Genomic DNA, 108,256 nt, shown 5'->3' with positions numbered 1-108,256 from the left:
CCAACCGCACTGCATCTGTCACCGCCTGCACATCATCGGTCAGGGTTGCCAGTAAGCGGGGCACACCCAGCTTTTCCAGATGTGCCAGTTCTGAGGCAAGAATTTGACGGCTGAGGTTGAGGCGCAGTTGAAAAATCGCTTCCTGCGCCAGTCGGATCAGCATGACCTGGGAAAAGACACTGGTAATCAGAGAAACCAGTGCCAGCCCTACAAATGCCCAACCAATCCCAGCCAGATTGACTGTTTCCTGGCTAATCGCGTGACTGATCAGGGCAATCAATCCGGCGCTGCTACCACCACTAAGGAACCCTGTGAAGACAGCGATCGCCACCATTTTCCAGGACGATCGCAAAAGAAAAAGGATCAAATTCATAGAGCAGTTTTCAATTTCACGAGATTGGGGGCAGATTCGCCGGAACCTTTACACTAAGATAATGATTGCCCTAATATCTTTGCATTGATGGACAGATTTCCTGCCAAAATGCTTCCTAGTTTTTCTATCATTCTTGAAACTGAGAACCTGGTTAATGCCGATCTAGAGGGATTGTCGAAGTCCCTTGCTTCCCTCGTCAATCAGGATATTTCCCCCAGCCTTGCCAGAGAAGTTCTGCTAATTGATAGCGGCGATGTTCCAGATGAATTGCGGCAGCAGTTGTGCGATCGCTACCCCTGGATTACAGTAAAACCCGCTCCCGCAGGGACTGGATACTACGAAGCAAAGATGCTGGGTGCCCAACTTGCCACCGGCACGGTTGTTGTCTACGCAGACTCTGACTGCATCTATGAACCGTCCTGGTTGAAAACGATCCTCACCACCTTTGCCCAGGATGGTCAAGCCCAGGTCGTTGCGGGTGAAACCACAACCCGCGGGGTAGGTCCCTACAGCACCGCGATGGCGCTCACCTATATTTTTCCCCAGTTCTCAGGCGAAACCTCCCTCGCTCCGACCTCCCAATATTTCCTCAACAATGTTGCCTTCCGGCGACAATTCCTGTTAGACCATCCCATCCCGACGGGTCTACCGCTCTATCGGGGTAACTGTGTCATTCATGCCTGCGATTTGCTGAAAGACGGGTTTACCATCTGGCGACAACCCCAAGCGCGTGCCACCCATGCTCCCCCCAATGGCTTGTCCCATTTCTTCTGGCGGTTTCTGTTGATTGGTCACGATTATTACTGGCAAAATCGTCTTTTGGCTAAAGCGTCCGATCGCGTCAGTGAAGAGAACGCCTCCGATGCCTCCGGTAAGGAGTACCCTAACCCGATGCGTGGACTGCAAGGGAAAATTCAGGTGTTCTTCGAGCGGCTTCAGCGGATGGTGAAGAACGAACCCCAGCATTTGATTTATTTACCCCTCTCCGTTCCGGTTGCGGTAATCTCTGTGCTGCTTATCTACACCGGGAATGGAATTACCTCCTATAAGCCAGATTATTTGCTGAAGGTTTACGATCGCATCCTGGGCGAGGCAATGTAGTCGTAACAGGGAATGGCTCATAGGCAGAGCTAAGTAGGCAGGTAGAATCAAATGTAGGATGGGTTATCGATAGCGTAACCCATGCGGGTGTTGGGTTTTGTGCCTCAACCCAACCTACAAAGGTTTTATATTTAATTAGGACTACCTACTTACAAGCGTTCGACGTATCACTACCAAAATTACAAAACTGTAATTCAGGGAAAGGGAAAGCTGTCATTCTGATCTGGCTCAATCAAGAGCATAGACATCAGATTAATTGGCTTCTCATTCTTAACCTGAAGAGGTTTGTCATGGTGATTCGTCGAATGTTGGTGCTGGCAGCCGTTCCGTTGATGATAGGGGCGTGTAATGCTGCCGATGCGGGCAATACTCAGTCCGATGGGAATGCGCAAGATTTTGCTCAAACCACTGAGCAGCAGGGGAAACCCAAAAGAGAACGTCGCCGGATTGACTTTGCGGCAGCAGCCCAAAAGCTAGGGGTGACGGAGAGCCAGCTCAAACAAGCGCTGGATGTACCGGCTAACCCGCCCAGTCCTCCGCCTGAGGGGCGTTCCCCTGACGATCGCCCCCGTCGTCCCCGCATGGATATTCCAGGTGCAGCTCAAAAGCTAGGGGTGACGGAAGAGCAACTGGTGGAAGCATTAGGCATTCGTCGCCGTCGGGATGGCAACCCCTCCACGCCATCTAAGGAATCTCAAAGTATGTCAGAGGCGATTGTCGTCTAAGGAAGGCTCCCATGACCCTAGATTCTCCCCAGTCCACTGACTGGATGCTCTTACCCAAGGGCTTGCTCAAGCATCGGTCAACCAAATGGCTGATCGGATTAGTGCTGCTGGGTTCAATGGCAGGCGGTGGATACCTTGTCTATCGTCAAACGCTGGTGAACTCGCGTCAGGAAGCCCGCCGCCAGATGCAGACGGTTTCCGCCGAGCGAGTTACGTTGCCCATCACCATCTCAGCCAACGGCACGATTCAACCCAAGCAGTCCACCAATGTCAGTCCCAAAAATTCTGGCCGGCTGCGGAGCTTGCTGGTCGAAGAAGGCGACTACGTTCAGACGGGGCAGATTGTGGCATATATGGACGACTCAAATCTGCAAGGGCAATTGGTCCAGGCGCAGGGTAGTCTGGCGGCGGCTCAGGCAAATTATGAGCGGGTCAGGGCGGGCAACCGTCCCCAGGAGATTGCCCAGGCAGAGTCACGCTGGCGAAGTGCACGGGCGACCTTGAGCCAGGCACAGGCAGATCTAAGCCGTTACGAACAACTGTATGCCGCTGGGGCAATTTCTGCTCAGGCAGTGGATCAGTACCGGACTACCCGCGATAATGCCCAGGCAGCCGTTGATGAGGCGCAACAAGCACTCAGGCTGGTTCAGGCTGGTAGCCGTCAGGAAGATATTGACCAGGCGCGGGCGCAGGTGACTCAGGCACAGGGCAGCCTCAAAACGGCGCAAACGCAAATTGAAGATATGATTATCCGCGCTCCGTTCAGCGGCATTGTCACTCGCAAGTTTGCCGATCCGGGGGATTTTGTCACCCCAACCACCTCCGGCAGTGATGTTTCCTCTGCGACCTCTTCGTCAATTCTGTCGCTGGCTTCTGCCTATCAAGCAGTGGCAAACGTTGCCGAAACCGATATTAGCAGGATTCAGGTGGGGCAGACGGTCGCGCTCAAAGCGGATGCTATTCTGATAAAACCTTTCAGGGCAAAGTAGCCCAGATTGCGGCTCAGGCAACCGTGACCTCCAATGTCACCAGCTTTGAAGTCAGGGTGGATATGGCAGATCCAGAAAAGCGCTTACGCCCTGGAATGAACGTGGATGTGGAATTTAATGCGGGCAAGTTGAATGATGTGGTTGCCGTCCCAACGGTGGCGATCGTGCGGCAGCAAAACGGCAGCGGGGTCATGGTGATGGGCGAAAACGGCAGACCCCGATTCAGACGCATTGAAACGGGAGCCACCGTCGGTAACCAGACCGAGGTCAAGTCTGGCTTAGAAGAGGATGAGCAGATTTTGGTCAGCGCTCCCCGGCAACCGTCTCAGCAGGGTGGCGGCAACCGTTCTCTGATACCAGGTCTGGGGGGCAGCGGTGGCAGGAACCGGGGTGGTATGGGTGGTGGCGGCGGTATGAGAGGAGGTCGTCCGTAGTATGAAAATCCCGACTCCATTGCGTCCCCGTTCAATCTCCAAAAAACGTCCACTGCCTTCTGCGCCTCCGCTGCGGGTTAGTTCAGTTTCCTGGCTCGAAATTTTGTCAATGGCGATCGAGGCATTGTGGAGTAACAAACTCCGCACCTTGCTGACCATGTTGGGCATTATTATTGGCATCACCGCCGTGATTGCCATTACCTCGATTGGGCAGGGGGCACAGAAAGCAACCGAACAGCAATTACAGGGCTTGGGAACTGACATTGTGCAGGTCATGGCGGGGGCTGCCCGCAGCGGCAATGTCCGGCAGGGGGGTGGTTCTGCCTCTACCCTGACCTTGGATGATGCGGAGGCAATTCAAGCCCAGGTTCTGGCAGTCGATCGCGTATCTGCCTACCTGCAACAGACAACACAGGTGACTTACAACCAGGCAAATACTTCCAGCAACATTATCGGAACGGATGAGAACTATCCCCTTGTGAGAAACATAAATCCTCAGGAAGGGCGGTTTTTCACCCAGGAGGAGTTTGATAGTGCCAGACCCGTCGCGATCCTGGGTCCAACAGCACGGGATGAGTTGCTAGGGGCTGGCAGTAGGGGGGTTGGTACCAAAATCCGTATCCAGGGGCAGAGCTATGACGTGATCGGCGTGATGGAAGCGAAAGGAGGGCAGGGATCCTCAAACCCGGATGAGCAAATTTATATCCCGTTAACGAACATGTCAGCGCGGTTGGTGGGAAACAATGCCCTGGCAGGAATTTCGGTGCGTGGCATTTATGTCAAGGTAAAGAGCCAGGACCAGCTAGATGCCGCTATTTTTCAAATTACAAATTTGTTGCGGGTGCGCCATAATATTTTTCCGCCAGAGCCGGATGATTTCCGGTTGGTAAACCAGGTGGATATTATCAACACGTTGACCAGTACGGTGGAAATGTTCACAGTTATGGTAGTAGCGATCGCCGGGATTTCCCTGGTGGTTGGCGGGATTGGAATTGCCAACATCATGCTGGTGTCAGTGGTTGAGCGAACCCGTGAAATTGGGATTCGGAAGGCGATTGGGGCAACCAATGCCGCTGTTTTGAACCAGTTTCTTGCCGAAGCCGTCATGATTGCGATTATGGGAGGTGCCATCGGAATCGGCTTGGGAGTTGCGATCTCCTTCGGTGCTTCTACCGCCTTCAGCTTCCCCTTTGTCATCTCCCTCTGGTCTATGATTGCAGGCTTCGGATTGTCCCTTATCGTCGGACTCATTGCGGGTGTCATCCCCGCTCGGAATGCTGCCCGACTCGATCCCATTGCCGCACTGAGAAGTGATTAAGGAGACTCAACCAATGGCAACCATGATCTGGATGGAAAACATTAAGAAGAACTATCACCTGGGAGAAATGGAGGTTCCAGTTTTGAAGGGGATTGACCTCACCATTGAAGAAGGCGAATATGTCGCCATCATGGGGGCTTCTGGTTCAGGCAAGTCCACGCTAATGAATATTCTGGGTTGTCTAGATCGCCCCACCTCCGGGCATTACTTCCTGGAAGGACGCAACCTGAATACACTAACGGTTGATGAGCTTGCTTACATTCGTAACCAGCGGATTGGCTTCGTATTTCAGCAGTTCAACTTGCTGTCGCGCTCAAGCGCACTGGAGAACGTCATGCTGCCAATGGTTTACGCCAACATTCCCAAACCAAAACGGCGCAAACGGGCGATCGAAGCCTTGACCAGAGTGGGACTGGCAGACCGGTTACACAACCGCCCCAATCAGCTTTCCGGGGGACAGCAGCAGCGAGTGGCGATCGCCCGTGCCCTGGTCAACCGCCCTGCTCTCGTTCTGGCAGATGAACCAACCGGTGCACTGGATACCGAAACATCCCAGGAAGTCATGAGCTTGCTGACAGACCTGAACCAGCAAGGCATCACCATTATCATCGTCACCCACGAATCCGACGTAGCCGCACAAACTGAACGCACCATCCATGTCAAAGATGGCTTAGTCATGCAGACGCCTTCTGCCCAGATCTAACTCAGAATCATGCGTATGCCTACCGCTTCTTGGATTCGCAACCGATGTCAGCCATCCCCCATTCAGCAACTCTCAACTCAAAACTCTCAACTCAAAACTCCCCCATCCCTCCGCCCCTCCTCACTTCCGGCGAAACAACCAACTCAACCGCCTGGGTGCCCGGATTGGACGTAACCTGCCAAGCCCTCGCGTTTTGCGGAAATGAACCCGTCGGGTAGGCAGTTCAGGCGTTTCCGCATCTTCTACCTCTTCCTGAATTGCCGATTTGTCCGGCGACTCATCTTCCTTCGCATTCCACCAGGCAGCGATAACCGTTACCGCACCCGCCACTAGCGCCCCAAATGCAATACTGGCAACCCAGCTATAGCCCAGCATAAAGAACCCGATCATGAAATAGATCCAGTACCTTGCGCCAGTGGGGATGCCTGCTTTCCAGTCTGGTTTGAATCCCATAATCTGAGCAAAACTCCTGCTCTCTCACCACCGAGGTGGTGCTGAATAGCAGTATGAATTAGAACGAAGTTTCAATTCATACAACTCTCCATTCATACCCAAAATCAGCAACGCCCACCACCGATTACCTGATTGCTGCCACCTTCCCCAATTCTGTCCTCAAATCCTGGGTGGTGTCTAATGTGGTGAGGTAAGATTTTTCCTGCTCTGTAAAGGGTTCCATCTGCTGTTTGGGCAACAGGTCAGCCGTAGCATCAGAGATGTCACCCTGACGCTGGTGCAGACGCGCTTGCAGGACTTCCAGGGGTGCATCGCAGTGAATTATTTGGAGCGGAATCTGGTGGGTTTGGCTCTGGGTCATGACTGCCTGACGCAGTTCCTGCCGATCATACTTTGCATCCAGAATCACGCAGTAGCCCTGGGAAGCGAGGGTGATGCCCAGTTGCAGGAGGCGATCGTAGGTTTTCTGACTCATCTCTGGAGTGTAGAGTTCGGAACTGCCGCGTGATTCCAGGGCAATGCCTGCCAGATGCTTACGGACAGCATCTGAGCGAATGTGGATAGCACCGGATTTCTCCGCCAGTTCGCGGGCAACAGTGCTTTTACCAGAACCGGAAAGTCCCGCCATCAGGGTCAGCCTGCCCTGGCTGGGTTGGGTATATTCCCATGCCAGACGGTAGTAGCGGGAGGCAGTTTCGCTGGATTCCTGTTTCACGGCGGCGGGTATGGATGGGTCATCCAGCAAAAAGGAGGTGACTTTTGCCCGCACGTAGGACTGACGGCTGAGGTAGAGGGGTAACACCTGCAAGCCTTCCCAGTCGCCCGTTTGCTCAATGTAAGCGTTGAGAAAGCGGTGGCTGAGGTCATGCCGATCGCGAGCATCCAGGTCCATGATGATGTAAGCAATGTCAAACATGACATCGACAAACCGAAATGGCTCATTGAACTCAATGCAGTCAAACAGCAGAATCTCGTCATTCCAAAGGGCAATATTTCTCAGATGCACATCGCCGTGGCATTCCCGAATCCAGTTGTTTTCAATCCGTTGGTTGAACAATGGTTCCTGTTCGGTAAACAGGCGATCGGTATAGGCGCGCGTTTCATCAAACTGCTGCTGGGTTTGGGGACCACCAATATATTTCTCGGTTTGCTCGTAGTTCTCATCAATGGCTTGCCGGATCTGAGCCACCTGCCCAAAGCTACGAATATAGTCGTTGGTTGCACCTTTGGCGTGGAACTGAGCCAGCACCTGAGCCAGTCTTTCCAGTAGTTCGGAGGTAATTTTTCCCTGCTCAAACAGATCACTGAAGAGGGTTCCGGCAGGAAACTGGCGCATTCTGACGGCGTACTCTACGGCTTCCTCGGTGCCACCAAGCTGGTAGCGATCGCTCAAGAGGGCGATCGCTACCACATCCAGGTAGAGTTCCGCTGCACCGCGCTGGTTTAACCGCAATTCTTCCTCACAAAAATGCTTTCGCTTTTCAAGAGTAGAAAAGTTTAAAAAGCCAAAGTTAACAGGTTTTTTGACCTTATAAGCATATTCCCCAGTGAGCAAAACATAGGAGACGTGCGTCTGAACCAGTTGAATTGGTTCGGTTACCGGGTGAGGATAAAACCCAGGTTGTGTCATCTGTTGAATCAAAGGAGGCAGGTGAGTTTCAGTCATGGTGTAAAGCCCTTGCAGTCACGCCAGCATCCTTCACCATACCCTAGAGTCGCTGCACTATTCCCCCTTTACATGCTCCCTTTCCAGAGTCTTGATGCCCATCAGGCTAGTAGCCTGCCCCCTCCGCTTCATTGTTTTCCGCAGGTGCTCAATCGTTGCTTGCAGGCGCGATCGCAGCCCTTCTGCCATCTGATAGTTCAGCGCCCGCCTGGAAAGTGTCCCTACACCTGCCTCCCCTGGTTCAGGAGAAGGATCATGGAAATGAAATGTCTCCCCATCGCCCGATTTTCCCGTCTCCCCCGCTTCTTCCCAGGGGCACCAGACGGACTGGACAAAATACTGCAATCGGGTTCGCACTGCCCAAACACCCAACGATGGAAACAAACAAAATGCCAGAATCAGTGGGGAAATGGGAAACATCGGCAGGTTTAACCACTGTGCCAACCGCCGCACGTTGAAGGTAAAAGGATGAAGGGATTCATTCCCCATACAAATCACGGGCACAATAGGTACCCGATAGCGCAAACTGAGCCGAATAAAGCTGGGATCGAAGGTCGAAAGCTGATAGCGCTGCTGCCAGCCTTTTGCCAATCCGCGCCAGCCTTCGGGCGCATAGAGCAAAATCGCTCTATCTGCGATCGCGGTCTCAAAGCTTTGGCGCTCTGCCCGCACGCCCCCCAGTACCTGTGCCCATCCTGGCGGCAACCACCACGCTAACCAGGGATGATCGAAAAAAATAGCATGAGCCAGAGGTTGAACAAACCACTCCCGCTGTTGGGATAGGAGCAATCCCAAACCAACAAAGTCCCACGGGAAACACATTCCTGCGTGGTTCATGGCAATAATTAACGGTCCTTCCTGGGGCAGATTTTTAATTTCCCACAGGCTTCCTCGAAAGTAACGCTCCATGATAGGAGCCAGGACCTCTCGCTGAAAGGCATTCTGGTAATCTGGATCAGGTTCAATGTCCTGCCAAACAGGCGCTCTGCCCCCAAGTCGCAGCCAGCGAATTGCCAGCGCCAGATAAAATCCGCCGGGCACTAAAAACAGTCCATACTCAAACCATCTCCAACCCTCTGGATCAGCTTTGTAGTGCTGCCAATGCCGGTTAAATAGGATTAACCAGCCAGGGGGGTACCACAGGCAAAACCAGTCAAACCAACTGAATCGATAGGGAGGGATGGACACCGTTACACTCAAACCAGATCCCGCCAGTAGTACTGTGCTTAAAGCCGAGCCGAAAAGCCTTAACTACCAAACCCCAGTCCTACCATCAGGAAAGTTTCGGAGCGACTTTTAACCTGCCAGAGACTCTTCGCTTTCTGGATTGGAAGCAGAAGCGGGGAGTTCCAGACAATAACCAGCACCGTACACCGTCTTAATATAACGGGGATGACGAGGATCCGGCTCTAGCTTAGTTCGTAAATGACGAACATGAACTCGGATGGTCTCAATATCATCATCGGGGTCATAACCCCAAACTTCCTTCAAAATTTCGCTGGGAGAAACCGTTTGCCCGTGACGCTGAAGCAAACAGTGAAGTAGCTCAAACTCCAGATGGGTGAGCTTAACCGTCTGGTCAAACCAAATAGCTTCAAACCGCTCTGGTACAAGGGTCAAAGGACCATAATTCAAAATTTCACTATGCTTGGCAGCTTGAGGAATACGATCAGTCCGACGAAGCAGTGCCCGCACTCTTGCCAGCATTTCCTCAATTTCAAAAGGCTTGGTCAGATAATCGTCGGCTCCTGCATTGAAGCCATCAACCTTATTTTGAGTCTGACCCAAGGCAGTCAACATCAGCACCGGAATATCAGCCGTGCGCTCATCTCGACGCAAGCGCTGGCAGATGGTGAAACCATCGACCTTAGGTAACATGAGATCCAACATAATCAGATCTGGCTGGATCTGCAAAGCCATTGCCTGACCTTTAACACCGTCGCTTGCCTGATTGACATCATAGCCAGCCATTTCCAGGTTTACGGCTACCAGCTCTGAAATTGAAGGGTCATCGTCTATGACGAGTATCCGAGGCATCATTCAAATGGCTAAGTTTTACAGAGGTGGTTCGCAAAAACCACCAAACACTAAAGTTTCTCTACAAATTATAAGCACGAAATCTAAATCTTTAATAAAGAATGTGTAGTTCATCTCAAAGAATATTGAGAAAGGTAACATGTCTTAACTAAATTTTATCAAAATCAGGGGCTTAATCGAACGTGATTTTCCACCAGTCAACACCTGTAAGACTGGCAAGGGTATGGGAGGGTTCTTTGCAGAGATGCCAAAAAAGGGGTACATGACTGCACCCCTGGAGACATACTTGAACTGAAAATTTTACTTATTAAGGTTAGAAACGGTAGCCAACCCCCGCCTGGAGGCTGACGGCGCTTGCTGGACTGTTTTTGTACGCCCGAATACCTAACTTGGCATCGCCATAAACAACCACATGGTCGCCCAGCCCAGACTCAGCACCGGCCATAACGACAGGGGCATCTTTGTTGCCCAGCGGAGTCGGTTCACCATCCCTTTGGACAAAGGAGTAACCACCCCCGATATATACATTCGTGTTATTAGCAACGGGCACATCATAGGTCAGCATGGGCATAACGGCGCTGTTTCTGTTGGTAAACAAGACCGCACCCCGAACCGATACAGGCGCATTTGGAATGGCAACGCGCCCCTGGATATTGCCACCAAAGGTGGCGGCGTCCCCCTGCTGTCCTCCATTGGTAACACCAGCCGCGACCCCAGCACCCACATAGCTACCATCAAAGGCAATAGGTCTAGCAGAAGCGGCACCAGCGGATAGAAATGCAGGAACAATGAATAGAGCTGACAGCGCAGCGATTCCTGCGGGGAACAGTTTTGAGATTGCGGTAGAAACGTTCGGAGAGCGTTGCATTTTGATGTCCTTCTAGTTCTAGAGTGCGCTATGGTTGGCTAGGTTTTAAAGTTGGAGGAGGAAACCAATAGGTTCCAGAAGTTTGGGTCGCTATCACTAACTAATGCCTAAAACGAAATATGTCTAATATGACTATTATTACTTAATTGGCTTTGAAATCAGAAGAGAGCGTTCACCTATCAGTTCTAGTTAAGGCAGGTAGCGATCGCACGTAAGAAAAGAGATTGAGTTAATAGTCGATCTAAAAACGGCTGAACCTTGTTTCAAGTTTAACGTTAGTCTTTCGTCCAAACCCATTTCCAATGCACTTTTAATCAACTAGTCTGAGCCATTCACTAGTTTAATAAGTAGCTTACCCATAATTTTCCTAAAGCCTCGCAATGGTCTGTTTGTTGACTGGCACACAATTGAATGATTGACCGAATTTAAATTCTGAGTTGAATGGTTCAATGCCAGTCTTTGCTGAAAAATTTTACAAAAACAAACTCAACATCCTGAACTATCTATAGCAGTCCCAAATCAGTTATGAGAGTCAGTGACTTGATGAGAAAGGATTCTTGTGGAACCCTTTCTAGCAACCTAGATAAGGCTCGCTATATCACTCGACCAAATAATTTGCGACGACAGGAGATATTGGTAGAAAAGATTAATGGGAATCCTCCCTCCCAACCCAAGTTAGGATCACTATTTAGGAATGATCGCCTGAGATACAAGCTGTTTTAACCGTGATACCACAGAAAATGATTTCGGAACGAAAATTTCTATCAAATTCTCTGGACAAAGCCTGATGGTAGCTTTCTACGCATTGATCCCATAGACGCGATAGCCACTATCTGCCAGCATGGCGTAGTCAAGCTGGGTAGGGGCTGGCAGGCTGTAGATATAGCCGTAGGACATGATTGAGGGCACGATCGCAGCCGGGTGGGAGAAGTCACCACCATCCTGGGATTGCAGAGGAATATAATCGCCATATACAAGTCTTGAATATTCTCCCTGGAAGGTGGCAGTGGCAGGATTAGCTCGATCTTGTTTGAGGTAGCCTGCCCAGTTCAGCCCCAACAGCCCCAGGGCATGTCCAATTTCGTGAGAAACAACCTGATAAAGCACAATGTCAGGCTGATTTCCATACACGGTAGGGTTAATGGCAATCTGTCCAATCCGTGGCATGACTCCATAGAAAGCGGGTGAGCTGATCCAACCACCAAATTCATAGTCAGGTCCACCCAGGGCAGGCTCTGCGCTTCCCGCCTGATAAAGATTCACAAAAATGAGTAAATCATCGACGTAGCGTTTACTGGTAAAGCTATAGGGTCTGCCCGAAGACGTTTCCAGCCTGCGGAGTGTGCTGTTGAGTTGAAAGTCAACCCATTCATTGGCGATCGCTGCCGCCCAATCATCGGCGGCTTGTTGGGCGATAGCCTGCCGCTCTGGGGTCCAGAAGCCGAGATAATCATTACGGAAATCTAAATCAATATTGAACCGGGTTAGATCGGGAGCATAGGTATTAAAAGCGGCTCCCAGATCGTACACAGCACTCCCAGTCAAACCTCCGGCAAGCGTGTAGGCAACCGTATTCCCCATCAGTCGATCCTGGCTGAAACCATCTACCTCTGCAATAAAGGAGACTGTGCGCGGCACAAACCAGTCGTTAAGGGTGAATGTAATTGAATTCTGAGTTCCGTTACGGATATCCCCATCCGCATCAACCACCACAAATGCACCCGTTGAAAAGGTCAGCCTGACGGGGGCTGAGGGTGCTTGGGTAAGGCGAAGCTGAAACTGCCCCGCATCTCCTTCCTGACCACTAAATCGAAGGTTACTGATGGTAATCGGACTGTCAGGTAACCGGGTTTCTTGAAACGCAATTTGCCAGTCCGCACTGGATTGATCTACCAACACGGCAATACGGTCCAGCTCAAGACCATTCATCAACCAGGTCCCCACCTGTCCTGAAACAGAGTTGCGCCAGACAATATCGACACTGCCATCCCGGTTGAAATCACTAACTGCCCGAATTTCCCAACTCAAGTCAGGCACGGGGATGAGATAGTGGGTACTGCTCACCTGGGACCCATTCATCAACCAGACCAGGTTTTCTCCGGAGAGGTAGTTACGCCACAGAATGTCAGCAGTTCCGTCCTGGTTCAGGTCTCCAGTAGCTTCAACCCTGAAATTAATCCCAGGCACAGTCGGCAAAAACAATCCTGACACCACTCCTGTGCCACTCATAAACCAAATGGTATTCTGCCCGGTTACATAGTTACGCCATAGAATATCTGCCCTGCCATCATTTGTAAAATCTGCAACCCCTTGAGCCTGCCATTGAGTATCACCAAGCGGTGCCAGAAATTCTCCGGAGACCAGGCGAGTCCCATCCATGACCCAGATTGCGTTTTCGCCCGTTACATAGTTTCGCCAGAGAATGTCTGGGTTGCTATTTCCTGTAAAGTCCCCTACTCCTTGGATCCGCCAGTTCAGATCGGTTTCGTCAGCAAGAGTAACGACTGACGATATAGTAATGCCGTTCATCAGCCAGAGAGCAACCTGACCTGACGCAGAATTGCGCCACAACACATCTTCGTGCCCATCTCCATTGAAGTCTGCCCGCAGACTAGAGGTTGGAGGGAACCTTGAAGCAGCCGCCATTGGGCTATCCAGCAGGTTCGATTGTTCTCCAGCCAGGGAAGTTAAGGAGCTGGACAATAACCCTGTGTTAGCAGACGTTTGGTTGTATGAATTAACACCGTCGCTGTAGCTGGTGTAATCAATAGACATAGGATCTAGAAGGGTATATTTGATTACCCTATAACTTTTTTTGAGTTTCTGATGAAAAAAGCATATGTTTTCCGGATAACTTGAAGATGGTTAAATTCTTTATGAAGATAGGGGAGAAAATACGGATGGCGCGCCATGCGGACGAATAAGTGATGTTTGGGCAATTTAGGCAATTAGTGGGTCAAGATGTATCGAGTTAGGATACTCATCACTTCACCGGGAGTCGGACCGGGCATCAGGGGACTCCACTCTCTGACTTCAGCAAAACGGAGACGATAAAGCGTCTGGATAGTACCAGTAACGCCTTGGCGAGAGCCAATCACTAGAATCCGCAGGGATTCTCGCTCTGGCAATGGCTTAACAGCCCCTGTGTCTGGAGCAGAAGCGGGGGTTTCACTGGCATAGATTAGAAAGTTTTTGGACATGGTGATTCCTTAAAAATAAGTTAGCAATCGTTGAAACAATCAACACCACATGCCATTGGGAGCCTTAGTAGCATACTGACAATTTAAGCGTAACAGTGTAAATTGTCAAGAAGGTGGATGGTACCAGACCAGAGATCCACAGATGCTGCTGACCCGGCTGGTTACCCATTCCCTGGTCTATGCCCTAATTTCTATTGCCAATCGTGTCAGCCTATTCCTCCTCATATTGAAATGCCGCTTTCTCGGCAACCAGGGTGAGATAGTTGGATGTGGCACGAGTTGGGTTATAAACTCCCTTTTCCCATTCACTAACGGTTTGCTGACGCACTCCTAACTCTTGAGCTAACTCAGTTTGAGTCATGCCCATGTGCTGCCGCAAAGCTCGAATCAGTTCCCCATTCCACTGCACAATTCCATCAATCCGCTGTACTTTGTACACAGGAGGCGGTTTGCTAAAAGTCACCTGTTTCGCGGTCAGATTGACTGCCAGAACTGTGTAGTCAGCATCCATCCACGCTGATGCCTGTAACCCCCCTTTTTTGCGGTTACTCCACCACCCCCGCCTGCTGTGGGCGGAGTCTGGCAACGGTTCTCCGATTAGCCTTTCGATCTCCGCAAAGGTCAGAGTGATTTGAGGGCGATCGCTCCGCTGCAAATACTGCAACAAGGGACGATATTTACTCTCGCCTTGGATAGACATTTAACACGGTAGCGAGTATAATTTTGGATTAGTCGCTAGTCGCCTTTATTATATATGCCAGTCCTGCCCTTGCCTCAGGCAGAGTACTTCATGGTATAAGTTTTACCCCGATCGGCTGGGAGGTGAGTAGAGGGGTAGAGGGGTGACATCTATCTCCCTCCCTCCTCACTCGCTCATCTCACGCCTGAATTAACCTAACAAGTCAATCAGGCAATCGATGTTTTTGCGTACAGAGTTCGCAGACACATGGAGTGCTGCCTTCTCCTCATCGGTTAGATCGAGTTCCAGGATGTTTTCGATTCCCTGACAGCCCAAACGACAAGGAACACCAATGAAAATGTCCTTTAACCCATATTCGCCCTGGAGGTAAGCGGCAACGGGTAGCAACCGTGCCTGGTTCAGTAGAATTGCCTCCACCATGACGGATGTGGAAGATGCCGGAGCAAAGTAAGCGCTGCCCGTCTTCATCATTTCAACAATTTCTGCTCCCCCATTGCGGGTACGGTCTACCAGGCGATCTATGGTGTCTGCGTCAAGCAGTTCTGTAATGGGGACTCCACCAACCGTGGTAAAGCGAGGTAAGGGCACCATTAAATCGCCGTGTCCACCCATGACGGTAGCGTTGATATCACTGACCGAAACGCCCAACTCCATCGATAGGAACGTTTGGAACCGGGCAGAATCCAATACGCCTGCCATACCCATGACCTGCCGGGGCGGCAGTCCGGTCGCTTTCCAGGCAACGTAGGTCATCACATCCAGGGGATTGGTGACCACAATTAGAACCGCACCGGGGGAATGGACGATCGCCTGCTTTGCCACATCCCAGACGATTTTGCCGTTCGTTTTCATCAAGTCTTCCCGACTCATGCCGGGTTTGCGTGGCAAGCCAGCAGTAATCACAATCACATTAGAATTAGCCGTATCCGCAAAATCGTTGGTGCCAATGATTTTGCGATCGTGCCGCTCAACCCCTCGCGCTTCCATCAAATCAAGTGCCAGTCCTTGAGGGCGACCTTCTATGACATCCAGCAAAACCACATCTGCCATGTTCTTTTCAGAAATGCGCTGCGCCAGGGTGCTACCGACATTGCCTGCCCCAATGATAGTGACGCGGGCAGTGGCACAGGCAATCAGGGGTGGACGTACAACCATCGGTTTGACCTTCTATTTCTATCTTGTATATTCCAAAAGGGCTTATGTAGCCATTATGGCTGTGTTTACTTTGCCTGAGTGGAAATGAAAAAGAAGGTTAACGGATTTGGGAAGGAGGAAGTCAAGAGTTGAGAGTTAAAAATTGAGAGTTAAAAATCGTCCTAAATCAGGTGGGTATGGCTACATAATTAACAACTAACAACTAACAACCCCTTACCCAGTTGCACCCCTCTACAGGCTTCTGAGTGCCTCGATTGGGTCTAGTTTTGCGGCTCGGCGGGCAGGAAAAACGCCAAAAAACAAACCGATACTGCCGGAAACACTGACTGCCAGGGCGATCGCTTCGACTGAAACCGTCGCTTGTAGGGGGGTGTAAATCCCGACCACGATGACTGCACCCACCCCCAGCACGGTACCAATGACACCGCCGGTCAATGCCAGAATGACGGCTTCAATCAAAAACTGTTGCAATACATCTGCCTGGGAGGCTCCAATCGCTTTCCTTAAACCAATTTCTGAAGTCCGTTCGGTTACGGATGCCAGCATAATATTCATGATTCCGATGCCACCCACCAGTAAGGAAATTCCAGCCGTTGAGGCAAGCAGAATTGTGAGGGCACCGGTCACGTTATTGGCAGCATCCAGGGTTTCCTGCTGGTTGCGAACTGTGAAATCATCTGCACCGGAGATTTGATGGCGTACCCGCAATAAATTTGTAATCTGGTAAAGGGCAATGTCAACATTGGCTTCATCCAAAGCACTGACTGAGATACTGTTGACCGAAATGCCTCGTGGTGAAGTACGCCCTGCGATCAGGGTTGCCATAGTGCTAATGGGAACGTAGGCAGCCTCATCCTGGTTACCACCGCTGGATGCTCCCTTCTCTGCCATCACACCCACAACCTCAAAACCAATGTTGTTGATCTGGATGCGTTCTCCTAGGGGAGAGCGATCGCCAAACAAATTTTGTGCCAGTTGCGCCCCTAATGCCACCACCAATCCATTGGTGTCTACATCTGCCGGGGTTAGAAAGCGCCCATCCCGAACGGGAGTATTGCGCACCACCGAGTAAGCAGCCGTTGTGCCAATCACACTGGTTCGGGTCGCATTACCCAGAGAAGTAATCAGCTGCTGACCTGATATTTGAGGTGCCACATCCTTGACTGAAGGAATTTGCTGAGCGATCGCCTCTGCATCAGCCAGCATCAGCGTATTGCCACCCCCCTGGGAACCACGACGGGCATCCCCTGTTGAAGGAAAGATGAACAACAGATTAGTGCCCAACGCCTGTAACTGCTCAGTCGTGTATCGTTGTGCCCCCTGTCCCACCCCAATCATGGCAATCACGGAAGCATTCCCAATGATGATGCCCAGCACCGTCAGCAGGCTACGAAGCCGATTCGCTGAGAGGGTCTTCAGTGCAATACCAATGCTTTCAGAAATATCCATCCCTCTGCCCCCTTTAGCGAAATCGTAATGACGGACTCCGCTGTTGACCACCCGCATTTCTTCCCTGATTTTGATTCGGTACGTAGACAAAAACTTTGTCACCCGGTTCCACTCCCTCAATTACTTGAGTCTGGTCGCCCATCGAAACACCCACAGTGACTGGACGAAACTGGGGTCTACGATCGCCCTCGGCAACCAAAACCCCGGTCTGCCCTTTTTCCGACACAATTGCCACCGCAGGCACGACCTTTGCATCTTTGATGCGATCGCCGACAAAGACCAGGCTCACATTCATTCCCGATTTCAGTTCGTTCTGTCCCGTCTTCAGGGCAACTCGTACTTGAAACGAGGTCACATTTTGGTCCACCACTGCCTCGGGTGCCACCAGTCGCACGCTGCCGTTAAATGGCTGCCCCCGGTATGCCTCGGTTTCAACTTCGACCGACTGCCCTGGACGAATTTTGCTGATACTGTTTTCTGGAACCTTTGCCACCACTTCCAGGTTGCTGGCGATCGCCACCACCGAGGTCGAAGTGGCTGAAGAGGTGGCTGAAGCCGAGGTCGTAGGGGTGACAAATGCTCCAACACTGGCGTATTTCTGGGTGATGATGCCATTGAAGGGGGCACGAATCACCGTATCGTTAAGGTCAATCTGAACCTGCTGCACCTGTGCGGTTGCCTGGGCGACAGCCGCTGCCGCATCGGCAATATCTTCAACCCGGTTGCCGCTACGAATTTGCTCCAGGCTTTCCTGGGCAATCTTCAAATCCGCCAGTGCCTTGCGTTCGTCCGTCGCCACCCCATCATAGGCATCTTTAGAAATGGCTCCCTGCTGATACAGTGCCCGATTGCGGGTAATCCGGTCCCTGGCTAATTGTGCTGCTGCCAGGGCAGAGTCTAACCTTCCCTGAGCTTGGGCAATTTCCTCTGGACGGCTACCATTACGGGCTTTCAAATAGCGGGCTTGCGCCTGGGACAGGGTGGCTTCTGCCTGCGCCAGTCGGGCTTGCAATTCCTGGTCTTCCATGCGGGCAATGACCTGCCCCTTCTGAACCCGATCGCCCTGGTCAACCAACAGTTCCGCCAGCCGTCCAGAGTTTTTGGGGCTGAGATTGACGGATTGAATTGGTGTTACCGTTCCACTGGCTTGAATCCGGACATCAAGATCCTGCACTTTCACGGGCACAGTCATTGCCCCGGTGTTTCTGCGTGTTTTTCTGGGTGCGATCGAGCGGTAGGCAACCAAGCCTCCCACTGCCAGTAAACCTACCAGCGCAGACACCAGCACAAAGCGGGGAACTTTAAGCGAACCCACCAGCGGAATTTGTTTAAACGCTTTCATCAAGTCAACTGGGATGGGAGTATTGGCAGTAGGCGACCACAGCTACATCCAGATTAGACTGATTACTCAGCAAATGGGTTCAAATATTATTTAGCTTAGACCGATTACCTTGTCCCCAGGCTCAGCCTGGGAACACTGAATTGAGAGGCTCTTGCCTCTAGCGCTGATAGAGGCAGAGCCTCCAGGTTTGACATTCCCAGGCAAAGCCTTGGAACGAGATATTAGCTAAGGGACTCGCAAACTAATAAAGTCCCAACGTCATTCCCGCGCAGGCGGGAATCCATTGTGGAGCAGCTTGTCTAGCGGGTACTTTATTTTGGGGCACATCCCTAAAGTCGAGCTAAGGACAATTCGCGCCTTCTGCCAATCTGGTTGCACCCAACAGAGTATTTACAATAACGCAACGTCTGGTGTCAGTTTGAGTCGCGGGAACCCTGCCACTGGAAACCGTGACGGCAAATCCCTGCTCTGAAGAATTGGGAAGGGCAGCAAACTGATTTACGGGAATATTGAGCAGGTTAGAGGACTGTGCAACTGCGCCATTGCCATCAAAGACAATCTGGTTATTAATGTTTGTCCTCATCCGGAGGGCATTACTTGGCGTATCGCCAGATCCTAGCGCCTTCCAGTTAGAGACGCTGTTGAGCGGGACTGGGAAGGTTGAGGCGCTTCTGAATGGGGCAGATGTGACTCGGGGAACTCCATTAGGAGGGTTGACATCAAACACAACAACGCGGGCAGTACGGCTAGTCCTGGCTTCGCTCTGTGCCTGTCGCAATACTTGGAGTACCTGCTCACGACCGGATGTAATCCGCTGGCGACTCAGGAATGCCTCCCAGCCAGGGGCAGCGATCGCAAACAAAACGCCAATGATGATAATGATGACCAGCACTTCAATCAGGGTAAAACCCGCAACTGAGCGCTTTGGTTTAGAACGTAAGTAAGGCTTCATTATCATCCTCCGATCTGGGGTCTGTATAGTGCTGATTCTCAGGGGTCAAAGGATTTGGGGTTAGGAGTTTTCAGTTGAAAGGTTTAAATCAGAAATATTCATTAATTCTTAACTCTCAACTCCCAACTCCTCCCCTGCACCCGATGCTATCTCGGACTCTTGTTCACAATTCCGCGAGTCAAGACGCGGGTTTGCAACGGGGCAAGGCGGCTGGAAACGGCACTATCACCAGTGGCAGTGACCGGAATTCCTGCTTTTCCAGCGGCGTTGCCTTGCAGAACAACTAAAACTTCCTGGTTTATTCCCAGTTCTTCAGGTTGAGCAGGATTTGCAGTCTGCGCCGCACGGGTATTGCCTCGGACACAGGCGTAGAAGCTGGGAACAGGAGTAGTGCTGGGAGTAATGCTGCTGCGAGCTTGACAGGTAGGAGTCGCTGGAGCATTTTCTACAAAATCTACCAGGGTATCGGGAGCATCTGTAGGGCGGGTATAGCCGCCCGCTGGCGCGGTGGGAACCCCGCTGACTAGCCGGAAGGGCCATTGCTGAAAACCGGCACCTGGATCCTGGAGGGGGTCAACCCAAGCGGGATTAGCGGCTCCAGCAGCATTAAACTGAGCCACCTGATAGCGAACGATTCTCCCCTTACCCTGCCAGTTACCTCCAGCGGTATTATTCACAAACGCATAGACAACCAGGGTGTAGCTTTTACCGGAGACACAGGGAACACCCTGGTTAGCTAAAGTGGCTAGTGGACCGTTTGCAGCATTGGCATTTCCAGCGTTTGCAGCAGTTCTACACTGATCGAGTAGGGTTTGAGGCAAACGATCCACCCGCCAAAACGCCAGAACCGGGGTGGAGGTGGCGCTAGACATGGATGCCGGAATATGGTTAACCACACCAGGACAGGACGTAGAGAACGCTTGCGCATTGGTGATAGTTCCTGCCCCAGCCAGACACTCGCCATCATAGACAAACACCGCTTCTCGTAGATCCTGGGTGATGTAGTTCATGGCAAGCTGCATGTCGCGCTGAGTTTCGCTGCGGGCAGCATCCCTCTGATTAACGCCGGTCAGGTCTACCACCAGCGATAGTAAGGAGGCAGTAATGATCCCCCCAATCACCAGGGATACCAGCAGTTCCAGCAGGGTAAAGCCCTCAGACCGGCGGCTTTTGCGGCTGTGTAGCCATTTCTTTAGAGGTTGGATCGAGCGGCTTTTTACCATGATTCTCACCCAGTTAGCAAAATTAGCGGGTTAATTGGACGGGGGAAAGGAGTTGCTGTTAGCTGTTATTAAATTCCTACACCTGACACCTGACACCTGATTCCCTAGAAATTACACGTCGCTCCAGGAATCTGATTACAAATTTGCCCCAGCGATCGGTTTTGGTCGTTACGAGCCATAGTCGAGTAGAGGGCAGCCAGGGGTTGACGGGCGTTGTTTGCCCTCCGATCGCGGGCGGTGGTACCGGCAACCAGGGATGAGCGGGTAGTCAGGAGGGTGGGAAAGGCTTCATTGGGGTTATGGGCATAGACGCGCACACCCACGTTAAAGGTTATTGGGGGTGGGGTAGGGGTGCCGGGTAAGGTAGGTCCGTTGTTGCGGAACACCTGCATCATGTATTCGGGGGTGCAATTGCCATCAATATCAACCAGAACCAGACTGTTAACGGGTAATGGCGTAGTGGTCGGATAGCGGGTGAATGCCGGGCAATTTCCAGGAGATTGGAGGAGAGCGGCAGGGGGGCTAGTGGCGGCGGCGGCATTAATTAACTGGTTGTTGTTCCCCGTAGAACCCGGCAGGTCATTGAGGTTATAGCCCCCTCGCTCGACCAGGAAACGAATGCGGTCAATTTCTGCCTGGGCAATCTGGTGTGCCTGCTCTGCGCGTCTTGACTGGACACGGGTGGCGGTTGCCAGCAGGATGGGCGGGGTGATTGCCAGGATGGTGATGGTGATGATGATAATGGCGACGAGGCATTCGATCAGGGTGAGTCCCTGGTCGGGGGAGGGGCTGGGGTGGTGGGGTGGTGGGGTGGTGGGGTGGTGGGGTGGTGGGGTGGTTTTGAAAGCAAGGGGGATTTGGAAGCCTCCTTTTTTAAGGGGGGTGTAAGGGATCCGCATGGCAAGCAGCAGAGGCAGTGCCAGGGATGAGGAGAGGGGAGGAGTGTGGTGTCGCATGGGAGGGAGAGCAGAGGGGAGAGGGTGTGTGGTTGGTGGTTGGTTGTTAATGGGGGAGAGGAAGGGAGCATCGGGGGCATGGAGGCTTTTTATGTTTAGCTTCTGGCTTCTGGCTTCTGCCCTAACCCCCTTACTCCCCTACTCCCCTGCCCTCTTAGGCGGGACAGCGGTTATCGGGGATGACGGTGTCAGGGAGGGCGCGGCAGAGGTTACGGATGTAGGGATCGTTGGCGGGGGGTTCGTTGTAGAACTCGTTGCGGTCCCGGCTGGGGGTGACAAAACGAGCGGCAGCAGGACCGGCGGGAGACAACTGCAAGGCAACATCATAACCCCAGAGACGTTGGGGCGGACTGTAGTACGGGATAGTCTCATTATTGGCGGTTGGGGCTTGAGTGGGTTCCCAGACCTGCTGGTCAAAGGGGGCAGTGGCGTAGTTGCTGAAGTTGAGCTGGAGGAAGGAGCCGGAGAACCAGAGGCGCGTCCACCTTTCCACAAAGCGGGGGAAGTTGTGTAAGCCCCCGTAGGATTGGTTCTGGCGGGAAGGCACCAGACCACTGACAATAATCGTATTGACCCGCGTGTCCTGAGCATTCTGAACCGATCTACCATCGCCAATGTCGTAGAACGCACCGCTGACCGGGTTCGATGTATACGGAATTTGGGGGCGAGGTTTACTTGGCTCAGTAGCTGGATCGTTCGTAGCAAAGCTGGGTGGATTATACAGGGTTGTGGGCGAGATACTTCCTGGATTCTGTAATGAAGGTAACGTTAATCCAGAACCATTCCGAGAGATTTTAACCGGAGAAAATATATCTGCCGGATTTTCTCGCATCCAGGCATAACCTGTGGTGGTGAGAAGGGTACTTGTACTGGGGCGATTCTGGTTCAGGAATGTGGTGCGTCCGTTAGCACCTGTACAGCCCGGTCCAAACATTCCGGCAGTGCGGTTATCGTAGACACTCACACCTCCGGTACCGCTGCTGGCATAGATACGGTTGTAGGGACGAAAACCGTTGGGGATGGTGACTGCGGTGTTAGAGTCTACCCGATCGCGCCCGGAGTAAGTATTTTCAGCAATCGTGGCATTATTACCGGCTCCAGTAGTCATGAACGTGTCAATCAGGCTGCCATCGCAGAGGGTATCCGAAACGACGCTGATCGCATCTGCCAGGATCTCCGAGGGTCGCCAGCGGTCCTGGGCGGCGTTGGCAAAGCGGGTATCCCGTCCAGTCCGGTTATAGAACTGTGCCTCTGTGTAGTTACCATTGTCGGGCAGGGTAGCGGTGAATTCTTCTAAACGCTGCTGACCCGTTGCCTGGTCATCGGTGCCGTTCTGGTGCAGGTTGTAGTCACCCATAATGAACACCGGGTCATCGGTGAAGAAGGAAAGACCCCGAATGTTGTCCTGATCGGGAATGCTCATGGCGGCGTGACGAGCAAGCTGGGAGGCATCCCGGAGACGGAAACCGTGGGGTCGGCGATCGGGGTCAGCCACCCCATCCACCGGCTTGATCGAGATCCGGGGTTCGGTACTGTCGGTATAGACCTGCTGGAATGCCGGATCTACCGGGGCAGAAGGGTTGGTGGCATTGGTAACAGTTCCTGCCCCAGCAGGACGGCTGATGCCATCTTCCCGAACAGCGTCTTCTCGAAACCCATAGACAACACCACTGACGGGAAGCCAGACATCGCTCTTGGCCGTGCTGTCCGAGGGGTATGCCTCTGGGCTGGAGCCGGTACCCCCTTGGCTGGCTGGACGGGTACGACGCAGTAAGCCAATGTCCATGTCCATCACCCGCAGGGGCATCCATTCCCGTCCACTGAACATGACTCGATCTAGAAAGGGAATCGCAGCGACGACACCCCGTAACGGATCGGCACCGGGTACCAAAATCCGGTTGGGCGGTCTGTATTGATTGTTTTCTCCAGGCACTTGTCCAGCGGTATTCGCTAACAGAACTGGCAGTTCCCAGGTGGGATTATCGATCAGCGGGAAGGGATTATTGAAGCCCGCCGGTAGCTTGCGGGGACGGAGCGCAACACTGGAAACCGGGCGATCGTCCAAAGCCCTGTTGAAAACACGATAGCGGTAAACCAATGACCGGGGTGGACTAGAACCAGTATCCGTTGCGGCTATCAAACTCGGAGTTGTGTAACTGGGGTAAGTAGATGCCGAAAACATGGAGGGCAGGTTTGAGTCTACAACCTGGTAAACCGTAGCTGGAGATGGGTTGACCGTGTTTCTAATGTAAGCATCGGTAATATAGGGTTCTGCCCAGGGTTGGAAAGCCGCTGGTAAGACTTCACCCAAACGGGCACTGGGATCCAGGTTGGTCAGATCTCCCGTCGGCTGACGGATATCCAGATCGTCACTCCAATCCCCGTCAATGTTGTCGGCGCCGATACGATCGCCCTGAAGATCAATGATTCCGTTGGTGGTTGAGATACCATTACAGGTTGCTCTCAATCCCAGTTGGTCATGTTCGCATTCTGGGAACAGGTAGAACAGGGAGGGCCACTTCGGCGCAACCGTTGCCTGTAAATAAACGCCATTGTTGTAAGGGGCAGTTCTCAGAATACTGTTTGCTGGATTCCCAAAGGTGGTTGGGCTGCCTGTTTCAGACGCTCGATAACCATACAAAGTCGTCCCTTCTCTGGGAATGTATTCCAGATAAGCCGGTGGAATCGCCGGATCGGGAGTCAGACCCCGGTTATTCCGGTTTCGTTGGGGTAAGCCATAATCCCCAGGGTAATCATGCACCCCTCCAACGGGAATGACCGTACCGCACAGCCGAGAAAGGGTCATCCGAAAAGTTGCCAGGTCAGGTCGAATAGAGGGGCTGATGTTTGCCGCCGCAAGACCAGAGGCTCTAGCCTGGGCATCACTATTCAAGGCGAAAATGTTTGGGTCGCAGGCAGAGGACCACAGGTGAGTAAAGCCGCCAAGGGATTGGGTCGTGACGTAGGGGTTAAAGTTCCAGGTATTTGCCGCAGGGGAAGGGCGGAATCCATAGGTGCGATCGCGCTGGATCTGGAAGTATTCAAAAATCAACTCTGCCGTGCGCAGCTTGGCATCGTTAAAAGATGATGCCCCCTGAGTCAGGTAATACTCCCTTAACTTGCCCAAATAAGCTTCTGCTGGGACACGGTCATAATCTCTCGCATTGTAGAAGGCGTTGTTTGAACCCGTAGAACGCCCGTATTCATAGGTTGCGAGCTGTTGTTTCGGCAATACTTCTGGGTTACTTGGCTCGTTAACTTCCCCATCCATCAGGAGTAACAGATCGGTCGCCAGGTTCTGCATCACCTGGGCAGCATTCGGTCGAGAGCGATCGTTGAAATAGTTGCGTGGATCAAATCGCTGGACGCGATCGATGTTGTACGCCAGCATTCCTAAGGTGCAAGCAGCGGTTTGGAGATAGGTTTTGTCGGCGGGGCTAAGATTAGCGTAAGTTGTTCCACTATTCAGTTGGGCAAGGGCACGGCGCAGGTTTGAGAAGTTACCCCACATCGTCAACTCAGGATAGGGATGCACCCGCCCCGCTTCTTGAGTCGGCGGAAATGCCCCTGTCTGGGTTTCACTGACATGATCTCCAGCAAAGTTTGCCAAATTTTGCAGGGCAATCCGCAGGGTGGATGTTGGATTACTGATATCTGTTTCAAATTGGGTTTGGGTCTGTCTGGGAGGCTCAAACTCCCAACCATTCGTCCCTCGACCATTGAAAAAGTCGGTCATTAAGACTGTATCAGCCTGACTAACTACCCCCGCACCACTACCACCATCCCCATTTGGTATGCCTGTAGGCGTGCTATTGACGAATAACGTAGGGACAAAATTGATCGATTGTCGCAGAGTAAATGGGGTTCCAGGGTGGGTAGTACTGGCAAGGCAGGCAACCGGATAGTCCCGGCTGACCGCCGCATGATAGACTGCCGTACTTTGAACTGCCGCAAGATTATCTCGCAGCGCACGCCGTTGTTGAGCTTCATGGGTCAAGGTTGCCGTGCCATGGGGCGGATAGAGGGGATCGCCCTCGTTGTCACTCGTATCAGGATCCGCCTGACTCGCATTAGTGACCACCGTGTAACTGGCATTCCGCAATTGTGAATAATCAGGATTCGCACCAGGCACAGGAGGCACAGCGGCGGGGTCTTGTTGGGCGGCTGGTTGATCCTTAGGTGTGACCCAACCATTGCTATTCCCCAACTCCAACCGTTCACCCACCAGGATACGAACCCCTTCATTGCGGGCGCGACGTTCCCAGTACCCATCCAGACCTACGCTGGACGAATCTGCCCCCGTTTCTGCCTCGGCGGCAATCAGCTTGGGGTCTGCCAGTACCGTTTCATTTGGATCAGTCGATACATTATCCCCCGCCGCAATCAGTTGACCAATTCTTCTGCCACGGGGAACCACCGCCTGGGCATCATAGACAGATTTGGGACCGTAGCGGTTGTCTGCCCGGTAGGTGTCATCCACATAGGGTGCAGGCGATGATTCCGCCTTAAACCGACGGGGGAACCTATTGTTGTTTCCCGTATTGGCAGCATCCAGATAGGGCTGGTTGGTAGGGTTTGCTGCCCGCGACTGCCGCCGATCCCTGACCTGAATGGCAACCGGGTCACTGGAAATCTGGAAGATATTGGCACTGCCATTCGACCAGTCATTGGTCGGACTCAGAGTCACCTTATTAGCCGCCGCCGTAGGGTTGGGCGCGTGTAGATAAATCAACGAGCTACCACTGTAGGAGGTATCGTTGATTCTGCCGCTGGCAACAATCCCATTAAAGGCGGGGGTAATCACCGTGCCGCCACCATCCCGCTGCTCGGTAATGCTGGTGACGGAAATCTCCGATGCCGACTCATAGAACAGGCAGGAGGCAGGCGAACTGATCAGGTAGGCGCTGAAGGACGTATTCCCAATCAGCAGGTTGCCTTCCGTGTGCATTGCCCCGTTCCAGTTGAACTGGGGACCGGGAAAGATTTCCATATCATTCCGGAACCAGGCACCCCACTTGTTACCCCGATCCAACTTACGATCCTGCTGAAGCTCCAGAGTCGTAAAGTTAGACGCACCCGTGGTTCCGGTATTGTTGGAGACGACAAAGGCATCGACCTGGAAGTTTTTCCGTAACAGGGAAGAGTTGCCGTCATCTTCATACCAGCCACCCTCAACCCGCGAACCTGCACCACCTGAAGTTGCGCAGCCCCCCGTTGCTGGAGTATTACTTAATGGACCACTGCGGGTGAAAGAAACACGACGACCGTCAATGTCTAAACCATTAGCTTTCTGAGCATCTTGAAGCCCAATCAGGCGCGTCCGACCCGGTTGATTCGGTAAATCGGGTGGAATAGCCAGGATCACGGAATAGGCAACGGTCGCATCTGGGTTGCCATCGCCATCCGTATCTGTCTGGAAGCGCCAGGCATTGTCCAACAGATTATCGCCATTAATGTCAATCCGGGTTTCGTCCGGCAGGGTGTAGGGGTCGCCACTATTACCCATACCGTTATTGCCACCCCCAGCTCGCGTGAGCGAACCGAGTGCCCGGTCTCCCTTAATGGTTACTGCTGTGGGAGACGCATTCAGCAACATAGAGGTCAGCACACCATCCGATGGCACCCCACCGGGATAGCGGGTATCCTTGGTGGAGTCAAACAGAAACTCAATCTTGGACCTCGCCCGGTCGATCGCAGGAGTCGCCGCATTATAGATCACTCGGTTTTGCGTCTCAGCAATGGTGCGGGTGCTGGTATTGAAGGCGCGATAGGTGAGTGCCCCCGTGGTCAACGCCACCACCAGAATGAGTAACACCGTGGTTGGCAGGACAAAACCAGCCACCGGCTGACGGGTTCTGCGATTGGCAATCAAGGCTGTCCGCAGTAGCCAGGCGACGAATCCTTTGGTGATGCTCCTGTGCAGTCGCCAGATCTGTCTAAGAAGGGACTGGACAGCTTTTGCTAATTTGCGATCTGACATAGCTGCTTCCTGCGAGTATTTCTGCAAATAGGGTGAGAGGATTTAGAGGAACAAAAATGGTGTGGTACAGACAGGAATTTGGTAAAGACCATGCCCTGGTACGAACTATGCTCGTCAGAAGCGGAAAATTCCTGAAATAGAATTCCTGAAACAAAATTCGCCGGTTGAATAGGTGAATTATGAATGAATTCGCCAAGAATTCACAAACTCCTGATAAGGCTTCTTACTGTGTTAACAATTTAATCAAGCTGTCATCAACAGGGAAGTTACGAATTTAAGCGGTTTCAGGGAATGGACTGATCTCCGCGAAATAACGGAAAGGTCAAAAAATGAACTTAAAAATGATGTAATGAAGCCGTAATTATGCGTATCAGGGAACTGGAATACTGCAATTTTGCCAAGAAAACTTTAAAGATGCACCATTAATTGTTGAATTCTGATGAAGCAAGACGTAGCAATCTTACCCATTTGAACCCTGAAAGCGATCGATGACAGCGTAGGAAATTTCCCCACCCAAAACCTTTTCACAAAAGAAATTTTTCCACTTTTAGTGGAAGATTTTTATCCCCATTTTTGCGGAAAAAGATCCGGTTAACCAGCCCATGTGTGCCAGTAAATCGTAAGGAGTTTTCAAGAGGAGGTTTGAAAAGGGTGCGGCATGAAAGATATGAGAGATCCCCGGCTTCTCTACAGAAGCCGGGGATCTGAAAGGTGGGAATTGTTTAGGGTTTGCTTGGCTAAAACTTGCTGAGGTCAATGCCTGCTTCTTGGGCAAACGCTGAAAGGCTCTTCTTTTCTAATGTTTTAATGGCTTTCGTGGAAAGGCGTAACCTGACCCAGCGGTTGCCTTCAGCCCACCAAACGCGCTTCCATTGCAGGTTCACTTCCTGTAGCTTCTTAGTCCGACGGTGAGAGTGGGAAACGGCATAGGCATTGTTTGCCTGTTTGCCGGTGAGTTGACATTTACGCGCCATTTCAGTCTCCAGATTGCCCTTTTTGTGCATTTTCGTCCAAAGAACCATTCTATACAAAGAAGATGATTATAGGAAAGGGAATCCATTAATTTATAGGGTAGGGATGTAGCTTGCTTCCCGTAGGGTGGGCAAATTAGTTGCACATCCCGTTACTGACCGGAAATTATTGGCTGGAGATTATCCTCTCGTTCCAAGGCTCTGCCTTGGAATGGCAACCCTGAAGGCTCTGCCTCTAGCGCTAATAGAGGCAGAGCCTCTCAGTCAGTGTTCCCAGGCGGAGCCTGGAGAACAAGGTAAGGGATGTGCCCCAAAATAAAGTACTCGCTAGACAAGCTGCTCCACGATGGATTCCCGCCTGCGCGGGAATGACGTTGGGACTTTATTAATTTGCGAGTCCTTAAGTAGAGCTTTCTGTTTTAAGTCAGTGCCATTGGGCTATATTTCATTTGTTTAAGAATTGCTTTTTAGCTGGAGATGATTTGGCTGGAAATTGCTGGCTAGAAGTTACTGGCTGGAGATTATTGGCTGGAACGTGTGCTTTTGTGCCAGCAGTCCAATGGTGATGCGCTTGCCCAGCCAGTAGCAGCCCGCATATAGACCAAACAAAACCCCAATCAACAGCAGATTATGGAAAGACAGAAGGGATTCAAAGAGGGTTCGGATTAGCGGGATGGGGGCGGTTAATACATCCCAACTATTGAAGCGGGAAAAGCGACCCAGGTAGACACCGATCGCTGTTAGCCCATGAAAACTTAACTCTATCCAGCAAACCCATCCTGTCAAGCCACGCTTGTTCAAAAAGAACCCAACATTCATCAAAGAAGCCACATAAGCCTGAAACCCCGTTGTAATGAACAGAAGGTATTGGGGCAGCAGAATGACCACCACCGTACCCATTGGATATCCCTTGCGGGCATCGATGACAAAGTGAACGATGTCAGTTAACACATAGGCGGCATTCGGTAGAAACAAAATAAAAACCAGACAGCCAATCCACCAAACCAATCTTCGTATGGACTGGTTGCCCAACCCCACTATACGGGCAATGATTACCCCTAGCAGGGCGATCGCCCCCAACCAGAGCGGTGCCCCAAACAAAGGTGGCATCCCTCCCTGGTTAACCAGCCGCAGCGTCAAATCATCCAACCGACCCAGATGGGGCAACAACGTGATTACCGTCAAAAAGTGAATCCCCCAACGCACAATGGGCGATCGGGGCTGATGAAACAACTCACAACTGAGTGACAGAGGTAACAGAGCCAGGAATAGATTCCAGGACATGGGCAAACTATTGTCCAGGATGCCATCCCAGGCAATCTGCCAATCGATCACATCGAGCCGATCCTCCATGGGTGCCTCGAATGAATAGACTGCGCTCAAATATAGCAGGTGATAGGTTTTAGGTGTCAGGTGTCAGGGAGGAAAGCGTTGCCTCTAGGGACTACGATAGAATCAAAAAAGCCCATCTCTTCACTGTTTCATTTCTCTTCATCCCTTATCCCCTCACTCATGACTGACCCCTCCTACGCTCCACCCAGCCGTGAATGGTGGGCACAACGCTGGATTGATGTATTGGAATCCTTTGGTTGGGTGCGCCGTTTGGCACGGGCGCGGGTTTATGCGCGGGAAGGCAATGTTTTGAATATTGAGTTTAAGGGACCTAAGGTGTTTGCCAGGGTTCAGGGGACTGCACCAGAGCCTTACAAAGTAACCCTTTCGCTTGATCCATTTAGTGATGAACAGTGGGACTACATTATCGAGTCGATGGCTCAACGAGCGGTATTTTCTGCCAAATTGCTGGCAGGGGAAATGCCTCAAACCATTGAGGAAGTGTTTACATCCAATGGGTTAAGTCTGTTTCCGTTTACCAAGTTTGATATACACAGTAAGTGCTCCTGCCCTGACCCAGCAAATCCCTGTAAGCATATTGGAGCAGTGTACTATTTGCTGGGCGATCGCTTTAGTGAAGATCCCTTTGTTCTTTTTCAACTACGAGGTCGAACAAAAGATCAACTTATTGAAGCACTACGTCAGACTCGTGGAGACCGGGGTAGTGAGGGGGCTATCAGCCCAGAAGCAGAGGATTTTGAAGCGACGAAGCTTAAAACTCAACCTCCCATTAAGATTGATCAATTTTGGAGCTACACCCATCAATTGGAGCCATCTCTAGTTGTAATTGCTCCACCTCCCAGTAGTGAAACGGTACTGGATGTTTTGGGTCCAATTCCCTTGAAACTGGGTGAAACAGATACCGCAGCGAATTCTCAGACATCGGCTGAGACGGTCATGGAATATTTTAAGACCCTGTATCAGAATGTTAGCCAGCAGGCGATTATGAAAGCTATGAAGGTGGAAGAGTAAGGGGATCTGCCAAATCACCCCCCAAAAACTGGGGAAGCTAAGACGCTTTCTAGCAAACAAATTACTCGCGACCTATGCCCTATGGCAGGGTATGCCAACAACTTCGCTCAACCAGCTTTCGCTCTGAGCGAAGTCGAAAGGTAACATCTTTTTGAGAAATCTCCTAAACCATCCAAGTCTTCCAGAATTGAGGGATTGATTGGGGGGGTGGGGGCGAAATCGTATTGATTGCTTACTGGGAAGAGCGATTCAGGCTGGAGTCAGCGGGGATACAGAGCAGGTTATCGCCCTGGGTACGAATCATGCCACGCTGGCGCAGCTTGCCCATTAGCCGAGTAACCGTGACCCTGGTTGAACCGATCGCACTTCCAATCTGGGCATGGGTTAAGGGAAACGGTAAGCAATAGCCACCGTCCGTTGGCTCTCCATACTCTTCAATCAGTAAAGTCAAAAAACCCAACAGACGGTCAATCGTGCGACGCTGTCCTAGGGTGCTGAGCCACAGCAGTTTACGCTGGTGCTGGTAGCGGAAGGCATCTAACACTTCACGGCGAAAGTGGGGCCAGTTATCCAGATCGTGCCAATACATCCACAAAACAGAAGTCTGGTCAACGTGGGCATAGCTTTGCAATGTAAAGGGGGACTGTGCCACGATCTCGAAGGGTTGTCCAGCCCCGACAAACCCCAAAAACGCTTCTTCTGGGCTAATCCGAGGCAGTCGAGAAGAAGCAGACGTTGCATTGACCTGGGCACTTCCGACCAGGCGAACGGCTCCTTTTTGAACCAAATACAAAAGCCCCGGTCTCGCTGGGATCTTTTCGTCTTTTGCAAAGGTGCGAACTCGGTAATGCTCCTGAGACCAATCGATAATTCGCTGCCAGGTCAGGAAGGGACGAGATGCCTCTGGGTTGGATGATACTGAATACATAGGCTGAGGCTGGGGATTGACTAGTGAAAGAGCAAATGAAAGATCAAAGAAATCTCGAAATATTCAGTGACTAGAACTAGACCCGACCTTTTAACTGAGCCAACTGGAAAAGCATGTCTCGCTTAGCTTCCCATCTCTTGCGGGTTTGTCAGGATTACACTTAAGGATAATCGAAGAAAACCACTTATGATGTCAGCGATTCTACATTGTTCTGTTCTGGATTGTTACCCTGCTATTGATCGGAGCTGGGGGAGAAATTACCCATCGGGAATGAAGGCTTGAACGATACAGTCCTTACACCGCTGTCAGTGTTACAAATTAGACTATTGCAGTCACTCTGTCTACAGGGGGATTTTGTCAAAAAATCATGCCTCCCTAGCGTGATGTATCAAGAGATTGGGCTGCAAAATTCTCACCTCATCAACAGCAAGCCTTTATTTAAGCGCGTTAGCGGATTAGATCGAATTGTTTACTCAACGGCGATCGCCCCTAAACTTGCTGCCCAATCTTCATTCACGGCTGCTCAAATCACGGATCGTATAATTGATTCCGTATCAAGGAATACACTTAGACTTCAGGACAGCCAGACATCATCGTCTCTTTCCGAGCTAGCGCTGCAAGATGTCGTTTTTCAGGTAACTCAATCTGGGTTGATTCAGGCTGAGTTTGGTGATTGCGCGATCGCTAGCTGGCTGGATTGGATCATTCAGGGGTGGGGGGCAGAGGGGCAGAGGAGTTGGGGGGCAGAGGGGCAGGGGGCGCAGAGGGGCGGATGGGCGGAGGAGCAGAGGGGCAGAAGGGCGGAGGTTTTTGGAATGCAACATGCCCATGCCCGGTGTTGCTCACTTCTGCAAATGGCACACCGGGAAGGAGTGATTACGCTCAATCAATCGGAAGCAGTTCCCGTTTTGTGGCAGTTTGTTAATCCAGCATCTATTCCGTGGTTGGATGCCGAAGGTCAGGCACGGTTAACTCATCCCTCGGAACGCCGTCTGATTGGGCATTTGTTTACAGTTCTGGATAAAGTGGGTTGCCTGCCATCTCCCCTGTCCTGGGATGGTTGTTTTCAGCTCTCAAAGCAAGTCTACCAGGGCTTTCAGGCATTCCATCGCGATCGCCCAATCTGGCATAACGTCCTTGAGCGATCGCGGGATCTGGCACATGCCCAATTTGGATTAGTTATGGCAACTCAGCGAGTGCTTTACCACCTTCTGCATGATTTGATGAGTATAAATACTCCCTCAGAGCTATAGAGTGAAGGGATTCCTGCATTTTTATTGCTCAAGAGTTTTCCGGGTTCTACCAGAGAAAGAGGAATAACTTTTTTTAATTAACCAAAGGGTGACAAACCCAGATAGGTCGCATATAGTTAAATGGTGTGAGGAGCGAACCAGCAAGAGCACCGAGACGAAACACGGCAAGTCGTCGGTGCTCTTTCTGATTTTAAAGAGAAATAATTTCAACGGAAATAGGCAATAGAGAGCCAGCGTAGGATTCGCTTCAACTCTTACAGTAGAAACTCTGCGATCGCTGCGGCTGCGCCGTCCTGTTCAACAGTGGGAGCCACCCAATTGGCTTTAGCTTGCACTTCTGAAGGGGCATTGCCCATTGCGACTCCAATTCCGGCATACTCAATCATCTCTACATCATTGAAATTGTCGCCGATTGTCATCACATTTTCTGCCCGAATTCCCAGATGTTCTTCTGCCAGATAGCTGACAGCGGTTCCTTTGTTCACCTTGGGGTGAGTGGCTTCAAAAAAGGTGGCAACGGAGGTGGTTAGGTAAAGTTCGGCAGGGGTATAGCGCTGGCGCAGGTTTCCTAGCAAGTTGTTGATCATGACTGGGTCATCGGTGAGTGCCAGCACTTTGGTCGGTTCGGTCGCCAGGGTCTTTCGTAGATCGCCGACCGGAATGGGTTTAACCGTTGAGCGAGAAACATAGTCTTCAGTCGCTGGGGTCACCTCCCGCACGTAAAGCTGGTCATTGATATAGAAGTGAACGGAGAGGGTTGAGCGCCACTCTGGCTGCTCAAAATAGTCCAGTAATTCTGCCGCTAAATGCCGGGGCACCGTCCAGTGGCGATGGACGGTGTTGGTTAACGGGTCTTTAACCAGAGCGCCCTGGTAAGTCATGAGCGGTAAGGTGGCACCAATTTCATGGTGAAACCGGAGAGCAGATTGGTACATGCGCCCAGTGGCGATCGCAACCTGAATTCCCTTTGCCTGGGCAGCCTGGACAGCTTGTTTGACGGGTTTTGTAACCTGGTTATCAACGCCTGCGATCGTGCCGTCAATATCCAGCACCAGCAGTTGAATATCTCTAGTGGTTGGGTCGGGGAGGGCGGGATTGGGGGTTAACTGGCTCATTGGGTAGGGGGAAAGTGGGTTGGGGATCGTAGAGATAGGAGGTGATAGGTGGTACGGAGCAAGGACTGGGGAACAAAGTTTGGGCTTGCTACTTGTCCTAACCCTATATGGCTAGCGCGAGAGGGATGTAAGTTTTTTTAGTCACAATCGATTAATTTGCGTGCATTCCCAGAGGGACGGCACATAATGTTGAAGCAGATCTCATGCGATGTGAGCCATGTCAGAGGCACAGGGTCGTCGTCGGGCAAGTCGTCAGGTATTATTGGCATCGCTATGGATGACATTGCTTGTCTTAGCCGTTAAGGTTTGGATTGGATGGGTCACGCAGTCATTAAGCCTGGTGGCAGAGTCGCTGCATACCTTGATTGATAGCTTTAGCATTCTCTTGAGCGTGATTTCCATTTCTTCTATGGGTCCTTCGGGGCGTGAGGTATGGGGGCACGGCAAGCTGGAAGCTGTTATGGCGTTATTGTTAGTAGCATTTTTAGGGTTTGCTTGCTTGAGTCTGTTGGCGGTGTCGGCGGGTCAGTTAGAGGCGATCGCCTCCAATAGCCCAGAACTGCTCTCGGTTCGGATCAATCCGCCACTGCTTCAAGTGCTAGCAGTGGTGATGGCAATCAGTTTCTGTATAGCATCCTTTGAGCTTTATCAGGCGAGAGTGTTGGAAAGCACTGCCCTCCGGTTCAATGCCAACCATTTATTGCAAGACTCCTGGTTGATGATTTTGGTGCTGGCTGGGTTGGTGGGAGTATGGCAGGGTTATACCTGGATCGATCCGGTGATGGCAATAGTGATGGTGGTAACGGCGGCAATTAGCTGCTGGCGCGTATTTAATCGGCAGTTGCCCTCCCTGATCCGGCAAATTGCGATCGCCCCGGAGGCTCTGGCACAGACGGTTCATCAGGTAGAAGGAATTACTCATTGCTATGGGATTCAATCCCGTGGAGTTGTCGGTCGGCAGGTGTTTGTGGAGATGCGCCTGATCCTGCACCCGGAATGTATGAGCATCGCCCGCACGATCGCTGAACGGGTGGAACGGGTGATTCGAGAACGCTATGGTCCTGCCAGAGTCGTTATTTATATCGATAGCAATGAGAAGGGGGGGAAGGGGAAGGGGGAAGGATGAAGGCTAACAACCAACAGCCATAGCGCTTCCTACTTGAGTGAGGTGCAGGCTTTGGCGCTTTGTCATTGGTCATTCGTATCAGCAGAGTACCAATGACTAATAACCAATGACTTTATTAGGTTGTACCTGACTTAACTGGAGACCGCTATAACAGCTAACAAAACCTGTGAAGTTGTTTTTTAACAAGCCCTAAAAACTCAATTAGAGACTTCTGCCATTTCAATCACAATGCCTTCGTAGTCTTTGACCAGAAAATTAAGCGGCTTTTCGCGCAGAATTTTGTACTTCATCCCACGAGACTGGATACGGAGCAGAATTTGCTCCAGACAATCGCGATCGAAACAAACGTGACGCTGGCGATTTTTTTCTCCCAGACTGGATCCAGAAATGACGTGCAGTTGAGTATTTTTCTTTAGCTTGTACCACAGCCCATCTGAGGTATTAGCAGCCTCGATCGTTGAACGACTGACCATAGGTGCGGCATAGAGGGGATCGATCGCTGCCGTTCCCAGGCTTTGCTCGTAGTTGTAATAGTAATGCAGGGGCACATCCGCCACAGGCAATTCCAACTCTCCTTCATAGAGTCGGCGGGCAAGCTCCACATCAGACACCATGATGGTATGAACTTTTGGAGCACTGGTCAAAAACATCCACATGGCAACGGCGTATGCCCCTAACAGCATCACCATAATGCCCTGGGTTGAAAAGAGGGTATCCAGACCAGGAAATGCGCCTAGTAACAGAGTCAAGTTCATAAGAGCCATACTGCTATAGTCAAATTTATTTCTATTCCTAAGTACTTCAGCCTATTCTATCAAGAAGCTTTTGGAGATGGAGGGTGGGAAGAGTGAAGAGTTGAGAGTGAAAAGTTGAAAGTTGAGAATTAAGAGTGGAGAGTTTTGAGTAGTACCAATCAGTTATGAGAATGATGAGTATAACTCAGAGTCTGGAAAGCTCGCAATTCAAGGGTTGTAGCCTTTCAGAAGGCTCAGCTTCATATTGGTTTGGTGTAAACTGACTTCCCCCTCACCTCCTCTCCCCTGCCCTTCAACTCCTGAAGCACTCGCTTAGACGTTTCAATCTGGTCAGGGCTGAAGCCTGCTTCGTTTAAGTAATCCAGGAAGGCAGCGTCATTGTAGCGGGAGTCTAATGCTAAGGCTTGTTGGTAAGCAGTTTGGGCACCGGCACGATCGCGGTTGCCCCAGTGGGCGATCGCCTCAGCAACCGGGGGGTGGGGGTTATTCGGCTCCAGTTTCGCGGCTTCCCTGGCGGTAGCAACTGCCCAGTCATACTGCTTTAGCCGTTCAAAGGCGAGGCTGAGGTTGTAATAGGCAATTTCGTTGTCTGGTTTGAGCAAGGCTGCCCAACTGTGAGTGGTGACAGCGGCATCTAACTGTCCACCGACCAGATAGACGATACCTAAAGCGTTGAGGGTGGGGACATCAAAAGGGTTGAGGTAGAACGCTTGCAGAAGGGTATTGGCTGCATCGCTTGCCTGCCCTGCTCGATGTTGAGTCCATCCCAGTAACACCCTGCCAGAAATATTGTCGGGTTCCAGGGCAACGGCTTTTTGGAGCACGGCGATCGCCTCCGGGTAGCGCTCCTGACTTCGATACGCTAACCCCGTCTGGCGATACTCCTGGGCTGAACTTGCCAAACCTGGTTTGGCGTAAAGCAAACAGCTTAGTAAACCAACACCAGCAGCAAAAAGAAGTTTAGATGGCAGCCACCTGCTGGGGTTTCTCAGGAGAAAGTGTTTTGTCATGCTTCAGCGATCGCAGCAATACCCTGGCACTAAAAGTCATAAGCACTATAGCAGTTCTCCTCGCGTTCCCTACGCCTATGTGGATGAGAGCACGGAGGATTGTTTAGGGAGAGCGGAGAGCAGAAGTACCCTCCTGGGTGCTGCTGAAGATCATTTGGTTTGGTCATTCTGGCAATAGGTAAGCTAGACCAGGAGAGATCAGAATGAACACATTTAAGCAAGAATCAGAAGGCTATACCCCCCGTGTGGTGGTTAAGTTCCGGGATGGAGTGGAGCCTGTCCAGGGGGAGGGGTTGGAGACGTTGATTCAGAGCGATCGCCTGGGTCCCTGGGAGCAGCTAAGACAGCAGTATCCCGGTATTCGTCTTCAGCCGCTGTACACTTCGGTACGGTCAACCAAGATTCAGGAACTGGTCAACCGGGCTACCCAACTGGATCCTGGCTACCGTCCATCCAGTTTTTCCAATTACTTTGTGATTAATCTTCCACCTGGTGTGGAGCCTGAAGCACTGGTTCAGGCGCTTTCGTCCTGGGAATCAGTCCAAACAGTGTACTTTGACCCACCCGGCGATGAACCCTTTGTCAATCCAGAGGATGATCCCCTTTCGGTTAACCAGGGCTATCTCAATCCGGCTCCCATTGGGATTGATGCCCGTTATGCCTGGAGATTTGCTGGAGGTGATGGGGCTGGGCTACGGGTGATTGACCTGGAACGGGGATGGACCCTAAACCACGAGGATCTGGTGGATCAGGGATCGGTACTGTTGCATGGGGCGATTCGGGATGGATCGAGAGCGCACGGCACTGCCGTATTGGGCGAAATTGCGGCAGTAGACAATACCATTGGCTGTATTGGGATTACCCCAAATCTTGCATCGGTGGATGTGGTTTCCTACTGGGAAAGCAACCGACCAGATGCCATTCTGGCGGCGATCGCCACCCTTTCCCCTGGAGATGTACTGCTGCTGGAAGCGCAACTCAATATCCCTGGTTGGGTGAATATGCCAATTGAAGTCCTGGATGCAGAATTTGATGCCATCCGGCTGGCAACTGCACTCGGCATCATAGTAGTAGAAGCGGCGGGTAACGGTTCGAACGATTTAGACACCTACACTAACGGGGCTGGCGATGCCATTTTTAACCGCACTGCTTCTGGCTTCCGGGACTCTGGTGCCATCATGGTAGGTGCTGCCAGTTCAACAGTGCCCCACACCCGCTTAGGATTCTCTAACTTTGGTAGCCGAATTGACTGCTACGGCTGGGGAGAAAACGTCACCACCTGCTCCTCCAATGATGCAGGAGCCACGGATCAATATACTGACTTCTTCAACGGAACTTCCAGCGCATCCCCCATCGTCACCGGAGCCGCTCTGGCAGTGCAGGGGCTTGCTCAGGCAAATTTAGGTTCCCGCTTTACCCCCCAGCAACTCCGTGCCATCCTCAGCGACCCGGCTTTGGGAACTGCCTCCAATGATCCAGACAGCGATCGCATTGGAGTCATGCCCAACCTGAAAGCAATCATTCACAAGCTGAAAATCCACAAACGTCCCTGTGAAATTGTGGTTCCCGTGAAACTGAAGGTACCTGTTTATGTGGAACCCGTAGTGATTGAAAAAGCAGCAAAATGTCTGGCTCCCAACCGGCAGTGCTGAAACAATGCAGGTCAAACGTATCATTTCCGCAACGGGCAGAAGCAGAACGCCAACGGGCAGAACAATTAGCAGAGCGATTACGGCAGTTGGGAGAAGAGGTCTAGGGCGATCCAAAATCATTGCCCTTAACATTGCCCTTAACGTTGACAGCGGGGGCAGAAATGCGCCGATCTCCCTGCCATTCTTAACCGCTGAATCACGCTGCCACAGGTGCGGCACGGATCCCCATCACGGGCATAGACCCAGGCAACGCCCCCATAGCTACCATTCACCCCTTCCACACTGCGAAAGGTACTGAAGGTCGTTCCCCTGGCATCAATGCTTGCCTGGAGCACTTGCAGAATATTGGTGCGGAGACGGTCAATCTGCTTACGGCTCAAGTCAATGCACAGGGTTTTAGGATGGATACCGCTGAGAAACAGTGCTTCATCGGCATAAATATTTCCAATGCCCGCCACGATCGCCTGATCAAGCAGGGCATTTTTTACTGGACGGCGGCGGGGCTTCAGTTGCTTCACCAGGTAGGCAAGGGAAAAGTCATCTGAAAAAGGTTCCGGTCCCAGGAATTGCAAACCAGTCATAATCCGTTCAGGGGCTTCACCGGGGGGCACCCACCACATTTGCCCAAACGTCCGCTGATCCACAAATCGCAACTCCTTTTGTCCCTCGAAAAATAACCTTACCCTGGTGTGTTTTTGTAACGGCTCCGATGGGGCGATCCAGAGGAGTTGTCCGGTCATACGGAGGTGGACACCGAGGTAGCCCGCAGGTGGTGGTGTTTGGAGGGAGTCTATCGCCTTGCTCCCATACCCCGTACTCTGTACTAGTTCTGCTAGCAAATATTTCCCTCGCCTGTGCCACTGGGCGATCGCGGTTCCTGTAAACCCTTCCAGGAACTCATAAACAGAAGCAGGATGGGCGATTGTGCGATCGAGCAACACATCACCGCCCTGGATTGTTTGATGCAGGGTGACGAGGTTTAGTCCTCTACGGACAGTTTCAACTTCGGGCAGTTCGGGCACAAGTGGTTGCTATCAGTTCAAATGGGAAGAACCAGATTTCTGGGGAAACATGCAACGAAATCTAGATATCTGGCAAAAGGAACCAGGTTTTCGTACTATTGCTCTAGCAAAACTAGCATAAACAAATTGGGTGGAACCAGGCATTTGACTACCCACTTCCACCCGAAATTGGAAAAAACAAAATTTACTGAGACAGCCCCAGACTGCTCTAGAGCCTGGAAATTGCCTTAAGCACTAGCGGCAGCAGCAGCCTTACTCGCCTTAGCGGGCGGTGCAACTTCTACCAGATCGCTCTCTGCAAAGTTATTGGTATTTACACCAGAAGCGTTGCCGCTCAACCCCGTGTAGTTAACCCGTTCAAAACGAACGATTATAGGATACTTAATGCCACTCGTGTCGATGGAGGCAACGGTGCCCACATCTCCAAACCAGTAAGACTCTTTACGAGTAACTCGTACTTTAGAACCGCGCTGGATTGCCATGTGTTTTCCTTCTGTGCGTAAGCTTAAACTGATACAGCTTTGATGCTCTTAAATTTACTACGGAGTGGGTAATCATTTGCTGAACAGAAAGTCAGCCGCAACAATCTGAAACATATAACCACTCTTCCCCATCACTCATAACTCCTCCCCCGCCAGTGCTTGGGTTTCTGAAGCGAGGATAGAAAGATCCTCAAGACTGCCAGGGGGTCTGCCAGGGGGGAGAACCAGAAAAACCAGCGAGTCTTTGCCTGGGAGAAGTCGTAGGAGGAGGCGATCGCCCAGTTCAACCCCACTCGGACTGTGACCAATAGTAAATTCAGACTAAAGGCAGCCAGGGTGATTAGCGTGGAATTTCCACGGGCAACGTCTGGCAACAGTAGAAACAGTAAAAGAATGGGCAAGCCCTGAACTGCTAGTAGCAAGAAACTGTCTCCCCAGACCTGGGCAGAAGCAGAAGCATCCTTGAGATCCAGCGATCTGCCCCATTCGCGCCAGGTTTCTGCTGCCCCTTCGTACATCCGCACCTTCAAAACACCTGCCCCATCCAGAAAACCAACTTTAGCTCCCTGAGCAGCAATATGTCTGGTGAGAGTGACATCATCACAAAAGGAGCCACGGGCGCTAATGTAGCCTCCCACATGGGTCAGGACAGAACGGCGACAGAAAAAGCATTGCCCATTTGCCATGACTCGTTCTGGAGAGTTTCCCCGTTCTCCTGCCGCGCCAAATCGGTAGATGAGGGTGATTAGTAAAGCGGGCTGAAGCCAGAGTTCTCCGGGATGTTTCAGAATAAACCGGGGGGATAAAGTGATCAGGTCATACTCTTCTTCGAGGGCAGTTTTCAGCAGACTGGCTATGAGACCAGGAGCGGGTTGGGTATCGGCATCTATTCCCAGAATCCAATCACTTTTCTCTGAGCTGGCAAGAAACCCGGTATGCAGCGCCCAGGGACGACCCACCCACCCCTCCGGTAGTGGATCGTCTGAGATCAGGCGAAAACGAGGATCTTTCTGTTGAGTTGCTTTTACCAGTTCTGGTGTTCCATCCTGGGAGTTACTATCGACCACAATCACTTCCCGGACTTCGTAGCTTTGTCTGCTTAATCCTTGCAGGCAAGGGGTAATGCGCGCTGCCTCATTCAGAGTGGGGACGACTACACTCACGGTTCCCAAAAACTCCGGTTGGGAAGATTGTGGCTGGAGAGGAGCGTGACGAAAGGGACCCCGAACCAAACGGGCAAACAAAATAGCGGTTGCCGGTACCTGCACCAGCAAAAGACCCAGAAAAAATACATTTTCCAGGAAGGCAAGAGTGAGCATCATTTCCACTGAACTATTCAGGCAAAACAGCCATTTCAGGCAAAACAGCCATTTCAGGCAGAACAGCCATTTTAGCTGCAATAACCCTTATTCAGGTGAAACCCCCACAGGAATAGCTGCCGCCTCAGTGGGAACCTCTTCCAAGATTGGATAGGGTTGCTGTTGCTCTGGTGTTATGGGCTTGGCAACCCACCAGAGCGCGATCGCTGGAACAACTCCCAACAAAACGCTAATGGCTGTAGGGATCCAAAACCGGCTATCTAATTGAGCTACGGTAATAACTGCACCAAAGCTAAAGTTTGCCAGGTAAATTGCCAGTGGCACCCACAGTTGAGCACGGGTCAGATGCAATGGGGTTCTTTGCCAGAAGAAAGTGGCTACAGCCATGAACAGGGCACCTGTGCCCAACCAACCCGTCACATTGCGGTAGGGCATCCCAAAAAACTGCCCTGGATCTTGAAATTCCCAAAAGGGGTAAGGGGTCTGACTCATCGCAGGATCTAGCACAAAGTCCCAGGCAGTCAAGAGAAGCGCCCCGATCGCGATCGCCCCCGCTTGTTTAACCCATCCCTGCAACCCCTTCGCCTCTAAACCTGCTCTTGCCAACACATAAGCCGATAGACCCAGGTAAAACCAGGAGAGAGGAATTGTAAACGGAACCAAGCCTGCAACTTTGTAACCCAAACCGCTCAAGTAAGAATAATGCCCAAACGGAAATCCTGTACTGGTTCCCAACAGTTCACTTCCCAGAGAAAGGCACACCGCAGGCAACATAAAGCCCAACCAGTTGCGCCAGCCCAAAGTACGGCAGGTATAGAGGGCAACCGTGGCAGCCCCCAACAGGATATAGACCACTCCACCGCCCATCATGCTCCAACCGAACAAGGTTTGCCCAAAGGTTGGCAAACTCCCAATAAACTCAGGGTTTGGCAAAACCAGCAACAGCCCCGCCAAACCAAATACCAACGCCAGAACATGCCCAGCTAAACAAAACCGTTCAGCAACCACCGACACCCTCATAAGCAATACCTCGGCAACGGACACCAAACGGGACTGTTACAAGTTTACAAATGTTTACCAGTAATAGTGTGAAGTTTTGCAATCAAATTTGGGTGGGGGGTGGTTTGAGTTTTGAGTTGAGAGTTTTGAGTTAAAGATCTTCCCCCCCCCCCTTTCCCTCTTCCCCCCCTTCCCCTCCTCCCCTCTAAAAAGGTTGAATCCGAATTGAGAAGTAAATTCCCCGGTCTTGGAGAGTGTTGCCCTGATCGTCAGTGGAGTTGAGGCGGTGACCGTATTCCAGACGGGCAGAGAAGTAAGGATCAAATTGCCAGCGCAGTCCAACGCCCACACTTGCCAGGGCACGGCGGGGGCTGAGAAAGCCAGTGTCGCCGTTGTTCCAAACAGTGCCAATGTCAAAAAAAGGAGCCAGTTGAATTACTCCAACCCCTTCTGGGTCACGGACAATGGGTAGGCGAATTTCCAGCGAGCCTGCGACACCGTTGTCTCCAACGCGCTGGTTTTGACGATAGCCGCGCACGGTATCTACTCCGCCAATACTGAACTGTTCTAGCGGCAACAGTGAGTTGGGGGTGAGTTGGGTTGCCACACGGGCGATCGCGATGATGTCACTACCCAATGCCTGTACCCACTGGAATTGGCCTACCCAACTGACAAAACGCCCATCGGTACCCGTGTCATTCACCGTGGCATTAAAAATGGGCAACCCCAGGCTGAATTGGGATCGTGCCGCCAGCACCCGACTGGGACTGCGGTTGATCCAGTCCTGGCTGAAGCGGAGTACGGAAACCCTGGATAACCCGTTTTCGGGTCCTAGCGAAAATGAGAAGGGAATGTCCTCTAGCAAAAAGGTTTGACTGCGGCGCAGGTCAAAGGCAAGACCGAGGGCAAATTCAGTCGTAGGGGTACGCTGGATCGGTTGGCGAACTCCGATGGAAAAGGTTTCGCTATTACTATTGATGCCCAGAACGGAAAATGGCTGTTCAACAATTTTGCTGTTATTGCGGGTGTAGAACAGGCTCAAGGAGCCATCACGGGGATTGACGGGAATGTTATAGCCTACGTTGAAACTACGAACACCCTCCGTTAGCCCGTACTCAGCGTTGAAGCGATCGCCAAACCCCAGCAGGTTGTCATGATTGAGATAGAAACTGCCTCCAATGCTACCAACGCTGGGAGAGTTGCGGTTTTCAACTAGCGCCCCGACATAAAACGTCCGCGCTTCTTTCAATTTGATTGTTAACACACTGCGTCCCGGCGTGGTGCCTGCCCTTAGCTCTGCCTGCACTGAAACAAATAGCGGGTCAAGCTGGAGCAGTTGCAGCCCTGTTTCTAGCTTGCTGATGTTGAGCGGTGTTCTACCTGCCAGAGCAAGCCGTTTACGCACATAGTTTTCCCGCAATCGCCGCAGTCCCTGAATCTCAATTTGTTCCAGCTCTCCTTCAACCACCTGGATTTTGACCACCCCACTTGCCAGGTCATCCTGGGGTGGCAGAAACGCACCAGAAGTGGTGTAACCCCGGTCTGTGTAGAGCTTTGTGACTGCGGTGCGAATTTCCAGGAGTTGCTCAAATGTCAAATTCCGGTTCTCAAACGGCTGTACAACCCGATCCAGTTCTTGCTGAGAGAAAACGGTGCTGCCCAGCACTTCAACCCGCTTGACTTGAACCGTCGCTTCAGGATCCGGAACTGGAGGGGGTGGAACAGAGGGAGGGGTTTGTAGCTGAGGTTCTGGCGGAGGCGCGGGCTGAACTTCTGGGAGGGGTGGAATGTCTGGGCGGGGCGGAAGCAACGGGTTGCCTGGATCAGGCACTGTGCCGGATGGTAGGGGAATGGTTCCAGGCACGGGGGTTTGCGCCAACAATAAGCACGATATGGGTTCATTTGGTGCCAATCCTTGGGGTGGGCACTGGGATTCAACAATCCGATCATTCTGATTCTGAGTCCCCTGATTCTGAGCGTCCTGATTGACCAGAAACAGAGATGGAACTTTGGGAGAGGAAAGTGGAGATGCGGCAACCGGGGTACTGGTGACGAAATAAAGAGTTTTCAGGGAGATTAGCAGAACGGGAAACTTCATAAATGTTGGGTTCAACTCTGTTTTTCCGGGTCGGGTCTCGCCTTTGAGAATGCATTGGTTGACGGTTCACTCTTCTGGGTAAAACCCCTTCATTACAAAGTGTTTAAGGTGAATCTGAAATTATTTCACTATTAAAGCAAATTACTATGATTGAATGACTGGTCAGCGATGGTTGCTCTTGGGTGGAAGTTTTCTCCTGGATGGAATCAATTCCATCTCACCATTCTGACCCAGGCAATGGATAACCAAAATCACACCCAAAGGTCATTTGTGCCGTGTTTTTCTGCATCTACACTTTTAGGGATGGACTGCGCGCAATTCTAGTTATGACGGTTGCTATGGTGGAGCTAACTAGAACTTACGTGTGGATGAGTGGATGGGTGGATGGGTGGATGGGTGGATGGGTGGATGGGTGGATGGGTGGATGGGTGGATGGGGCTTATGCAAGGGGAAACGACTGTCAGCCCCTTGTCTGTCCAGGCTAATTTTTCTAGTCTTTTAAGTCTCTGATGGAAATGTGAAATGTTCGATTTTTATCGACGACTGCTGCGCTGGAGCTTACTGTTTGTTTTGGGAATCAGTCTTTGCATCCTGGCAGCGATCGCCGAAGGAGTGGTGCCGGGGCAATCGATCGCCCTATCTACGTCAGCCGAGCAGTTAGTCGAACAGGGGTTGCATAGCTATCAGGCAGGCAAGTACCCAGAGGCGATCGCGGTTTGGGAGCAAGCTCTAACTCAAACGACCCGTCCCCAAGATCGGGCAATAGTGCAGACTAATCTGGGTCAGGCATACCGACGGATAGGTAAGCCTGATAAGTCCATAGCCCAATGGGAACAGGCGATTCAGTTCTACCAGGCAAATAGAAATACCAACAGTCAGAAAGCCATTGCCCAACTGTTGACCGAGCAGGCACAGGCATACAGCGACTTAGGGCAGCATCGGACTGCCATTTATCGCTTGGAGACGGCGATTAAGCTAGCACAGAAAATCCAGGATGACCTTACCCAGTCGGCAGCTCAGGGGATATTGGGTAATGCTTACTGGGCGCTGGGCACCTATGAAGAATCTCTAGTGGCTCACCAGAAAAGTCTGGGGCTTGCCTGCAAACTAGAGAATAAGGGCTACATCACAACCGCCTTGAATAATCTAGGCAACGTCTTTGTCAGTCGCTCTGACCGCGCACGCTCTCAGGCAAATGTCGCTCAGCGAGAGAAGGACAAGGATAGTGAAAAAAATTTGACTCAGCAGGTAGACCATTACAACCGGGTCGCCCTGGCTGCTTACCTGCAAAGTGCGGAAGTTAGCCGCTCAATTAGCGGTCTGGCAGAAGCCAAAGCCCTACTGAACCTGAACCGCCTGCTTCAGAAAATGCCAAATGCTTCACCTGTGACAATGCCAGAACTGGTTTGTGGAACCTTGAATGTGAAGGCGTTGCTGTCTCCAGTTGATAAGCTCCCACAATCGTTTTCTCCTCCCGCTAACATTCCATTACCGTTTAATCAGTCCCGCATCCAAACGTTGCTAGATGCAGAACCCGATTCGCAAGACAAGGCATTCGGCTATATCAACCTGGCAAATAACAGAATTGAGCGATCGCACGGCAGAATCGAGCATTCAGTTAATCTGGCTGAAGTTGAACCCCTGCTGCAAAGAGCACTGACAACCGCACGAAATATAGAGAATCCCAGAGCAGAATCCTATGCCCTGGGAACGCTGGCAGAGGTCTACGAGTCGAATCGGCAATACGACCAGGCGATCGCCCTGAGTCGGCAGGCACAGTTTACAGCCCAGAAGATTGGAGCAGGGGACAGCCTTTACCGCTGGCAGTGGCAGATGGGGCGCATCTTCAAGGCTACCGGACGAACCGAACAGGCGATCGCGGCTTACGAACAGGCAGTGATTACCCTCCAAAGTCTGCGGGACAATATTGTGAGTGCTAACAAAGACCTGCAATTTGACTTTCGCGAATCCGTAGAGCCAGTCTATCGGCAGTTGATCGGGCTTTTATTGGATGAGGCAGCAGAGGGGCAGAGGAGCGCGGAAGCAGAGGAGCAGAGGAGCAGAGGAGCAGAGGGGCAAGGGGCAGAGGGGCAAGGGGCAGAGGGGCAAGGGGCAGAGGGGCAGGGGGAAGTCAGCTTACTCAAAACTCTCAACTTGAAACTCCCAACTCGCAACTCCCAACTGGACACCCCACACTCTACCCCCTACGCATCCTCAAACGTCAGCACTCGCAATATCGCCAAAGTACTGGATATCCTGGAACTCCTGAAGCTGGCTGAGTTGCAAAACTTTTTTGGAGATGACTGTGTTCAGGTGGCAAAAGAGACAGCCAGGGCTGAGCTTTCCTTTGCTCCCAATGGTGCCAGTCGAGAACCGACCTACGGACTGCTCGATCCAAAGGCAGCAATCATTTATTCAATTGTGCTGGAAGACAAAACCTATATGGTTTTGCGGCTACCTGATGGAACGCTCAAGAAATATCCCGTTCTGGCGAAAGTGGCAAAACCAGGGGCAGGGATAGAGCCACTGAGTGCGCCAACCGTGGCGGTTCTGGAAAGTGAGTTAGAGAAAATAATCACTCAACTGCGGGAAAAGCTAGAGAAACGGGCGACGGAGGAATATTTGACAGATGCTAAGGCAGTTTATGATGCCCTCATTCGACCGATGGAGGCAGACCTGCAAGCGGCAAATCCAGCAACGCTAGTTTTTGTAAATGATGGCGTATTGCGGAAGGTGCCCATGGCAGCGCTCTACGATGGCAAACAGTTTTTGATTGAAAAATACCCGATCGCAACCACACCTAGCCTCAGTCTCACCACTCGCCGCCCCTTTAACCGTAAAAACCTGAGAGCGTTGATCATGGGGTTGACCCTACAACAGGAATCCTTCAGTGCTTTGCCTAATGTGGGAGATGAACTAACCGAGGTTCAAGAAATCCTGGGTGGCACCAAGCTACTTAATCAGGAATTTACCCTCAAGGGTATGCAACAGCAGTTGAACCAAACGAGTTATCCCATCATTCACATGGCAACCCATGGTAAGTTTGGCGCAGATGCCGACAGTACCTATCTGCTGGCGTATCGCGATCGCATCACAATTGATCAGTTGGAGGAAGTTTTGCGATCGCGCCGCAGCCGTGACCCAGTAGAACTCCTAACCCTGAGTGCCTGCCAAACTGCCGCAGGAGATAACCGCGCTGCCCTGGGAATTGCCGGAGTTGCCGTTCGAGCAGGCGTTAAGAGTGCAGTGGCGACCCTATGGTTTATCAACGACGAAGCAACCGTCCCCTTAGTCCGAGCGTTTTACAAGCAACTCCTGAAACCCAATGTCACCAAAGCCGAGGCACTCAGGCAAGCCCAGCTAGAATTAATTGGCAAGCGCGAATATAACCACCCTGCGGTTTGGTCGCCCTTTATTCTGATCGGCAATTGGCTTTAGGCAACGAAGTGAAAGAGTTGTTGGTTGTTAGTTGTTAGAAACTAACAAGAGGGCTGAGGGGAACTAGTCAGTGTCAGTAGCAGTGCTCATTTCCCCCTTGACTCCTCTGCCCCTCTGCCCCCCTACTCCTCTTCTTCATCCTTTATCCTTCCCTTCACCTCCTTCTCCACCAAACAGCCGCCGCCGTACCAAAACCAATCAGGGGCAAAATGACCAACGACAGCAAGGCGGTCAGGTTTGCTTGCTGACTACTTAGTGCGATGCGTCGGTTCTTTGACTCCCTGGGGCGAATAGAAAGAACTTGCTGGTCTTCCTGACTCAACCAGCGCATGGAGTTCAGGAAAACATCGCCATTAATCGCTCGGTCGAAATAGCCATTGCCAACAAAGGTAGAGTTGCCAATTACGACCATGCGCGACTCTCTCTTGTTTGCTTCAGGGGTTGGGGTTGGCGAAGGACTGGGAGAAGGACTGGGAGAGGGTTTGGCAGGTGTTCCCAGGGCGCGGTTGAGGGCAAACCCTAACACCAGAGGACCCTGGCGATCGCTCGCGGCATCGAACTGGATAGGCTCTTTTTTGATATCGCTTTCTGCCCAAACGCGATCGCTGGTAAACAATAACGGGGCAAAGGTAACTCCCGCTGTCTCTTTGGCATCTACGGCTCTGGCACCACTATAAAACGAGAGAGAGTTACCAAAATCCTGGGTAATAGGATGGTCACCATACTGAGTGACCGTTACATCCAGGGGTCCCAAGTTCGCTGCCCGACCGGAAGTATCAATTACTACACGCGGGTCAAGCGTTACCCCCCAGGGCGACAACAAGCCATCCAGTCCCGGATTCACATTCGGGTCAACCATCACCATCAGGTTGCCGCCCTGTTTGACGTAATTTTCCAGGGCATCTATTTCTGGCTTCAGCAGAGCCTTCTGGGGTCCCGCCAGCACAACGACCCTGGCATCCTTGGGAAAAGCAGTACTCTCCACCAGGTTTAGCGGCTTGACGGTGTAGCCTCTGTCCTGTAGCGCTTTCGTTGCTTCAGAGATGGCACCCTGTCCTGCCTCAGTCGGACGCTCTCCGTGTCCCTGAAGGAAATAGAGGGAAGCCTGTTGCGTCGTTGTGACCTGGGCGATCGCATTGGTTAACTTAGACTCCACCAACCGCTCATCCGCTCCTATCGATTGAGCAAACTGCTTCCGCTCAATTGTCGGAGATTCCACAATCACATCCCCAGGCTTTTTTACCTCTAGCCGCTGTACGACTGACGGCTGAGCATTCGGGTTAATAAATTCGTAACTAAATTGTTGCTGGTTCAGTCGTTGGTAGCTTTCCAACAGTTCCCGGTCCTGCGTACTTTGCTGGGGGTCAAACACCCACACCTTCACGGGTTGCTTCAGGTTGCGTACCAGTTGCTGAGTTTCTGGTGCCAGGGTAAAGGTCTGATTCTCAGTTAAGTCTAGTCGTCCGACATAGCGAGTTCCCAGAAAGTTGACCAAACCCAACAGGGCAATCACGGCCACCGTCGCAATCAAAGCATTTGTCCCAGCCTGGGTAGAGCGCCTGCGCCAGAAACCCGGTCGCGTTTTGCTTTCTTCAAACCGGCTCAAAAATAGAAGCCACAGCCCTAGTACAATAATCCCGGCAATCATCAGACCTAAAGGCGCAACTCCCCAAGTACCCGACACAATACCAGCGACCAAACCCGCTAGTACCAACATCGGACCCAACCAGAACAGGTACTTAAAATATTTCAAATTCGCTTTGATTGTTTTCATCACGAAACACGTTAGATAACAGTAAGTAGTGAATGAGCGTGGAAAGAGTTGGGAGTTGGGAGTTGGGAGTTGAAGTGACCAATGACCAGTGACCAATGACAAACACCCAAATATCACTGATCCCATACCACGGATCATCTGGCTAACAACTAACAACCAACATCCAACAACTACTCAAGACCTTTGAAACTTAAATGCCTCAATTGATTGCGCGGTCAAAAACAAGCCCAAAATAATGTAGCTGGCAAACAGAATCAGGCTGCTACTGTCTACAATTCCCTGAGTCAGGTTGCCGTAGTGCTTTAGCAGGGAAAGGTGCCCCAGCATACTGCCCACCGGTCCCGTAATGCTTTTAGCTAGACTGTCCACCATCCATAGCAGCAACACCAGGGCAAAGGTGAAAATGGCTGCCAGGATGGTGCTGTCAGTGAGAGAGGAAATAAACATTCCCAGGGACAGGATGGAAGCCGCCAGCAGAATCAACCCCAGGTGACCCAACAGAACCACAGCAACACTCATGGGTGGGTTGGTGGCGCTATAGGCGATCGCTTGATAGACCAGCAGGGGCAGCACCATAGTCAGGAAAAACGTCACCACTGCCAGCAACTTACCCAACGCCACTGCCCAATTAGTAATGGGTGAGGTTGCCAACAGTTCCAGGGTGCCGCGTTTGCGCTCCTCAGCATAAAGCCCCATCGACAGCACCGGCAAAATGAACAGCGAAACAAACCCCAGCGCTTGTAGAAAGAATTGTAAAAGAATGGTGGGAGCATCGACTGGTGGAGCAGAAACACCAAACTGCTGACTTTGCAAATCCATCAAAGCCGCACGCTGAATCACACCATCCGGTCCCAGCAGCAGCGCCACATAGAAAATACCTGCCAGTAGCCAGAAGATACCAGCAACCACATAAGCCAATGGCGAGGCAAAGTAACTTTGCAATTCTCTGCGGTAAATTGCCAAAATATTTGCGATGATTACGCGCATCTATGCCGCCTCTCCTGTGAACTCGGTTTTACTGGTTGCCGCATCAGCATCAATGGGGGTTTCTTCGGTTGTCAGTTGTAGGAAGACATCTTCTAGAGTGGCTTGGGTGCGGCGCATTTCATATAACCCCAGACCAGAGCCGACTACGGTAGCAGCGATATCCCTGCCAACGGGTTCTAATCCTGGCTCAGCGATGACTCGCAGCTTAAAGTGGTTTGTGGGCAAGTGGTCAGCCGCAATCGGCTCAACCTGCTTCACCCCAGCCAACCCTTGTAAAAACACGATTAAGCGTGTCTCTATATCGCTGGCTTCCCCTTCAACCTCTAGCTCGTAGCTTGAACCTCCCGCCAGTTGAGCCATTAAACTTTCTGGAGTGTTAGTGGCAACGACCCGCCCCCGATTGATAATAGCAACCCGGCTACAGGTCATGCTGACCTCCGGTAGGATGTGGGTAGAAAGAATAACGGTGTGATCCCCTGCCAGACTTTTAATCAAATTGCGAACCTCAATAATCTGGCGTGGATCCAACCCGACCGTAGGTTCATCCAGAATAATTGCCGGTGGGTCATGAACGATCGCCTGGGCAATTCCCACCCGCTGTTTGTACCCTTTCGACAGTTTCCGAATCAGCGTCGTGCGTTTCTCAACCAAACCACAGCGGTCGATCGCGGACTCAACCTGACGGGGGCGATCTCCCGCACTCACCGCTTTGATTCGCGCCACAAAATGTAAGAAACCCTCCACGGTCATATCTGGGTAAAGTGGAGGGGTTTCTGGCAAATAGCCAATATGCTTACGGACTGCCAGGGAATTCCCATGCACCTCAAATCCGGCAACCTTTGCCGTGCCTGAAGTAGCAGGCAAATAGCCCGTCAAAATTCGCATCGTTGTGGTTTTTCCAGCCCCATTCGGACCCAAAAAACCCAGAATCTCTCCCCGCTCAACCGCAAACGTAATATCCTCAATCGCCGTGGTTGAGCCGTAGCTCTTGCTTAGATGCTCAACTTCAATCATCATGAACCTCACGATCAGGAGCGCACAGATGTTGCCTATCTTAGACAATGGCTACATCAAGCAGCAGGAATCATACACCATTATGTCCTCCCGAATTCAGCATTTCAGCGAGGGAACGAATGGCAAAAATGGGAATATTTTGGAAGCAGGGAGCCGTGCAACAAGGAAATAGCGCATGAGCACGTCATCAGAGCATAGCCACAAAGCTGCCAGTCAGGGCACGATTTTGATTGTGGATGATACCCCCGATAATCTGCACCTGCTGACCCGAATGCTAACTCGACGTGGTTATGAGGTACGGGCAGAGACGACGGGTGAAATGGCATTGGTCACGATTGAGCAAGATCCGCCTGACTTGATTCTGCTGGATATTTGTATGCCTCAGATGGATGGGTACGAACTTTGCCAGGTGATCAAGGGAAACACTGAGACGAGAGATATTCCCGTAATTTTTATTAGTGCGCTGGATGAAGTCCTGGATAAGCTGCGAGCCTTCGATGTGGGTGGAGTAGACTACATCACCAAGCCGTTTCGGATCCCGGAAGTGATGGCACGGGTCACAATTCACATGACGCTGCGCCGATTACAACAACAGTTACACGAGCAAAATGAGTTATTAAAGCAGCAGGTCAGCGAACGCCGCGCTGCGGAGATCGCACTCCAGGCGGCAAATCAGGAATTACAGCGCCTTGCCAATCTTGATGGGCTAACTCAGCTTGCCAACCGCCGCCGATTTGACGAATACCTGGAACAGGAGTGGCGCAGGCTGATCCGGGAACAATTGCCGCTTTCCCTGATTCTCTGTGATGTTGACTGTTTCAAGGTCTATAACGATACCTATGGGCATCAGGCAGGGGATGACTGTTTACGCACGATCGCCATGGTTCTCCAGGCATCGGCAAAGCGTCCCGCAGACGTGGTGGCTCGCTATGGCGGGGAAGAGTTTGCCCTCATTTTGCCCACCACTCCATTGGAAGGGGCATTACAGGTTGCAGACGACATTCGGATGGCGCTAAAACGCTTGAAACTGGAGCACAAGGGTTCCCAAGTGTCTTCGATGATTACCCTTAGCCTGGGGGTTGCAACCGTTATTCCGTCCTTAAGTATGGAACTCAGTGACCTGATAGCAGGGGCAGATCGGGCACTTTATCAGGCAAAGTCGGAGGGACGCGATCGCATCACCGCCCATAATTGGAAAGTTGAATCGGAAGAGGTTTGCACCAAGGTTGATTTGATCTAGAGGGATTAGGTGGTAGGGGTGGAGACGGCTCGGTTCTTTCATCAATTGGCAGCGCTGATCAGGGCTGATTTTTCTGTGCAACAAAGTTTAGGGATGGCAGGGAAAGCTTGTAGTCCAGCCCTACAAAAAACATTACGCGAAGCCAGTTTCAAGATTGAGATGGGGCAAAATCTGGCATGTGCGCTCAACCCAGGTTGTTTTGACTCGTGGACTTTGAGCTTGATTCAAGCAGCAGAGTATGCTGGTTCATTGGAGGAGACCTTTGAGCGGTTGGCGATCGCCGCTGAAACCCAACACCGCCGAAACCGCCTCTACCGTTCAGTTATTCTTTCTGTGTTGATGGTGGTTCTAGGCGTGCTGGCACTGTTGCTAACGGTGGTTACAGGAGGCAAGGGCTTTTTATTACAACCCTGGTTCTGGCTGGTGATGGGGCTTGTAGGCGGCGGTTTTTGGGTTGTTTCTGGTATGGCAGGTTCCCAGGGAATGGGACAGGAAATGCTGCGATCGCTCACCCAGTTTCCCCTGATGGGTGGAATAGTCGAGGCACGTTCGATGCTTTACTTCACTGAGTTGGAGCTTCCTTTAGGCTGTGGAGTGCCTATTCTGCAAGCGTTGGAGTTAGTTCGCAACCATATTCCTGAGCGGGTCATGGGGCAAAATTTGGCGATCGCATCCCGTCAGATTCAAAAAGGACACACCCTCAGCCAGAGTTTGCAGGGCAGGTTGCCGCCCCTGGCAATGCAGATGATTCGGACTGGCGAAGAGACTGGCAACCTGGAAGGAATGCTGAAAAAACTAGCGGAGTATTACGAAAACGATCTGGAGCGAAGACTAAAACAGCTTGAAGGAATCCTGCGCCCCTTAGGCATTCTGGCAGCAGGCATCCTCGTACTTTTAACCGGGATTCAGGGTATCAACTCCCTTTTAAATGCATTGCCCAAATAGGACAAATCTGTGGTGGGGGAAGAAAGTTGTCAGTGGTTAGTTGTAGAGCTTCCGAGACCTCCGAGGTTTTCAAAACCTTGGAGGTCTAGCCCTAACCTTCATTCCTTCCCCAACTCAAAACTCTTAACTCTTAACTCTCCTCTCTCCCCTCACACATAAATTTCTCCCACAAGTTAGAGTTACATTTCTCAATATTGCCTGTAACTTTAGCTACTGGAGAGCTAGATCAGATTTATGCAAATTCAGACACCGAATTGGGTTAAACACGCTGTTTTCTACCAAATTTTTCCTGATCGCTTCGCCCGCAGTGAGCACCCCCACAAAAAGCTGCTGAAAAATGCAACCTGGGAAGAATGGAACGCCATGCCAACCCTTCAAGGGTACAAAGGCGGCGACCTCTGGGGTGTAATCGATAAGCTGGACTATTTGCAGGATTTGGGAATTAACGCGATCTATTTCACGCCTATTTTTCAATCTGCCAGCAATCATCGCTACCATACCCACGATTACTACCTGATAGACCCAATGCTGGGGGGCAACTCTGCTTTCCGAGATTTGCTGGATGAGTCCCATCGACGCAACATAAAAGTAGTGCTGGACGGGGTATTTAACCATTCCAGTCGGGGGTTTTTCTTTTTTCATGATGTGCTGGAAAACGGTCCCCATTCTCCCTGGCTAGACTGGTTCAAAATCCATGACTGGCCCCTATCACCCTACAACGGAGAGTTCCCTGCCAATTACGAAGGCTGGGCTGGCAACCGGGCATTACCTGTGTTTAACCATGACAACCCAGAAGTGCGGGAATACATCATGGAAATTGCTGAACACTGGATTAAGTTTGGCATTGATGGCTGGCGGTTAGATGTGCCGTTTGAGATTAAAACTTCCGGTTTCTGGCAAGAATTTCGCGATCGCGTGAAAGCCATCAACCCTGAGGCATATATCGTGGGTGAAGTGTGGGGCGACTCACGCGAATGGTTGGATGGCACCCAGTTTGACGGCGTGATGAATTACCTGTTTGCCGCACCCACGATCGCCTTTACAGCCGGCGATCGCGTCGTCATGGAACAGGTGCAGGATCGTTCCTATTCTCCCTATCCACCCCTATTTGCCAGAGAGTACGCTGAAAAGATTCAAGATCTTCTAAAACTCTATCCCTGGGAAATTCAACTGACCCAGTTAAATTTACTGGCAAGCCACGATACGGCACGACTACTTACTATTGCCGGAGGCGATCGCGCCAGTGTAGAATTGGCAACCCTATTGTTGCTTACCTTTCCTGGTGCTCCCAGCATTTACTACGGGGACGAGGTCGGTTTACCTGGCGCGCTCGATCCAGACTCCCGCCGAGGGTTCCCCCTGGAAGCAGACTGGGATCGGGAGATTTTTAACTATCACCACCAGCTAATTTCCCTCCGCCATGCTTACCCGGCTCTCCAAACGGGAGATTACCGAATTCTTTTTGCCGAAGCAACCACCTATGTCTTTGCTCGCGTCCTGGGCAACGAAGCAATTATTGTTGCGGTCAATATTGGTACGGTTCCAGCAAAGGCAATCGTGACTCCAGCGGAGGCAGGGCTACAGTCCCAGGTGCAGCAGCAACTATTTGGGTCCAGTGAATTTGAATGGATTCAAGCCGAATCAGGTTCCAGTCTGCATATGACGCTGCCGCCCCGTAGCGGTTGCATTTTAGGCTAACCACTCGTATGAATGCCCCGATCGCGCAATTGCTGAATAAAAAACTCTTCCAGGGTCGGGCGTGCCAGGTTGACCGTGACGATTTGTGCTCCCATCAGGTTGAGGGAGGCAAGAAAATCATAGGGATCTCCCTCTAAATGCCCATACCAGCAGCCTTCCTGAAAGCCGAGATCAGTCATCCGCTTCTTCAGTACATCCAGGCTGCCACCTTTGCCTTTAACAAAGTAAGTCGTAGCAGTCCCCAAAAGTTCTTGTAAGGAACCAATACAGATCAGTTCGCCTTGTGCCAGGATGCCAACGCGATCGCAAATCATCTCCACATCCGACAGCACATGGCTGTTAAAGAAAATAGTGCGCCCCTGGGACTTTAGGGATAGGATAATTTCCCGAATCTGGTAACGCCCCATCGGGTCTAACCCCGACATGGGTTCATCTAGAAACACCACCTCTGGATCATTGATCAATGCTTGCGCCATGCCAATTCGTTGCAGCATTCCTTTAGAGTACTGCCGCAGTTGCTTCTTCTTTGCTGCCGACTGAGCCAGACCAACCAGATCGAGCAATTCGGGAATCCGGTGCTTCTGGACTGAACGGGGAATCCGAAATAAGCCCGCAGTGAACTGTAAAATCTCCCAGCCTGTCAGATAGTCATAGAAATAGGGATTTTCGGGCAGGTAGCCAACCCGCTGCTTAACAGCGCGATCGCCCAACGCTTCCCCCAATAGCTTTGCCTTCCCCCCGGATGGACGAACGATTCCCAGCAGAGTCTTCAGCAAGGTTGTTTTGCCTGCCCCATTGGGACCCAACAAACAAAAGGTTTCTCCCTCATACACCCGTAACGTGCAATTTTGGAGCGACACATTTTTTTGCGTCAGCCAGAATCCCGTCCGGTAAGTCTTACGTAGCTCATAAGTCTCCACCACAGTTGGGCGATCGACCACGGCGGGTTCAGTTGTTCCCTGATTAACAGAATCCATACGTTCCTAGATATTCCGGTCTTCTGAGAGTTTGCTCAGACCAACTTACAACATAGTAAACTGCCTGACGATTTCCCAGAATGAATTACATCCAACTACCCTCTAACAACCACCCCATCCTACGGGAACACCAAAGGCGAACACCCCTCACTCCTCACCTCTCTCTAACAACCAACAACTAACAACTAATAAACTACTAAGACTGACAAGATTTTCGTATCCTGGAAGGGCGGATATCCGCTAATGCTCGTTAGTATTTGGTTTATGAGATTCCTTAACTCACCACTTTTAAGGCGTTGGTTTATGGTGTTGCTGGCAGGGGTAGCCGCGATCGCCCTGACCGCCTGCAACCCAGATCAGTTTAGAACGTCAGCCGCCCAGGTGCCAGAACTAGTTGACTGGACCCTGAGCGACCCCAAAACCTTTAACTATGCCCTCAGCAACGAGTCCCCCAATGTCTTCTCACTAATCTATGAGGGATTAATCACTGAGAACGCACTGACGGGCGAGATTGAGCCATCGCTGGCAGAGTCATGGCAAATCTCAGACGACAACAAACGCATTACGTTCACCATGCGAAAGGGCTTGAAATGGTCAGACGGGCAACCCCTAACGGCAGATGATGTTGTCTTTAGCTACCGAGACATTTATCTCAACCCCGCCATTCCAACAGACATTCAGGATGTATTGCGGATTGGTAAAGACCGGCTATTTCCATCGGTTCGCAAGATTGATGAACTTCGCGTCGAGTTTACTACCCCAGAACCCTTCGCTCCCTTTTTGCGGACTACAGGAATCCCAATTATGCCCAAGCACGCTTTAGAGAAAGCGGTTACAACCAAGGGAACTGACGGAAACCCGCTCTTTTTCTCAACCTGGGGCACCGACACCGATCCCAGAAAGATTATTGCGAATGGTCCTTACGTGATGGAGAGCTACGTCAGCAGCCAACGAGTCATCTTCAAACGCAATCCCTACTACTGGCGCAAAAATGCCGAGGGCAAGCCACAACCTTTTATTGAACGCATCGTCTGGAGTGTAGTTGAAAACCGAGATACGGCATTGCTGCAATTTCGATCCGGTGGACTGGATGTCTCAGAACCGATTCGTCCGGAGGATTTTACTCTCCTGAAGCGGGAAGAACAACGGGGTAGATTTACCGTGCACATGGGTGGTCAGCGTCCTATTACCACCTTTATGTCATTTAACCTTAACCAAGGTCGTCGGGATGGTCGCCCCCTGGTCAATCCAATTAAGTCCCGCTGGTTCAACAATGTGGCATTCAGGCAAGCCGTTGCCTATGCGATCGATCGCGAAAAGATGAATAACACCATCTATCGCGGGTTGGGTGCCTTAATCAACTCGACCCTGATTCCCCAAAGCCCCTTCTACCTTTCTCCAGAGCAGGGCTTGAGGGTTTACAACTACGACCCAGAAAAAGCTAAACAACTCCTGAGAGAGGCAGGCTTTAAATACGATTCCAAGGGGCAACTGCTGGATGCAGAGGGCAATCGGGTACAGTTCACCTTAATGACCAATGCTGGCAACACGATTCGAGAACAAATGTTGGCTCAGATTCGGCAAGATTTGGCGAAAATTGGGATGCAGGTCGATTTAAGCCCCATCAATTTCAACGTCCTGCTCGACAAGCTCGATAACTCCCTGGACTGGGATGCTTATTTACTGGCAATGGGCAGTGGACGAGAACCCAATGATGGCTCCAACATCTGGTCGCCTGACGGTTCTTCCCACAATTTCAATAGTGCGAAGGGCGGTGGTAAGCCCGTTGAAGGGCGGGTAGTTGCCGATTGGGAAGCCGAGATTGGTCGCCTCTTCATCCAAGGCGCACAGGAACTGGATGAAACCAAGCGCAAAGCCATCTATGCCCGAACCCAACAGCTTCAGCAAGAAAATCTACCCTGGGTTCCCCTGGTAGTAGAGCGGATTATGGCAGCCGTGCGAGATCGCGTCGAGGGGATTGAATATCCAGAACTAGGGGGCGCACTCTGGAACATTCAAGACTTATATATTGAGCAATAGTGGTTCACCAAAGGAACTTTGCTTGGTAATCTAAACTCAGAAAAACCAATTTATTAGGATGGGCAAAGGCTTTCTTTGCCCGTTCCCATCCGCTTCAACTCTTGGCGATGGGCACACTTTGTCTAACCTACGCTGGCTATTCGCAAAGCGTTCCCGCAGGGTAGTCGCGGCTATGCGGACAAAAGAGTCGTAAATATACGGATCTGGCTCTGAATTTGGTTATCTGAGTTAAGTGAAATCCGTGATTTCTCTATTGTTTTGCTATCCCTCTCTTTTAAAAGACTTCTCCTAATAAAACAATTGACCTTTTTCAAAATTTAAGCAATTTTTCAAGATTATCTATAAGTAAGAAAAATTGCTTTGTGTTTAGGAAACTAAGACTCAAAAAAATCACCCTCAGGGGTGATACCCCCTACTACCTGTTATGCATTTCCTATTAGTTTTGAGTTAGGGATGCCCTTGCCCAAGAGTTTTTCAGGCTAATACGGTCTAGCTAAGCTGGTAAAGGAATCCTTCCAAAATGTTTTTGGGTGAAGTTGAAATTTGACTCAGCAATTTGGCTGATAACTGTTCAATCAAATGACTGAATAGATGATTAAACCCCAAATAGGAAAATCCTTATTCCTGAAAAATGGCTGCTCATTTAAGTCTCTCCAATCCTCGGATTTACTGGAAAGTTGATACCTTCCAACCCAGTTTTGCAGTTTAGCCAGTCCGACGTTATCAATCCTCTCCCTGTTGTAGTTCGGTAGTCGAATTTGAGGTGAACCAACCAGTTTTAGGATGTTTGAGGCTGTTAGGAAATGTCAAGGGATGCTCTTGTTGTTGGAATTAGCGCCTATCAGTGGCTACCAGGGTTGAATGCTCCTGCCCATGATGCAGAGGCGATCGCCCAGCAGCTACAGACCAATGGCGACTTTCGTGTAACCCGGATGCCCGATGTCATTCAAGGCAGGCAATCCAGAGTGGGGGTGAAAACTCCGGTGACGCTTGCCGAATTAGAAGCTGCACTGGTACGGCTGTTCAAGCCTAAAGGCACTAATATTCCCCACACCGCCTTGTTTTACTTTTCTGGGCATGGTTTACAGAAGGATGCTGGTATTCAAGAAGGGTATCTGGCAACTAGCGATACCAATCCCAATGCGGGCTTTTACGGACTATCCCTATTTTGGCTGAGACGGTTGCTTCAGGAAAGCCCGGTCAAGCAGCGCGTTATCCTACTGGACTGCTGCCATAGCGGTGAATTACTTAACTTTCTGGAAGCAGACCCCGGTGCCCGTGCCGGAACCGATCGCCTGTTTATGGCAGCCTCCCGTGAATACGAAATGGCATACGAGTCGATTGAAGGAAAGTACAGTATTTTTACCCAAGCTTTGGTTGAGGGGCTTGATCCAAACCGGCTCCCTTCTGGCACCATAACAAACTACGCCCTCACCGATTGGGTCAGCAATGCGCTCAAAACCGAGATCCAACAGCCGATGTTTGAAAACTCTGGCAGTGAAATCGTGCTGACTCGCTGCCAGGGAGCGCCGACCCTGATCAAAACTGAACTGTCTCAGGAAATTTGTCCTTACCGGGGATTGGAGTGTTTTGATGAAGCACACGCTGAGTATTTTTTTGGACGGGAAGACCTGACCGATCAACTGATTGAAAAACTCAAAACTCGCAACTTTGTTGCCATCGTTGGGGCATCTGGCAGCGGTAAATCCTCTCTGGTGAGAGCCGGACTGATTCACCAACTGCGGCAGGGACACAAATTTTCCGGTAGCGATCGCTGGCGTATCCAGCTCATCACTCCGACCGACCAACCGCTCAGGAGTCTGGCGAGTGCCTTTGTCAATTCTCAAGCACCCACTGTAGACCGGGCAGAACACCTGCGGCGGGCAGAGGCATTGCTAGAAGAAGGCGGCAATGGGCTTTCCCATCTGGTTCGTGCCAGCCTGATCTCGTCTAAATATGGCAGGAATTCTCGCCTACTGCTGATTATTGACCAGTTTGAGGAAGTGTTTACCCTATGCCAGGGACCCCAGGCGGAGCGCGATCGCCACCGCTTCTTCAACAGCCTGCTGAGTGCCATGCACGAAGCCCATGATTGCCTCAGTATTATCATCGTGTTGCGGGCAGACTTTTTTGGCAAATGCTCTCTCTATAACGGACTGGCAGAACAGATAGAGCAAAACTTGATGACCGTGACTCCGCTGACCTATGAGCAAATCAAAGCCTCTGTTGTCAAGCCTGCCCAGAAGGTGGGTGCAGTCTGTGACCCCAATCTGGTTTACAACATCCTGTTAGATGTCGTTGGTGCCCCTGGCGAGTTGCCCCTACTCCAGTACACATTATTGGAACTGTGGCAGCAACGGCAGCAAGACCCCAATGGCGGTCCTGACCGACTCACTCTGGATGCTTACACAGATCTGGGTGGAGTGCGAGGAACTCTGCAAAAACGGGCAGATGCCATTTTCTATAGTCTCAGTTTGGAAGAGCAACAAGTTGCCAAACGCATCTTTATTGCCCTGACCCAGCTAGGCGATGGCACAGAAGATACCCGTCGTCGCGTCCTTAAATCAGAATTGGTCAGCCCCCGATTTCCGGTGGAGTTGGTAGATCGGGTGCTGGAAAAGTTAGTCACGGCAAAACTGGTCGTGACCAACCAAATTGTACCAACCAGCCGTTATCAAGAGCGGGTTGACCAGAGCATTGCCAGTGTTTCTACGGCACTTCGTTTGGCTCAAATGTGCCAGGGCAAATTTCCTAAAGCCAATCAGTCAGGCGAAGGATTGTCTACCCGGTTGCAAACCACTGACTTGTCAGGGGAACATTTGATCAGCAAAATCACTCAATTACCGACCAATCATCTGACAGAGCGCAACTATTCCCCTGTTTCCTGTCCGATCAATCAAGAAACGGTTGACGTTGCCCATGAAACCCTGATCCGGAACTGGTCGATGCTGCGAGTCTGGCTAGATGAAAATCGGGAGATGCTGAGGCGACAGCGGCGGATTGAACATGCTGCCAGGGAATGGCACAACGCAGAAGAACCCCGCTCGAATGATTACCTGCTGCATGGCGATCGCCTGATTGATGCCGAAGATTATGTTAGAACCTTCCCAGACGAACTTTCTGCCCTGGCGCACCGATTCATCTCGATTAGCCGGGAAGAAAGCCGCCGCATTCAAAAAGAACTGCGGCTGTTGCAAATGGTCATCCCCTGTACGCTCTTAGTCGCATTGGGAGTGACTTTAAATCAGTACATGGCATCGATCAAAAGCCAGGCAGAAAAAGATTACCAGCTTCAAATTGCCACCTCTCGTCAGCAGGCAGCAATCGCCCAGTCCATTCTGCAAGAACCGGATGGTGACCCCACGACAGCGCTGCTAATCAGCCGGCTGGCGGCAGAAAAGGGCGGGCGTACCTACGAAGCTCAAGCCAGTCTGCGCTCTGCCCTGACAAAACTGCGGCTCCAGACCTATCTGCGTGGAGAACAGGGGGAACTTTATCAGGTCGCTTTTAGCCCAAATCAGCCCTATCTGGCTACTGCCGGTGAGGATGGCACAGTTCGGCTGTGGTCCTTAAAGACTGAATCGGTTGAAAGGGTGCTGCGGTGGCAGGAAGCAGAAGACAAGAAACAGGAGCCACAGAAATCAGAATCAATGCCTCACAGTTCTGCGGCAATCACCACCATTCGCTTCAGCCCAGATGGCAAATTACTGGCAGCGATCGCGAAAACCTCCAATATTGCGCAGGTTTGGTCGGTGGAATCTGGAGCGCTTCTTTATCAGTTAAAAGCTGATGATGGAGCGATCAAGCAACTGATTTTTAGCCCAAATGGTCAATGGATTGCCGCCATGGATAACCGCCAGTCGGTTCGCATTTGGCAGGCAAATGATGGAAAACTTGAGAGACAACTTTCCCCTAAGACGGAGGTGCGCAGTATTGCCTTTAGCCCAGATGGGCAGCAGGTTTTAACCGCAAGTGGTAATACCGCTCAATTGTGGCAACTGAGCACAGGGCAATCGCAACAAATCTTGCATCATCCGAGTGGAGTTAACCATGCCGTCTTTAGCCCGTCCGGGCTGCAAGTTGCCACCGTTTCAGACGATGGAATCATTCGCTTGTGGCGAGTAAGCTCTGAGCCATTATCATTACCACCCCATCCCCTATCTCAGAAGCCAGAAACTCAACCAGACACTCAAATTATTCAGCAGTTCACAACCCATTCACGCTCACTGGCACAGGTGCTATTTAGCCCCGACGGACAGGTGGTCGCCGCTATGGATCAAAGTCGTCGGTTCTGGGTATGGGATGTTCGTTCGGGACGTTTACGGCTGAAGGATACCGATGAGGTGGAAAATGATGGGCATCTAAACCAGAATGCAATCGCTTTTAGCCCAGACAGCCAATACATCGTCACGGCTGGGATAACAACGGATACCAAAGAGTCTAGTCAAGTTGCTCGTCTGTGGAATCTACGGACCAATCTGTTGGTCGAAACGTTGAGAGGACATTCTGGTGCAATCAGATCGGTTCAATTCAGCCGTGATAGCGCCCTGATTGCCACCGCCAGTGCCGATGGTTCTGTCCGCCTGTGGGCAACGGAACCAGGTAGTGAATTCCCAACGTTGAAAATGCCGGGAGCAGGCATTCAATGGATCACATTTCGAGATCCCAAATCCAGACAAAAACTGGATTTATCACGGACAGCGGCGGCGATCGCAACAAGCACCCCTTCCATCGCTGAAAAACCTGCCAGCCATCTCCCTCCAACCTCCAATAGCCTTGACGGGTTGATCACGGTTGCGGTGGATGGCAGCATCCGACATTGGAGCTTACCTCACCAGTTGCCTGTGGGCGACTCATCCCGTCCCCGTTCCTCCTCTTCACTGGCTGAAGTACAGCCTCCCCGATTACTACAAAATAGTGGCTTCAACTTTCTAAAGTGGGTTGGCGAATCTGTTTCGTTTCTGAAGCCAAAACACAATAGCCAGTCAGCTAACTGGATGATGTCTACAGTCAAAGCGGAACCTCACACCGGTTTCCAGGCAGCATCCATGACGACTGACAGAGCACAAGCTAGCCCTTATGGAACGTCTCCCCAGTTGCCTTTATCCCAGTCGTCTTCATCCCAGATAACTGCCACCAGAGTTGGGAAAACGCTTCCTATGGGAACAAAGCTGAGTGGCGTGGCGTTCAGCCCAGACGCTCAAAACATGGCAACCGCGATCGATTCAGGGAATATTGAAATTTGGAGTATTCAGCCCAATGGTACGGTTAAACCTATACGGCGGGTCGATTCACCTTTCTATAGTGGAACAGGCACCAATCAACCCCGCCAATCTACTATTCAACCGATTCGTCAGCTTGCGTTTAGCCCTGATGGACGAAAATTACTTGGGGTGGGGGATGACCGACTAATTTACTTATGGGATGTGCAGTCGGGGAAGTTAATTAATCGCCTGAAAGGACATACAGCAGCGGTTGAGCAAGCCCAGTTTAGTTCAGATGGGCAACTAGTGGTCAGCGCCAGCCGCGATCGCACTGCCCGTATCTGGCAGGTGTCCACCGGCAAGCTACTCAGTACTCTGTCCCACCGAAATGCTGTCAGCAGCACTCAGTTTAGTCTAGATAGCCAACTGGTGGTGACTACTAGCCTGGACGGAACCGCCAGAGTGCTGGATGCCAAAACAGGAGCAATCCGCGTTTTACTGGCAGGGCATCGGGGGTCTGTTTTGGATGCCAAATTCAGCCCCGATGGGAAAAGGTTGGTGACTGCCAGTGCCGATGGTACCGCCCGCCTATGGGATGCTGAAACAGGAACGGAAGAAGCCATTTTGCGTCCGGTCGAAGACAACAGCGAACCTATTCAACGAGCATTCTTTAGCCCCGATGGAAACTACGTTGCAACCCTCAGCAAAAGCGGCAAGGTATACGTGTGGGCAACTACCTGGGACGGGTTACTCGATGTTGCTCGCGATCGCAGCCTGCGCCAGCTTCAACCCGAAGAATGCCTCCGCTACTTACGCCTGCCTCCCAATGCTTGCCCAACCCTGGAAATGAAGAAATAGGGAAGGGGAGAGAGTTTTGAGTTGAGAGTTTTGAGTTGAGAGTTGAGAATTGGGGAATGGAGCCTTAGTTGTTGGTTGTTAGATTGATTGATTGGTATGTTCAATTTTTTGTGGCACTCCTGAAAAGGGCATCTGGGATCCAAGGGAGCAGGACATCAAAGTTTACCTCCCAGCTGCCACCTCACACCTCTCATCCCTCTCTCACCTCACACCAAAAGCGGGAAGGAAAAATCTCCTATCCCGCTTGTGCTTTATATTTGGAGGCTTGCCTACTTCACCATGGCTGGTTCTGGAGATTGTTCTGCAACATGAATCCAGTCGGTGTGATAAACCCCTGATTTGTCTACGCGCTCGTAGGTATGAGCACCAAAGTAGTCGCGTTGTGCTTGGGTTAGATTTTGGGGTAGGCGATCGCGCCGGTAGCTGTCAAAGTAATCCAGGGAAGCGCTAAACGCCGGGACTGGAATACCCATTGTCGCTGCCACCGCAATCACTTCTCGCCAAGCTGCCTGCCGATCTAGAATCGTTTGCTTAAATTCAGGTGCCAGTAGCAGGTTGGGCAGACTGGGATTTTCATCAAAAGCGTGCTTAATCTTGTTCAGAAAACCAGCCCGAATGATACACCCTCCCTTCCAGATGCGAGCACATTCCCCCAGATTGAGGTTGAAACCATAGACCTCAGATGCCTTACTTAAGAGCGCCATCCCTTGGGCGTAAGAGCACATTTTGGAGCAGTACAGGGCATCTCGAACCTTGGTTACAAAGGCTTGCGCATCACCGTCAAAGCTGGCAGTCGGACCCGTTAATTGCTTGGATGCAGCCACTCGCTCTTGCTTATAGGAAGACATGATGCGGGCTGTAACTGCTGCAATAATGGTGGGAATGGCAACCCCTAGTTCCAGGGCATCCGCTACCGTCCACCGTCCTGTACCTTTCTGTCCAGCCGCATCAAGGATCAGGTCTACTAAAGGATTTCCAGTATCCGGATCCATCACCTTGAACACATCTGCCGTGATCTCAATTAAGTAGGAATTGAGTTCATCAGTGGTGTTCCATTCTGTAAAGACTTCTTGCAATTGTTGAGCGCTTAAGCCCAGAACACTTCTCAGCAAGTCATACGCTTCGGCAATGAGTTGCATATCCCCGTACTCAATGCCATTGTGTACCATTTTGACGTAGTGACCAGCCCCCCCAGGACCAATATAGGTAACACAGGGACCATCATCGACCTGAGCCGCAATCTTAGTCAAGATAGGCTCCAGGTACTGGTAAGCCTGTTGAGTGCCGCCAGGCATCAGGCTAGGACCATTCAATGCGCCTTCTTCGCCTCCACTAACCCCCATCCCAATGAAGGTAAACTTAGCAGATTCCAAATCGACTGCACGACGCTGGGTGTCAGTAAATAACGAGTTACCGCCATCAATCAAAATGTCGCCTTCGTCTAGGAGGGGCTTCAGTTGTTCGATTGTGGCATCTACTGGAGCACCAGCCTTCACCATAATTAAAATTTTGCGCGGACGTTCGAGAGCGGCGACAAACTCTTCCAAAGTATATGCGGCAACAAAATTTTTACCTTTTGCCCGCGTCGCCATAAACGTATCTGTTTTTTCGCGACTACGGTTATAGACAGCGACGGGAAAACCATTGCGCTCTACATTGAGCGCTAAATTTTCACCCATCACAGCAAGACCAATCACGCCAAAGCTTTGTGCCATAAATTTTCCTGAGAACTCTGCAAGTGCCGAGGCTGACCATGTTACACAGCGTAGCCCGATCTCTCCAGGAAAGCTTGGAAGATAACATTAAGCTGTCGTAAAGTTGCTCTGTTAGAGAATCGGAAAAAAAGGGAAATATGAGGGGGAAAGTGAGGATAAGGAGAGGGACAGTTGAGAGAGTAAACGTCGCAGGAGCCATGTTTCAAGGCTGTTTCAGTGAGACACAGGAGTATCAACCAATTTTCGGTCGATCACCCGTTCTTCTGTTATTGTCACCTGACATCTTTAGGCTCCCGAAGTGCTGGAGATTGATAGAATTGCCCCCCGGATCTTTGAGTTTCTTAACACAATCCCTCAAAACTTAAATCCCATCCTTCTCTGGCGGAGTAGAGTTAATAGGTAATCTTCAGGCATGGTTGGAGCAGCAATTATGCTGACATATCTTCTGGCACTGGTGGTTGGCTTAGGCAGTTTTGCCCTTTATATGGCTGCCTTCTTCTTTCCAGAGGTACACCGCAAAACTGATTTTATCTGGAGCGGCATCGGTTTGTTTTACGCTCTCGTTTTGTGGGTTTGTGCTGAACGAATTAGAGGGGGGCTGTTGTTGGGGCAAACAGCGGGGGTGGCTTTGTTAGCCTGGTTTGGCTGGCAAACACTCATGCTGAGGCGACAGGTAGTGCCCCTAGAGGAGCAAACGGCGATCCCAACTTCAGAGGAATGGCAGGAAATTCTGGGGAATTTGTCTAGCCCTGAAGCTCTCTCTAACCTCCCAGGACAGGCAGTGAACCAGTTTGAGCGACTGAAGAATCGAGTTCAGGATCTGCTAGGAGGGAGAAATAAACCAAAGGCACCTTTCAAGCCCAAGGTTGATGAACCTTATGTGCCCTTGACCCCGGCAGATTTTGCTTCGGCACGTCGGCAACATTTAGCCCAGCCTGCTGTAGAAGCTGAAGAAACAATTGCCGAGTTTGAAGAGGTTGCCTCTGACGCGATCGCTGAAGTTCAACCCAAGCAAGATTCCCTCAATCAAGTGATTGACACCACGACCGAGCCTGTGAGCGAGATGACTTCGGAGACGATTGACACCACTCCATCGGCTGAAGATTCCTTAAGTGAAGCATTTGAGACGGTAACCAAACCCGTGAGCCAGATGGCTTCAGATACGATTAATGCGATTGATGCGGCTCCATCGGCTGAAAGTTCCCTGAGTGAAACCTTTGACACCCTATCTGAGCAATCTCAAGAGAATGCTCAGACCATTTCTGGGGAAGTTAAAACGGTTGCCAGTAAGGCTGCAAAGGAAGTAAAGAAAAGCACCTCTGCCTTGAAAGGAGGTGCAGACAAACCACTCTCTACCTTGAAAGAAAAGGGGACTGGCATGTTTGCAGTGATTTCGGATGTGATTAAAGGCTTGTTTCAGAAGAAGGAGAGTAAGCCTACCTACGTTAGAAAGCAGTTTCGGCCATCTGCTGGCGAAAGTACCTTCGCTGAAGCGAAGGAAGAAGCGGTGATTCAGGCGGAGTTGATCAGTGAAGTGGACGTTTCTGAAGCTGATCAAAATGGGGCGATCGCGGAAGCCTTCGTTTCAGAAACGATTGCAATGAGGATTGAAGAACCTGCCGACTCAGTAGATGCTCTGTTTCAGGAGGAAGCTCCAAGCCAGGAACCTGCGATCGATTTAAATGAGATCGACCTGAATAACATCAATCTCACTGAGATGAACCTGGCTAGCGGCAACACCGATGACCTCTTTGATCAAGAGTTTGAGAATGGAGCAGAGTTTGAGAACAATGCGGAATTTGAAAACGACACAGATACATCCATCGCTGAAGATATTTCTGGCGTGATTGAAGAAACGCTCCAGCTTGAGTCTGAAGCTATGATCGATCCCGCAATGGAAGAAATTTTGGAAGCAGCAATTTCTGAGAGTCTATCTTCCGATACTGATACTGTGTTTCAAGCGGAAGAAAGTGATACTCCTGATTGGAGTTTGGGGTTTGACTCCAGCCCGATTGTGGAAATCGCTCCTGAGATTGAACCGTTGTTTCAGGAGTCTTCAGAGTTCACTCCTAACTTAAGCCTGGAATTAGATTCCGACCTGGCGGAAGACTATTCTCTGGATGTGGATGGATTATTTGAGGAGCCAACCGAAACTGATCAGGATTTGAGCCTGAAGCTAGATTCTGAACTCGTGGAAGAAGGATCCCCTGCTGCAAATGAGTTATTTAATGAGCCAATCGAAACTACATCTGATTTGGAGTTAGATTCTGAGTCAGATGAAGGGATGTTTGCTAATGTTGATCTCTTGTTTCAAGAAGCACCTGAAGTTGATCCAGGTTTGGGGCTAGAGCTAGATTCTGAACCAGCGGAAGACTATTCTTTGGATGTAAATGGGTTATTTGAGGAGCCAACTGAAACCGCATCCGAATTGAATCTGGAGCTAGACTCTGGGCTAGTTGAAGCAGTCTCTTTTAATTCAGATGCGTTATTTGAGGAGCCAACTGAAACCGAATCTGAATTGAATTTGGATTTAGAGTCTGAGTCACCTGAAGCGATGCCTTCTAATGTTGATCTCTTGTTCCAAGAAGCACCTGAGGTTGAACCAGGCTTGGGACTAGAGCTAGATTCTGAACCAGCGGAAAACTATTCTCTAGATGTAAATAGTTTATTTGAGGAGCCAACTGAAACGGCATCTGAATTGAATCTGGGGCTAGAGTCTGAGTCACCTGAAGCGATGCCTTCTAATGTTGATTTCTTGTTCCAAGAAGCACCTGAGGTTGATCCAGGCTTGGGACTAGAGCTAAATTCTGAACCACCACCAGAAGACTCTCTTGAAGTAGATGGGTTATTTGAGGAGCCAACTGAAACGGCATCTGAATTGGATCTGGGACTAGATTCTGAGCTAGTTGAAGCAGTCTCCTTTAGTTCAGATGCGTTATTTGAGGAAACCCCTGAAACTGCGATCGATTTATATCTGGAGTTAGAGTCTGAATCACCTGAAGCGATACCTTCTAATGTTGATATCTTGTTCCAAGAAGCACCTGAAGTTGATCCAGGTTTGGAGCTAGAGCTAGATTCTGAACCAGAGCCAGAAGACTCCCTTGATGTGGATGGTTTATTGGAGGAGCCAACTGAACCAGTATCAGATTTGAGCTTGGAGCTAGACTCTGAGCTAACTGAAGAAGACTCTCTTGATATAGATGGTTTTTCCCAGGAAACACCTGAAACCATGTCCGATTTGAGCCTGGAGAACGGTTCTGAGTCATGGGAAGAACATTCTCTTGATGTGGGTGGTTTATTTGAGCAGCCGACTGAAACTACGCCCAATCTGAATCTGGAGTTTGATTCAGAATCTGTAGCAGAGCCTTCTTTCAACGTTGATGGGCTATTTCAAGAATCGGTTGAGATGAGTCCTGATTTGAACCTGGACATTGAATCTGAGCCAGTTTTAGGAACTTCAGAGGTCTACTCAGCAGATTCCTTGGGTGCAGTGGAAGAGATTTTCCCTGATGTAAATGAGATCTTCCCAGTGCCACTGGAGAATACTTCTGATTTGAGTTTAGAAGTACCTTCTGAGGCGATCTCAGATATCTTCCCTGACCCTCGTGGTCTCTTCCAGGAGCCGGTTGAAGAAGTTAAAAATACTACCTCAGAGCCTTCCTATCAAGGTGCTGAAGAACTTTCAGCCAGCATTGATGCGTTCTTTGATGAACAAGCTAAGGTGACACCTGATTTAGGCTTTAATTTTCCTCAAGCGATCGTGGAAGAAGACCTTCCGGATGTCAGTGCTATTTTTCAAGAAGCCACTGAAAGCACGTCTGAAATTATCCTGGAATCTCCAATTGAGGAACCTGACGCTGAATTTCCTGATGTGAGTGCCCTGTTTCAGGAGCCATCTGAGACTACACCTGAAATTATCCTGGAGCCTCTAGCAGAGGAACCTGGAGCAGACCTGGATATGAGTGCCCTGTTCGAGGAGCCAACTGAAAGCACACCTGAAATCAACCTGGAGTCTCTAGAAGAAGAACCTGGAGCAGACCTTGACATGAGTGCTTTGTTCCAAGAGTCCTCTGAAAGTACGTCTCAAATCACGCTGGAGCCTCTGGGAGAAGAAACTGAGGCTGAATTTTCTGATGTAGGTGCGCTGTTCCAAGAGTCATTTGAAACCACGCCTGAAATCAGCCTGGAACCGCTGGGAGAAGAAACTAAAGACTTCCCAGATATGAGTAACCTTTTTGAAGAACCGACAGAGGAAGTCACTTCAGACATGGGGCTAAGTACCTCCTTTGATACATCTGAAGAAATGTTGCCTAGTTTTAATGGGCTTTTTCAGGAGCCAATTGAGCAGGAGCGATCGCATACGGAAGAGGTAACGGAGAATACATTCTCTAACCTGAATAACTTACTTCAAGCAGAGCTAGATGCTCATTCATCAATGATTGGGGAACCTTTTGCAGAACCTTCTCTGGAAGAATCTTCATTGATAGAATCCTCATTGAAAACTGAAGATCTGTTTGCAGGCGAGGACGTAATTTCTGACAACTTCGGTTCAGATAGCCTCTCTCAAGATGAAGAGACGGCGGAAAATTTTGCTGTCACAGAAGAGATTGAGATTCGTTTTGGTCCCGATGGAACGATTGATTTGAATAATTTAGGAGGAGTTTTTGAGGATACGCCCATTGATGATGACTCTCTAAACATGGATTCAGCGTTTCCAGGTAGTCCAGCAGGCACAGAAATAAGCCTTGAGGCAGCCTTTGAAGACGCTGACCTTGAACATAAAGATGTTGCGCCTCCGATGAATGATGGAGAGTATTAACGGGGGATGTGACTGTATAACTTAACCCTCCATGGGGGTGCAGAGTGCCGATAGGGGACAGGGTTCCGGCTAAGGAGTTGTTAAAAATAACTTCACACTTTACTGTTGTTCCCCTCGTTCCAAGTCTCTGACTTGGAATGGCAGGTCGGAGGCTCTGCCTCCACTCGCAAAGAGGCAGAGCCTCGCTGTTCGGAGACTAGGAACCAGTTAAGTAGTTTTTTAACAAGCTATAAGCAAGGGGGAAGCCATTACAAATGCTCGCTTTGGGGTGTAGGTAAAAGGTTTTCTTTGTCTCGACCGTTAGATGAGCCATTAGTAGGCAATCCCTCACCCCTAAACCAAGCATCCTGCTGGGGTTTACCGATCGCAATTCCATGCTGATCAAAAGCAACTCTTACTCGACGGCGGAATTCGCGCCCAACCAGCCATTGCTGGGCAGGTTTCGTTCTGATCCAGACCCGCAGCAGCATTCCCGTGTGTGAAAGATTATCAACGCCCAGCACTTCTGGGGAACCGATGATGCGATCGCGCCATTCTGTCTCGTTATACATTTGCTGCACCAAGTCTCGAAGAATACCCAAAGCAAAGTCAATGTCAGTGCTGTAGGCAACTTCAATTGAGAAATCAACCCTGGACCAGGTTCGTGTCAGATTTCTGACATGGGTAATCGCGCTGTTGGGGATGGTGATCAATCGTCCCTCCGCATCACGGAGCTGGGTAATGCGGAGGTTCATGTTTTCCACCAACCCCGCATCATCCCCAATTGAAACGACATCTCCAACAGCATATTGGTCTTCTATCAAAATTAGAAATCCATTTACTACATCTCTCACCACATTTTGAAAGCCAAGGGAAATAGCGAAGGCAATAATCCCCCCAATCGCCAGCACAGAACCAACGGGAAGCCCAACTACACTTAGAATCCAGGTAATTCCAACAATATAAACGACAAATGTTTTCAGCCCTTTCAGCGCTCCAATGGTAGTAGAAATTCTGAGCGATTCCCGGTGATCGTCCCTTTTGGTAAAAAGGTTCCCTTGCTCCCAAACCTTCGCCAGATAGTCAAGCGCTATATTGCCAGCCCGAATCAGTAATCCAGTGACAAACCAGACCATCAGCAAACTGAAAGGAATGCTGAGAATTTGGTTAGAAAGGGGACGAGTCCAGGGAAAAAGCGCCAGAATTAACCCAGTTCCCCCTACCCAAACGCCGATTTGTCCCCAAAATACCAGCCATTTAAAGAACGCAACCATCCCTCGTCGGCGTTCAAAGGTAAATTGCTGTCTTAGCGTTTCCTGAAACCTCAAACGGTGAGCTGCCAAAATGGGAACATCGGGCGGCGTTTCGGGAGGAAGACTTGCCTCAGCAACTCCAGCTTGTTGTTGTTGCTGTAAGATGCTGTCTCTAGTCCTGAGAAGTTTTTTCAGCAGAGACAAAACCAGACTGGTAACTACAATCCCTAAGAAAATAGGGAATGCTCTACCAATCTGCGCCTCCAGAGTCTTCTGGGTTCGCTCTGCCAATGCCTCTCGCAGTCTGGTACTAATTCGCTCTTGCATGAAACCTGCCACTTCCTCAACGGGCTGCCCATAAAATGCAGCATCAGCCTGAGTGACCGTAATAATACTGAGCGGTTCAGGATGGTTTTTGTCTTTAACAAAAATAACCTGGTCGTTGTTGAGCGTTGAGGTGTAAACCTGCAACGAGTTGAGGTCGTAGGTGGTTTCTGTGACAATTCCACCCCGAGAAAAGCTGATGTCATCTTCAATCACCCGGTTGAGGTTGACCTGAATTTGCTCTGCCCGTTCTTCCACAGGAATCAGATCGCCGGGGTTTGTGCGATCGCGCACAGTCGGCGAGGCAATTCTAAATAATGCTTCGCCATCAAACATAATGTCGGTCACTTCAACTGCCCCATAGCGCTCAACTCTGGCAGGCGGGCTGGTTGAAGTCTGGGCGGGAGGACTGGGAAGGGGCAGTTGTGCCAGCGTGATAGATCCCCAACCAATGGCGATCGCTAAGGTTAGCAAGCTAATCAACCCAAAGCGGACGAGTGGATAACGGGGCATTTTCACCCTGGATAGACTGTTAGAAACACTCTGTATGAGGGTTTTAAGAAAAAATTGCATCGGCATCTCACACGATTTACCTGGCATCTTTGCAACTCTAAGTCAGGGGATCATTGCTAAGAACCATCTAGAGGTAGAGGTCTGAAAGGGTGGTGGTGTGTTCCCAATATCGCCGTTGCTCTCAGACTAAAGATAGATTTGCAGACATAATTTACACTTTAGGCAGATGAGAAAAGGTGCCCAAAGTAATGAGCCATCGTTCATGGAAATTTCGCTTTAAGGATGTGGTGCCCTACGAGGAAGTATTTAAACCAGAGCTTTATAACCACGGAAATGCTCGTTTTTTACTCTTCTTTGGGTTGTTTCCCCTGCTGGTAAGTTTGCTAGGGTTTGGAACCGGTATACAGAACACGGCTTGGCTGCTGGGGATTTACTATGCCTGCATCTGGGGATTGGTTCTGCGTAACTTTATCAATCCCGATCTTTTCTCCTGGAGCAAAACACTGACCTGCATTTTGTTTGTGATTGTGTTTGGGATTCCGCTGCTTCTATTACTTCAGGCGATTCCACCCTTCAATTTCCTTTATAAAGGAATTGATAGAGGCGGCATTTCGGCATTAATTGGATTTGTATTTGGAGTCGGAATCCTGGAAGAGTTCATCAAAGCATTGCCTGTGTACCTGTTTCTGGTAAATCCAGGGAAAGTCCAGGATCCCCTATCGACAGCGTTTTATGGAGCCATGTCAGGGTTGGGGTTTGCTATTTCTGAAGGAGTTAATTACTCACTACAATACGCGATTGGGTTCAGCCAGGGATTTGCTCACGCCCTGCGTGGAATGGATCGAGAACTGTTAGAACCTAGTATTAGTGGGTTTCTTTTGGTGATCACGATTCGAGTCGTTTGTTTGCCCCTGTTCCATGCAATTTGGGCAGGGATTTCAGGTTATTTTCTGGGGTTATCCACCTTCAGTCGATCGCAAAAATGGACGATTATTCTCGTCGGTTTGGCGATCGCAGCGGTGCTTCACGGTCTATACAATACTTTCTCCAGCAATATTTTGGGTTTACTGGTGATGGCATTTTCAATCCTGCTGTTCCTCGCCTATCTGCGTAATAGCCAGAAGATGATTCGAGGGGCAAGGGAAACTTGAAAAGGAGGGGAGGAGGGAGGGGAGAGGGGTTGTTAATGGTTAGTTGTTAGTAAGCATTGAGGATGCAGTAGTTAGAGATCAATTCTTATCAGGAAATCTCCTAGAATTCTCGATTCTCAACTCTTAAAAACTCCTCACCCCTTCACCCTTCACACCTGGGCAACTTTCTCTTTGGCTAAGAACTTTTCCAGTTCCGTCAGGGCATCCGCATCGACTTTGGTTTGCATGGGGCAGAACTTAGGACCACACATTGAGCAAAACTCAGCCGTCTTGTAGATATCTGCCGGGAGCGTTTCATCGTGGTACTCGCGGGCACGATCAGGGTCGAGGGAAAGCTCAAACTGGCGATTCCAGTCAAAGTTGTAACGGGCACGGGAGAGTTCGTCGTCGCGATCGCGTGCTCCGGGACGATGACGGGCAATATCTGCGGCATGAGCCGCAATCTTGTAAGCAATTAAGCCATTCCGCACATCCTCAGCATTGGGCAACCCCAGGTGTTCTTTCGGGGTAACGTAGCACAGCATGGCTGTACCGTACCAACCTGCCATTGCCGCTCCGATCGCGCTCGTAATGTGGTCATATCCGGGTGCAATGTCCGTTACCAGCGGACCCAGGACATAAAAAGGAGCCTCGGAGCATTCTTCCATCTGTTTACGGACATTGAACTCAATCTGATCCATCGGCACATGCCCTGGACCTTCCACCATCACCTGCACGTCATGTTCCCAGGCTTTGCGGGTGAGTTGTCCCAAGGTCTTGAGTTCTGCCAGTTGGGCTTCGTCGGAAGCATCATGCTGGCAACCGGGACGGAGAGAGTCACCCAGGCTGAAAGAAACATCATACTTTTTGAAGATCTCGATAATGTCACCAAAGTGGGTGTAAAGCGGGTTCTGTTTGTGGTGGTGCAGCATCCAGCGGGCAATGATACCACCGCCACGGGAAACAATCCCTGTCAATCGATTGCGAACCAGGGGCAGGTACTCAATCAAAATCCCAGCATGGATGGTCATGTAATCAACACCTTGTTGGGCGTGTTTTTCAATCACATGCAGAAAATCATCCGGTGTTAGACTTTCGATATTGCCGTGGACACTTTCCAGCGCTTGATAAATAGGCACCGTGCCAATGGGGATGGGAGACGCATTGATAATCGCCGTGCGAATTTCATCCAGATTGCCGCCGCCGGTAGACAAATCCATTAGCGTGTCTGCACCGTACTTGACCGCCAGGTTGAGTTTGTCTAATTCTTCCTGAATGTTGGAAGAATTGGGAGATGCGCCAATGTTGGCGTTGACTTTGCACTTAGAGGCAATGCCGATCGCCATTGGTTCCAGGTTCGGGTGATTAATGTTGGCTGGAATAATCATCCGACCCCGCGCCACCTCTTCCCGAATCAGCTCCGCTGGGAGGTTTTCGCGTTGAGCCACATACTGCATCTCTTCAGTGATCATGCCTTGACGGGCATAGTGCATCTGGGACACATTGTCATGCCCACGCCGATTAGCGACCCATTCTGTCCGCATATTTGACTCCTTTGTATAGATAGCTTCCCTCCGCCGGTATAACCCGGACTCAGGTTCTAAGGGTGTAATCTCAGCCTGGATGAAACATCTCAGGCACCCCTAGCGTGTGAGTTATCATACCACCCTTGATTGAAGAGGGAGGCTGGAGTTCCAAAAAGTTGAAGGTTTGGGGATAGGTGGTACGTGAGAGGTATAGCGAGCCTATTTGGATCGTGGAGAAAAGATTCCACAGGCACCCTTTCCCATAAAGCCTCTCACTCTCCACAAATGATTAGGGCTGCTATAGTAGGCAGCAGGAATTTTGAAAGCAATAGGCTCAGGAAATCACTACTAAACCTCATCCAAGTTGAGAACTGGAGATTTTTCTCTGGGAAAACTACGGGTTTCTAAGTTGGTGAGGTTTACCTGATCATCTAAAATTTCCTTACCAATAATTTGACCTTCAGAGCTAAATTCATAAACGATTGGGATGCCCGTAATCAGCTCCAGGTTGGAAATTTCTTCCTGACTGATGTGTTCCAGATCCATGATGATGGAGCGCAAGGAGTTGCCATGCGCGGAAATCAAAACATCTTCACCAGTGTTGATATGAGTCAAAATGCGATTCTGGAAAAACGGGACTGTACGAGCGACCGTGTCTTCCAGGCTTTCTCCCCCCGGTGGACGAACCGAATAGGAGCGCCGCCACAGCATCACCTGCTCGTCTCCATATTTTTTCGCTGTTTCTGCCTTGTTTAGCCCCTGCAAGTCACCATAAAACCGTTCATCTAAGGACTGGCATAGAAAGATAGGGATCTCCTCATCTGGTTCGCCCTCATGCTTATCCCAGCCATGCCAGTCGGGATTGTCTGCATTGTGATGGATAACGGGAGATTTTCCGTGGATTGAAACTGCATCCGATTCAACCAGACAAATCAGCGCGGTTTGAATTGCACGAATCAACAAGCTGGTAAAACACACGTCAAAAACATAGGATTTCAGCTTAGTTGCTGCCTTCTGTGTCTCTTCTAAGCCTTGATGACTGAGGGGGACATCAACCCATCCGGTAAATTTGTTGGCGGCATTCCAGATACTTTGTCCATGCCGGATCAAAACAAGTTTTGCCATTTTGAAAAGCCTTTTTATTTAATAGTTAGAATTAGAAAGTATTTACAAACAAGTTTTTAATTTTGCTGAACTGTCTATGAAACAAGGACTTTAGGAAACAAGGACTTTAGCGTTGTCGTTGACTGGTCCTGAACATCGCTAGCTTTTGACCTAAAGGTTTATTTATAGCTGTCACCAGGTAGCTTGGAACCCCAGGATTAGAATGGAAACCCATCTTATTCTCTTTGAAGCTGCACAGAAGAACGCCTGGTAGGCAAGGAACCTAAGCCCTTTGTTACATGCAAACTCACATTGAATTGGCGTTAAACAAGTATCTTGCGGACTGAATCGGCGATCGCTTGCAAATTTCCAGGGGATGTTTCAGAAGTCAGGATTAACTTTTTCCCAGTCGTAAGGGACAGAATCAGGTTGTGAAACCGCCTCCCTTTGCTGCCAACTCTTTCTTCTATGGCTACCTCCTTGATTTCTTGAAACCTGTAGTTTTTGATCGTTTTTCCTAACAAGGTGGATTGATGGACAGTCAATTTCCTTACAAGCCTTTCAAAGATGTAGGTTTTCACTTGTAATGTTGCCCACACAACCGTGAAACCAATTCCAACAAAGACACTCAAAAAAAGCAAAACTCCCAGGCTTTCTAATCGGTGATCGATGGAAGCGGACAGAGGAGCCGTTCTTGAGCCTGACTTGAGGAGATTAATTTGGGTAGCCACGTCTTGCCAGGTTTGCGAGTGGTTCTGAAAGGGAGTCAGGGGTACTTTACCCTGGCTTGTTTGAACAAACACTCGGTAAACGTAATGGTATCGCCGCCCACTGTCCCGCCTGATATCTTTGTCAACTCCAGCGCTTTCGATTCCGTCAATCGTTTGAGGTTCCCGATTGGTCAACCCAAAGTAGGCGGTTCTGGTTATCTGGCAGTTGACCGTCTCGTGCCGCTGACAGGTAATGGTTTCAATCCCCGCTGACTCGGCTAAAAACGGCACTATAAAGAGCGGAATTCCGGTAAAACCAGATGCCCAAACGATGATAAACGCCACCAGGAAAGGGGAGGGTTGGCTATGGAGTACCAACTTCTGTGATGTATGCTCCAGGATCTTCACAGCCTACCTGCCTTTGAAGGAGTCTGTATCTTTTATAACAAATATTGTTTAGCCATTCTCTGTCTCCACAAAATGCCCTTCATTGAAGCGAGAATTGCGATGGATTCAACGAGGCACGCCTATAGAAAAATCTGACTAACAGGTGTGCTAAATCCCGGCAGTAGAGGTGACTTAAGCGTATCGCCTTCGAGGAGAGTCGCAACGAGATGAAGTTGGGCATCGGAGCGGCGATAAATCTCTAGCGTTTTCAGTTGCCAATTAACAATCCAATATTCCTGCACCCCATGCAGGGAGTAAAGTTTGAGTTTGACTTCCTTATCCCGTTGTTCGTTGAGTTCGCCAGGGGAGAGGACTTCGACCATCAGTTCTGGGGCAACGGTCAGGTGGCCTGATTGATCAATGCCGTTGGCAAAGCGTTCTCGACTAATCCAGACAACATCGGGAATGACTGCATCGGTGGGGGTAAAAACAACCCCTGGAGTTTGGAAAGGTTTACCAAGCTGGGTTTGTCTAGACCAACTTCCAAGTTCAAAATAGATGTTTCCACCTACATCTTGATGGCGAATGTGGGGGGCGCGGGTCAAAAACAATTCTCCATTAATGATTTCATAGCGCTTCCAACCGCCATCGTCAGGCATGGCATCGAGATCTCGAGTTGTCCAGCGGAGGGAGTTGACGACCATAGGAGTAAGTGTTGAGCGTATCTTTTAGTGTAAGAGATAGCCCTTAGCATAGATATAGCAGATGCCAGATGTCAGGTTTCTAGAGAACAACTTTGAGCGAACCCTATCTCATGCAATGATCAAGATCAAGCTCTGCTTGTCAGGCTAATGCTGAAGTGGGTTGCAGTTCCTTCCTGAGACCTCAAATGGTTTCTACAGCTATCTTCTAGATTCCTGGGAAGTAGGAACGCCCTCAGGACGGTTGATCGGCATCGCAAATATTTGCTGCAAGCCCTTCAACCGTTCCGGGACAAGACGGTAATAAATCCAGGTGCCACGCCGCTCTTTTTGTAATAGACCTGCTTCATACATCACTTTGAGGTGGTGACTCACTGTAGGCTGCGACAGACCTAACGGTTCTGTTAATTCACAGACACAGGCTTCGCCCGTTGGTTGGGCGGCAATCAGGCTTAAAACCTGCAAGCGAGCGGGTTCACCCAGTGCCCGAAAAAGCACGGCAAGCTGTGCGGCATCCTCGTGGTTGAGATGACCAGAGAGTAGAGGCGTGCAGCAGTTGGAAAAAGGTTTAGATATCTTCATGCTTTCTATATTGACATCCATCAATATGGCTTGGCAATATATTGATATGCATCAATATCGATGTGTGTCAATATAAGGAGATTTACCCATGTCACGAGTTCAATTGGCGCTGAATGTCAGTAACGTAGACGAAGCAGTCGAGTTTTATCGCAAGGTGTTTGCGACGGAACCCGCCAAACGCCGCCCTGGTTACGCGAACTTTGCGATCGCAGAGCCACCCCTGAAATTGGTGTTGATTGAGAATGCTAAGAAGGCAGGAACGCTCAATCACCTGGGGGTTGAAGTCGAAACAGCCGTTGAGGTTAAGGTTGCCAGCGATCGCCTTCAGCAGGCAGGGTTGATTCCGTTCCAGGAAGACAAGGTAGATTGCTGCTATGCCTTACAAGACAAAGCCTGGGTAACAGATCCTGATGGTGCGTCTTGGGAAATCTACACCGTGCTGGAACATACCAATGGAATGCCCCGTGAATTTCGCAATGAGGCGATTGCCTGTGCAAAGTGTGGTTAAGTAACTAATATGGCTAGTAGACTGGGGCGTAAGTTTAGCGACCATTCTAGAGGTATTAGGTGTTAGGGATGGTAGACAAATTTACGCCAAGCTCTACTAGAGGGTTGAGTAGCAATGGCATAGGAAGTTACGCTAAGGCTAAAACGCTTTAGTAGCAGGGATTCCAAAAAGTACTTTTCAGTCTCAATGAGACGTACCAATTAGCCTCTAAGTTATTTGGTACAGAAATCGTGAACGAAGCAGCAAGGGTTTCAGGCTCCTAGTTTTCAGTGAGTTCAACTGGTACACTGCTTAGCGTAAGTTTCTGTTCGGATGATACTCAAACCCCGATTACATTAAAGTCAAGAGCCTAGTAGAGATTAATCCATGCGATTAGATGCAGGATGTCAGCTTTCCTTTGAAGGAAATACCCCCACTCCGCTGATTCTTATGCTCAGACCCAGGAGCGGACTGGGACAGTGGATACTCCGGGAAGAGTATATTCTTAAGCCGGAAGTTCCCGTTGTAGAGTACACCGATAGCTACGGCAATTTGTGCCAGCGGCTAATCGCACCTCCAGGAGAATTTCAGATTTTTACAACTGCCTGTGTGGAAACAGCGGATGAGATTGATACCTGTGCAGGTGCCCCTTTTGTTCCGGTGCAAAATCTGCCTGAAAGTACGATTCAATTTCTCCTGCCCAGTCGCTACTGCCAGTCAGACCAACTGGGGCATCTTGCCAGCGAAATTACTGCCAACAGCACCCCTGGTTACGACCAGGTAGAAGCCATTCGCCACTGGATTCAAACCAATGTGGAATACTGCTATGGCACCAGTGATGCATCAACCTCAGCCCTGGATACCGCCAAGTCTCAAGTTGGTGTTTGCCGTGACTTTACCCATTTGGGTGTTGCGCTCTGCCGCAGCCTCAGCATTCCAGCCCGCATGGTTGTTGGCTACCTGTACCAGCTTGAACCAATGGATCTGCACGCCTGGTTTGAGGCATTCGTAGGCGATCGCTGGTACACCTTCGATGCCACCCAGCCAAAACCGCGTGGCAACCGAATTGCGATCGCCTACGGTCGCGATGCCGCCGATGTCGCCCTCTCCACCCAATTTGGTCCACTTCAATTGACAGATATGCAAGTATGGGTGAAAGCGGTTGAGGAGGGGAGAGAGGCGGGGGAAGTGAGGAGTGAAGAGTGAGGAGTTGAGAATTGTAAAGTTAAAAGCTAAAAGGATTCCTTTCTTCTGGGTACATCCTTCACCATTCTCCTTCACTCCCAACTTTCATCTTTCAATTCTCAACTTTCAACTCCGCCCCCAACTCCTACCGGGCAAGACACATTGGTTCCCCCTAAACCGCAGTAGCCATTCGGGTTTTTAGCCAGGTATTGCTGATGGTAACCCTCTGCATAGTAAAACTCAGGGGCATCCAGAATTTCGGTCGTGATCTCACCGTATCCGGCTTTGCTGAGAGCCTTCTGGTAGGCATCCCGTGAAGTTTCTGCCAACTGTCGTTGAGCGTCGGAATAGACGTAAATTCCAGAACGGTATTGGGTGCCCGTATCGTTCCCCTGACGCATTCCCTGGGTTGGGTTGTGGCTCTCCCAGAAGACTTTTAGCAATGCTTCATAGCTGATGACTTTGGGATCGAAAACAACCAGCACTACTTCATTGTGACCCGTCATGCCGCTGCAAACTTCCTGATAGGTTGGGTTGGGTGTCACCCCAGCCGCATAGCCAACCGCAGTTGTAAATACCCCGTCCTGTTGCCAAAATTTACGCTCGGCACCCCAGAAGCACCCCAGACCAAAGATTGCCTGTTCCATGCCCGTTGGGAAGGGCGGTTTGAGAGGATTGCCATTCACAAAGTGGCGATCGGGTACGGGTAGTGATTCTGAACGACCGGGCAGTGCCTCTCCGGGGGCAGGCAGAGTGAGTTTTTTACCAAATCCAAACAACACCATAGGGTCTGCCTCTAAAAAACTTTATGGGACATCTTCATCTTTCTTAATCATAGAACATTGAATCGGCTCACCAGAGTTGAAGTTTCACCAGTGAAGTCAGTCGGGAGGTAGAATTCCACGGGGATTACGCTAGGCGTTGCCGCAAGCCTGCTTCCCTTCAATGTGTAATCATCCTATCGGTTTCAACTGAAGCTTATCTGAGAGCTGGCTGAAACAAGTTCTAGATTGGGTATAGCCCTGTGTCCTAATTAGATTTAGAGAGTGTTTGAAAAGTGCCTGACGGTTAAAACCGCGACTAGGCGAGCAAAGTCAGCCTGCGCGGACTCAGGCAAATGAGAAATTTCCGTAAGTTTCTGGAGTTATATCATTCACAACCCCAGGTTACTGTTGGAACTGTACCTATACGGGGTTAGGGCTGTTGCCAGGGATACCTGCTTAAAGCTGATAACCGTGTAAACATCAGTAATGAAATTTTAAGAATAGTAGAATTAATCATGGTTTCCGTATAGTTCTCCTATCCTGTAGTTATGAGCTTGGCTCAATTCCATAAAAGCCGTCAGCCAAATGCGATAAATAGGCTGGCATATAAAAAACTAACCCAGACCATAAGGTCTGGGTTAAATTTTTGACTAGCTAATGTGTATTTAGTTAATTTGAATTGGATACGGTGAGGGGAAGAGTGCCGATACCGCCGTCGGAGATCAGGGGAAGACTTGCCTGCGCCTTTAGATCAAAAGTCACTTCTTCTACCGCACCGGCTTCACCTAGTGGCTTTGCTGTTCCGTCATTAAAGCTAATCATCACTCCCCCGGCATTCCCGGCACGCAAGGTAAGTTCCTTATCTGCCGCCCAAGTTCGTTGAGAACCTTCCGGCAAAACTCCTTCAAACTCCGGTTTACCGTCAACTACCACCCGAATCCAGGATTGGGCTGTCAACATCAAGCCAACTCGCACAGGCTTTTGGGAGCCAGCAGCAGGCGTAGCTGGTTGAACGGTTGATTTGGCAGGGAGAAATGGACCCATCTGTGCTGTGTTCGGAGGCAGTTTGGAACTATCGGATCCCCCCGTTGGCGATGACTGAGAAGATTGGGGTCCGCTCGTGATGCCGACCATCTGGGGAGTAGTCCGGTTCAAAAGGTAGGACAGACCACCCACTGCTCCCATGACCAGCACCATGTACAGCACATATAGGTGTAACGGGCGCAGTTGAGCCTGAACGGTTCCCCTCCAGGACGTTTTAGGAAGATCTATATGGGTTTCGGTGGGAAAGGCGGTTGCAAAGTCCGCTCCGTTCAAGCCGATAGCATCCGCAAACCGGCGGATAAATCCTTGAACGTAGACTGGTTCAGGCAATTGAGCCGCATTCCCCGCCTCAATGGCTGCCAGAATCCGGACTGGAATCATTGTCTGTTCAGCAACCTGTTCCAGCGATAGTTGCTGGTTCTGGCGTAACTGATGTAAGCGATCGCCCAACTCTGAGAGCTTTTTTGCCTGTTCCCGGTTAAGTTGGAGAATCGGATCATTCATGAGCGGCACTCCTCTTCACAGGCATCCTTTCTGATGTTAAGTCAAATTGAGCTTTCAAGAAACCGATCTCAGTATCTTTCAGTGAACGATAGGCACCTTCGGATAGAGGGGAAGACTCCGGGGATTGCAACTGAATGGGACCAATGGCGGTTCGATGTAAGTGAATTACTGGATGCCCAAATTGTTCCGCAAGCCGTCGAATCTGCCGATTTCTGCCCTCTCTTAAAATGATTCGCAATTGTGTTTTGTGATCCGGGTGTTGCTGAATCACATTGACTTCTGCGGGCAGGGTTTTTTGCCCATCTAAATCCACCCCCTGCCGCCATGCCTGCAAAACGATAGTTGATGGGTAGCCCTGGACCCAGACCTCATAGGTTTTAGGAATGTGGTAACGAGGATGGGTGAGATAAAAGGTCAGATCCCCATCATTGGTCAGCAGCAGCGCTCCAGTCGATTCAGCATCTAGCCGACCGACCGGATGAATCCCCTGGTGCTTTTGTAGCTCGGCAGGAAGCAAATCCACGACCGTAACTCGATTCCAGGGATCAGTGCAGGTTGAAACGACCCCTGCCGGTTTATTTAATAACAAATAGATTGGCTCAGGACGACCCACCGACCGAATTTCTAACCCATCCACTTCTATCCGATCGAACAGCGGGTTGGCTTTTTGTCCCAGTTGAACCACTGAACCATTTAAACGCACCCGTCCTGCCAAGATCATCTGTTCCGCCTGCCGGCGAGAGGCGATTCCCCATTGAGATAAAATTTTCTGGATTCGCTCATCCATAAATATCCATCACACGACACCAAAAGCCTATCGGAAAAGCCTTAAAAGCAAAAGCCCAAAAAGCCCAACATCCGACCCAGGAGATATTCGGATAGGTTTTAAACCTCACCAACTTAGAGACCTATAGTTTTTCCTGAGAAAATCTCCAGTGCTCACCTTGGATGAGGTTTAAGAAAGATTTAAAGGTCTTGTCTATTGTAGGGCAAGAACATTTGCAGCCAAGCTCCGTGGGTCTCCGGATGGTTACTAGCCTTAATTAATCCCCCATGTGCCTCCACAATTTGGCGCACAATTGCCAATCCTAATCCACTTCCACCGCTGACAGGGGAAGAATTTTTGCCATTGCCTAACCCTCTGGAAGGGCGATCGCTGGGAGGTGTGAAGCTGTCTGCGATTGCCTTTACCCCTAGATTGCTGCGTGTGCGAGAAGGGTCTGCCCGGTAAAACCGCTCAAATAGGTGGGGCAGCGCACTCTCTGGGAAACCCGGTCCAGAGTCAATCACTTCCAGGCAGATCTGTTGGGGGCTGGCAGAAGAAGGCAGGAGGCTAATTTGCACTCGGATCGCTCCTTGCATGGGGCTGTATTTGATACTGTTATCCATCAAGTTCAACAGCGCCCGGTGTAGTTTTGATTCATCCGCTACAACGGTCAACTGGTCAGGTCCGTTGTAGTGGAATTGGATCTGCTTCTGGCTGGCTAATAGCTCCAAACTCGACCAGCTTGAGTGAATCAGTTTATTCAAATCTATCGTTCTCAGGTGTAGTTTCGGGGCGGGGCGTGCCTCTAACTGGCTCAGGTCGAGTAGATCCTGCACCAGGTTACTGAGCCGAATCGTTTCTTTTAGCAGGCGATCGATCCAGTCTCGCTGAGGGGGTTCCAGCCGCAGTTGAAGGGTTTCGGCAACCAGGCGAATGGATGTCAGGGGGGTTTTAAGTTCATGGGCAACGTCCGAGATCCAGCGATCGCGCTGCTGCATGAGGGAGACTGCTTCCTGTCGGTTCTCTAGAAAAACTCCGACCTGTTCATCCGAGAGGGGAATGGCATACCCGCGCAGCGGACAGGGTTGCTGCTGAGAAATGACTGATGGATCGGCATTGGTTGGATGGAACGTCCAGTCCTGTTGGCAGGGTTTGCCCGCTAACCGGGTCTGTTCTATTAGCTGGTCTAGTTCATAGGAACGCACGACCTCTAGCAACAGGCGAGGCTGGCTTGGCAATTGAGAAGCCTGAATGCAAAGCATCTCACAGGCTCTGGAGTTACACCAGAGGATCTGATTATCCTGGTCTACGGTGAGAAATCCAACGGGTAGGCGCTGACAAATCTGTTTCCAGACTTCCAGGTTTGCGATCAAATCTTGATGTTCTTGGCTATGGGCAGCGATCGCCCGCATTAACCTGGAAGTTGAAGAAAAAGACCAGTTGAGCGCGTCCGGTTGCAGAAACTGAACCAGACGCTTCAATTTAAAAGTGATGCGATTGTGATACCAGGCTAGAAACAGTAGCCCAACCGATAGCCCAACTAAAAAACACAAAAAATCGAAAAGGTTTTCTGGCATCAGTGTCACGCGATCGGCATGTAGCCCGAAGTGATCAGTTAACCAAACCGATAGCCAAATCCCCGCACTGTGACCAGGTATTCTGGGTTGCTGGGATCCATTTCAAACTTTTCGCGCAACCAGCGAATATGAACATCGACTGTTTTGCTGTCTCCAATAAAATCAGGTCCCCAAATGCGCTCTAACAATTGTTCCCGTGACCAGACTCGACGGGGATAACTCATGAACAGTTCTAGAATCTTAAACTCTTTAGGAGAAAAATTTATCTCCTCACCCCTGACAATCACCCGGCACTCCTGGGGATAAAGGGTAATATCCCGAAACTTGAGGGAGGGCTGCTCTGGTTCAATCTGAAGATGGTGATAGCGACGCAACAGGGCACGGCAGCGAGCAATCAGTTCTCTCATGCCAAATGGCTTGGTTAAATAATCGTCTGCGCCTACCTCTAAGCCCACCACACGGTCAGTCTCACTCCCCTTGGCACTCAGCATCAAAACAGGAACACTGTTTCCTTCACGCCGGATCAGGCGACACAGATCAAGCCCATTGATATAGGGCAGCATCAGGTCGAGGATGATCAGATCAAAAGGTTGGCTCTGAGGTTGCCGAACCCCCGTCAATGATGAGCGGGTTGAATAATTGGGGATGACTTCGTCGGTCTGATGAATCAAATCCAACGCGGTGCGCCCATCTTCGGCTGTTAATACCTCATAACCTTCTTCCGCTAGTGCCAGGGCGATCGTCTCACAAATTAGCTCTTCGTCTTCAACAACTAACACACGACCAATCTTAAGACTTGACTGACTCTTAGGGGAGTCCATCGGTAAGGTGAGTGGCATAAAGGGAATTCCTGTCTATCCAGGCTGATCCTATCACTAATGGATGGTTCAGTATGTCTTGATACTGTCCACCCCTACATTTTTATGCAAGCTCAAGAATGCTCAACAGTCATGTTTACTGAATTACCTGCCAGTTTTGAATCCGCCACTGGTTTTCAACCCGTGCCAAATCGTACTGAACTCGCAGTTGAGGATCGGAGCGGGAATCATCTAACTGATCTCCTTTGTAAAACTCAGTCGCTTCACTAACTTCAGCCGTGATTTTTGCAGTATCAGGAGCTTCCTGACTCTGCTCAACCTCCGCAATCTTGACCTTGTGGGTGTACTTCCGATAATTGCCAGACTGCTTCTCGGCTTCTGCTGCTCCCTGCCACTCAGCCAACTTGGGACCTGTGAGGATCTGGCTAAGTTTTTCAGTAGCGTGGTCAGGACCCATCGCCGCTGCTTTGGCATTCAACCAGACTTCAATTAGCTGTTGAGCTGATTCAGTGGTCAAGGTGGCTTCGGATAGGGCATCTGTTGGCGATTCAATTAGCGTTACCAGAGGCTTGTCTAACTCCAGCATTGGCTGCTCTTCAACTACTTGCTGACTCTGGTTTGCCCCTGATACTTGCAGGGTTTTGATTAGCCAGGCAATCAGGAAGCCCAAGCCAATCATGCCGATGATAACGGCGGCATAGGGTAGATAGCGTAGCGGTCCATTGGTCTTGGGGCTGGCACTGCGCGATCGCCCCCGCTCCTCCAGAGAATCCCCGCCGCTCCGTCGAGGGGCGGTGGCGGTGCCGCCCGGTCGCCCACCGCTGCTGCCCCGTGGGCGTTCTCCCCGTGGGCGATCACCACTGGGACGGGCGGAGGCAGTTCGACTGGGATTGGGGGATTGCCCTACCCGTTCAGCCGCAACCATTGTGGGCACTTCGCCGGAGGGGCGATCGCCTACCAGGGTTGCCGTACCAGTACGGGCAGCAATACGGTGACGGGCAGCTTCAATCAAAGCCTCATCGGAGGGCCGCCCCCCCAGGGATTGCTCCCCTCGCGCCAGCACTGGCTCTACCTGCGCCGGTGCCTCCGGGCTGGTACGCCCACCAGCAAAAGCAGGGCTGGCAACCGCTGGGGCTGAAGCAACGGGCGAATACGGCGATCGCTCCGTCATCCATTCACTGGTTGTTTCTACCTCATTGGGCAATTCTTCCAGATAGGACTGCACCTGCGGGTCTGCAAAATACTCTTTCAGCGATGCCTGTTGCCGTGCCAGGTCGCGGAAGTGGGGAAAAACCTCGTCCTGAAGCCAGCGTTCAGCATAGAGACAAAGACCGGGCAGCAGATCAGGTGAAGTTTGAGAATGTTCCCGAATAAAGGCGATCGGTCCGTACTCCTGGCTCAGTTCCAGGGCACGACTGGCTTCTTCAGTTTGCCCCAATAGCAAGGCACAAACTGCCTGCTCCAGATGCACATCCTGTCGGTTACTAAGACGCATCAACAACATTTTTGCTCGCCGCACCAGCACCGGCTGGCAATCGGCAAATCCCCTTGCCAGGAGGGCATAGACAGCCAGGTAAGTGGCGACGGCTGAGGGACGTTGGGCTTCTTGTTCAAACAACACCTGCTGTTCTGGTGCAGTTAAATAACCGCGCAACTGCTGAATGAACCGCAAAAAGTCATCAATATTTAACCCAGATTGGTCATCCCCGGATCCATCAATTCCATCCCGCTCATGCAGCATGTCTTGAAGCAACTGCATTCCCCGATAACGCTCTTCGGTTTGATTGTCAGGCAGTGCCAGCAGTTCCAGCACCCGGTAGGGACGGAGCTTATACAGGTCTGTCTGGATCTCACCGCGGACTCCGGCAAACAGCCCTTCGCGCAAAAGTAGCTGCTGACCTGTTTCCAGGGCTTCTGCGGCATTTTCATATTGTCCCTGCTGCCATTGCTCTCGCCCTAATTCGAGGCAGGCAAGGGCAACGGTCAGCACAATATCCGAGTAGACGATGGTGGGATCGCCATATTCTCCACCCTTGAGGCTGGCAGTACCACCCGTTAAAAAGGGGCGACCTAGCTTCAGCACCAGCTCATATTCACCCAAATCTTGCAAAATCAGCAAGGCACCGACGAATTGGTCGGAGTGAATCTCAATGTTAGGGGTATGGGCATCGGACCCACCATCGACCGCCGCCGATGCCCCACTGGGAGGTTCTAATTCGGGTTCAAGTTCGTAGGTTTTGGCAAGAAAGTGAGCGTCATAGGCTTGCCGCCGTTGCCCATCGGAGAGAATTTCATAGGCTTCGTCTAGCAATTTCTTACGCGAAGCAATTGCCGCATCCGAATATTCTCGCCGGGGTAACTGTAAGGTGCGATCGCGATGCGCCTGTCGCAACTGTTCAGTCGTAGCCTGAATCGGCAAACCCAATATCCGGTAGTAATCAAGCGGGATACGCACAGTACACTTCCCCAGCACTAAGCAGTAAAGTTAAGCTAATGGAACGGTCAACGGTCTGTAAAATGCAACCACGATAACCGGCTTCCGCCAATGTGGCAGTTTACCCCAGGATATTCAAAAACAACCAGGAAGTAACATTAATTCTAGATAGATCTCAGATTTTGTAGATCAAATTTGCCAGAGAGTAATCCGTTAAAACGTTGTAACCCAGGACAAGTCAATGGTTCAAGAAAGAGCACTCCCGAAATTTCAGACATCAACTGCTCAAGTCACCCGCGAAGAGGGGCTACGACTGTACGAAGATATGGTGCTGGGGCGCTTTTTTGAAGATAAGTGCGCTGAAATGTATTACCGGGGCAAAATGTTTGGTTTTGTCCACCTTTACAACGGGCAGGAAGCCGTCTCCACTGGCGTTATTCAGGCAATGCGCCCCGGCGAAGACTATGTCTGTAGCACCTACCGGGATCACGTCCATGCCCTCAGTGCTGGAGTGCCTGCCCGTAATGTGATGGCAGAATTGTTCGGCAAGGAAACCGGCTGTAGTAAGGGTCGGGGTGGTTCCATGCACCTGTTTTCGGCAGAGCATGGTCTGCTGGGGGGCTACGCTTTCATTGGGGAAGGGATTCCGGTTGCCACAGGAGCCGCCTTTCAGTCCAAGTACCGCCGGGAAGTGATGGGAGATGAGACTGCCGATCAGGTGACCGCCGCCTTTTTTGGAGACGGAACAACCAACAACGGTCAGTTTTTTGAATGCTTGAATATGGCGGCTTTGTGGAATTTGCCCATCCTGTTTGTGGTGGAAAATAACAAATGGGCGATCGGCATGGCGCATGAGCGGGCAACTTCCCAACCAGAGATTTACAAGAAAGCCAGTGTGTTTGGTATGCCCGGTGTCGAAGTTGATGGGATGGATGTGCTGGCAGTACGGGCGGTGGCACAGGAGGCGGTCGCCCGTGCCCGTGCGGGTGAAGGTCCCACGTTGATTGAATGCCTCACCTACCGTTTTCGGGGGCATTCCCTGGCAGACCCAGACGAACTGCGATCGAAGGCTGAAAAGGAAGCCTGGTTAGCCCGTGACCCGATTAAGAAGTTCGCGGCTTACCTGCTGGAGCAAAATCTGGCATCCCAGCAGGAACTGAAAGAGATTGAGAAAAAGATCCAGGCAGAGGTGGAAGAGTCAGTGAAGTTTGCCCTGGAAAGCCCGGAACCTAAGGCTGAAGATCTTTACAAGTACGTGTTTGCCGAAGATGAGTAGGAAAGTGGACCAATAGTGACCACAGTCATTAACCAGTACCCTCCTCAGGTTTGGGTAAAAATTCAGACCATAGGTTTCTGGATCTAGGAAATATTACCGGGATACACCGATGTGAATGAACGCTTCTAGCGATTGGCTAGGGGCGTTCTTTATCTAAATACCGATATAAATTCTATTTTTATAAAGGGAGTACAAAAAATACCAGATCATAAAATCCCAAAAAAGGGACTGGGAATACTGAGAACACCCCCAACCGTTTAGCAACACCAGAGCAGAAAGTCTTTCTCAAGCTGGCTTCCTCTCAAGCTGACTTGAACCCTAAATGGCTAATTGTGAAATCAGGCAACATTACCATTCCCTTTGAAACTATGAACCTGAAATATTTTTTGTCCACTTTTGGACTTTTAACTGTTGGGTTAGCGTTTTCTAGTACATCTGCCTACGCTTTTTCGTTTACAACCAACCTTGCTCCTGGCAGCACTGATCCTAAGGGAGACATTTTTCTTCAATCCGTTACCCTGGGCAATGGGACAGCGGTTAATAGTTTTTCTCTGGTCAATAAGGCTACCATTATCAACAACGATTCCTGGACAGGAGGGAACACAGGTGCTGCCAGCGCTGATCGGGGCGATAATGCCTCTGGTATCAAACTGGAAGCCGCAACGAATGCCAGTGTCGCAGCTAGTTTGGGTAACTTGAACCTGAACAATATTATTGATACCGAAGATACAGGCTCCTTCAAAATCAATGTTTCCTTTGAGCAAGCAGTTTCCAACCTGTTCTTCTGGGAAAGGGGGATGAACAGCAGACTTGGGATCCAGGCACTGGACGGCAGCGACAACCTGATTGGTAATCTGCTGGTGTTGGACAGCAGCAAATGGCAATGGGCAGGCTTCAGCATTGATACCACTGAAATTAGCGGTGCCCAGCGCGTAGGCTCTTTAGGGGTCAGCCTGGCAGATCTGGGAGTTTCTGGTCCCATTCAAAGCATTCAGCTAACTAGTAACCGCTCTTTCAATGGTCCAGACTTCAAAGTGGTCGGCGAAGCAGCCGCTGTACCAGAACCTACCACGATGGCGGGTTTAGCGATCGCCGGTCTTGGCATGGCGGCTGTCCGCCGTCGCCAGAACAAAAAAGCTTGAACTGGGTTTATAACGCTTCTCAAATGGGGTGGCTGGAATTCCAGGTAGCGGATGCGGGTGCCGGGTACTGGGTATCGGGTATCGTTCCCTCTCCTCTAACCCCCTTGCTAAAACGGTTTTTATACCCCCGGAATCTTGAAGATTCTGGGGATTTTAGTCAAGGTTTCTGCTTGAATCAGGCTTTAGCCAATTCAAATTTCAAACCACCCAAGACCTCTGAGGTTTTTGAAAACCTCAGAGGTCTGAGCGTCAGAGATCACGAATCTCCTCTGTCCTCAAAGTCGTCGTTCTACCTGCAACATGCGACGGTAAGAGAGCCAGCCCAGAATCACCATCACCAAGGAAAACACCACTAGAAACCAGAAGTGGATAGCAATTTCCTCTAACCCGTTCCCGTCAGCCACCACCTGGGTTAGGGCTTCATTCATGTGGTAAATGGGGTTGTAACGGGCGATATCCAGCAATACTTCAGGAAAAATAAAGGCAGGTACAAAGGCTCCGCCCAGAATCAGCAGTGGTACACCAAAGGTTGCCACCAGGGCATTCACATCTTCAGTCCGGCGAGCAAACTGGGTACCCAGAATAAAGCCGACACCAACGTAGGACAGAATACTCAGCAAGATAATGCTCCCACCCAGAAGCCAGGAGCCGCGAAATTGGGCACCCATTGCCGCGGCGATCGCCCCAATCAGGATTGTTTGTCCGATGGCGATTACTGCATGTGCCAAAAAGATTCCCAGAAAGTAGGAGGTGCCGCTCAGGGGAGAAAGGAATAGTCGCCGTAGGGTGCGATGCTCCCGCTCAGAGACGACCGTTGCCACACTGCCGCCCAGGCAACTAAAGAACAGCGCTGCCCCGACCAGGGTTGCTGGGGCTGCCCGTTCAAACGCTTCCTGAAAGGACAAATTTTCCTTTGCCCGTTCGGCATAAATCACCCCATTCAGCAGTAATATCGCCACTGGAAAGATTGTCCAAAAAACCAGGCTGCGTCGCCGTCGTCCCAGTTCGGTTAAAATGCGGCGGGCGATCGCTAAGGTTTCATTCCAGTATTTCATAGGCATTTTTGGCACTTTTCCAGAAAACACTGGTACATTATGTATCTCTTGCCTGACCGGGTGGTCTGTCAAGAATTTTTGTAAAAATCTTCAAAAAGATAATTCTTACAAACTCCTGTACCCGTCAGTAAAACTTGACAGACTAGAAATTTGACAGATTACCAGAACCAGAGACTGCATGACTCGGCTATTTGATTTTCCTGTTCAGCATCCCTTTTCTCGACGAACCATTCTCAAGTTATTCGGGGTTGGGGCAGTGGGAGGAATGCTTGGTTACTCCCGATTTTCTAAACCTCAACCCGCTGTCTTTCAAAAAGATTCTCTGACGCTACCCTACCATCTGAGCAAACCTCGGCGGGTCGTGGTGGTGGGCGGTGGGCTGGCGGGGCTTGCCTGTGCCTATGAACTGAGCCAGCGGGGGTTCAGTGTCACCTTGCTGGAGCGGGCACCCCAGTTGGGGGGGAAAATTGCCAGTTGGTCGATTCAGGTCAACGGGCATCCATTTATGATGGAGCATGGCTTTCATGGCTTCTTTCCCCAGTATTACAACCTCTGGAGTCTGGTGGATGAACTGAAGATCAATCAAAACTTTAAGTCCCTTAACTTCTACTCGGTGGTTTATAAGGGCGATCGCTACAAGCCCGAAGTGTTTCGTCCCAGCCATTCATCCTTTCCGTGGAACATTGTCGATCTGGCAATTTCTTCTAACAATCGTCTGCGCTGGGGCTTAAACCTGACCAAATACGAACACTGGCAGGTCTTTCGGGAGATCACAGGGTTTAATCCTCAAAGTACTTTCAAACGCCTGGACGACATTTCCGTCACCGAATGGGTACAACGTGACTTTCCCCGGGGACTTTATGACCTCTACTTTTTGCCCTTTGCTAAGTCCAGCCTGAATGCGCCAGATGTTCTCAGTGCAGGAGAACTGATGCAGTTCTTTCACTTCTATTTCTTCGGCAATCCAGAGGGGCTGGCATTCAACGGTACTCGACAGGATATGGGAACCAGTCTGGTGCAACCGATCGCCCAATCCATTCTGGATAACGACGGCAAAATCATCACCGAGGCGACCATCAGCAACATCCATTGGGACAATGGGCAAATTGCTTCTCTGACTTACCAGACTGGCAGCACCCACAACCTGGTCCCCTTCTGGGTGGATTCCAATCCGGTGCTAAACCAACAGTTGGGTAGCCTGCAATTCTATGGGGGTGGGGATGAAGTCTATGCCACAAACGGGGGAAATGATCAGGTGCTTTCGCTCACCTGCACCCACCAGGGCTGTACAGTCAAGCCGGAGGCAAATGGGGAATTTCATTGCCCCTGTCATGGTGCCGTGTTTGACAAAGATGGTCGGGTTGTCCGGGGACCTGCCCAACGGGATCTCGACCGTTACAAAGTTCTCAACCGGGAGGACAACCGACTGCAACTACTAGCCGTCAAGCCAGAATCGGCCCCAACGACCGTGGAAACCTTGACAGCAGACTACTATGTGTTTGCGGCGGATGTTGTCGGCATGCGCCGACTATTTGCCGATATGACTGGCGAGGTTTACCCGCAAGTCAGGCAGCAGGTAGAGCAATTAGCGATCGCCGATCCCTTTGCCGTTTGCCGCTTCTGGTTCGATCGCGACTTTGAATGGGAACAAAGCTGGTTCACTTCCCTGTCTGGCTACCGTCTCACCGACAGCATTACCCTCTACCACCGGATTCAGGATGATTACATCGCCTGGGCGAAAAAGACAGGCGGCAGCGTGGTTGAACTCCATGCTTACTGCTATAAGGAAAAAGAATTCCCAACTCAGGAAGCACTTCTGACCACTTTTGAGCAGGAACTATATGAGATTGTGCCAGATCTGAAAGAAGCGACCCTGCTACACCGGGAACTGGTCAACCAGAAGAACTTTTCCGGTTATCCCCCCGGTAGCGATCGCGATCGCCCCTCCACAGAAACCCCAGTCCCCAACCTCTTCTTTGCCGGAGACTGGGTTAAGATGCCCTTCCCCTGCGGGCTAATGGAACGTGCCATCAGCAGCGGCTTGCTTGCTAGCAACGCCATTGTGTCCCAGGAAAACTTACAGCGTCGTCCCCTGTTGACTGTGCGCCCAGAGGGGATGTTGTCGATGCTGACTTAGGTGTCAGTAAGGAAGTGAGGAGTGAGGGGTGAGGAGTGAGAAATGAGGGGGTGGGAGGTAAGTATTCGCCAGGAGTCGGTAGTCTCTCAACTCCATCTTCCACCAAATAATGGTCATCTATTAAACTCAAAATGCTTATCTTAATTCCCCCCTCTCTCCCCATCCCCATTTACATTCAAAATTCAAAACTCTCTCAACTCTTAACTCTCAACTTTCTCCTCCTTCCCTATGACCGCCGCTCCCATGTCCCCTACTCGGTTTGATGTTCGTCAGGCAGGAATTAATCCGAACCACTGGTATGTGGTAGCTCAGTCGGATGAGGTGAAGGATAAACCAGTGGGGGTGGTGTTGTGGGAGCAGGCGATCGCCCTGTATCGGGATAGCCAGGGGCAGATTCAGGCGCTAGAAGACTCTTGCCCCCATCGGTTTGTCAAATTGAGCCGAGGCAAGGTCTTGGGCGATGACATTGAGTGTGCTTATCATGGCTGGCGAATTAACGCTGAAGGTGGGTGTGCGGCGGTTCCTTGCCTGGCAGAGAACCAAAAGTTGCCAACTTGCAAGATTCGCCGCTACCCCGTCAGGGAGCAGGATGGATTCATCTGGCTGTTTCCAGGAGATTCCGCACTGGCAGACCAGATAGCCCCAATGGGAGTTCCCGAGTGGGAGCACTTGAATCACCTCGGCTCTTTCACCGTCATTGAAGCGGAGGCACACTTTTCTTACTTAATTGAGAACTTGATGGATATGTACCACGGGCATCTGCATCAGGACTGGCAGGCGTGGACAGGAGCCGTGTTACAGGATTTGGAAGAGACGGGCGATCGCGTGGATGCCCATTACCAGGCACAGAACTATTACCAGATCGATAAAATTTGGTCTGTCTCCCAGCTATTCTTTCCCCAACTCCGTCGCCTCCACCCCGATCCGCTAGATGTTAGTTACGTGTACCCCCACTGGACATCGCGCTTAGGAGACGATTTTAGGATTTACTGCCTGTTCTGTCCGGTCAGCAAAACCCACACCCGTGCGTACCTGGTTCACTTCACCTCCCTGGAAGCATTTCCCAATTTGCATAAGCTTGCGCTCTCCTTCCGCCGCTTAATTAAAAACAGCCTATTCAACACGGCAAGAGGGCTTCTAAAAGGTCTGGTTGTCCAGGATATCGTGATGATTGAAGACGAACAGCAGGCTTACTTAAAGAATCCTGAGTGCCGCCCCCATGAACTTAACCGCGCTCTTGTTAGTGTTCAACGTTTGATTCGTGTTCAAGCAGAAAAAGTGGTTTGAAGGCAGCTATATTTTTGGTTAGATCTAATATTTAGCCAAGGATACAGAAAGCGAGATAGCCTCAGTAACTGAATGATGCACCTCAGATTTGAATTGGCGGCTTCAGTTCAAAGGGTTTGATGGAGTTATTAGCCCTGACATTTGCTGCTGATCTTCCTCGCTATACTGAATGACAGCTCAATACTAAATATTAAAAAATAACCAATACCCAGTGGAGATTATATTCGATGGATCTTGTTCAAATAATAGGAGTGTTTCTTGCAAGTGCTTTAGGGGCAGGGACATTTCTCAAGTTTTCAGCGGAGAAGATAATCGAAACGGGGCTTCAAAAAGCTTTGCATAAAGAAACCCTTCTAACCGAAACCGATCTTGAGTTTAGGAAACGCCAACTAGAGGAATTCTATGGACCCATTTACGCATCCTTAAAATTAAGTTCTGAGATTTATCCGCTTTGGCTGAAGGGATCCTTTCAAGAAGTCGATCAAGATATCATCGCGTTATTCAAACGTCAGAATGATGAAATCACAACAATTCTCAAAACCAAGGCACATTTAATGGATGGAGGAGAGTTCCCACCGGAGTTCACCAAATTTATGACATCCGCTACGATATGGGGAATGTATTGCACACGGACAGACCATCCTTATCTGCCTGAAAATATTGCCGGTATGCAACAAGTTAAATGGCCCCAAGAATTTGAAAGTCATATTTTTACTAAAACAGAAGAGTTAAAGAAGACGTTAGATATTTTGTTGGTGAAATATAGAGCTAAATAGTGCAACTTAACAAGCGATCGCACTGGGATAGCATTGATTTTGACTACGGTATTTCTCAAACAATCCAACCAATTTTTCAACTATGACATTACTGGCAGCAAAAGTGGATGAATTGTTTGTAGAGTCGGATACACCTGATTCGCCTGGTTATGCTTTAGCTGTGATCAAAGCTGGTGAAATCATTTGCAAACGTGGTTATGGCATCGCCAATACAGTGCTTGACTTCATTCGCAACCACCAAAACCAGGTGGTAGGCTTCAATTTGGGAGCTGGAGACATAAAGTAAATCTACTTCAGCAAGCGTTTTTTTTGAGGCGGGTTTCTCGCAATATTAAATTATGTAAAAACCGGTAGACTCCTGTATTTCTACACAAGCTTTGGTTGGATTACTACTGGTACCCTCTTGAGATAGTTTTGTTCTATACCAACTTCTGGTAAAGTCCGATACTTTTTGGCGGCGGCAGGAAATGGCAGTGTAGAGAAGGCTTTTCGGTTCATCGCTTAATCAGCAAGCCCCTTGCCTGTAGGAGAGCGGCTTTTCTGTACCGTCAATGGGTAATCCCTATATAGGGATCGGCTTAGAATTGCATACTTGTATGATTTATGGCTAAAACTATCTGGAGTATTTTTCTTGCGGTAATGCTGCTGTGGGTGGCTCCTCAACTGCCTGTGCAAGCGGACCTTGCTTCTATTCAACGAATTCCCAATAGCTCACCATTTTTAGAAGGATTGCCCCTGGTACATGAAATGCCGCCGATTGAGGTGGCACGAATTCGTTCAGGGTTGCTCCCTGGAGTGGTTCTGGGTGGGCATCATGAAGGGTTTTTGAACGTTTTACAAGAACGCTATGTTGCTTCAGGTCTGTTAGATGAACGATTAGAAGAAGCGATACGCCGTTTGTTGGAAGATGAACTGAGTTTAGCGGGATACCAGGTTGTGCCCACACAAGTTGGTTCTGTATTTGAGGAACAGTTGGCAGAAGCGCCAGAACCGGGTAGACTCTTGTTGGGTGGCACGATTACTCAAACAACCCAAAACTCCTACAGTTCATGGTTGGGCGATCGCACGCGAGAGCAGCGAACGGTTCGTTGGGAAGTCTTTGACCGTGAACTCAATAAAGTGATCTACCGCCGTGAAACGATGGGTGAGGCAGAGGCGGAAGGGGTTCACAACTCTGCTGCCACCTATGAGGCAATCCGGTCAAGCTTTCGGGCATTTTTGAGCCAGCCCGATTTTGCCACACTGATTCAGCCGATTCCTACCCCCAGTCCTTCATCTACCTCAATGGCTCAATCGATTACCGCGATCGCCAGTGCTAATCGACCGCTCACGATTGAGCAAATTGCTGGACGTGCTATTCCCTCAATTGTGCGAGTTCGCACCCCCAGCGGACGGGGCACCGGCTTTTTACTCGATTCAGCAGGGCTGATAGTGACCAATCAGCATGTGGTGGGTTCGTCCTTTTCCGTCAAAGTGGATCTTTACGATAGTTCCACACGAACGGGGCGCGTGATTAAACGAGATGCCACCTCAGACATTGCCCTGCTTAAACTAGAAGGTGACACACCAGGAATTACCGGACTGCCCATCTGTCAGACGAATGCCGTCAAAGTTGGTGAAGCAGTGGTTGCTATTGGAAATCCTCTCTCCTTTTCCAATACCGTAACCCAGGGGGTTGTGAGTGGGTTTAGGACGGTCGCATCCCGTCACCTGATTCAAACAGATGCTGCTGTAAATCCTGGAAACAGCGGTGGTCCTCTCTTCAATCGCTATGGAGCTGTGATCGGGATTGTGACTGAAAAAATTGCCAGCAGTGGCGTAGAGGGCTTAGGGTTTGCCTTGCCCATCGCGGAATCTCTGCAAAAGCTCAATGTCAAAATCAACCCATCGGAGGGCACACCGTTGGATCCGTGTGGTAATCCTGTTCAAATCTAAATTTAAAGTTCGACTGTCACTGGAATATGATCGCTTGGCTGCTCTAACTTGCGGGGTTCGATGTCAATGGTACAGGCGATCGCCCGTGTATATAAATCAGGGGTGAGATAGATGTGATCAATCCGCCAACCGAGATTACGACGAAAGGCTGCCTGCCGATAGTCCCACCAGCTAAAGTGCCCGCCTCCCTGAGTAAATTTGCGGAACGCATCCTCCAATCCCAGATCCAGAACTGCCCGTAAAGTCTGCCGCTCTAGATCGGTTGCCATCACCTGTTTTTCCCGCCCGGTAGGGTCGTGAATATCAATGTCTTCCAGGGCAATGTTAAAGTCGCCACAAACCAGCAACGCCCCCGGTTGCTTCAGCAGCATTGCTTTGAGATAGTCCTGCAAAACTGCAAGCCAGCGGAGTTTGTAAATATACTTATCACTGCCAACGGAGGACCCATTAGGCACGTAGAGATTGACTACTCGAATGTTGGCGATCGTGCCAGCAATCACCCGTTTTTGCTCGTCAAAAGCAACGCTCTCCTCTCCCAAAACCGAGGAAAAGCCCAGGTTCACATCAGTTAGAGGATTGCGACTGAGGATGGCAACCCCGTTATAGCTTTTCTGCCCAGAGACATAGACGTGGTAGCCCAGTTCTACGAAAGGTTCACGCGGAAAGTTTTCATCGACAACTTTGGTTTCTTGCAGGCACAGAACATCAACCGGGTGCTCCTCTAACCATTTCACCACATGGGTCAGGCGAGTGCGGATTGAATTGACATTCCAGGTGGCAATTTTCAAAGCAAGTTCAACCGTTTACCAGAAAGTTTACATACAAAAGGGACGTTGTACTCAACGTCCCTACCCTTAATGACGGTTTAAGGATTAAGCACTATGCTTCGGCTGGATAGACGCTAACTTTCTTTTTGCTTTTACCGTAGCGTTCAAAGGTGACTACGCCAGCAATCAAAGCAAAGAGGGTGTCATCATTACCCCGCCCCACATTCTGACCAGGGTGGATCTTGGTGCCCCGTTGCCGCACCAGGATATTTCCAGCTTTTACAACTTGACCACCATAACGCTTAACGCCCAGACGTTGAGCATTCGAGTCGCGACCGTTACGAGTACTACCTGTACCTTTCTTATGAGCCATAGTTCCCTCTGCCTTTACCGATAACCTACAAAAATTGAGTCCAAAATCGAGTAGTTGCAGTCTAGTTAAGATCTGTTTACTCTTCTGCCGCAGTTTCTGGCTCGACAGATTCAACTTCCGCTTCAGCGGCTGGAGCTTGAGCAGGCTCTGCCTTAGCTGCTGGTTTAGAACTAGAGCCACCCAAGCTGATGCTATCAATCATGAGGCGGGTCAGTTCTTGCCGGTGACCTTGCTTCTTGCGGGTTTTCTTTTTGGGGCGCATCTTATAGACAATGATTTTTTTGCCCCGTAAATGTCTCATGACCGTTGCTTCAACGGTTGCGCCTTCAACCAGAGGTTGCCCAATACTAATTGTGCCGTCGTCTTGGACAAACAATACTTTGTCAATCGTGATTTGAGAGTCAGGTTCGGCGGCAAGTCGCTCTACATCGTAGAACCGACCTGGCTCTACCCGTAACTGTTTGCCACCCGTTTCAATAATTGCGTAAGAAGTCATGGAAGTGCTCTAGAAGTTGCCGTACAGGTAGCCTGGGGTTAAGTGTTTTGAGATAGAAGGTTTGAATTAGTAAAAGCTTCACAGATCAAACAGTCGGCTCAATATTAAAACCCGATACAGGCTTTTTGCGTCTCACCTGATCCGAGCAGGAATTGACAGCCAGTTATCCAGTATGCCTGGTTAAGGAGGGAGATGTCAACTAAAGAGAAGGCAGATTTAACACAGAGCGGTAGTGGGTTTCGACTTGCTGGAGTGTCTTTGAGGGGCGATCGCTTGCCCACTGGCTGCGTTCAAATAGCTCTTTTCTAAGATTGTCCACATCAATGGTGGTGACTTTGCCATTGGCTACAATCCGGTTTCCTCTCACCCAGGCGCTATCAACGGCTTGCGTCGGACGACCCAAAACCAGTAAGCCGATAGGATCGGTGCAGGGAAGTAGGGACAGGTTTTTCAGATCATACAGCACCAGGTCTGCCTGCTTACCCACCTCCAGGGAGCCAAACTGGTCTGCCATGCCTAACCCAGTTGCCCCCCCTTGGGACGCAATTTGGACTGCGTCGCGGGGGGTAATCCAGTTTTGGTAATCGAAATCGGTAATGTTGTGCAGGATGGTGCCAATCTTGATGGCTTCCAGCACGTCCTGGGAGTCGTTGCTGGCGGAACCGTCGCAGCCAAAGGCAACGTTGACCCCCGCCTGAAGGTACTTGAGAATAGGAGCAATGCCACTGCCTAGACGCAGATTGCTGAGGGGGTTGTGCACTACTGTAGAGCGGGTTTGTGCCAGAAGTTGGGTGTCTGCATCATCTAACCAGACGCAATGGGCAAGGGAAGTGCGGGCACTGAGGAAGCCAAGATGTTTGAGATGGGTGACAGCGCTACAACCATATTTTTCCTCTGCTAACATCTGCTGGGCTTTCGTTTCCAGCAGGTGAGTATGGCGGGCGAGGTGGTGGTGATCGCTCAACTCAATCACTCCCTCAAACAAGGCATCGGAACAAAGCTGTGTTCCTGTTGGTGCAACCAAAATCTCAATGCCTGCTTCAGGTTGGTGGAACTGCTTCACCGCCTCTTGCATTAACTCTAGCGATGCTTCCGTTTCCCGCAGATAGGGAGTGGTTTCCCGGCGAGCAGAGCCAGACGGAATACCGGCTGTCAGTGTTTCATCCTGAATCAGAGGACCGACGAAAGCGCGAATTCCAATTTCTTGATAGGCACGGACGGCAGCGGCGATCGTCTCCAGTTCACGACCGGGGATCAGCACTAAATGATCCACGACGCTGGTTCCTCCCGACAGAAGGGTTTCCACGGCTGTTCCTAAGGCACTCAGATAAACCTGCTCCGGCTCAATCGGGGGGAAATCGTAAAGTTCAGCTATCCATAGTTCCAATGGCAGGGGAGCAATTCCGCCTCGTTGCCACATTTCGGAAGAGTGGGTGTGGGCATTGACGAAGCCTGGAAGCAAAAGCTTGTCGCGACCCTCGATCGCGGTTCCAACAACCTCAAGGGCAGGAGCGATCGCCGCAATCCTACCATCCACAATTTGAACATCAACCGTCTCGTAGCCATCTTTTACCGGAATCAGGGCACTCTGGATTGTATAGTTCACAAGTTTAGTCCGTGGGTTTCAACCGAAACAGGTCTGAAAATGTAAATGTATTTTAAGAACTCTTGCCAGGAATACACAAGGTCTTGCAATGCCAAACGACTGGTAAATTTCTGATTCAGGAAGATGCCCACCATGACTTGTTAGATCGCTATCCTGCTTGGATTCTGAGCAAGGATTTCCCAGGCATCTTTTCTCACCAAGCCTCTCACGCTTGCAACTGATTTAGAACTGCTAGAGAAACCGTTGTCCTGGAATAAATTGGAACCACTGGCTTTTCCCCAAAAAATTTAGAGATGAAACCTGATCTAGAGGATTTGAAGATTGCCCCTCAAGAGATTGAAGGCTTAACCGGATTCGAGGTGAATCAGGTCTTCATTGGTGGGGCTGTGGGGGGGAGTTACCGCCCATCAATCTTTCGCTATCCCAAGCGGTTGGTTTCTTTTGCGATCGCCCAACTATTCATCTCAATACTGACCTTTATCTTTACCTTACCCCTTGGACTGTGGGTAATTCGTGATTCCCCAGGTGCAATCAACAACTTTTCTACCATGCAGCCATTTCTACTGGGCACGCTAGGAACCACGGCTGGTGTGATCTTTGCCTGGAATATTTATATGGTGTGGAAAGCAAAAACTTTGAAAATGCTGGCGCATCTTTTGGATGAAGTAGACCGATACAACGAGGTGATTCAGGCGGTGGATGTGTTAGATCGGTTGGAGGCAGTTGGGAACCAGCAGGCGATCGCCATCAATCGGGATCAGGTTCTAGAAGCACTCAACTTCACCCGTAAGAGCCTGGTTTGCGGACTCATGACCGAGCGCATTCTTCGCCAAAATCGGAAACTGCTTGCCCGTCGGTACGAACTATTTGCCAATATCGAAAGTAACCTGATTGCCCTCAAAACCCTGGAAGTGAATCATCAGGCAACCGAATATGCAGAACTCCTGAGTGAAGCCCTTCAAATTGGAGCCACTGTACATCGCGAGGTGCGGGAGATTACTTAACTTTCAACTCTCAACTCAAAACTTTCAACTCTCGACTGCCTACTCCCCCTCCCCCCATGACCAACCTAAACCGCTACTACAAAATCCTGGGTCTTCAACCGGGGGCTTCTCAGGTAGAGGTGAAACAGGCGTATCGCAATCTGGCGAAGACATGGCATCCCGATCGCTTTTCCCATGACCCACAGCTAAAGCAACAGGCGGAGGAGAAACTCAAGGCACTGAATGAGGCGTATCAGCATCTGAAGGAGCATCAGCCTTCAGACGAACAACCTCCAAATCGGGGGCGATCGCCTGCCCCACCGCCATCACGCCCAGGGGTTTCTGTCAGATCGTCGGGGGCGGAAGCTTTTTATCAGCAAGGGGCAGAGAATGTAAAAGCTGGCAACTACAAAGAAGCCTTGGACGATTTCAGTCGGGCGATTCGACTCAATCCAAATTATGCGGAGGCATATCGCTATCGGGGATTTGTGCATTCGCTATTAGGGTTTGAACTGGGGGCGGAGTCAGATTTAAGGAAGGCAGAAATATTAGGTTTGGAGCGCCGGGTATCCTTTACCTCTGAAGGGAAGAAAGCATCCCCTGGGGATAACGTTCGTAGTCCGTTTGAGCAGCCTGTTGCTCCGAAAAGATCTGCTCAGTCCCCTGCTTCATCTTCTCCGGGGACCCCCTCTCAACGAGTCCCATTCCTGAACTGGAAGTGTGTCCAAACCCTGAACGGACATGGGGATGCGGTGACTGTGATCGCGATCAGCCGCGATGCCAAGATGCTGGTTAGTGCCAGTCGGGATGCCACGATTCAATTCTGGAACCTGCGAACGGGTAGTCAGGTTGGTACGTTGTCTGGACACAAGTCCCCAATTTATTCTTTGGCGATCAGTGCAGATAGGCAACTATTAGCCACTGGTGGCGAGGATCAAACCATTAAGCTCTGGCATTTGCGGTCGGGCAGCCCAGTTAGGACTTTAATCGGGCACACGGATGTGGTGCAATCGTTGGCTATCAGTCCTGACCGGCAAATTTTGGTCAGCGGTAGCCGGGACGGTACAGTGAGAACCTGGAGTTGTAGCAGTGGTGAGTTATTACACGTGCTGAATGAACACGCTGCGCCGGTCTGGACGATCGCCCTTAGCCCGGATGGGCAGACCATTTACAGTGGTGGTGAAAGTCAGACGCTTAAATTGCACCACTTAAGAACTGGAGAACTGCTGCGATCGCTAACTGGGCATCCCGCCGCAATTCTCGCCCTTGCGGTCAGTTCTGACGGGCGCTACTTTGTGACGGGCGCAAACGACTGGCAGGTGAGGTTGTGGGATGACGGCTCCGTGGTGACAGGCAGTCCTATTGGCGCGTTTGCCGGACATCGGGGCAACGTAGGTGCGATCGCCTTCAGTCCCGATCATCAAACATTTGCCAGTGGCAGTGATGACCACACGATTCGACTTTGGACTATCGATCAAAGAGAAGCTGGCATCCTGACTCAACATAGGGCGGCTGTTACATCACTGGCATACAGCCCGGATGGGCAAATACTCATTAGCGCCAGTGAGGATAAAACAATCAGGATTTGGCAACGAGATTAAATCCTTTTTTTGATTGAATGATGCATCCAATCAATCACTCAGACCGTACCAGAGCCGTACACTGTCTGAGGGAAATTGCCCAATGATTTCTTCATACCCAAGCTTCAACCAATCACGGAATAGATTTCTACGACAAGATCCTGGAGTCATTCGTGACCTCATCAGCCAATTGGAATCAAGCTTAGGAATTGACCTGGGTGATATCATCCGAGAGGTGATTGGTGATGCCAGAACAGCTCCCGATCCGATGACAGCTCAATTTGTCGGACTTACCAAAGATAATAGCCTCGCATTTTTTAACAACGATAATTTAGCAAAGGTTACCACGGTAGATGTAACTGGACTGCAATACGGTGAAACCCTTTTAGGAGTTGATTTCCGCCCCAATACTGGAGAACTCTTTGGCTTAGGCAGCAGCAATCGCCTGTACACGATTGATGTCATGACTGGCAGTGCGACACAGGTTGGGACTGGTGCCTTTTCAGTTCCCCTGACTGGCACTAACTTTGGCTTCGATTTCAATCCTACGGTCGATCGCATTCGGGTGGTGAGTGATGCGGGGCAAAACCTGCGCCTCAACCCTGACACAGGTGCGGTGGTGGATAGCGATCCTCTATTAAATGGGATTCAGCCCGATGGGGACTTAAATGGGGCAACCCGTTCAATTGTGGGAACGGCTTACACCAATAATTTCACGGGAGCAACTGCTACCACCCAATACGGTATTGATGCCGAAACCGATCAACTCTTTATCCAAGCTCCACCGAATGCAGGTACTCAAACCCTGGTCGGTGCCCTCGGATTCGACTTTAGCGCCAATACAGGGCTGGATATAGTCACTCAAAATGGTACCAATACGGCATTTGCGGTTTCAGATTCATCCCTCTATTCCATTGACCTGACCACAGGGGGGGCAGCATTCATTGGCACCATTCAAGACAGAAGAACACCGCTGGATCTGGTTGGGTTTGCAGCCAGAAGTCCAATTGTAAAGCCCGACCCACTGACATCTGAGTTTGTTGGGTTAACTGATGACAGCAATCTGGTGTTTTTCAACTCGAATGCGTTGAACAATGTGACGCGAGTGGATGTGACTGGGTTAGAGCATTGTGAAGCCCTGTTAGGAATCGATTTTCGTCCCAATACTGGGGAACTTTTTGCCCTCAGCAGCAATAATCGGTTATACGCCATTGATATTGCTACTGGAGCAGCCACCCAGGTTGGTGAACGGTTTGCGGTCTACCTTGAGGGTGAGAATTTTGGCTTCGATTTCAATCCTACGGTCGATCGCATTCGGGTGGTGAGCGATGCGGGGCAAAACCTGCGCCTCAATCCCGATAATGGCATGGTTGTGGATGGCGATCCGCTGGTGGCAGGCATTCAGCCCGATGGTAGCCTCAATGGCGGCACCCGCTCAATTGTGGCAACTGCTTACACCAATAGTTTTACGGGAGCAACGACGACGGTTCAATACGGCATTGATGCAACCACCGATCAGCTATTGATTCAAGCTCCGCCGAATGCAGGCACTCAAACTCTGGTGGGTTCTCTGGGTGTTGATTTCAGTGACAATGCCGGATTGGATATTGTGTTCAGGAATGGAGTGAATACTGCATTTGCAACATCTAATTCATCGTTGTACTCGGTCGATCTGAACTCCGGATCCGCCCGACTGTTGGGTGAAGTTCGAGATGGCATCGCACCCGTCAATTTAATTGGCTTTGCTGCCGCAGCATAAGATTCTGCCCCCCCCGGCTCTGCCGGGGGACTGGTTCAAAACAAAATATTAGATTGCACTTCAAGAATCGATCATGGTCGTGTAGGAAGGAGTCTCTGGATGTATCAGTGCAAATGATGATTGCAATGCCTGGAAGCGATTTTCTACTTGGTGAATTTGAGGTGGTATTGTTACAGATTGTTCCGCAGATCTTCGGTTCGCTAACGTAAACCGATGTAACTGAAGTTTTTCAATCCGTCGTTGCACTTGTCCGGGGATCACAACAATCCACACATGGCGATCGCGCTTGACAGCATCCTGCACCATTGTTTCGATCGCCAGGGCGGCTGTGATACCAATCGTTGGGACTTCGCTGAGATCCAAAACCAGGATTTGATAGTCTTTAACAATCGCCATCCGTCGAGAGATAATCTTAGCGGCTCCGAAACTCATGGGACCCCCTAACTGAAAAAGTAAAATATCTCCCCCAGATTTTGTCAGGATTTCCTGTTCTGCCAGGCTCAGGTTAGCACACTGGGTTGGGTCTGTGATTGCCTGGACGCGATCGCTCTGCACATCCGTTAACCGCTTAATCGTCAGCAGGTTGGCAATAAATACCCCAACCACTACGGCGGTAATTAGATCGACAAATACCGTTAGCAATAGCACCAGATACATCAATCCAGTGCCCTTCAGGGAGAGACGAGGGACACGCTTAATAAAGCCCCAGTCAATAATGTCAACCCCAACCTTCAACAGCAGACCTGCCAGTACCGCATGGGGAATCACAGTGGTCAGGGGAGCCGCCCACAGTACCACCAGCAGGAGTATCAGTGCATGGATCATCCCAGACAGCGGTGTTTTCCCGCCTGCCTGGACATTTACCACCGTCCGCATTGTGGCTCCCGCTCCGGGCAACCCTCCAAATAGACCTGCCAAACAATTACCAATTCCCTGCCCAATTAACTCCTTATCCGAATCATGTTGGGTGCGCGAAATGCTATCTGCTACCAACGACGTCAACAGGGAGTCGATCGCCCCTAAAGCTCCCAACATTAAGCCGTAGCGCAACATATCTTGCAACTCGCTGAGGCTAAACATCGGCATTCGTAGTCTGGGCAATCCCGTTGGAATTGCACCAATCCGAGGAATATCGGCATTACCAAACATAACCACTGAGACAAGCGTGCCGACTATCAATGCCAACAGGGGAGAGGGCAAAATCCGGTTCAGCTTGGGCGGGGCAGTAAACACAATCACCAACACCAGCAGTCCCAGACCCAAAGCAACTGGATTGGGCTGGCTCAGGTAGGACGGCAATTGGTGCAGCGTTCCCCAAACCCCACCTGTTCCGCTATGGCCCATCAAGGGTGGCAGTTGCAGCAAGATAATAATCACTCCAATCCCAGACATGAAGCCAGAGATAACGGTGTAGGGCATGAGTGTGATGTATTGCCCTAAACGCATGACTCCAAACAGGATTTGAAACAGCCCGCCTATTATCACAACCGTAAACGCCATTGCCAGCCCAGTGTCAGGGTGACGGGCAACTAGCGTGGTGATCAGGGCGGTTGTGACAACGGTCATGGGCCCGGTAGGTCCCGAAACCTGGGCAGGGGTGCCCCCAAATAGTGCGGCAAAAAAGCCGACTAAGATCGCACCGTACAGGCCAGCGATCGCTCCTGCCCCAGACGCAACCCCAAAGGCGAGTGCCAGCGGCAGCGCGACGATCGCCGCTGTCAAACCACCAAATAAGTCGCCCCGAAAATTCCCAAACTCGATTTTGTTGATCAGGTGAATCGACACAATGTTATTGACCCCACTCTCGCCCTAAAGCTGTTGCGTTTAAGTTTCCTCCTAACATCATCCCTATAAAGTGACCCCTGCTAC

Annotated in this window: 82 protein-coding genes, 1 pseudogene and 1 riboswitch; of the genes and pseudogenes, 33 read left to right on the top strand and 50 right to left on the bottom strand. The window is 50.5% G+C overall.

Annotated elements, in window-relative coordinates:
• Positions 1–373 (bottom strand): ABC transporter transmembrane domain-containing protein (locus AC1S52_RS06605; protein ID WP_482028220.1); only part of this gene is annotated, 373 nt, incomplete at its 3' end.
• An 87-nt stretch (positions 374–460) separates the two neighbouring features.
• Here AC1S52_RS06605 and AC1S52_RS06600 point away from each other — a divergent pair.
• From AC1S52_RS06600 to AC1S52_RS06570, 7 genes and pseudogenes are all read left to right on the top strand, one after another.
• On the top strand, positions 461–1,474 hold the full coding sequence (locus AC1S52_RS06600; protein ID WP_482028219.1) for a glycosyltransferase family 2 protein: 1,014 nt from the start codon (positions 461–463) through the stop codon (positions 1,472–1,474).
• Positions 1,475–1,764: 290 nt separating this feature from the next.
• Positions 1,765–2,199 carry a hypothetical protein gene (locus tag AC1S52_RS06595; RefSeq protein WP_482028218.1) on the top strand — a complete coding sequence of 145 codons (435 nt, stop codon included), beginning with the start codon at positions 1,765–1,767 and terminating at the stop codon, positions 2,197–2,199.
• Between the two features lie 11 nt (positions 2,200–2,210).
• Entirely contained in the window at positions 2,211–3,188 is a 978-nt protein-coding gene (locus AC1S52_RS06590; RefSeq protein ID WP_482028217.1) for an HlyD family secretion protein, read from the top strand.
• Positions 3,188–3,250: pseudogene (locus AC1S52_RS06585) on the top strand (hypothetical protein); the annotation flags it as partial. The gene AC1S52_RS06590 and the pseudogene AC1S52_RS06585, both read left to right, overlap by 1 nt.
• Complete coding sequence (locus tag AC1S52_RS06580; RefSeq protein WP_482028222.1) at positions 3,251–3,622, top strand: efflux RND transporter periplasmic adaptor subunit; 372 nt, start codon at positions 3,251–3,253, stop codon at positions 3,620–3,622. It abuts the pseudogene before it with no gap.
• A 1-nt stretch (position 3,623) separates the two neighbouring features.
• Positions 3,624–4,940, top strand: a complete 1,317-nt coding sequence (locus AC1S52_RS06575) for an ABC transporter permease (RefSeq protein ID WP_482028216.1) — start codon at positions 3,624–3,626, stop codon at positions 4,938–4,940.
• 13 nt (positions 4,941–4,953) lie between these two features.
• The gene (locus AC1S52_RS06570; RefSeq protein ID WP_482028215.1) at positions 4,954–5,643 is read left to right on the top strand and encodes an ABC transporter ATP-binding protein; all 690 of its coding nucleotides are present in this window, start codon (positions 4,954–4,956) and stop codon (positions 5,641–5,643) included.
• Between the two features lie 120 nt (positions 5,644–5,763).
• On the opposite strand, the gene AC1S52_RS06565 is transcribed toward AC1S52_RS06570, so the two are convergent.
• The 17 genes from AC1S52_RS06565 to AC1S52_RS06485 form a co-directional block, all read right to left on the bottom strand.
• Complete coding sequence (locus AC1S52_RS06565; protein ID WP_482028214.1) at positions 5,764–6,096, bottom strand: hypothetical protein; 333 nt, start codon at positions 6,094–6,096, stop codon at positions 5,764–5,766.
• Positions 6,097–6,220: 124 nt separating this feature from the next.
• Positions 6,221–7,762, bottom strand: coding sequence for a bifunctional aminoglycoside phosphotransferase/ATP-binding protein (locus AC1S52_RS06560; protein ID WP_482028213.1), 1,542 nt, complete (start codon positions 7,760–7,762; stop codon positions 6,221–6,223).
• A 57-nt stretch (positions 7,763–7,819) separates the two neighbouring features.
• Positions 7,820–8,950, bottom strand: a complete 1,131-nt coding sequence (locus tag AC1S52_RS06555) for a 1-acyl-sn-glycerol-3-phosphate acyltransferase (protein ID WP_482028212.1) — start codon at positions 8,948–8,950, stop codon at positions 7,820–7,822.
• Between the two features lie 108 nt (positions 8,951–9,058).
• A complete protein-coding gene (locus AC1S52_RS06550) occupies positions 9,059–9,799 on the bottom strand; it encodes a response regulator transcription factor (RefSeq protein ID WP_482028211.1) in 741 nt (246 codons plus the stop codon).
• 313 nt (positions 9,800–10,112) lie between these two features.
• Positions 10,113–10,667 (bottom strand): outer membrane beta-barrel protein, encoded by a 555-nt coding sequence (locus AC1S52_RS06545; protein WP_482028210.1) that lies wholly within the window; start codon positions 10,665–10,667, stop codon positions 10,113–10,115.
• A 798-nt stretch (positions 10,668–11,465) separates the two neighbouring features.
• Positions 11,466–13,442, bottom strand: a complete 1,977-nt coding sequence (locus tag AC1S52_RS06540; RefSeq protein ID WP_482028209.1) for an FG-GAP repeat domain-containing protein — start codon at positions 13,440–13,442, stop codon at positions 11,466–11,468.
• Positions 13,443–13,615: 173 nt separating this feature from the next.
• Complete coding sequence (locus AC1S52_RS06535) at positions 13,616–13,867, bottom strand: hypothetical protein (protein ID WP_482028208.1); 252 nt, start codon at positions 13,865–13,867, stop codon at positions 13,616–13,618.
• A gap of 211 nt (positions 13,868–14,078) precedes the next feature.
• Positions 14,079–14,567 carry a helix-turn-helix domain-containing protein gene (locus AC1S52_RS06530; protein WP_482028207.1) on the bottom strand — a complete coding sequence of 163 codons (489 nt, stop codon included), beginning with the start codon at positions 14,565–14,567 and terminating at the stop codon, positions 14,079–14,081.
• A 189-nt stretch (positions 14,568–14,756) separates the two neighbouring features.
• A complete protein-coding gene (mdh, locus tag AC1S52_RS06525; protein ID WP_482028206.1) occupies positions 14,757–15,722 on the bottom strand; it encodes a malate dehydrogenase in 966 nt (321 codons plus the stop codon).
• Between the two features lie 231 nt (positions 15,723–15,953).
• Positions 15,954–17,171 carry an ABC transporter permease gene (locus tag AC1S52_RS06520; RefSeq protein WP_482028205.1) on the bottom strand — a complete coding sequence of 406 codons (1,218 nt, stop codon included), beginning with the start codon at positions 17,169–17,171 and terminating at the stop codon, positions 15,954–15,956.
• Between the two features lie 13 nt (positions 17,172–17,184).
• On the bottom strand, positions 17,185–18,513 hold the full coding sequence (locus tag AC1S52_RS06515; RefSeq protein ID WP_482028204.1) for an efflux RND transporter periplasmic adaptor subunit: 1,329 nt from the start codon (positions 18,511–18,513) through the stop codon (positions 17,185–17,187).
• Between the two features lie 340 nt (positions 18,514–18,853).
• On the bottom strand, positions 18,854–19,465 hold the full coding sequence (locus AC1S52_RS06510) for a prepilin-type N-terminal cleavage/methylation domain-containing protein (RefSeq protein ID WP_482028203.1): 612 nt from the start codon (positions 19,463–19,465) through the stop codon (positions 18,854–18,856).
• 146 nt (positions 19,466–19,611) lie between these two features.
• On the bottom strand, positions 19,612–20,688 hold the full coding sequence (locus tag AC1S52_RS06505; RefSeq protein WP_482028202.1) for a prepilin-type N-terminal cleavage/methylation domain-containing protein: 1,077 nt from the start codon (positions 20,686–20,688) through the stop codon (positions 19,612–19,614).
• Between the two features lie 104 nt (positions 20,689–20,792).
• Positions 20,793–21,644, bottom strand: a complete 852-nt coding sequence (locus AC1S52_RS06500) for a prepilin-type N-terminal cleavage/methylation domain-containing protein (RefSeq protein WP_482028201.1) — start codon at positions 21,642–21,644, stop codon at positions 20,793–20,795.
• 154 nt (positions 21,645–21,798) lie between these two features.
• Positions 21,799–27,624 carry a hormogonium polysaccharide biosynthesis protein HpsA gene (hpsA, locus tag AC1S52_RS06495; protein WP_482028200.1) on the bottom strand — a complete coding sequence of 1,942 codons (5,826 nt, stop codon included), beginning with the start codon at positions 27,622–27,624 and terminating at the stop codon, positions 21,799–21,801.
• A gap of 737 nt (positions 27,625–28,361) precedes the next feature.
• Positions 28,362–28,598, bottom strand: coding sequence for a 50S ribosomal protein L28 (gene rpmB, locus AC1S52_RS06490; protein WP_482028199.1), 237 nt, complete (start codon positions 28,596–28,598; stop codon positions 28,362–28,364).
• A gap of 504 nt (positions 28,599–29,102) precedes the next feature.
• The gene (locus AC1S52_RS06485; protein ID WP_482028198.1) at positions 29,103–29,948 is read right to left on the bottom strand and encodes a DUF1361 domain-containing protein; all 846 of its coding nucleotides are present in this window, start codon (positions 29,946–29,948) and stop codon (positions 29,103–29,105) included.
• Between the two features lie 159 nt (positions 29,949–30,107).
• Between AC1S52_RS06485 and AC1S52_RS06480 the strand changes: the two genes are divergently transcribed.
• The gene (locus AC1S52_RS06480) at positions 30,108–30,959 is read left to right on the top strand and encodes an SWIM zinc finger family protein (RefSeq protein WP_482028197.1); all 852 of its coding nucleotides are present in this window, start codon (positions 30,108–30,110) and stop codon (positions 30,957–30,959) included.
• 232 nt (positions 30,960–31,191) lie between these two features.
• Here the strand turns inward: AC1S52_RS06480 and AC1S52_RS06475 are convergent, their stop codons facing one another.
• Complete coding sequence (locus AC1S52_RS06475) at positions 31,192–31,887, bottom strand: Crp/Fnr family transcriptional regulator (protein ID WP_482028196.1); 696 nt, start codon at positions 31,885–31,887, stop codon at positions 31,192–31,194.
• A gap of 383 nt (positions 31,888–32,270) precedes the next feature.
• On the opposite strand from AC1S52_RS06475, the gene AC1S52_RS06470 reads away from it, so the two are divergent.
• On the top strand, positions 32,271–33,140 hold the full coding sequence (locus tag AC1S52_RS06470) for a hypothetical protein (protein ID WP_482028195.1): 870 nt from the start codon (positions 32,271–32,273) through the stop codon (positions 33,138–33,140).
• A gap of 254 nt (positions 33,141–33,394) precedes the next feature.
• Here the strand turns inward: AC1S52_RS06470 and AC1S52_RS06465 are convergent, their stop codons facing one another.
• Positions 33,395–34,255 (bottom strand): Cof-type HAD-IIB family hydrolase, encoded by an 861-nt coding sequence (locus AC1S52_RS06465; protein ID WP_482028194.1) that lies wholly within the window; start codon positions 34,253–34,255, stop codon positions 33,395–33,397.
• 217 nt (positions 34,256–34,472) lie between these two features.
• Here AC1S52_RS06465 and AC1S52_RS06460 point away from each other — a divergent pair, with 217 nt between their 5' ends.
• A complete protein-coding gene (locus tag AC1S52_RS06460; RefSeq protein WP_482028193.1) occupies positions 34,473–35,381 on the top strand; it encodes a cation diffusion facilitator family transporter in 909 nt (302 codons plus the stop codon).
• 197 nt (positions 35,382–35,578) lie between these two features.
• Here AC1S52_RS06460 and AC1S52_RS06455 read toward each other — a convergent pair whose 3' ends face one another.
• Both AC1S52_RS06455 and AC1S52_RS06450 read right to left on the bottom strand, forming a co-directional pair.
• Entirely contained in the window at positions 35,579–36,136 is a 558-nt protein-coding gene (locus AC1S52_RS06455) for a glyoxalase-like domain protein (RefSeq protein WP_482028192.1), read from the bottom strand.
• A 239-nt stretch (positions 36,137–36,375) separates the two neighbouring features.
• The gene (locus AC1S52_RS06450; RefSeq protein WP_482028191.1) at positions 36,376–37,059 is read right to left on the bottom strand and encodes a tetratricopeptide repeat protein; all 684 of its coding nucleotides are present in this window, start codon (positions 37,057–37,059) and stop codon (positions 36,376–36,378) included.
• 290 nt (positions 37,060–37,349) lie between these two features.
• On the opposite strand from AC1S52_RS06450, the gene AC1S52_RS06445 reads away from it, so the two are divergent.
• Complete coding sequence (locus AC1S52_RS06445) at positions 37,350–38,798, top strand: S8 family peptidase (protein ID WP_482028190.1); 1,449 nt, start codon at positions 37,350–37,352, stop codon at positions 38,796–38,798.
• Positions 38,771–38,902 carry a hypothetical protein gene (locus AC1S52_RS06440; protein WP_482028189.1) on the top strand — a complete coding sequence of 44 codons (132 nt, stop codon included), beginning with the start codon at positions 38,771–38,773 and terminating at the stop codon, positions 38,900–38,902. The genes AC1S52_RS06445 and AC1S52_RS06440 overlap by 28 nt, the downstream gene beginning before the upstream one ends.
• Positions 38,903–38,935: 33 nt before the next feature.
• On the opposite strand, the gene AC1S52_RS06435 is transcribed toward AC1S52_RS06440, so the two are convergent.
• The 5 genes from AC1S52_RS06435 to AC1S52_RS06415 form a co-directional block, all read right to left on the bottom strand.
• Positions 38,936–39,820 carry a DNA-formamidopyrimidine glycosylase gene (locus AC1S52_RS06435; RefSeq protein ID WP_482028188.1) on the bottom strand — a complete coding sequence of 295 codons (885 nt, stop codon included), beginning with the start codon at positions 39,818–39,820 and terminating at the stop codon, positions 38,936–38,938.
• Positions 39,821–40,047: 227 nt separating this feature from the next.
• Positions 40,048–40,302, bottom strand: coding sequence for a photosystem I reaction center subunit IV (locus AC1S52_RS06430; protein ID WP_482028187.1), 255 nt, complete (start codon positions 40,300–40,302; stop codon positions 40,048–40,050).
• Between the two features lie 131 nt (positions 40,303–40,433).
• Positions 40,434–41,624: a 2'-O-glycosyltransferase CruG gene (cruG, locus tag AC1S52_RS06425; RefSeq protein WP_482028186.1), complete on the bottom strand. Its 1,191-nt coding sequence runs from the start codon at positions 41,622–41,624 to the stop codon at positions 40,434–40,436.
• Positions 41,625–41,708: 84 nt separating this feature from the next.
• Entirely contained in the window at positions 41,709–42,641 is a 933-nt protein-coding gene (gene cruF / locus AC1S52_RS06420; RefSeq protein ID WP_482028185.1) for a gamma-carotene 1'-hydroxylase CruF, read from the bottom strand.
• 184 nt (positions 42,642–42,825) lie between these two features.
• Positions 42,826–44,718, bottom strand: a complete 1,893-nt coding sequence (locus tag AC1S52_RS06415) for a ShlB/FhaC/HecB family hemolysin secretion/activation protein (RefSeq protein ID WP_482028184.1) — start codon at positions 44,716–44,718, stop codon at positions 42,826–42,828.
• A 522-nt stretch (positions 44,719–45,240) separates the two neighbouring features.
• On the opposite strand from AC1S52_RS06415, the gene AC1S52_RS06410 reads away from it, so the two are divergent.
• A complete protein-coding gene (locus AC1S52_RS06410) occupies positions 45,241–48,156 on the top strand; it encodes a CHAT domain-containing protein (RefSeq protein ID WP_482028183.1) in 2,916 nt (971 codons plus the stop codon).
• A 154-nt stretch (positions 48,157–48,310) separates the two neighbouring features.
• Here AC1S52_RS06410 and AC1S52_RS06405 read toward each other — a convergent pair whose 3' ends face one another.
• The 3 genes from AC1S52_RS06405 to AC1S52_RS06395 all read right to left on the bottom strand — a co-directional run bounded on the left by AC1S52_RS06405 (position 48,311) and on the right by AC1S52_RS06395 (position 51,934).
• Positions 48,311–49,930, bottom strand: a complete 1,620-nt coding sequence (locus tag AC1S52_RS06405) for a GldG family protein (protein WP_482028182.1) — start codon at positions 49,928–49,930, stop codon at positions 48,311–48,313.
• A 174-nt stretch (positions 49,931–50,104) separates the two neighbouring features.
• Positions 50,105–50,917, bottom strand: coding sequence for an ABC transporter permease (locus AC1S52_RS06400; RefSeq protein WP_482028181.1), 813 nt, complete (start codon positions 50,915–50,917; stop codon positions 50,105–50,107).
• A complete protein-coding gene (locus AC1S52_RS06395) occupies positions 50,918–51,934 on the bottom strand; it encodes an ABC transporter ATP-binding protein (RefSeq protein WP_482028180.1) in 1,017 nt (338 codons plus the stop codon).
• Between the two features lie 25 nt (positions 51,935–51,959).
• Between AC1S52_RS06395 and AC1S52_RS06390 the strand changes: the two genes are divergently transcribed.
• The 4 genes from AC1S52_RS06390 (at position 51,960) to AC1S52_RS06375 (ending at position 55,814) form a co-directional block, all read left to right on the top strand.
• Positions 51,960–52,103 (top strand): hypothetical protein, encoded by a 144-nt coding sequence (locus tag AC1S52_RS06390; protein WP_482028179.1) that lies wholly within the window; start codon positions 51,960–51,962, stop codon positions 52,101–52,103.
• A 3-nt stretch (positions 52,104–52,106) separates the two neighbouring features.
• Positions 52,107–53,171, top strand: a complete 1,065-nt coding sequence (locus AC1S52_RS06385; RefSeq protein WP_482028178.1) for a GGDEF domain-containing response regulator — start codon at positions 52,107–52,109, stop codon at positions 53,169–53,171.
• Between the two features lie 9 nt (positions 53,172–53,180).
• Positions 53,181–54,116: a type II secretion system F family protein gene (locus AC1S52_RS06380; RefSeq protein WP_482028177.1), complete on the top strand. Its 936-nt coding sequence runs from the start codon at positions 53,181–53,183 to the stop codon at positions 54,114–54,116.
• 234 nt (positions 54,117–54,350) lie between these two features.
• On the top strand, positions 54,351–55,814 hold the full coding sequence (locus AC1S52_RS06375) for a glycoside hydrolase family 13 protein (protein ID WP_482028176.1): 1,464 nt from the start codon (positions 54,351–54,353) through the stop codon (positions 55,812–55,814).
• Here AC1S52_RS06375 and AC1S52_RS06370 read toward each other — a convergent pair.
• A complete protein-coding gene (locus AC1S52_RS06370) occupies positions 55,811–56,791 on the bottom strand; it encodes an ABC transporter ATP-binding protein (protein ID WP_482028175.1) in 981 nt (326 codons plus the stop codon). The genes AC1S52_RS06375 and AC1S52_RS06370 overlap by 4 nt on opposite strands.
• A 303-nt stretch (positions 56,792–57,094) precedes the next feature.
• On the opposite strand from AC1S52_RS06370, the gene AC1S52_RS06365 reads away from it, so the two are divergent.
• Together AC1S52_RS06365 and AC1S52_RS06360 are read left to right on the top strand one after the other, a co-directional pair.
• Positions 57,095–58,831, top strand: coding sequence for an ABC transporter substrate-binding protein (locus tag AC1S52_RS06365; RefSeq protein WP_482028174.1), 1,737 nt, complete (start codon positions 57,095–57,097; stop codon positions 58,829–58,831).
• A gap of 803 nt (positions 58,832–59,634) precedes the next feature.
• Positions 59,635–64,893 carry an nSTAND1 domain-containing NTPase gene (locus AC1S52_RS06360; protein ID WP_482028173.1) on the top strand — a complete coding sequence of 1,753 codons (5,259 nt, stop codon included), beginning with the start codon at positions 59,635–59,637 and terminating at the stop codon, positions 64,891–64,893.
• Between the two features lie 269 nt (positions 64,894–65,162).
• Here the strand turns inward: AC1S52_RS06360 and gndA are convergent, their stop codons facing one another.
• Positions 65,163–66,608, bottom strand: coding sequence for an NADP-dependent phosphogluconate dehydrogenase (gene gndA / locus AC1S52_RS06355; RefSeq protein ID WP_482028172.1), 1,446 nt, complete (start codon positions 66,606–66,608; stop codon positions 65,163–65,165).
• 430 nt (positions 66,609–67,038) lie between these two features.
• Here gndA and AC1S52_RS06350 point away from each other — a divergent pair, with 430 nt between their 5' ends.
• Positions 67,039–71,427, top strand: a complete 4,389-nt coding sequence (locus AC1S52_RS06350) for a Ycf66 family protein (RefSeq protein WP_482028171.1) — start codon at positions 67,039–67,041, stop codon at positions 71,425–71,427.
• 248 nt (positions 71,428–71,675) lie between these two features.
• On the opposite strand, the gene AC1S52_RS06345 is transcribed toward AC1S52_RS06350, so the two are convergent.
• Positions 71,676–73,496 (bottom strand): mechanosensitive ion channel family protein, encoded by a 1,821-nt coding sequence (locus tag AC1S52_RS06345; RefSeq protein WP_482028170.1) that lies wholly within the window; start codon positions 73,494–73,496, stop codon positions 71,676–71,678.
• A 248-nt stretch (positions 73,497–73,744) separates the two neighbouring features.
• On the opposite strand from AC1S52_RS06345, the gene AC1S52_RS06340 reads away from it, so the two are divergent.
• Positions 73,745–74,647: a PrsW family intramembrane metalloprotease gene (locus AC1S52_RS06340; RefSeq protein WP_482028169.1), complete on the top strand. Its 903-nt coding sequence runs from the start codon at positions 73,745–73,747 to the stop codon at positions 74,645–74,647.
• Positions 74,648–74,796: 149 nt separating this feature from the next.
• Here the strand turns inward: AC1S52_RS06340 and thiC are convergent, their stop codons facing one another.
• The 5 genes from thiC to AC1S52_RS06315 form a co-directional block, all read right to left on the bottom strand.
• Positions 74,797–76,170: a phosphomethylpyrimidine synthase gene (thiC, locus tag AC1S52_RS06335; RefSeq protein WP_482028168.1), complete on the bottom strand. Its 1,374-nt coding sequence runs from the start codon at positions 76,168–76,170 to the stop codon at positions 74,797–74,799.
• A gap of 8 nt (positions 76,171–76,178) precedes the next feature.
• Positions 76,179–76,281: riboswitch (TPP riboswitch) on the bottom strand.
• A 219-nt stretch (positions 76,282–76,500) separates the two neighbouring features.
• Positions 76,501–77,277 (bottom strand): 2,3-bisphosphoglycerate-dependent phosphoglycerate mutase, encoded by a 777-nt coding sequence (locus AC1S52_RS06330; RefSeq protein ID WP_482028167.1) that lies wholly within the window; start codon positions 77,275–77,277, stop codon positions 76,501–76,503.
• Between the two features lie 302 nt (positions 77,278–77,579).
• Positions 77,580–78,374 carry a hypothetical protein gene (locus AC1S52_RS06325; RefSeq protein WP_482028166.1) on the bottom strand — a complete coding sequence of 265 codons (795 nt, stop codon included), beginning with the start codon at positions 78,372–78,374 and terminating at the stop codon, positions 77,580–77,582.
• Positions 78,375–78,493: 119 nt separating this feature from the next.
• A complete protein-coding gene (locus AC1S52_RS06320; RefSeq protein ID WP_482028165.1) occupies positions 78,494–79,057 on the bottom strand; it encodes a Uma2 family endonuclease in 564 nt (187 codons plus the stop codon).
• Between the two features lie 198 nt (positions 79,058–79,255).
• Entirely contained in the window at positions 79,256–79,636 is a 381-nt protein-coding gene (locus AC1S52_RS06315; RefSeq protein ID WP_482028164.1) for an ArsR/SmtB family transcription factor, read from the bottom strand.
• A gap of 88 nt (positions 79,637–79,724) precedes the next feature.
• Here AC1S52_RS06315 and AC1S52_RS06310 point away from each other — a divergent pair, with 88 nt between their 5' ends.
• Both AC1S52_RS06310 and AC1S52_RS06305 read left to right on the top strand, forming a co-directional pair.
• On the top strand, positions 79,725–80,144 hold the full coding sequence (locus AC1S52_RS06310; RefSeq protein WP_482028163.1) for an ArsI/CadI family heavy metal resistance metalloenzyme: 420 nt from the start codon (positions 79,725–79,727) through the stop codon (positions 80,142–80,144).
• 366 nt (positions 80,145–80,510) lie between these two features.
• Positions 80,511–81,329 carry a transglutaminase domain-containing protein gene (locus AC1S52_RS06305; RefSeq protein ID WP_482028162.1) on the top strand — a complete coding sequence of 273 codons (819 nt, stop codon included), beginning with the start codon at positions 80,511–80,513 and terminating at the stop codon, positions 81,327–81,329.
• A 98-nt stretch (positions 81,330–81,427) separates the two neighbouring features.
• On the opposite strand, the gene msrA is transcribed toward AC1S52_RS06305, so the two are convergent.
• The 6 genes from msrA to AC1S52_RS06275 all read right to left on the bottom strand — a co-directional run bounded on the left by msrA (position 81,428) and on the right by AC1S52_RS06275 (position 89,236).
• Entirely contained in the window at positions 81,428–82,093 is a 666-nt protein-coding gene (msrA, locus tag AC1S52_RS06300; protein ID WP_482028161.1) for a peptide-methionine (S)-S-oxide reductase MsrA, read from the bottom strand.
• A gap of 648 nt (positions 82,094–82,741) precedes the next feature.
• Positions 82,742–83,620, bottom strand: a complete 879-nt coding sequence (locus tag AC1S52_RS06295; protein ID WP_482028160.1) for a helix-turn-helix domain-containing protein — start codon at positions 83,618–83,620, stop codon at positions 82,742–82,744.
• Positions 83,613–84,407, bottom strand: coding sequence for a pseudouridine synthase (locus tag AC1S52_RS06290; RefSeq protein ID WP_482028159.1), 795 nt, complete (start codon positions 84,405–84,407; stop codon positions 83,613–83,615). Before AC1S52_RS06290 ends, AC1S52_RS06295 begins: the two co-directional genes overlap by 8 nt.
• A gap of 179 nt (positions 84,408–84,586) precedes the next feature.
• A complete protein-coding gene (locus AC1S52_RS06285; RefSeq protein ID WP_482028158.1) occupies positions 84,587–85,963 on the bottom strand; it encodes an ATP-binding protein in 1,377 nt (458 codons plus the stop codon).
• Between the two features lie 38 nt (positions 85,964–86,001).
• Positions 86,002–86,802 (bottom strand): response regulator transcription factor, encoded by an 801-nt coding sequence (locus tag AC1S52_RS06280; protein WP_482028157.1) that lies wholly within the window; start codon positions 86,800–86,802, stop codon positions 86,002–86,004.
• Between the two features lie 115 nt (positions 86,803–86,917).
• On the bottom strand, positions 86,918–89,236 hold the full coding sequence (locus AC1S52_RS06275; protein WP_482028156.1) for an IMS domain-containing protein: 2,319 nt from the start codon (positions 89,234–89,236) through the stop codon (positions 86,918–86,920).
• Between the two features lie 220 nt (positions 89,237–89,456).
• Between AC1S52_RS06275 and pdhA the strand changes: the two genes are divergently transcribed.
• Positions 89,457–90,491, top strand: a complete 1,035-nt coding sequence (gene pdhA / locus AC1S52_RS06270; protein WP_482028155.1) for a pyruvate dehydrogenase (acetyl-transferring) E1 component subunit alpha — start codon at positions 89,457–89,459, stop codon at positions 90,489–90,491.
• A 368-nt stretch (positions 90,492–90,859) separates the two neighbouring features.
• On the top strand, positions 90,860–91,633 hold the full coding sequence (locus tag AC1S52_RS06265; protein WP_482028154.1) for an exosortase-dependent surface protein XDP2: 774 nt from the start codon (positions 90,860–90,862) through the stop codon (positions 91,631–91,633).
• Positions 91,634–91,908: 275 nt separating this feature from the next.
• Here the strand turns inward: AC1S52_RS06265 and AC1S52_RS06260 are convergent, their stop codons facing one another.
• The gene (locus AC1S52_RS06260; protein ID WP_482028153.1) at positions 91,909–92,694 is read right to left on the bottom strand and encodes an ABC transporter permease; all 786 of its coding nucleotides are present in this window, start codon (positions 92,692–92,694) and stop codon (positions 91,909–91,911) included.
• 172 nt (positions 92,695–92,866) lie between these two features.
• Here AC1S52_RS06260 and AC1S52_RS06255 point away from each other — a divergent pair, with 172 nt between their 5' ends.
• The 5 genes from AC1S52_RS06255 to AC1S52_RS06235 all read left to right on the top strand — a co-directional run bounded on the left by AC1S52_RS06255 (position 92,867) and on the right by AC1S52_RS06235 (position 98,823).
• Positions 92,867–94,825, top strand: coding sequence for an FAD-dependent oxidoreductase (locus AC1S52_RS06255; protein ID WP_482028152.1), 1,959 nt, complete (start codon positions 92,867–92,869; stop codon positions 94,823–94,825).
• A gap of 228 nt (positions 94,826–95,053) precedes the next feature.
• A complete protein-coding gene (locus AC1S52_RS06250; protein ID WP_482028151.1) occupies positions 95,054–96,112 on the top strand; it encodes an aromatic ring-hydroxylating dioxygenase subunit alpha in 1,059 nt (352 codons plus the stop codon).
• A 227-nt stretch (positions 96,113–96,339) separates the two neighbouring features.
• A complete protein-coding gene (locus AC1S52_RS06245) occupies positions 96,340–96,888 on the top strand; it encodes a hypothetical protein (RefSeq protein ID WP_482028150.1) in 549 nt (182 codons plus the stop codon).
• Positions 96,889–96,970: 82 nt separating this feature from the next.
• The gene (locus AC1S52_RS06240; protein ID WP_482028149.1) at positions 96,971–97,174 is read left to right on the top strand and encodes a hypothetical protein; all 204 of its coding nucleotides are present in this window, start codon (positions 96,971–96,973) and stop codon (positions 97,172–97,174) included.
• A 317-nt stretch (positions 97,175–97,491) separates the two neighbouring features.
• Complete coding sequence (locus AC1S52_RS06235) at positions 97,492–98,823, top strand: S1C family serine protease (protein WP_482028148.1); 1,332 nt, start codon at positions 97,492–97,494, stop codon at positions 98,821–98,823.
• Positions 98,824–98,825: 2 nt separating this feature from the next.
• Here AC1S52_RS06235 and xth read toward each other — a convergent pair whose 3' ends face one another.
• From xth to AC1S52_RS06215, 4 genes are all read right to left on the bottom strand, one after another.
• The gene (xth, locus tag AC1S52_RS06230) at positions 98,826–99,611 is read right to left on the bottom strand and encodes an exodeoxyribonuclease III (RefSeq protein WP_482028147.1); all 786 of its coding nucleotides are present in this window, start codon (positions 99,609–99,611) and stop codon (positions 98,826–98,828) included.
• A gap of 91 nt (positions 99,612–99,702) precedes the next feature.
• Positions 99,703–99,963 (bottom strand): 50S ribosomal protein L27, encoded by a 261-nt coding sequence (rpmA, locus tag AC1S52_RS06225; RefSeq protein ID WP_482028146.1) that lies wholly within the window; start codon positions 99,961–99,963, stop codon positions 99,703–99,705.
• A 76-nt stretch (positions 99,964–100,039) separates the two neighbouring features.
• Positions 100,040–100,459 carry a 50S ribosomal protein L21 gene (rplU, locus tag AC1S52_RS06220; protein WP_482028145.1) on the bottom strand — a complete coding sequence of 140 codons (420 nt, stop codon included), beginning with the start codon at positions 100,457–100,459 and terminating at the stop codon, positions 100,040–100,042.
• Between the two features lie 199 nt (positions 100,460–100,658).
• Complete coding sequence (locus AC1S52_RS06215; RefSeq protein WP_482028144.1) at positions 100,659–102,065, bottom strand: amidohydrolase; 1,407 nt, start codon at positions 102,063–102,065, stop codon at positions 100,659–100,661.
• 293 nt (positions 102,066–102,358) lie between these two features.
• Here AC1S52_RS06215 and AC1S52_RS06210 point away from each other — a divergent pair, with 293 nt between their 5' ends.
• From AC1S52_RS06210 to AC1S52_RS06200, 3 genes are all read left to right on the top strand, one after another.
• Positions 102,359–103,069, top strand: coding sequence for a hypothetical protein (locus AC1S52_RS06210; RefSeq protein WP_482028143.1), 711 nt, complete (start codon positions 102,359–102,361; stop codon positions 103,067–103,069).
• A 56-nt stretch (positions 103,070–103,125) separates the two neighbouring features.
• Positions 103,126–104,649, top strand: coding sequence for a DnaJ domain-containing protein (locus AC1S52_RS06205; protein WP_482028142.1), 1,524 nt, complete (start codon positions 103,126–103,128; stop codon positions 104,647–104,649).
• Between the two features lie 82 nt (positions 104,650–104,731).
• Positions 104,732–106,387: a DUF4394 domain-containing protein gene (locus AC1S52_RS06200; protein ID WP_482028141.1), complete on the top strand. Its 1,656-nt coding sequence runs from the start codon at positions 104,732–104,734 to the stop codon at positions 106,385–106,387.
• A 60-nt stretch (positions 106,388–106,447) separates the two neighbouring features.
• On the opposite strand, the gene AC1S52_RS06195 is transcribed toward AC1S52_RS06200, so the two are convergent.
• Complete coding sequence (locus tag AC1S52_RS06195; protein ID WP_482028140.1) at positions 106,448–108,172, bottom strand: SulP family inorganic anion transporter; 1,725 nt, start codon at positions 108,170–108,172, stop codon at positions 106,448–106,450.
• Positions 108,173–108,256: the final 84 nt, after the last annotated feature.

It is taken from the genome of Kovacikia sp. CALU 1929 (assembly GCF_056784235.1).
This window is presented reverse-complemented; position numbering and strand designations above follow the sequence as displayed.

Excerpts from the sequence above, each read along its gene's own strand:
- AC1S52_RS06345 (WP_482028170.1), bottom strand. The coding sequence starts at position 73,496 with ATGCCCCGTTATCCACTCGTCCGCTTTGGGTTGATTAGCTTGCTAACC.
- msrA (WP_482028161.1), bottom strand. The coding sequence starts at position 82,093 with ATGGTGTTGTTTGGATTTGGTAAAAAACTCACTCTGCCTGCCCCCGGA.
- AC1S52_RS06285 (WP_482028158.1), bottom strand. The coding sequence starts at position 85,963 with ATGCCAGAAAACCTTTTCGATTTTTTGTGTTTTTTAGTTGGGCTATCG.
- AC1S52_RS06460 (WP_482028193.1), top strand. The coding sequence starts at position 34,473 with ATGTCAGAGGCACAGGGTCGTCGTCGGGCAAGTCGTCAGGTATTATTG.
- rpmA (WP_482028146.1), bottom strand. The coding sequence starts at position 99,963 with ATGGCTCATAAGAAAGGTACAGGTAGTACTCGTAACGGTCGCGACTCG.
- AC1S52_RS06485 (WP_482028198.1), bottom strand. The coding sequence starts at position 29,948 with ATGGAGGATCGGCTCGATGTGATCGATTGGCAGATTGCCTGGGATGGC.
- AC1S52_RS06265 (WP_482028154.1), top strand. The coding sequence starts at position 90,860 with ATGAACCTGAAATATTTTTTGTCCACTTTTGGACTTTTAACTGTTGGG.
- AC1S52_RS06255 (WP_482028152.1), top strand. The coding sequence starts at position 92,867 with ATGACTCGGCTATTTGATTTTCCTGTTCAGCATCCCTTTTCTCGACGA.
- AC1S52_RS06340 (WP_482028169.1), top strand. The coding sequence starts at position 73,745 with ATGAGCCATCGTTCATGGAAATTTCGCTTTAAGGATGTGGTGCCCTAC.
- AC1S52_RS06510 (WP_482028203.1), bottom strand. The coding sequence starts at position 19,465 with ATGAAGCCTTACTTACGTTCTAAACCAAAGCGCTCAGTTGCGGGTTTT.
- AC1S52_RS06405 (WP_482028182.1), bottom strand. The coding sequence starts at position 49,930 with ATGAAAACAATCAAAGCGAATTTGAAATATTTTAAGTACCTGTTCTGG.
- AC1S52_RS06315 (WP_482028164.1), bottom strand. The coding sequence starts at position 79,636 with ATGAAGATATCTAAACCTTTTTCCAACTGCTGCACGCCTCTACTCTCT.
- AC1S52_RS06280 (WP_482028157.1), bottom strand. The coding sequence starts at position 86,802 with ATGCCACTCACCTTACCGATGGACTCCCCTAAGAGTCAGTCAAGTCTT.
- AC1S52_RS06520 (WP_482028205.1), bottom strand. The coding sequence starts at position 17,171 with ATGGATATTTCTGAAAGCATTGGTATTGCACTGAAGACCCTCTCAGCG.
- AC1S52_RS06330 (WP_482028167.1), bottom strand. The coding sequence starts at position 77,277 with ATGGCAAAACTTGTTTTGATCCGGCATGGACAAAGTATCTGGAATGCC.
- AC1S52_RS06290 (WP_482028159.1), bottom strand. The coding sequence starts at position 84,407 with ATGGATGAGCGAATCCAGAAAATTTTATCTCAATGGGGAATCGCCTCT.
- AC1S52_RS06320 (WP_482028165.1), bottom strand. The coding sequence starts at position 79,057 with ATGGTCGTCAACTCCCTCCGCTGGACAACTCGAGATCTCGATGCCATG.
- AC1S52_RS06515 (WP_482028204.1), bottom strand. The coding sequence starts at position 18,513 with ATGAAAGCGTTTAAACAAATTCCGCTGGTGGGTTCGCTTAAAGTTCCC.
- AC1S52_RS06250 (WP_482028151.1), top strand. The coding sequence starts at position 95,054 with ATGACCGCCGCTCCCATGTCCCCTACTCGGTTTGATGTTCGTCAGGCA.
- AC1S52_RS06310 (WP_482028163.1), top strand. The coding sequence starts at position 79,725 with ATGTCACGAGTTCAATTGGCGCTGAATGTCAGTAACGTAGACGAAGCA.
- thiC (WP_482028168.1), bottom strand. The coding sequence starts at position 76,170 with ATGCGGACAGAATGGGTCGCTAATCGGCGTGGGCATGACAATGTGTCC.
- AC1S52_RS06560 (WP_482028213.1), bottom strand. The coding sequence starts at position 7,762 with ATGACTGAAACTCACCTGCCTCCTTTGATTCAACAGATGACACAACCT.
- AC1S52_RS06595 (WP_482028218.1), top strand. The coding sequence starts at position 1,765 with ATGGTGATTCGTCGAATGTTGGTGCTGGCAGCCGTTCCGTTGATGATA.
- cruF (WP_482028185.1), bottom strand. The coding sequence starts at position 42,641 with ATGAGGGTGTCGGTGGTTGCTGAACGGTTTTGTTTAGCTGGGCATGTT.
- AC1S52_RS06580 (WP_482028222.1), top strand. The coding sequence starts at position 3,251 with ATGGCAGATCCAGAAAAGCGCTTACGCCCTGGAATGAACGTGGATGTG.
- AC1S52_RS06235 (WP_482028148.1), top strand. The coding sequence starts at position 97,492 with ATGGCTAAAACTATCTGGAGTATTTTTCTTGCGGTAATGCTGCTGTGG.
- AC1S52_RS06210 (WP_482028143.1), top strand. The coding sequence starts at position 102,359 with ATGAAACCTGATCTAGAGGATTTGAAGATTGCCCCTCAAGAGATTGAA.
- AC1S52_RS06385 (WP_482028178.1), top strand. The coding sequence starts at position 52,107 with ATGAGCACGTCATCAGAGCATAGCCACAAAGCTGCCAGTCAGGGCACG.
- AC1S52_RS06305 (WP_482028162.1), top strand. The coding sequence starts at position 80,511 with ATGCGATTAGATGCAGGATGTCAGCTTTCCTTTGAAGGAAATACCCCC.
- AC1S52_RS06590 (WP_482028217.1), top strand. The coding sequence starts at position 2,211 with ATGACCCTAGATTCTCCCCAGTCCACTGACTGGATGCTCTTACCCAAG.
- AC1S52_RS06505 (WP_482028202.1), bottom strand. The coding sequence starts at position 20,688 with ATGGTAAAAAGCCGCTCGATCCAACCTCTAAAGAAATGGCTACACAGC.
- AC1S52_RS06470 (WP_482028195.1), top strand. The coding sequence starts at position 32,271 with ATGTATCAAGAGATTGGGCTGCAAAATTCTCACCTCATCAACAGCAAG.
- AC1S52_RS06600 (WP_482028219.1), top strand. The coding sequence starts at position 461 with ATGGACAGATTTCCTGCCAAAATGCTTCCTAGTTTTTCTATCATTCTT.
- AC1S52_RS06350 (WP_482028171.1), top strand. The coding sequence starts at position 67,039 with ATGCTGACATATCTTCTGGCACTGGTGGTTGGCTTAGGCAGTTTTGCC.
- AC1S52_RS06295 (WP_482028160.1), bottom strand. The coding sequence starts at position 83,620 with ATGAATGATCCGATTCTCCAACTTAACCGGGAACAGGCAAAAAAGCTC.
- hpsA (WP_482028200.1), bottom strand. The coding sequence starts at position 27,624 with ATGTCAGATCGCAAATTAGCAAAAGCTGTCCAGTCCCTTCTTAGACAG.
- AC1S52_RS06260 (WP_482028153.1), bottom strand. The coding sequence starts at position 92,694 with ATGCCTATGAAATACTGGAATGAAACCTTAGCGATCGCCCGCCGCATT.
- AC1S52_RS06565 (WP_482028214.1), bottom strand. The coding sequence starts at position 6,096 with ATGGGATTCAAACCAGACTGGAAAGCAGGCATCCCCACTGGCGCAAGG.
- AC1S52_RS06410 (WP_482028183.1), top strand. The coding sequence starts at position 45,241 with ATGTTCGATTTTTATCGACGACTGCTGCGCTGGAGCTTACTGTTTGTT.
- AC1S52_RS06540 (WP_482028209.1), bottom strand. The coding sequence starts at position 13,442 with ATGTCTATTGATTACACCAGCTACAGCGACGGTGTTAATTCATACAAC.
- AC1S52_RS06480 (WP_482028197.1), top strand. The coding sequence starts at position 30,108 with ATGACTGACCCCTCCTACGCTCCACCCAGCCGTGAATGGTGGGCACAA.
- AC1S52_RS06360 (WP_482028173.1), top strand. The coding sequence starts at position 59,635 with ATGTCAAGGGATGCTCTTGTTGTTGGAATTAGCGCCTATCAGTGGCTA.
- AC1S52_RS06535 (WP_482028208.1), bottom strand. The coding sequence starts at position 13,867 with ATGTCCAAAAACTTTCTAATCTATGCCAGTGAAACCCCCGCTTCTGCT.
- AC1S52_RS06395 (WP_482028180.1), bottom strand. The coding sequence starts at position 51,934 with ATGATGATTGAAGTTGAGCATCTAAGCAAGAGCTACGGCTCAACCACG.
- AC1S52_RS06245 (WP_482028150.1), top strand. The coding sequence starts at position 96,340 with ATGGATCTTGTTCAAATAATAGGAGTGTTTCTTGCAAGTGCTTTAGGG.
- AC1S52_RS06415 (WP_482028184.1), bottom strand. The coding sequence starts at position 44,718 with ATGAAGTTTCCCGTTCTGCTAATCTCCCTGAAAACTCTTTATTTCGTC.
- AC1S52_RS06205 (WP_482028142.1), top strand. The coding sequence starts at position 103,126 with ATGACCAACCTAAACCGCTACTACAAAATCCTGGGTCTTCAACCGGGG.
- AC1S52_RS06455 (WP_482028192.1), bottom strand. The coding sequence starts at position 36,136 with ATGAACTTGACTCTGTTACTAGGCGCATTTCCTGGTCTGGATACCCTC.
- AC1S52_RS06390 (WP_482028179.1), top strand. The coding sequence starts at position 51,960 with ATGTTGCCTATCTTAGACAATGGCTACATCAAGCAGCAGGAATCATAC.
- AC1S52_RS06240 (WP_482028149.1), top strand. The coding sequence starts at position 96,971 with ATGACATTACTGGCAGCAAAAGTGGATGAATTGTTTGTAGAGTCGGAT.
- AC1S52_RS06545 (WP_482028210.1), bottom strand. The coding sequence starts at position 10,667 with ATGCAACGCTCTCCGAACGTTTCTACCGCAATCTCAAAACTGTTCCCC.
- AC1S52_RS06570 (WP_482028215.1), top strand. The coding sequence starts at position 4,954 with ATGGCAACCATGATCTGGATGGAAAACATTAAGAAGAACTATCACCTG.
- AC1S52_RS06465 (WP_482028194.1), bottom strand. The coding sequence starts at position 34,255 with ATGAGCCAGTTAACCCCCAATCCCGCCCTCCCCGACCCAACCACTAGA.
- rplU (WP_482028145.1), bottom strand. The coding sequence starts at position 100,459 with ATGACTTCTTACGCAATTATTGAAACGGGTGGCAAACAGTTACGGGTA.
- AC1S52_RS06550 (WP_482028211.1), bottom strand. The coding sequence starts at position 9,799 with ATGCCTCGGATACTCGTCATAGACGATGACCCTTCAATTTCAGAGCTG.
- AC1S52_RS06370 (WP_482028175.1), bottom strand. The coding sequence starts at position 56,791 with ATGGATTCTGTTAATCAGGGAACAACTGAACCCGCCGTGGTCGATCGC.
- AC1S52_RS06200 (WP_482028141.1), top strand. The coding sequence starts at position 104,732 with ATGATTTCTTCATACCCAAGCTTCAACCAATCACGGAATAGATTTCTA.
- gndA (WP_482028172.1), bottom strand. The coding sequence starts at position 66,608 with ATGGCACAAAGCTTTGGCGTGATTGGTCTTGCTGTGATGGGTGAAAAT.
- AC1S52_RS06375 (WP_482028176.1), top strand. The coding sequence starts at position 54,351 with ATGCAAATTCAGACACCGAATTGGGTTAAACACGCTGTTTTCTACCAA.
- AC1S52_RS06475 (WP_482028196.1), bottom strand. The coding sequence starts at position 31,887 with ATGTATTCAGTATCATCCAACCCAGAGGCATCTCGTCCCTTCCTGACC.
- cruG (WP_482028186.1), bottom strand. The coding sequence starts at position 41,624 with ATGATGCTCACTCTTGCCTTCCTGGAAAATGTATTTTTTCTGGGTCTT.
- pdhA (WP_482028155.1), top strand. The coding sequence starts at position 89,457 with ATGGTTCAAGAAAGAGCACTCCCGAAATTTCAGACATCAACTGCTCAA.
- AC1S52_RS06575 (WP_482028216.1), top strand. The coding sequence starts at position 3,624 with ATGAAAATCCCGACTCCATTGCGTCCCCGTTCAATCTCCAAAAAACGT.
- AC1S52_RS06400 (WP_482028181.1), bottom strand. The coding sequence starts at position 50,917 with ATGCGCGTAATCATCGCAAATATTTTGGCAATTTACCGCAGAGAATTG.
- AC1S52_RS06440 (WP_482028189.1), top strand. The coding sequence starts at position 38,771 with ATGTCTGGCTCCCAACCGGCAGTGCTGAAACAATGCAGGTCAAACGTA.
- AC1S52_RS06445 (WP_482028190.1), top strand. The coding sequence starts at position 37,350 with ATGAACACATTTAAGCAAGAATCAGAAGGCTATACCCCCCGTGTGGTG.
- AC1S52_RS06365 (WP_482028174.1), top strand. The coding sequence starts at position 57,095 with ATGGTGTTGCTGGCAGGGGTAGCCGCGATCGCCCTGACCGCCTGCAAC.
- rpmB (WP_482028199.1), bottom strand. The coding sequence starts at position 28,598 with ATGGCGCGTAAATGTCAACTCACCGGCAAACAGGCAAACAATGCCTAT.
- mdh (WP_482028206.1), bottom strand. The coding sequence starts at position 15,722 with ATGGTTGTACGTCCACCCCTGATTGCCTGTGCCACTGCCCGCGTCACT.
- AC1S52_RS06530 (WP_482028207.1), bottom strand. The coding sequence starts at position 14,567 with ATGTCTATCCAAGGCGAGAGTAAATATCGTCCCTTGTTGCAGTATTTG.
- AC1S52_RS06500 (WP_482028201.1), bottom strand. The coding sequence starts at position 21,644 with ATGCGACACCACACTCCTCCCCTCTCCTCATCCCTGGCACTGCCTCTG.
- AC1S52_RS06430 (WP_482028187.1), bottom strand. The coding sequence starts at position 40,302 with ATGGCAATCCAGCGCGGTTCTAAAGTACGAGTTACTCGTAAAGAGTCT.